This window comes from Reichenbachiella agariperforans (genome assembly GCF_900142205.1).
GTDB lineage: Bacteria > Bacteroidota > Bacteroidia > Cytophagales > Cyclobacteriaceae > Reichenbachiella > Reichenbachiella agariperforans.
Genome location: NZ_FRAA01000005.1, coordinates 57,672 through 173,014, shown reverse-complemented (window position 1 = coordinate 173,014; position 115,343 = coordinate 57,672). Strand labels below are relative to the sequence as shown.

The window sequence follows — 115,343 nt, the reverse complement described above, 5'->3', positions numbered from 1 at the left end:
CCGAGTACTTTAATATCTACTCTAAGCTCGTGGCATTGATCATGGGGCTCATGATAGGTAATCTAGGAAGGGTCGATCAAAAGAACCCTGACGAGCGGGGAGTAGTTAATGGGTATGTTTATAAGTTTTGGAAGCTGATGGAGCAGACTATGGCAGTATTGCTGTTTGTGCTCATGGGCTTGGAGATATTGGTGCTTGAATGGCGCATGGATTATTTTTCTGTCGGTTTTATAGCAGTCAATTTGGTATGGTTCGGTAGATGGCTCAGCATTTACATCCCTGTGAAAATCATGTCTATGACGGTTTCTTTCGATAAGGATACGGTCTCTGTGATGACTTGGGGAGCATTTAAAGGAGGTCTTCCCATAGCATTAATACTAGCTTTGGATCCTTTTGCAGGTAAGGAGTTGATGATTACGATGACCTATGTGGTAGTTGTGTGTTCTATTTTGTTCCAAGGATTTACCTTGCCAATCATGATGAAAGAGAAGTTTCTCACTGGTGCTGTTCGCCGTACTACCGGTGGGAGAGGTATGAAAAAGCATTTTTCCTAAATTCGAAACATAGTGGTGTTATCGATAAGGGGTTGAGTAATCGTTTGTTTTAATGAGTTGTGAGGTAGTATGCTTTACAAATAGTTCAGTTCTAAAGTAGGGGGTAGTCTTGATTGTAGGAGCGTTATTTAATCTCATAGTCCTCTTATTCAGTCAATGTTACTACATTAAGATTGCCTCCATTTTAGCCTTTGATCCACTCGTCTATGGGGTTGTCTAGATACAGAAAACCGATTAGATTTTTAGGTCGATTAGTAGCTTCACCCAAAGGTTGCGCAAGGTTGGCTATTCGGTTGCGCAACCTCCACTCCTTTGTTGTGCAAGCTAAGGTCTTTGGTTGCGCAAGCTGAGGTCTGTGGTTGCGCAAGCTTGGGGTGTTTGTCGTACACTCTTTTTTAATCGGTGCTAGAACCTTTTTCAAAGAATAGCTTTTACCCAAGTAGAAACGCCTCCTCTGACATGTCTTTGTGTGGAGCAAATTCTCATTTATTTGGTACAGTAGTGCGGTCTGATTAGATTTAGGCTCTAACCTAGCCTTAACCTACCATTCAACATTAAGAAAGAGGATTGAAAGTATTTGTTGTTACTTGGATATGTATGTTAGGCACGTGTCTAGGAGCGGTCGCTGGGGCGCAGCTAGATACACTACAGATCAACTACATCGGACAGGAAGAGGGGATGACCCAGCTCAATGTGCAGGATGTCGTGCAGGACGATATGGACTATCTTTGGTTCTCTACTGAGGACGGTCTGCACCGGTTCAACGGACTGAAAATGAAGGTTTTTTCAGGCAATCCGCTCGACAGTATGAGTATCCCGGATGATCATAACAGAGGTCTACTGATCGTGGATGATACGCTCTGGATTGCCTCCAATAGCAAAGGGATATTTGCGCTTGATCTGCGTAGCGAAACCTTCATCCGTCCCTTTGACGAACTATCTAATGTAATCTCCTATAAGGTCTTCCGCCTAAACGATCAATATCTTCTTTTTTCGTCATCCAATGCCTTTCATATCTACGATAGGAGTATCAAGACGCTCAAGAAAGTTGTTCACGAAGAACAAGGCTCGGAGAACCATGTCACTGCTCTAGTACGAATGAGTGAAGGTCAGGCCGTACTAGCGACATTGAATGGAGGTTTGTTGGTGTTAGATTTGAAAACACTGTCCGTGGTAGGGCAGCAGCGTCTAGATCCATCTGCGCACAATGCCCTGCTACTGCATCAGGAGCAGCTCTATGTGGGTACAGAACAGGGACTATATACGCTAGATCTGTCCAGTGGAGTGGCAGATTTGATTGTGCCTGATCAGTCGATCAACTGTATTTACCCCTACGAAAACGGTGAACTATGGCTGGGAACCAATGAGGGGTTAGTGATCTATGATCCTGTCTCAAAATCTGTGACCCAATGCGTCTCTAAGGATCAATCGGGTAAGGTGTATTTTCCCGTTGAGATCATGACGATCTATGGGGATGGCAAAGGGAACGTATGGATGGGTACGGCGGGTGAAGGGCTCCACCACTACAACAAGTACCAGAAGAAATTTACGTCTATTAGTTTGGAGATGGAGGGGTATACGAGAGATACCAAGCTGAGTACTTTTCAGTTTTTGCCTGCTGAGGGGGAGGACTCTGCCCTGTGGCTTGGTAGTACGTACAACGTCCTCAAATATGATTACCTCACGAGGGAGTTCAAACATTACAAGGACGATTTTCCTAAGTCGCTCATCTATGCGCTGGAGCGTGATCATAACGGTGATGTATGGTGTGGAGGCTTTGATGGGACAGGTTTGTTGCATTACAACGCTGCACAGGACCGTTTCGAAAAGGCTGAAGTGACAGGAGATATTCCCAACGATAAATCCGTCATCGATATACGGCCACTCACGTCAGAGAAGCTACTGGTGTCTACTTGGTCCAGCGGGATGTATATCTATGATTTGACCCAAAAGAAATTTGAGGGCTATTTGGTAGACGGGCAAGCGCTCAATCGTGCCCGAATTAGCTTTGTAGATAGTCAGGACAACTTATGGATAGGGTCTGATCAAGGAGCATACCGGATAGCGGAGTTAGGAGAGGGAGTAGTACATCACTACACCGAAGGGACGCATCCCGAAGCAATCAATAGTGATAGAATCTTTGCGATCAACGAAGATGGAAATGGCAATATTTGGTTGGGTACAAGCACCGGGCTGACCATGTTGAACCTGAAAACTGAGGATGTTCATCGCTATTATCGACAAGAGGGATTTCCCAATGATTTTGTGTACAGTGTACTGATAGATGCCCAGGATAGAGTATGGATGGGAACCAACAAGGGGATCGCAGTACTCGATCCTTCGACAGATCGCTTTGTTCACTACTCTCACAAGGATGGCCTTCAAAACGATGAGTTCAACGGTAAGGCTGCTTACCAAGATGCGTATGGTAATTTTTACTTTGGAGGAGTCGATGGGATCAATGTCTTTCATCCAGAGGATATTCGTATCAATCCTTACGAGTCCAAGGTACATCTGGAATCCATCGAATTGTTCAATCAGCCTTTGCCTACCAATGCGATCTACCAAGATCGCTACGCCTTCGGTAGCGACGAAAATGTACTTACTTTCAAGTATGCTGCGATTAACTTTCTGAACCCATCCAAAGTGAACTACAGTTATTGGATGGATGGATTTGACAAGGAATGGAGGCCCGTCACGAAAAGCCAAAGTATTACCTATACGAATTTGTCTCCAGGAGATTATACTTTTCACATCAAAGCAACCAACGATAATGGGGCTTGGAGTGAGATGGGGCGTCAGGTATCGCTCACAGTTATCCCTCCGTGGTATGATCAGTTTTGGTTCAAGTTGACAGCTGTTTTGGCGACTTTACTGTTAGCAGTAGGGTTCTACCTTTATAAATCTCACACCTATCGGCGAAACAAAGAACGTTTAGAACTAATGGTCAAGGAGAGTACAGGGGAGTTGCGGCAGGCACTCGAAGTATCCGAATCGAGACAGGAGAGTATTCAGTTTTTGATGCGGGAGATGAAGCACCGCGTCAAAAATAATCTACAAATTATATCCAGTCTACTGAGTCTACAGGCTTTGCATTTGGATAATTTAGATGCCATTCACACGTTACAGGTAGCGAGGAACCGTATCTTGACGATTTCCTATTTGGAAAACATTATGGATTCTGAGAGTGAACATATTCATGTGGATAAGTTTACTCGGGATATATGTGAGAATGTACTGCGGCTGATTGCTTCGGACGAAAGCCCGACGTTTGAAACAATCTATGATCTGGAACCTGCGGAGGTGACTAATTTCAATATTACCTTTTATGGCTTATTGATCAATGAGCTGTTGACCAATGTGAGCAAATATGCCTTTGACAACTATGAGGACACCAACCGCCTGTCGATCAGTTGCAAGGTAGGAGGTGACTGGCTGGTGCTCGTGATAGCAGACAATGGCAAGGGCTACCGTCAGGAGGATATCAAACAGGGTTCAATAGGGCTTGATCTAGTAAAGGATATGGTGAAACAATTGAAAGGCGAGATGACCGTTGATAGTCATGATGGGGCAAAGAATGTAATTAAAATACCGGTGAGCTATGGAGAGGCTTAGTATACTACTTATAGAAGATGTGATGATAATCGCCAAGGAAATTAAGGCCACCTTGGAGAAGGGAGATTATGCTTCGGTGACGATAGCATTGGGGCCAGATGAGGCGCGTAAGTTTTTCGTCTCACAGACTTTTGACTTAATTATTTCGGATATTAATCTCAATGCTGACATAGATGGGATAGATCTAGTGCAGGAGCTATGTACTAGTTACAAAGTACCTATAGTTTATCTAACGGCATATACTGACGAGAGTACCGTTCGCAAGGCTGAGGGCTCATTGCCTTTTGCTTATCTGTTAAAACCTTACAATGTTAATCAGCTGAAGCTGACGATCAATCTTGCCATGCTCAATGCTGAGAAAGAGAGTCAAAACGTGCGCTACAATGAGAAGAATGTAGAATTATTAGAAAGTCTTACTCGCAGAGAAAGGGAAATTTTGTTTTCGCTGGCTTCTGGAAAAATGAGTAAGGAAGTCGCTGATATCCTCAATATCGCCACTGCTACCGTGGAAAAACACAAACAGAACATCAAGGAAAAGCTGTCTCTAACGACGTTAGGCGAATTGATCAATTTTGCTGTATCGACGAAGACCATTAGTATGGACTAGATCTCCGTCCTAGGTGTAGTCCATACACCGACCAGTTTAAACCTTTCTGAAGGTTAACTAGACGAAGAGTACCAGTAGCGTCAAGGCTAAACCTGCCAATGCAAAGTAGAGTCCTTTTTTGAATACGCTCGTTCCTGGTACAAACATCCAGAAGGAAGACATGACAAAAAAGAACAGTGATACGCCGAAAAAGATATTGAGGAAGGCGAGGGGTCGACTGCTAGTGGCTTTGTGCAGATGTGTCATCTTGTCCAGCAAATAGGGCATTTCCTTTTTAGTATAGACCGCCGTACGGCTCTCTATATTATAAGTGCCGTCTCTGAAATACGCCACACCTGATTCGACACGGTCGATGCGAAAACGCTTGATGCCTAGTTCTTTGCCTAGGTTTTCTAGTTCCGTACCTTCTGGCAAAACCTTTTCTACGGTTTCGACAATGTGGAAAGTGTCTGTATCCCTAAATATTAATATGATTCCACTTAGGGCATACACCGCCATGATTCCTGCAAGGAAGAATCCCAAGTAGCGGTGGTATATTCTCATTTTCATGTTCATTTACTCTTTTTTTGAGGCCAAAAGAAAGCAATCAGAAGCAAAATAGCACAACGAATCCTTCGAGATATAGAATAAATTATTTGTACTGTATAAAGAGGGGTAACCTGTCTTGGGAAGGAACATAAGTTACTTCATCATGATGTGTTCGTAACCATTGGCTGTGATTAACTGTGGGAGGCCAAGTCTAAATCTGCGAATTCGAATAGGGTTTCTAGTGTGTCACCATTGTCGAGTTGGTGTTGGTAGCTTTTTTGGGTGATGTTTTTTTTGATATAGTCTATTGGATAATGAAAGATAGGGCCGTCGAATACATAGGAGTGGAACTCTCCGTTTTCCCCGCATGGGTCTACACTGGACGGGAAGGTTTGTATGAGCTCGGGTGTCAGTACCTGACCACAGATAGAAGTGCTGAATAGCGATTGCTTGGTGCAGCAGAGTATCGTTTGGAATCCCACACCCAATATGTCCTGGATCAAAGTGGTGGTATCTTTCTTCCATAGGGGGTAGATGCCTGTGATACCGTGACTGGCAAAGATGCCTTCTCTGTAGGTTTGAAGATCCTCCAAAAATATATCACCGGAGGCGACATGATGGATGTTGCGGCGTTTGAGATTGGTGTAGTAGGTAGCTAGTGCCTCTTCGTAGCTGTCGTTGGTTTGATCAGCAGGGATGGAGAGAAAGGTGATGGGCAGTCCGATGGCCTCTGCCTGTGCCTCCATGAGTGTTTTGGACACGCCGTGCATGGATACTCGATCGTTCGTAGCAGATAGTGCCGTGTGTAGTTCTACGACCTGATAGCGGTCGTCCTGTAGTAGGAGGTATAGCATGTAGGCTGAGTCTTTGCCACCACTCCAGCTGACTGTAATCGGGATTTTGTTCATGTTCTATTGGTGTAGCAGAGTGTGGTTTGGTCTCCATCGGCTTTTATTTTGGTGACGCTACCATAGTCTAGTTGTAGTTTGAAACTATCGGTTAGATCGAGATGTAGCAGTTGGGCGAGAATGGCGCGCATCGCTCCAGCATGAGACACGATCAGTACGGTGTCTGCGGATGTTGCTACTAGTTCTGTCCAGAAGGTACTGATACGATCTGCGAGCTGCTGATAGGTTTCTCCTTTGGGTGGAGGTGTGTTGATGTAGTCTGCCATCCATGGAGTGAGCTGGTCTGCGGGGATGTCGTCCCATGCTGAGAGTTCCCATGTACCAAAGTTGAGCTCCAAGAGGCGTTTGTCTACGTGTATCTCGTCTGATAGTTCGGTGGCGAGAGCCTTGCAGCGTAGTAGCGGACTGGTGTAGCATACATCGATATGTTCTGGGAGTAGCGTGGCAGTACGTGCGAGTTCCTGCTGGTAGCCTTTGGCGAGTGGGATGTTGGACTGGCCATAGCAGATGCCTTTGGCTATGTCAGGGGTGGTGTGGCGGACTAGATATATTTCCATAGTATGAGTATCGTAAGGTAAATGATGAGTTCGGCGACTTGCTGCACTGAACCTAGACAGTCGCCAGTATAGCCACCTATCCATTTTTTGAAGTAGCGAGAAAAGTACCACTTGACTATGAGTAGTACGGGGATCAAAAGCAATATTTCTATTTTAGGAATCAAAACCAAAGGGATGAACCCAAATAGATTGGCAACTAGAAAGGTCGCTTTGGACATCTTTTTGGCGATGGGCTTGGCTTTGGCGTCCTCATTTTCGCGGACATAGCTATCGGTGAATATCATCCATACCGATACCGTGCGACTAAGGCTATGTGCGACGAATAGTACCGTACATGCAGTCCAAAGGTCAACCTGCTGTACGAGTTCGCTGAGCGAAAAGAACTTGATCATCAAGACGAGCATGATCCCAATGACCCCATAGGCACCGAGTACACTGTCTTTCATGATCGTCAGTATTTTTTCTTTGGTCCATCCTCCTCCGAAACCATCACAGACATCCGCAAAGCCATCTTCATGGAAGCCACCTGTGATTAAAATACTAACCACCATGGAGATCAAAACGGCTAGACTGATAGGAAGTACTTGCCCTGCACCATATAATACCAGCGCACTAGCACCTCCGACGACCCATCCTATTAGTGGAAAATAGCGTGTAGCTTGGTTGAGATGATCTGCAGAATGATCCACCCATCGTGGACAGGGGATCCGGGTGTAGAACATGATGGCAGTGAGGAAAATCTGTAATTCTTTGCGCATTAGGGTTTATTGGTGATAGATGCTGACTCAAAACTAGCCATTTGATTGATGAAAGCTACGCTAGATTGGATAATAGGGTAGGCGAGTGCGCATCCCGTACCTTCTCCTAGTCTTAGGTTCATCTTGAGTATGGGCTCTTGTCCCAGATGGTCTAGTAGAGATTGGTGGCCATGTTCGTCGGATTGATGGCAAAAGAGTGCGTAGCACATTAGGTTAGGGTATTGTTGATAAGCTGCCAAGAACACCGCACTGGCAATGAAACCATCTATGAGCAGGATCATTTTGTTTTCGGCAGCCTGTACCATCGCGCCGAGCATCATGGCCATTTCGAATCCTGCAACACAGCGGAAGAAGGTCAATGGATCATTGAGTTTTGCCCTGTGTTGCGCATAGACTTTTTGGAGTACATCGATTTTGTGGTGGAGTCCTTGATCATCTATTCCTGTGCCACGACCAACACAGTCCTCTAGGCTACAGTCTGTGAAGGCACTCATAAGTAGACTAGAAGCGGATGTATTGCCAATTCCCATCTCACCGAAACCGATGATGTTGCAGCCCTTGGTGAACTTCCTATCGACGAGTTGTGCGCCAGCTGCCATGGCTTGGTTAAATTCCTTGTCGGTCATGGCTTCTTCATGTAGTGAGTTGGCCGTGCCAAAGCCTATTTTTCTATCAATTAGATCAGGGTGATGTGCAAAGGTATGGTTGACGCCAGCGTCTACTACGCTGAGGTTGATTTGATTTTGTTGGCAAAATACGTTGATCGCAGCGCCACCAGATAGAAAGTTGAGCACCATCTGGTGCGTGACTTCCTGAGGAAATGCACTGATGTTCTCATCGGTGAGTCCGTGATCTCCCGCAAAGACCAACATAGCAGGGTGGTTGAGTTTAGGTGAGCGTGTTTGTTGTATGAGGCAAATTTTCTTTGCGATGGATTCCAATTGACCCAGCGAACCGAGGGGTTTGGTTTTGAGATCTATTTTGTTTTTAACCTGATCCAGTATGGTTTGGCTAGGCTTCTCGATGAAGTAATTTTTCATTTTATTTAGTTTGGAGCGGAAGTCCTGAGACCATGAAATAGGCTTGGTCGGCAGTTTTGGCAATCAGCTGGTTGGTCCAGCCTTGGAGTTCAACAAAGTCACGTCCCATCTTGGATTCGGCGTGGAGTCCCATACCGATTTCGTTGGAGATGATGATGAGGTGTCCATCGTAGTGTGTCAGCTTTTCGAATTCTATCTGTGTCTGGGCAAACGAACGATCTCGGTCATATTGGTTGGCAGAGAATATATTGGTGAGCCATAGTGTGACACAGTCTATGACGACAGTTTGGTTAGGAGAGAGTGCGGTTGATAGCTCGATTTGCGCTTCGATGGTCGTCCATTGCTGGTTTCGATCCTGCTGGTGTCTATGGATACGCTCTTCGAAATCCTCGTCCCATTTTTTGGCAGTTGCCAAATAAATAGGGGTGTCCGAGTGATTAAGAGCTGTTTGTTGTGCGAAGGAGGATTTTCCTGATCTTTCGCCTCCTGATATATAGGTGATCATAGGGTAAAGATACTCCGCCTCGGCGGAGTATCAAGTCAGGGTGGATTAGGGTTAGTATGCTATGCCGTTCGGTCCGATACCTACGGTGTGTTCGTCTATGAAAGAGCCTGTGATATCGTATCGCTTGATAGACCCAGGGTTCGTGTAGTCAGGTGATATACCGAGGATGATGTGGTTTTCAGAAGCGTCGATACTGAGGCCATATATGAAGTCCGTTTCGATAATCTTCGTGAAGTCATCCGTGCTAGAGACAGTCTCGGTATCGGTACTGAAGATCGAGCCATCGTATTTGAATACCAAAGTGCTACCATTAGAATCAACCTTGAGACCTGCAGGTCCCATGCCTACGCTAGGTGCATCGATTTTAAGTGTTACTTCGAAATCCTCATGGTCTATTTTAGCAAGGAATGCTGGTGTAGATTCTTCTGTGTTGACAGACCAGTCTGTGTTGTAGACTGTCTGCCCAGTACCTGTTGTCCATACGTCATTGTCTTCGTCTACCACTAGAGTAGACGGGTTGTCTCCTACAGTGATTGTTTCGATGATCTCATCTGTATCAGCATCTATGACTACTACGGAGTTGTCATTGCTCCATCCACCAGAGTTGGCGGCAAAGACGTGGTTTCCTACGAGTACAAGCTGATTTGTGCCAGATCCTGTACTGATAGTTTTTGTCACTGTATTGGTGGTTAGGTCGATGACTTTGATTGTACCCGTTGATCCATCTGCACCCCAGTCAGAGACATATCCTTTGCTAGCATTGATGCCTAAGAAGTATCGTGGAGAAGGAAGACCTTCTGATATCGTAGCGACCAAAGAATAGTCGTCAGTACTGATGACTTCTATTTTAGCAGAATTTTGTACGACGATATATCCGAAATCATTGTAGACTGTCATAGACTGAGCTTGATCTCCTAAGGGTTTGCCAGTAGTAGATTCGAATAAGTTGTTGGTGACAGAAGCACTAGTTTTATCATAGAAGGAAAGGCTAGCATTTCCATTGCCAAAACCGCCTTCATTGACGATGAAAAAACCGTCTTGTCCTGGAGTGAATTTGATCCCGTCATCGCTGCTACATGCTGCGAAAAATACAGTGACTGCAATGAAGGATACTCTAATGAGTGTGTTAAAAATGGTATTTGTTTTCATGTGATATGTTAATTGAACTTATAAACAAGATTGAATTGATAGTTGATACCGGGCATGTAGTAGGCGCGCCTGACTTCATAGTCGATATCAAAGATGTTTTTTACTTGTAGGCTGGTAGCCAATTGATGTTTTCTGTTGAGTACAAAGCGATAACCGCAGTTGATGTCAGTCAGTAGGTAAGGATCAAGTGCCCGAATTTCTACGTTACTCTCATCGCTATACTGTTTGCCTATGTAGGTGTTGTTGATACCGATGTTTGCTTTTTTCCATTCATAACTCACATAGAGATTGCCCTGATGAGTGGGCGTATAGGTCGTCTGTATCTCTGGGATGAAAGTCGTGGGTTGTTTGAGTGTAGACAAGACGTATTGATAATTGGCGTTAAGAGATACGTGCTGGTTGTCGTTGAATTGTGCGGTGAGCTTAAGGCTTTGTTCTATGCCGTAGGACCACAGCTCTTCTTTGTTTTCAGGAGACCAAACACTGCCTGTAGGTGTCCATAGTATCCAATCCTGTATGTTGTTGTAGAATGCGGTGCCTTCGTAGGTGATCCTCCAAAACCGCTGATCAGTAGTCAGAACATAGCCAGCCTCTAGACTGACCCCTTCCTCTGGTACTAAATCGGGATTGCCCATAGAGGAGCCAGACCAGTAGAGATCGTTGAATGTCGGTATGCGGTAGCTTTTGGCTGCTTTGGCTTTGATGTCTAGCCAGTTTGTGGCGTGATAGTTTAGTCCCAGTGTGGGCAAGAAAGGGGCTGCATTGCCATCGATGACACTCTGTCTACCGAGTAGGTTTAGGTCTAGTTTGTTCCAGAGTAGGAAGTGTGTCGATAGGAATATTGCGGTTCTGTTTCGGGTGACTTTGTCTGTGTAGTTGTCTGCAGTTGAGTTTTCATAGGTATGGTTGACTCCTAGTTCTAGAGCTATGTTTTGGGTTGCGTCATAGCGTAGTTGTGCCTCATTGATGACAGACTGCGCATGGTTGTGGGAGTGGGTGTTGATTTTGTCATCGTACTCCAATATATGATCTAGTAGTCCGAGTTTGTAGTCTAGTTGTAGTTTGTTGTAAAAGGATTGTTGCCACTTGATCAGTCCTCGGTGAAAGGCATCCTGTTGAACTGCCTGAGAGGGTAGACCTGCAGAGGCTGTCTTTGGGATGTACGTGTTATTGTTTTGATACCAATGTTTGATCTGTATCAGTTGGTGGTCGTTGGCTCGATAGGCTAGTTCTGTGAGTAGGCCGTACTGTTCTATGTTTGCGTTTTCTTGGGTCTCCTCGGATTGGGTGAAATCATTGTAGAAGCTAAAGTCATTGTCGGCTTTTCGATAGAATCCACGAATACCTAGGCTGAGTTTTTTGGAAGAAAATCCTAGTTTCAAACCATGGTTTTGTAGTCCAAAACTACCGACTTGCTCATGTAGGGATAGGTTTAGCCCACGATTGAATGCTGGTGTTTGGTTGCCCAATAGTATCGTACCGCCCATCGCACCAGATCCAAACATCGAGGCACCACCACCACTTTGTATCGTCACATCATCGACCATGAAGGCCGGGACTAGGTTGAGGTCGAGGCTGCCGTTCATCTGACTCTGGAGATTGATGCCTTCCCAGAGCACTGCGGTTTGGTTGCTGCCCGTGCCACGCATGGATGCGGTTGACAATCCCCCGATACCATAGGCGCGGATATTCAGCGGCGCGAATTTGGTGAGAAGCATAGCTATGGAGTTGCCATCATTGAGCGCAAGCTGGTTGCTGTCTATGCGTGTCGTTCTATCCGCACTAGCGAATACCTCCAGCCGAGAGGATTGTATTTGTACAGATTCTAAAAGGATAGAATCCTGCTGTGCCCATGTCCAATACCCAGTACACATATACATCAAAAGGATGGAGAATCTCCGCATAGTTCGTTTGTTTATACAGAGCTGCTATGTAGACAAGATGGGAATATACTCCCTCTGAATCTCAAGACTTTTCACCCGAAAGCTCCGTAATACTAAGATTAATGGCAGGTCTCCTGGCTTTCCTGATTTTTGATGACCTTCCCAGCGTGCTGTGCACACCAGTGGTGTTGTGGATCAAAAATATAATACTGATTAGACAGTATTCAGGACTACAGTTGCGGGGACAGCTTCGGATTTTATATCGTTCTACTTAGAAGTAATAGTGAACCGAATTCCCTTTTAATCAACCAATGATGCAATCATTCGCTGAACCAATAATCACTGCAATGTTAAATGAATTTGAGATATAGTTGAACAGGGCGTTCTTATTATTTTTTATATGTGTTTAAAGATCAGGGTTGAAAACCTATCTATCATTATTGGATTTCAGGTTCTCAACTTATTTGTGTCATCCAGCTATAATATAGTTATGACCTTCTTTGTATCCTTTTTGATTTAGAAATGCTCGGATTTCATCTCTGCGTCCTCTGTTGGTAATATAACTGATGATGAATGGCTCGTCAGTAGGGTTGATGTCCTCGAAGTGTACACATGAATAGTCTGCTAGGTGCTTGTTCTTCTTGATATCTATATAGCCAGCGATGTGGATGTGGTGGTCTTCGAGCCATTTGCTACGTCGCAAAGCGAGTTTACCCGCTCCCCAAACCCAGACGGACTTTTGATTCTTTTGTTGTAAGACATTCGCCAAATACTGTGTTTTGATCTGAAAGAATGCTTCTGTCTCGTAGCGCGTGTCTGTGCGCGTGAGTCGCGTTTCACTGTCCTGCCATATCTGTAATGGTTCAGCGAGTTTTTCGATGTGGCATCCAGCCTCCATAGCTCTCAAAAACCATTCATAATCTTCTGGAAAATCACCTTCTCTAAATAATCCTATCTGGTTAAAAACCTCCTTTTTTACCATCAGCGTAGGGTTGACCACTGGGAATTCTACAAATCGATTGAGGAATATTTGTTCGTGGCTCAGTAGACTATTGCTCCAGTCTATGAAATGCTGAAAGTCATTGGTGCGATTAGAGGAGCCGTAGGTTACCTGAGTAGCAGAGATGCTGAGTGTAGCATCATTGGTCAGTTGTTCCATTTGACTGCTGATACGGTTTGGGCTGCAAGTATCGTCGGCATCCATGCGTGCGATGTACGCTCCTCTGGCTAAACGAATCCCAGTATTAGCTGCGTAAACCACTCCTTGTCTAGGCTCATGGATCAACCGTACTCTTGTGTCTTTGGCAGCATATCGTTGTGCGATTTGCATTCCTGAATCTGACGAATTGTTGTCAATCAGCAGCAGTTCTAAATGCACGTAATATTGGCTGAGTATGCTTTGAACTGCGGTTTCTAAAGTGGCTTCAGCGTTGTAGTAGGGTAGTATTACCGAAACCAATGGAGGCATAGACACTAGTTGGGTTTAGGAGTGCTCCAGCGTGATGTCCCAATCTTTCCAAACAGGTTCGTACCCATTTTGCTCCAGCATCTGTTTGATGGTTTCAGGACTTCTTTCGTCAGATATCTCGAACTGCTCTAGAGACTGAGGTTCTACCGCATAGCCTCCTGGGTTTGTTTTGGATCCAGCACTCATACTTGTAATGCCCAGTCTAATAGCGTGATTTCGAAAGGTCTCCATCTCGCGTGTGGATAGGGATAGTTCTATTTCCTGATTAAAGATTCTATAGGCACAGATGAGTTGTACCAGTTCTCTATCCACCATTTCTACCTTAGGCTCTAGTCCGCCAGAAAACGGTCTCAGTCTAGGAAATGAAATGCTGTATTTGGTTTGCCAGTACTGACGCTCTAGGTAGCTTAGATGTAGCGCGACGAAGAAACTGTCCACACGCCAATCCTCTAGACCGATGAGCGCACCCAGTCCCATTTTGTGAACGCCTGCTTTACCGAGGCGATCTGGTGTTTCTAGTCTGTAGTCGAAGTTCGATTTTTTGCCTTTTGGGTGATGCTTTTTGTAATCTTCCTTGTGATAAGTTTCTTGATAGACCAGTACAGCGTGTAATCCCTGTGGTATCAATCGTTCATACTCGTCCTGATCCAGCGGTTGTACTTCCATACTGAGATTCGCAAAGTGTGGTCGTATCTGCTGTATGGCATGCTCGATGTAGTCGACTCCTACGGTTTGGTTTGCCTCTCCAGTTACTAAAAGCACATGTTGAAAACCCATCGCTTTGATGGCCTTCACTTCTTTGGCGATTTCTATGTCGTTGAGCGTTTTGCGTTTTAGTTTGTTGTCCAGACTAAAACCACAATAGGTACAGATGTTTTGGCACTCGTTGGATAGGTAGAGTGGGGCATATAGCTGCATGGTATTGCCAAAGCGTTTCAAAGTCATTTCATGACTGAGCCTTGCCATTTGCTCCAGATAGGGCGCAGCAGCAGGAGAGATGAGCGCCTTGAAATCTTCTAGTGTCCTTTCAGGGTTACTCAGGGCACGTTCTACATCCGTACTGGTTTTGCCATAGATCGATTCTTTGACCGTATCCCATGAATACTTATCGAATACTTCCTTAAAGCTCATCTAAAAATGCTGTTAGTAGTGGACTGCTTGCTATGGCGTTGTTGACGGGTGACGCGAGTTTGGCTTCATAGGCCATGCGGCCTGCTTCGATAGCCATTTTGAAAGCGATTGCCATTTGTACTGGATTGTCTGATACGGCGATGGCCGTGTTGACCAAACATGCATCTGCTCCGAGCTCCATTGCTTTAGCAGCATCCGAAGGCGCACCGATACCTGCATCTACCACTACGGGCACATTGGCTTGTTCGATGATGATTTCTAGAAAGTCAATCGTTTTCAACCCTTTGTTGCTGCCGATAGGAGAACCGAGCGGCATGACCGCTGATGTACCTGCATCTTCTAGACGTTTGCATAGCACAGGGTCAGCGTGAATATAAGGTAAGACAATGAAACCTAATTTGGCTAGTTCTTCGGTTGCCTTGAGTGTCTCTATGGGGTCTGGCATCAGGTACTTAGGATCTGGATGGATCTCCAGTTTGATCCAGTTGGTCTCCAATGCTTCCCGAGCCAACTGCGCTGCAAATACAGCCTCCTTCGCCGTACGAACACCAGACGTGTTCGGTAGTAGACTGATGCGGTCATGGTTAAGATGTGTGAGGATCTGGTCATGCGCATCTCCTGCATCTACACGTTTCAGTGCTACAGTAGCCAGTTCAGATTCTGATGCTTCTAACGCTTCTTTCATCAACTGGCTGTTTTTGAATTTGCCAGTGCCTGTAAACAAGCGAGACTTAAATTCCTTGTCGGCTATTTTAAAATTCTCCATCGGGCAAGCAGTAATTGATGTCGTTTACAGTTTCTTTTTTGTTGTCAGAGAGGTTGATGAGCGAAGCGACTGCCACTCCGTGGCATCCGGATAGCTGTAGATCAAAAATATCCTCTGTTTGTATCCCTCCAATAGCAATAATAGGTACTTGGATATCACCAATGATCATGTTGTTTAATATCGCCGAAATACCCTTGATTCCTAAGATAGGACTGAGGTTTTCTTTGGTACTGGTATCTCTAAATGGTCCTAGTCCGATATAGTCTACCCCCGCCATAGCGAGTCGTTCTACATCCTCCCAAGTATTGGCTGTACCACCAATATAAGGTCTGTCACCAAGGATTTCTCTTGCCTCAGCGGGATCCATGTCTTCTTTTCCAAGGTGTACGCCATTGGCTTTCACCTTTTTGGCAATGGCCACATGGTCATTGATGATGAGCTTAGCTTTGTACTTCTTGCAAATTTCTTTCGCTTCAGTTGCTATTGCTAGCACTTCATTATCACTTTTGTTCTTTACTCTTAATTGTACCCAGTCCACGCCAGCTTGACATGCCTCTTCTATGTTTTGAAGATGAGACTTGTCTGCTGTTTCTTGGGATATGTAATGTAACCTACTGATCATGCGTTGATTTCAAAATGTCTTCCTAATTTGGCTGTTCCTGTTTGTAGATATTTTTCCGTGTACTCTTTGGCTGCTTTACAGGCGTCTTCTAGTGACATTCCTTTGTTGATGCTGGCAGCTACTGCCGAAGAAAGTACACATCCAGTGCCGTGTTTGTCTTTTCCTTCGATGCGTTTTCCTTCTATTTTGACTTGGCTACCGTCTGGTTTAATCAAAATATCACTGGTGTCAGAGGTGTCACTGTGTCCTCCTTTTTTGAGTACGTTGGTAGGCCAGGTTTCTGAACCTAATGCAGCCGAAATCTTATCGAATTCCCATCGGTTGGGTGTAATCAGGTGTACACGTTTCAGGATGTTTTGAAACTCATCCGACTCGACTTTCTTGACGAAATCAAATCCTGATGAAGATTTTAAAACGGGATCCCAAATGATCCTAGCGTTAGGAATTCTTTTTTCAAGATACTGGAGTAGTTTGTTGAGCAGGTCTAGTCCGTTGATAATCCCTATTTTGACAACACCAAAACTGTAATCTGCTAGTAGTGCATCAATTTGTGATTTGATGGGATCAAAATCTTTCCACTCTATACCCCACAGGTCGTCCTCGTTTTGATAGGTTAGAGCAGTCACTACTGCCATTCCTTGCACTTTGAGCTGATGCATGGTCTGTATGTCGGCCAATATGCCTGCACCACCACAGGGATCAAACCCTGCGATACTTAATACTAGATTATCTTTTGCTATTGCCATGAGTTATTTGTTTAAGTGTTTTCAAGCGTAATTTAATATCCGATAAATTCCAAAAAGCTCCCAGTAGTGCCGCCCCATCGAAACCTAAGTCCTGTAGTGCTTCCAGTTTGTCAAATGTGACACCACCCAAAGCGTATACGGGAAAGGGCTTGCTATGTGTTACCCACTTTTTTAGCTTGGTCTCATCAAATCCTGATGTATACCCCCGTTTGGAGATACTATCGTATATGGGACTTAAAAAGCCATAATCTATTGCAGCTGTTTCCTGTACTAGGTCTTCCCAATTATGAAATGACTTGGAACGGATTGTTAAGCATTGGTTGTCTATTATTTGGTCTGACTTCCAGTGTTTACCTCCCAGTTTCAATTCCTCCACCAGACTATGATGCTGATGGAGGCTGATTTTTTTATAATGTAACGGATCTATCTGATCTAAATATCTTGTTAATTCATCTTTTGATCCATGAGGCTTTCGGATATGCAAACGAACGTCATGTTGCAGCAGTTCGTTGCAGGTCTCCAGCTCTTGATCCACCAGCGTCTCTGGTGTAATGATGACGATTTTCAATCGCTATTGCTCTAGATATATTTCGCTTCCTTTCTCAGTAAATTCCTTGGCTTTTTCAGCCATTCCTTTTCCGAGAGCATCTTGCTCGGTTAGTTCGTTGGCTGCTGCAAACTCACGTACATCCTGCGTGATTTTCATCGAACAGAAATTCGGTCCACACATTGAACAGAAGTGCGCTACTTTGGCTCCTTCTGCTGGTAAGGTCTCGTCATGAAACTCTCTTGCGGTATCTGGGTCGAGAGATAGGTTGAACTGATCTTCCCATCTAAACTCGAATCTAGCTTTCGAGAGTGCGTTGTCTCTATACTGTGATCCTGGGTGACCTTTGGCCAAATCCGCGGCATGTGCTGCGATCTTGTAAGTGATCACACCATCTTTTACATCTTTCTTGTTTGGGAGTCCCAAATGCTCTTTAGGCGTCACATAGCATAGCATAGCACAACCATACCAACCAATCATCGCTGCTCCGATACCAGAGGTGATATGATCATAACCTGGAGCTATATCAGTCGTCAATGGCCCGAGTGTGTAGAATGGTGCTTCGTCACACGCTTCGAGTTGCTTTTCCATGTTTTCTTTGATCATGTGCATTGGTACATGACCAGGTCCTTCGATCATCACTTGTACATCATGTTTCCAAGCGATTTTAGTCAGCTCACCGAGTGTTTCTAATTCTCCAAACTGCGCTTCATCGTTGGCATCTGCCAGTGAACCAGGTCTCAATCCATCTCCTAAAGAGAAGGCCACATCGTAAGCTTTCATGATTTCACAAATTTCTTCGAAGTGTGTGTAGAGGAAGCTTTCTTTGTGGTGTGCTAGACACCATTTGGCCATGATAGACCCGCCACGTGATACGATACCGGTGACACGTTTAGCCGTCAGTGGTACATATCTTAGGAGTACACCGGCATGTATGGTGAAGTAATCTACACCTTGCTCAGCTTGCTCGATCAACGTGTCTCTGAATATTTCCCATGTGAGGTCTTCAGACTTTCCGTTTACTTTCTCCAATGCTTGATAGATTGGCACGGTTCCGATTGGCACAGGAGAGTTTCTTAGTATCCATTCTCTTGTCTCATGGATGTTCTTACCAGTAGACAAATCCATGATAGTGTCTGCGCCCCAGTGACACGCCCACACTGCTTTCTCTACTTCTTCTTCGATAGAGGAGGAGACCGCTGAGTTACCGATGTTGGCGTTGATCTTCACGAGGAAGTTACGACCAATGATCATAGGTTCAGACTCAGGGTGGTTGATGTTGTTAGGGATAATTGCACGACCTGCAGCGATTTCATCTCGGACGAACTCAGGCGTGATTTTACCTTTTGGAGTATTGGCACCAAAGCTTTCGCCTGGATGCTGGACGTTGAGATGATTCCACTCATCGATTTTTTGATTTTCTCTGATCGCGATGTACTCCATTTCTGCAGTGATGATGCCTTTTTTGGCATAGTGCAGTTGAGACACATTCGCGCCTTTTTTTGCTTTGTAAGGCTTAGCGATGTATTCGAACCGAAGGTCATCAAGACTAGAATCGTCGAGTCGCTCTTGACCATAGTTAGAAGAGATACTGTCCAGTTGCTCTACATCGCCACGGTCTTTGATCCATTGCTCTCTTAGCTTTGGAATCCCTTTTCTTACATCGATGGCTATATCTGGATCAGTGAATGGTCCACTGGTGTCATAGACGGTCACTGCTGGGTTTTTTTCTTTGGGTGCAGAAGGGTTGAATTTCAGCACTGTGTCGTTCAATGTGATCTCACGCATCGCCACTTTGATGTCATGGATTTCTCCTTTGACATAGATTTTTTTGGAAGCAGGGAATGGGTCTCTTGTGATTTTCTCCTCTCTTGGGATTTGTTCGTCTTTAGCCATAATGTTTCAATTATCCACCTTGTGTGGCGGTGATGATCAGAATATTGTCGTTTTCTTGTATGAGGTATTCTTCCCAATTTGATTTGGGTAGAATTTCGTCATTGATCGCCACAGCAATTCCTCTTTCAATATAAAGGTTTTTTTCCTTTAATACTGATGTTAGTTGTGTGTGATCGTCCTGAAGAATTTGCTCCTCGTTGTTCAATTTGAATTTCATATTGAATCGGTTTTACCTTTAGGAGCCACGTGAAGTGCCTGACTTTTCCCTTCGACTGAATTACCAGTATCAGGTATTGAGGGTATTGTCTCAGCCACAGCATCTGTGGGCACCCCTAAAGTATGTGCCAAATCTAAGAGGAAATATTAGAAGTATAAAACAATCAACAAGATATTAGTGTTATCCGTGAAGTAATGACAAACGACTAGTTGGGATAAATAGCAGGAGGTTTAAAATAAGCAATGAACGTGTCTAGATGTTGTTGTCCAAAGCAAAGATGATGAGTTCGGCGGGTGATTTTAGGTTGAGTTTTTTGAGGATGTTTTTGCGATGCGAATTAACTGTGTGGGGGCTTAAGAAAAGCTGTTCCGAGATGTCTTTCGAACTCTTGCCTTTGGTGATTAGGAGCAGGATTTCATATTCTCTTTTAGTAAGCCCAAATCGGGGAGAGGTCTTACTTTTACGTTTGATTAAATCTAAGATCGTATTGCAGTAGAAATTTTCTTTGTTGGCGAGGTGTTCGATGGCTTGAGAAATTTCTTGTTCACTACAGTGGTCTGTGACGATGCTTTGGATACCATGTTTCCAAAGTTTTTTTATTCCAGCGACTTCTGAAGTATTGGCAATGGCCAGTACACGCTTAGAAGAAGATACGTTCATTGCGAGTTCTGTTAGCACCTTTGTGTTTCGGCTGGTATTGATGATATAGATGTCTGCTTGATCGTATTGAAATTGAGCCCGATCAGCGATATCGGATATAGACTCAATGAGCTCTAAGGCGCTGTTGTTGGTGACAATGTTTTGCAATCCTTGCATGCTTAGGTAGTTGGAGTCAGCGATGATGACGGATTGAGTTATAGGCACTGTGTTATCTATTTAGATTCATTCTATGCAAAAATAAGACTCGGAATGGTTTATCCAAGTCTTATTTGTATTAAATCTAAATAAATGTAAAATGTTAGGCTAGTACAATTTCTTCATCTTTGATAACTATCATTTTTTTCTTGTATAGTATACCAATTGAGCGTTTGAAATTCTTTTTGCTCATTTGGAGAACAGACTGGATTTCTTCAGGAGAACTTTTGTCATGAAGAGACAGTTGGCCGTCGTGACTGTTGAGGTAGCTTATGATTTTTTCAGCTCCTTCTTCTAGAATTTCAATTCCTGATTTTCGGAGTGAAACGTCAATTTTTCCATCTGGGCGAATGGTTTTGATGTATCCCTTTCGTTTTTCTCCTTTGTTGAGTTCTTCGAAAGTTTCGTTCTCGTATATCAGACCAAGGTATTTTTGGTTGATAATGGTTTTGATTCCGTTGATGGTGGTTTCGCCTATGATGATGTCCGCTTCGTCTCCTTCCTCGATATCCATAATGTCTCGAGCTACGAATAGGTGGATACGTGTACTTGCTGCGACGCGTTTGGTGATCGAGTCGAGATACAAGTAGACGAGGTTCCATTGTCCTGGTTTTAGTCGTCGATCTTGCTCGCTAAAAGGTACAAAAAGATCTTTCTCTAATCCCCAGTCCATAAAAGCACCGTATTGACTGACATCCTTGACCTGTAGGCAGGCGAATTGATTTCGTTTGGCGAGTGGTGTCAGGGTGGTGGCTACATTGCGATCCTGAGAGTCGGTGTACACGAATACATTGATCTCATCTCCTATGGTGAGGTCCTCGGAAACGTACTTGTTGGGTAAGAGAACCTCGGTGTGATCTGCGTCGATGAGGTATGCTCCATTATCTGTGAATCTATTGACTTTGAGTAGGTTATTTTCGCCTATTTCCATGGTGATCGTTGCTATGCTAGTGAATGTTGAATGGTTACGAATACAGCTTTAGGCTGTTGTCTGGTTTGGGTGGAGTGGGTTTGATTGCTTCGCGTGCTTGATGCGCTAGCGCAATGTTTTCTTCGTCACTCATACCACTGATACCTATTCCTCCTATGAGTTTGCCAGCTGGATCATAGACGGGGATGCCTCCTGGCCAGGTGACAATTTTGGGATCGTTGTAAAAGCGGAGGTCTTCAGGATTTTTTTGTGCGAGTTGTATTGAGAAGGTTTGCGTCTCTTGCTGGAGTCTAGTAGCAGTATAGGCCATGTTGATGGCGAGCTGTAGAGAACTCAACGGAGCACCGTCGGTGCGCGCAAAGGTGACTAACTCTCCATTTTGGTCTACTACAGCTACGATAGCGTCCTTTTTCGTTTTGAGACATTCGTGTATGACTGTGTTGATGATTTTGATTCCTGCCTTTAATTCCATCCGTGATATATATGAGCGAGGCGCAAATATCTCGATTAAGAATTCAACTAACTAATTTCATATTAAATAGATGAATTCTTGCATCGAACTACTTGGCATGCGTATCTTGGAATGCATTATTTAGAACGAAAAATTGGATGACAGAGAAACGTAAAGTGTACGTCATAGATGATGACCCTATTTTGCAAAGAATCATGAAGAAGATGCTTGTCAATTTTGATGATGAGTTAGTTATAGAGACCTTTTTGCATGGGGAAGAAGCTATTGCTCATTTGAAATCTGATGATCAATTACCTGACCTAATATTTCTAGATATCAACATGCCCATCATGGATGCTTGGGATTTTATAGAGAGTTATCAATCCTTAGGTATAGCACTTGTTCCGATATACATATTGTCTTCATCCATTGATTATAGAGATATTACTAAAGCGGAAAATATTGATTTGATCAAAGATTACTTGGTCAAGCCCCTTAGAAAAGACAAGCTGATAGAAATCTGTCAGAGAGAGCTATAGTATGCAGTTGTAGTCTCTTGCAGTGAATCCCTTTTATGATCATTCTGGCCAAGGGTTTGGGCTAGAGTACAAAGGAACTAGAATGTCGATGAATTTTGTATCCTCATCAGATACGACCTCTACGGTACCACCTTATTTCTTTTTGAATATCAAATCGGGAACGCCTAGTTTGGAATTGCGGCAAAGGTTGCTGTTGACCGTGGAGCAAGATTTCCGTCTCGGGGACAACAAACTGATTACCCTACTGGGAGAGTATCATCACATGGGAGACGCGACAGATACAGAGATCAGCGAAAATGATTCTTCCGGACTCTACTCGTTTCCTGGTGAGGATGGATGGGTTATACTATGACGAAGCTGAGTCTGATTCCTGCGCGGACAACGATCGGTTTGGTCACGCCCACATTTGCGTTTCGTGTATTCAGTTGCGAGATACAATGATACCGCTCGTGACAATCAGTATTCTCCTTATCTTGACCTTGTTGGGAAAGAGAGGTGGGGTCATTATTTCGGAGTGAAAGCAGAGTGGTGGACTTGGTAGTGCTTTAAATTCAGTGTCTTGTATGGTACTTGATTCTGTACAACTACTTATATTTGTTCCAAACACTTAATATGGAACATACGACCTACACCAACTTTCGGCAAAATCTAAAATCATTTATGGATCGGGTAATGAACCATCGTATGCCACTGCTCGTCACACGTACGGATGGTAAAGATGTAGTGGTACTATCCAAGTCAGACTATGATAGCATACACGAGACTTTCTTCTTACTTAAGAATCCCAGAAATGCACAGCGTATTTTTGAATCAATAGGAGAGATGAACGATGGAGGGGGATTTGAAAAAACAATCCAAAAGCTCTCATGACTTTGCTTAAATTTTCGTCCCATGCATGGTTAGAGTATATCCATTGGCAGAAAACCGATCAGTCTATGAAGCGCCTGATCGATGAACTGTGTTTGTCCATCAAAGAAACACCCTACGAAGGGCTAGGGTATCCACAGCCCTTGTGCTATGAACTCAACGACGTCTGGTCACGGCGTATCAATTTTGAACATCGGCTGGTGTATCGCATCAAAGGGGATGTTGTTCAAATCCTTCAGTGCAAAATGAACTATTGATATTGGCGGTTTTATGAATGATTTTCTAGATAATCTGTCTCAAGATTGAGTTCTAGTTGAAAATATTACAATCTCTAATCATTTCTACAGTTGTATGTTTGGCATTTGTTACGGAAAAATTAATATTGTTGCCAACCTGTATCACTCCTAGGAGGATAAGTGTTTATACTGGTTTAGTTAAGAAGGAAGGTATAAACTAAAAGCCTCGGTCTCGTGCCGAGGCTTTGAATTTTCTAGCCGTCTAGTCTCTCAATATCTTGCCTCTCGGTTCTCAAAAGTTTCACACTACTTCTTCTGTTGTTCGAGAATGTGCTCTGCAGCATCTTCTAGAGTGGTGATCCATAGGTCGTCTTTATTGGCCTGGAGGTACTCTAGGAACTCCTTATGATCAGCTAGTGCAGCATTGAGCGAATGCTCTCCACCGACCCCATGAAAGAGGAGGATGAGCATGGCATTTTCTTTCTTGGCTTGCTCCGCCCAGGCAATCATATCTGATGCAGGGGTATCGACGATGGAGTTGCACCGGAGGTCAGTCATGTCTAGGGTGCCGAGGTGGTTGAGCCCGGACTGGACACCACGTAGCGCCACGAACTTTCCTTCTATTTCCTTCACAAATGAACCTTCACCTGTCTCCTTGTCACCACAGGTGTACGCATAGGTGCGTTTTGACTTCCCATCTAACGTCTGGAGCATGAGGTTGGTCATGTCGATCTCCCGAACCATCTGAGGCACGGAGTAGTTTCTGAGGTCATTGTCATCCGATACCCACGCGCGTCCGTCTCCACCGAGGCAAGGGTGGTAGAGGGTGTGGTTGCCCAGTTCGTGTCCATTTTGCGCAGCTTTCTTCCATTCGTAGGTTCTGTACTTGAAGCCAGGCGCATCAGCAGAGATGTAGAAGGTAGCTTTGAGCCCCAGCGAATCCAGTACGGGTAGGGCATTGTCGAGGTGGACGTTGAGTGCATCGTCGTAGGTCAGTACGACGGTGGCTTTCTTGCCAAACCATAGCGCATCGGTCAGTTGGGTCTGGAAGGGGGAGGCAGGTAGCCCTTCTTGGTTGTAGAAGTTGACGTCCATAGGGTTGTCCTGCCACGCATAGCGGACATAGATGGGCTGATTGATCTCATCGCTAGACAGGACGATCTGATTGTTTTCTATTTTGGCATCCGCCCAAACATAGTTTTGATCAACCCCAGCCAGTGCAAACCACCTCAGCGCTTCGCCATCCTGAGAGATCAATCCACTGCCGACATGATCAAAGGAAAGCGTGACCTGACTGCCCTCTACTGACGCAGACCGAAACATCGGTCCTGAGTAGACGACTTTTTTGTTATCATAAGCTAGTGCTTTGGCAGCTAGTGCGAGACGGTCTCCGACCGGTTTCTTGTTGTCTGGATGTACGTCGTTCCATTCGCCTAAGCCTAGCGTGACAGCCATGGCGGTATTGGGTACATCGAGAGCCCGTCGCTGTGCTTCTCTTAGTTCAGCCCAGTTGCTCTCGGTAGGGAGGTAGTCTACATCCATGTAATCGGGGAGCTGCGCATAGAGGAAGGGCAGGTTGCTGTCGTTCCATTTGGTTCTCCAATCTTGGATCAGCGTCTCCATGAGTTTTTCGTAGGCTTGGGGATTGCCGCCATTGCTTTCTCCTTGGTACCAGACGATTCCCTTGATAGGGCTCTGGGTGAAGGGAGCCACCATGCCGTTGTATAGGGCAGTGGGCTGGTGCTGTGCGGATACCCCAGAGGGCTGAGGAGGTTTTGGACGAAACACCTGACTGACTTTGTACTGCCATGTGCCTTTGAGGTCTAGGGTGTCGTTTTCGGTAGCGAGGTAGTAGGGCTTGTCAGGTACGAAACCGCCTTTGCCACCATAGTTCACGACTCGGATCGTGATGAGGTTTTTGCCCGTCTTTAGTAGTCCCTCAGGAATGTCGTAGATGCGTTGAGGGTATTTGTAGGTCTTGCCACCTACTTGGGTACCATTGATGTAGACCTGATCCGCATCGATGATTCTGCCCATGAATATTTTGGTCGCTACGCCTGTCATCGAGGCAGGGATATCGATCTCTCGACGGTACCATACCGCACCGTCTAGGTTGCGGATGCCTTGGTCTTCCCAGTAGCCGGGGATGTTGATGTTGTGCCAATGGGTGGGCTTGTAGCTAAGGTCATACCATGGTGTAGAGGCGGTGAGCCCATCGTCCTGTGGTTGTGGAGGGGCTGCTGCTCGGTATTTTTGTGCGATACGATTTTTCTGATTGACGTAGGCTGTGTCTTTGTTTTGGGTGAGCGTCTTGGTGATGGAGGGGAAGGACTTGAACCCTTCTTCGCTGATCCATGCTTCAACCGGAGTACCGCCCACACTGGCGTTGATCAGACCGATAGGTACATGGTACTGATCGTAAAGATTCTTGGCAAAGAAGTAGGCCACCACAGAGAATTTTAATACATTTTCGGGATTGGCTTCTTTCCATTCTCCTTGTGGAATATCCGTCGCTGTGCCCTGCAACTGAGGGTTGGTAGGGACGAGGAATTGACGGATTTCGGGGTAGTTAGCTTCCGCGATCTCCTGTCGGTATCGTTGCTGATGTATGCCGAGGTAGTGCACCATGTTGGATTGTCCTGCACACATCCATACATCTCCTACGAGGAGGTTGGAGAGTGTGATGGAGTCGTCTTTTCCTTGGATTTGCATGGTGTAGGGACCACCTGCTTTGGTTGCGCGCATCGTGACGGACCATTCTCCTGTAGCACTGGTGGTAGTGGTATATTTCTTACCCTTGAATCGGACGGTGATGTCTTCGCTAGGGTCTGCCCATCCCCAGATTTTGAGGGGCGTATCGCGCTGGAGTACCATGCCATTGCTCACGAGTTTGGGTAGACGAATCTCCGCTTGGGATACCCCAAATAGTATAAATAGTAATAGGAGACTTAGAATAAAATGCTTTTTCATCATGATGCTTTTGAAATTGATAATTATTGAATGACTTCAATCGTGACCTCTGCGTTTTTCAAACCAGAAGATACTGCTTTGATCGTAATCGTCCCAGCTTGCCCTTTGTTGGGTTGTACAATTGCTAGTGCTACTCCGTTGAAGGCTTTGCGTTCTAGGGATGGGAAAGCTACCAAGCTCGTCGGGTCGCCGTTGTCCGTAGCGACTATCTCTCCAGGCCCCTCTATAGAGAAGGTGATGTCGTTCATGGCATTGGGGACTGTGAGCCCGTTTTGGTCGGTGACCGCTACTGTGACAAACGCCAAGTCTTTGCCATCGCCTAGGATGCTTTGTCTGTCTGTTGTGAGCGTCAGTTGAGTCGGTGAGTCTGTGGTTTTGATCGTCTCCTCAGCCCACTCTTTCCCATCCCTGTAGGCGATGACTTTGAGTTCGCCTGGCTCGTAGAGGACATCATCCCAGCGCAGACGGTATTCGTATGCTCCTTTCTTTTTTCGTCCGAGAGATTCTCCGTTGAGGAAGAGCTCTGCTTCGTCTCCCGAAGTAAAGACATGCACGGGGGTGATTTTGCCCAAGCGATCTGACCAGTTCCAGTGGGGTAGGATATGCGCCATCGGTAGTTCGGGTCTCCATCGAGACTGGTAGAGGTAGAACCGGTCTTTTTTGAATCCTGCAAGATCAATCAGTCCAAAATACGAGCTACGTGAGAGGTAGTAGGGTGTAGGTTCTCCCAGATAGTCCCATCCGCTCCAGACGAATCCACCTGCCACATAGGGGTGCTGATCGATAGTAGCAAACACCTTATCCGCCGATGAACCAAAGTCTGCCGTGTACAGCTCATACGAACTAACATAGCCAGTTTTTGGGTCACCACCTAGACCGTCGCTGATAGGGGCGCTGATGCCTTCATTGACAGGGAAGAGGTAGGTGCCACGGCTGCTGAGTGCAGCGGCGTTTTCGCTGCTGATGATGACTTTGTCTGGGAAGGCTTGGTGAAAGCGAGGGTAAAGCGGCGAAGTGTTGATGCCTTTGAGGTGGGCATAGGCAGGGGCATTTCGGATGCCTTCACCTTGGTAGTTGAGGTTGAGGACTTCCATAGTTTCTGGCAGTGGCATGCCGGGCTTGGCATAGTTCATCGACGCGGAAGTAGGGCGTGTGGGGTCTTCCTCATTGACGATTTCTCGTAAGCGCATGGCAATTTTTGCCCCTTCTTCTCCTGTGTATTGCTCACCGACTTCATTGCCCGTACTCCATAGGATGATAGAGGGGTGGTTGCGGTCACGTCGCACCAGTGCGCGGAGGTCTTGCTCGTGCCATTCTGGGAAGATCAAGTGAAAATCATGCGGGGTCTTTTTTCGCGCCCAGCAATCGTACATCTCATCGATGACCAAGAAACCCATGCGATCGGTCATCTCCAGTAGTTCGGGAGCAGGAGGATTGTGCGCCATACGAATGGCATTGCAGCCTAGTTCTTTGAGCATTTCGAGCTGTCGCTCTGCCGCACGGGCATTGAAAGCCGCTCCCAAAGCTCCAAGGTCGTGGTGTTGGTTCACACCTTTGAGGTAGACTTTTTCGCCATTGACGAAGAAGCCCTTGTCTGCATCGTAGGAAATGGCCCGTATCCCAAATGGTGTGCGGTACTCATCGATGGTTTGTCCCCCGCTGGTGAGGGTAGTGATCGCTACGTATCGGTTGGGGGATTGGGTAGGTGGTGGTCCCCATAGTCGAGGGTTGTCGAGCGTCAGTGTCGATTGGATGGTACTGCTGTTTTGAGCAGTCATGCTGATTGCTTTTTTGGCGAATGCCGCGACAGTTTTGTCTCCAATCGACCCATCTTCGTTGAGTACAAAGATGTCTGTCTGAATAGCTATGTTTTGGTTTTCATTCCCATCATGGTCAATCGTCACGTCTAGGAGAATGGTCGCTTGGGATGCAGATACGTCTTTGGTTCGGATGCTGGTACCCCACTGTGCGATGTGGATAGGCTCTGTTTTGACGAGCCATACATTGCGGTAGATGCCACCACCAGGATACCACCGTGAGGAGTGTGCGGGGTTGTCGATGCGTATCGCGAGTTGGTTCGGTCCGCCGTAGTGGAGGTAGGGAGTCAAGTCCAGTCTCCATGAGGAGTACCCATAGGGCCAGCCACCTGCCAGTTGGCCGTTGATCCAGACCATGGCGTAGGACATGGCACCATCTATATCCAAGAAGATGGATTTGCCTTGGTCGGCAGTAGAGATGTCGAGGGTTCGGCGGTACCATGCTACGCCTGGACTAGGGAGTCGTCCCATACCACCACCTACGGGAGTGTCCCACCCTGCGTAGAAGGGCTCTTCGATGGCCCAGTCATGAGGTAGCTCCACGGCTTGCCAATCTTGATCGTCAAAGTCACTCTGAACGAAGGGAAAGTCTTTTCCGGGATTGCCTTTTGGTCTGGTGTAGTGTTTCGTGGGGTCTTTGATGAAGCGATTGCCTGTTGGCATGATCCACGCTTTGAGCGTTTCTTGGGTGGCTTCTACCTCGACGGCTTCTGTTGGTTTAGAGTCAGCCTGTTTGTCGTCATTGGTGTCAGTGATCTCAGGGCGTACATCGTAGATGAGGTTATCCGTCTTCTCTATGTTTTCGTATTTGTAGAATCTCCAATTGTCATTGATGGAGATTCGCTCTCGTGGTGGAGACTGAGGGGAGGGTTGGCAGCTCCATAGAGATGATAGCAGGAGAGTGATCACTAGCAGTGGATACCAGGAGGCTTTGTCTTTTTTCGTCTTCATAGTCATGATTTTGGCTTTTAGGCACAGCGTTGATACATCGACTGGTAGTCAAACAACCGATTGCGTAATATTACGATAATTTGCAGAGGGAAAGAAAAAATATGTTCAAACTTTATGGTCATTGGATCGCTAGAATGAAGTCGGTCTAGCTCTTGATGAAGTTTCTTTTTACTTTTTGAATTTGGGTTTATTGCCAATCAAATGTTTTTTGACCGATTGATCAAATTCAATACAGAATTCATCTATTAGATAGAATATATAGGTAGTTTTAGTAATGGATAGAACTATGTTGTTAGTTTAAGTATTTGAATATCATATGATTAAACGTAAAAATGAATAATGGTTTTATCTATTTATCCTCCTTTTTTAACCAAATTAATAATCGAAATCAGGTTGCTAAGATAGCCTTGACCTTCAAGGCAACTGTTATTTAGCATCTAACTCAGGTTAGTAATTGGGCACAAGAGGGTATAGATGTAAGGTGATGCTGTATGACTCCACAGCATCTTACAACAAAAAGATATATATCTAAATATAAAATGGCATATATCTAAACTTGATAAGATATATATCTAAATATAAAATGATATATATCTAAACTTAATAAGACATATATCTAAAATGTTTTAGATATATATCAAAACGCTACAACCTAACGAGGTTTAATGTACTTTGTGCTTATGTCTCATGCTCATCTACCTTTTAACCTGAGTTCGATTAAAAATGAATCATGCTCTATATACTTTATTCAAGGGGTTTGAAAATTATACTGTTTGAGCGGTAGCGCGTTTATAGGTTTCTAGCCTTTTAGCTTCTTTCATTGACAATGAAAAAAGAGGGGGTGTTTATCTATCGGAGGTATGGTCTATCTGGCTTGAAGACAAAGTATGATTGATGCATTTCCGACAAGGGTTTAATGAAAGTTGAAATCGAATTCAGGTTTTGATCATTTAGAGTTTCAAGATTCTGGTTGATCAGCCCCCTTTCATTGCATGATAGTTCTCAGTTTTAGAGCCGTCATGGGTTAGTTTTGTAGGATGACCTAGGTATTGATTTTTCAAATAGCTACTTTCTAACAAGTAATGAAGACTAGATTAATTTTATTTATACTCCTGTGTAGCTGTGCATCTGTGCAGTCGCAAAACTTATTTACCCAACATAAATTTCATAGGCTAGACGAGTCACAGGATCTCACTAACAATATCATCAATGATATCGCGCAAGATTCGCTAGGGTATATATGGGTAGCCACTGAGGGAGGTCTCTTGCGGTATCAAGGATTCAAATTCAAAACCTACCAAAAGGATAGAACGAATGCGTTTTCCCTTCCTCACAACCTTGTCTACAGAGTTTATGTGGATGATAAAAATCAAATCTGGGCACTGACAGATCAGGGAGTCGCCAAGTATAGTTATCACGAGGACAAGGTGACGAGATTTAAGCCAGAAGAGATTTCTGTTGGGATCACTGCGATGGCGATGGATGAAGATAAAAAGTATTATTTTGGAGGGTATAGTGGGGGCGTTTGGGTAGGTCGTGACAGTTTGACGCATCTACAAATGATAGATTCTAAGACAGGTCAGGATTTATCTCAAGAACAGATTTCACAGCTTAAAATATGCAATCAAACGTTGTGGGTAGCTTTTCGATCACAGGGTATGGTTAAATATGATTTGAATACTGGTGAAGTGGTGTACTTTCACCCAGATCTTTTTCATCACGGCGCAAGGTTTGAAATCATAGATTTTCTTATAGATGCTAAGCGTATGGTATGGGTTGCTACCAATCGAGGACTGGTAGGTATCAAATCAGATTCGACGGGAGCTTATGATTTGGATAATATCCTTGAGGGGCAATTGCCTGTTGATGATTATTTGAGCATTCATCAAGATGATAATGGTAAGACTTGGTTAGGGACTCGCCAACACGGCATGTATGCTTTTGCGTTGGATCAGGCGCATAGGCTTGTCGGTAGTTTGGAGCATTTTGAACCTCAGCCTGACGATAGTGGGATTTCTCACCGTACGATTAGTAAGATTTTTTGTGATGATAGCGGTCTGATGTGGCTAGGTACCCACAACGGTGGCGTCAATGTTTTTAACTCCGAGGGCGAAGAGGTACGCTATTTGACCCATAGCCAATCCAATAACCAAACGCTGAGTTATGAAAATGTCTGGGGACTGGCTCCATCCAGTGATGGGGAGTATTGGGTAGGTACAGATGGAAAGGGACTGAATACACTCAACCCGAAGACTGGAGAAGTCTCCGTCAGGTTTCAAGAGCAATTGGCCAATAAAGCCATATTGTCGCTATTGGAGGATGATCAATCTAGGTTATGGGTGGGTACCTATGAGGGTGGGTTGTACATGATAGATCTCAAGTCCAATCAGGTTAAGAACTATCGGAATGGTGGAGCGATGTCTGAATTGCTAGTGGATGATATTCGGGTGATTCATCAGATGGACAATGGTAAGATTCTCATAGGGACCAATTATGGTGGTCTGTATTGGTTTGATGAGCACAGCGAGCGTGTTCTACTTGTCGAGGGGGCATCTTGGCTGGATGTTAGAAGTATAGAGCGTGTGAATGAAAGGATCCTTTATTTGGGATCTTTTAGCAACGGGTTGATGAGGGCCGAACTCTTAGGGGATGTTTGGCGGATAGAAGAGGTCAAAGGAGAGGGCAATGACGAGCGTTTGGTCGTCAGTGATATTTGTGCACTGGACAACAACCTGTGGCTTGCTACCAGAGAAAACGGATTGGTCAGGTATGATGTATTGGCTCGAAAGTATCATTTTTTTGAATACCAAGCTATTTTGAGAAATGTAGCAGTCTCTGGGCTGGTGTCGGATCAAAAGGGCAATCTATGGTTGACGACCAATTCGGGTATCTACTCCTATAACGTCCGAACAGAGGAAGTTACGGTTTTTGATACGATGGATGGTATCCAGCCGGGGCATTTCAATTACGGCTCTATTTTGTTGTCGTCAGAGGGGTATTTGGTCGCAGGAGGGATTCATGGGATGAATTTGTTCTACCCCGGTCAGGTATTGCAGGAGTTGCCACAACTGCCTGTGATATTCAACGAACTGAAGGTGCTAAATGAGAAAATGACGCCTATTAATTCCGAAGTGTTTGTCACGGGGGAGAGTATATTTTTGACAAAGGAGATCAAGTTGAATCATACAGATAATGTGTTTTCTATCAGCTACTCCATCCCTGGGTTTAACAAAGGGAAACAAAACAAGTTTGAGTACATGTTGGAAGGCTATGATGCAGTCTGGCAGGTCAACAATGGGGTCAATGAAGCCACGTATAGAAATGTGCCGTATGGCAACTACACCTTTAGGGTCAAGAGTATATATGATGACAAAGTCAGCAATGCGCTTAAAGTTTCGATTTCTGCACCGTTTTGGAGGACATGGGAGGCATATCTATTGATGATAGTAACCCTAGCAGTCGTGCTCTGGAGGTTTGTCAAGTTCAACAACGTAAGAATCACTCTCAGGCAACAATTGAAATTTGAACAAGAACTCCGTGAAAAGGATCATCATTTGATGCAGGAGAAGCTGCGTTTTTATACCAATTTTTCTCATGAGCTCAAGACACCCTTGACCTTGATCCAAGGTCCGGTCAATGACCTGATCAAGAAAGAGCAAGACCCACAGCATTTGTATTATTTACAATTGATCAAAAAGAATACATCCATTTTACTCAAGTTCATTGGACGGATGCTCGAGTTTAGAAAAGTGGAGATGAATCAGGGCTATTTGAACGTAGGTTGCTACGATTTGAACATCCTTGCTCAAGAGGAGGCAGAAAGCTTTACCTATCTAGCGAAAGAGAAAGACATACCATTTGGGTTTTATTCAGAGAGTAATTTGAACGTCTGGGTGGATATCGAAAAGGTTCAAATTGTGATCAACAACTTGCTCTCCAATGCAATCAAATTTTCGTCACCCGGTGAGAAAGTCCAGTTTGGCGTATTCCAAGAAGGCAGCAGTGTCATCATAGAAGTAAAAGATCAAGGCGAAGGAATAAAACCAGAAGAGCTGGGTAATATTTTTTCTCCCTTTTATCAAGCAAGCAATTCAGCCGGGTCGGGGGGGACTGGTATCGGCTTGGCTTTGAGCAAGAATTTTGTAGAGGCGCACGGTGGCGAGATCACTGTGGATAGTAGCTCGGAAGGGTCGGTATTTAGAGTGGGGATTCCCTTGGGCAAAGAGCATCTATTGGGGAAGGATAATATCCGTTTTATTGCTTCGGATCAAACAGAATCGCTGGAGATCAAATCGTTGACTGAGTCATTTGTGATAGATGGAAAGCCAGAGGTAATTAGTGATGCAGACAAGGTGATGTTGGTAGTGGATGACAACAGAGACATTGCCGCATATATCAGCTCTATTTTTTCTGCTGATTTTAAGGTGATTCAGGCGGACAATGGACAGGATGCTTTTGACAAATCGATCAACAGTATGCCTGATATCATTATCTCAGACATGATGATGCCAGAGATGGATGGTCTGGAGCTATGCAAAAAGCTAAAATCAAACATTGCCACCAGTCATGTGCCGATTATACTACTGACAGCCAAAAACTCCAATGAGTCCAAAATGGACGGATATGGAGTAGGTGCAGATGATTATATGACCAAACCCTTCAACTCAGACCTGTTGAAGGTAAGAGTGGCCAACATCCTCAGTAGGCGAAAGTTGTTGGCACTCAAGTATACTTCAGGAGATTTGGTAGAGCAAAGTGAGCAAGTGTCCAAAGAGAAGGAGTTTATACTACAAGTGGAGGCCACTATCATCGCCATGTTGGACAGTGCAGAATTCAATGTGCCAGACCTATGCAAGGAATTGGGTATGAGCCAGACTTCACTCTATCGCAAAATCAAATCTTTGACCGATGATTCTATTCAGATATTCATCAGAAAAATTAAGATTAAGCGTGCAGCCCATATGTTGGTGGCAGAAGATATGACTGTGACGGAAGTAGCTATTGCACTTAATTTTTCGGACTTGAAGTATTTTAGAAAGTGCTTCAAAGAGCAATTTGATCAAACTCCCTCTGAGTATAAAAACGATCATGCCATCAAACCACAGACGGTCAATATCAACAACCTCTAGGTAGGGGACAGAATAAGCAGTAGGACGAACGATTCTTCTACCTATGTTTTGCATCAATCAGCGTCGTGCGTTTTTATTCGTACAAAACTCGGTCTAGCACATCGTATGGGCGGTTTTGAGAACAAATACCGATCAATCCCCTATCATGGGGTGATGTGCCCCCTTATGAGTTGAGGCTATTTTTCTTCTTTTGGCTAAGACAAATGCTGGGTTTAGCATTATACGCAGCTTGTCGATTGCATAATTTGAATTTTAAAAATACAATGTATGAAAGACAATTTACTAAAGAGAAAGTGGAGTATAATCATTAGAACACTCATGAGTGTTCTAATGATATGCTCGATGGGAACGACCGCATGGTCCAGTTCCCGTGCAGGGATAGCCGATTTGACAGTCTCGGGTGTCGTATTTGATGAAATGGGACAGCCTCTGCCTGGTGCGACTGTGGTAGAACGTGGCACAACCAACGGCACAGTGACGAATTTGGATGGTAAGTTTTATGTGACGGTATCAGAAGATGCCGTATTGGTTGTTTCCTTCTTGGGTTATGAAACTCAGGAAGTTACTGTAGGTGGTCGATCTGTTTTAGATGTAAATCTAGAATTGGACATGACTAGTCTAGAGGATGTCGTGGTGATCGGGTACGGAATTCAGAAAAAGGAAAACCTTACAGGTGCTGTGAGCGCTCCAGATTTAGCAGATATGGATTCACGTCCTGTGACCAGTTCTAGTGCTGCCTTGCAAGGGAAAGTGGCAGGTGTATATGTGCTCCAAAATTCGGGTAAGCCAGGAGGGGACAATGCAGTGATTAACATTAGAGGTGTTGGTACACTTAATAACAATGATCCTTTGGTCTTGGTAGATGGCTTTCCATCCAACATCAATGATGTGAATCCTCAGGATATAGAATCTATGTCAGTGCTCAAGGATGCCTCTTCGGCAGCCATTTATGGCAATAGGGCTGCTAATGGTGTGATTGTAATTACTACCAAAAAGGGTTCTAAGAATGGAATTTCTCTTTCTTATAATAATTATTTTGGAATTCAAGAAGCTACTTCTCTCCCTGATGTACTCAACTCAGAGCAGTACACTACTTTGCACAACGAGGCTTCAATTAATTCGGGGTTGGTGCCAAGGTACAGTCAAGCAGATATCGATCTGTATGCTGCAGGTACAGATCCAATGTACCCGAGTATAGATTATTTTGATGTGTATTATGATAAAGCCAAAATTCAGAATCATCGATTTAATCTTTCAGGTGGCAGTGATAGAGTTAATGTGGCATTTATGGCGGGGTATCTCGACCAAGAAGGGATACTGAAAGCAACTGATTATAAGAAAGTTGACTTTCGAACCAACGTTGATGCCTATTTACTTAAAGACAACAAGCTCCGTTTGACTACAAGGATGTCAGGAAATAGGGGCGTGAAAAACGAACCTACAGACGAGTGGGGAGCCAAGCTATATGCGACCAATTCTCCTGTTTGGCCTTTGAAAAATGAACAAGGTCAATGGGTGGCTGTCAATGGCGAAAGAAATATTTTTGGTGAAATCGAGGAAGGAAGTACACGAAGAGTCGAGCGGTATACATTTAAGGGACAAGTAGAGGCTGAATATGAAATATTTGATGGGTTATCTGCTCAAGTTACTGGTGGTTTCAATGTAACCAATGAGAATACGAATTCATTCAATGCCAATGTACTCTTGGCCAATCTTGATGGTAGTACTAGAACCTTGACTTCCGATCTTAGAGAGAACGATTATAGGGATAATCAAACCATATTTACATCCTTGTTGAAATACCATAAAACTTTCAATAAGCATGAAATCAAATTGTTGGCTGGTTATCAAGAAGAAGAGTTTAGCTATCAGTGGAACGATGCGTACAGAAAAGGTTTTCTAAACAATTCACAAAGATACCTCAATTTAGGAGATGGTGGTACTATGACAAATAATTCAGGCGCATGGGATCTTGGTTTGCAGTCTGTATTTGGTCGTATCAACTATGTGTTCGATGGAAAGTATCTATTTGAAGCAAATATCCGAAGAGATGGTTCTTCCAGGTTTGCTGATGGATACAAGTGGGGGACATTTCCTTCTTTTTCTGCAGGGTGGATTTTGTCTGAAGAGAAATTTTTATCAGGACTTACTTGGTTAGATCAATTCAAGGTTCGTGCTTCATGGGGCAAGTTAGGAAATCAAAATATTCCAAACTATTATGCTGCTAGTAAAACATTATCTAATGCTAATTATAGTTTTGGAGGCTTACTTAACTCTGGCGTGGCTGTTTCCAGTCTTGTTGTCAAGGAGACTACGTGGGAAACAACCACGCAAACAAACTTCGGGACAGATATTACGATCAATCAAAATATTGATTTGACTATCGATTATTTCGATAAGAAGACCAGCGATATTTTGATGCAGCTTCCAATACCCCTCACGCTTGGTAACCTTGCTTCACCATTTCAAAATGTAGGAGAGGTCGTAAACAAAGGAATTGAATTCGCAGGAACTTACCGAAAAACGGTAAACAAAGATTTCAGCTTTAGTTCTACAGTGACACTTGCTCATATCAAAAATGAAATTACGGATCTGTATGGTAGAAGCCCTATCATCAATGGTGCAACAGCATTGGTTGAAGGATCGGCAGTCAATTCATTGTACGGATATGAAAAGGATGGACTTTATCAAATAGATGATTTCACTTGGCAAAATAATAGTGATACTTCTGTGCCTTATGAAGATAGAAACTATGTCTTGAAAGATGATGTGGTCTCTGTGGCAAATTTTAACGCTCAGCCAGGTGATTTGAAGTTTAAGGATCAGAGTGGTGACAATGTAGTGACCATGGAGGATGACCGAAAAGTAATTGGAGATCAGTACCCAGATTTTGCTTATTCTTTGCAATTAAATGCCAAATGGAAAGGCTTTGACTTGGGAATATTCTTTCAAGGGGTACAGGGAATCGAAGGATATACTTCTGTGGAAATTGCACAACCTTTTAGCGGTTCAGTTTCCAACATGGGATCATGGTGGATGGATCGTTGGACACCAGAAAACCCAACGAATGAATACCCAAGAGTTACGCTTGACAATAACAGGACTTCTATGGCATCTACTTTCTACATGGAGGATGCTTCTTATCTCAGGTTGAAGAATTTGGAGATAGGATATACTCTTCCTGATCGAGTATTGTCCAAAATTGGTGTGAGTTCTCTCAGAATATTTGGGAACATTCAAAATGCCTTTACCATCACCAATTACAAAGGGTTTGATCCTGAGCAAACAGTAGGAGAGACCAGAGCGCAAGCTTACCCTCAAGTAAGGGTCATGACAGCAGGGTTAAATGTGAAATTTTAAAGACTGAAATGATGAAAACTATAAATATAATATCAATTCTTTTTTCCATCCTTTTTGTTCTTGGTTGTACCGATGACATTTTGGATAAAAGTCCTCAGGACAGATTGTCCCAAGATACCTTTTATCAAAACGAAGAAGAGGTGGAGATTGGTTTAGTTGGGGTATATGAGACTATTAAACAATATGAAACCCCAATCCATTGGTTCCAGTTTGATTTCATGTCAGATGATGCTTTTTGTCAGGATGCTTGGCAGGGCTCTCGTGAATTTGGTGAATGGCAGCAAAACAGCAGTAGCTGGGCTGCAGATGCCAAATGGGCGCGAGCGTATCAATTGATTGTGAGAGTAAATACTTTTTTAGCTAATCTTGAAGAGGCACCTGGTTCTGAAGAGTTCAAAATTCAAATGGCTGGTGAAGCTCGGTTTTTGAGAGCCTATATGTATGGTGACTTGATTCATTTCTATGGAGATGTTCCTTTGATTCTTGAGGTTCAATCAATTGATGAAGCAATGGTGTCACGCACACCGAAAAGTGAGGTGTTGACAGCTGTCATAGAAGACTTAGACTTTGCAGCAGCAAATTTACCAACTTCATATTCAGTTACTGATTTAGGTCGTGCAACTGCTGGTGCAGCATTGGCATACAAGGCTAGATTTTATCTCTACAATGAAATGTGGGATGAAGCAGCAGATGCAGCGCAAGAGGTGATTGACCTAGGTGTTTATGATTTGTTCAGTGATTATGAAGGGCTGTTCACTGAAGAGAACGAAAACAATATTGAAGTCATATTTGATATTCAATATATGCAAAATTTGAACGAGCAACCTTGGCCGAGTTCATCGCTATCCTTCGTGGAGTGGCCTACACCTAATATAAGTGTAGACCTGATCAATGACTATTACATGCAGAGTGGTTTATCAATCGACGATGCTGGTGCTGGATATGATGCTCAAGATCCATATGTGAACAGAGACCCTCGATTGGCTGCTACTATCGTTTTGCCAGGTACCGACATGGGGCCAGATAGAACTTTGATTCCCAACAATGACGGTACCTTGACAGGTGTGAGACCACGAAAATATGCCGATCTAAATAACTCGAATCGAAACAACTGTGGGATCAATACGATCACGATGCGCTATGCCGATGTGTTACTGATGAAAGCAGAAGCATTGGTTGAATCTGGAAGTACTTCTCAAGAGGTTTATGACCTCATCAATGAAGTGAGAGCTAGAGTCAGCATGCCAAAAGTGGAAGACGTAGAAGGAGCAGCATTAACAGCTGATGAGTTAAAAGAGGTTGTTCGTCACGAACGTCGCGTAGAGTTTGCGATAGAAGGTCTTCGCTATTTGGACATGTTGAGATGGAAGGACGAATCTTTGGTTCACAATGTCATTGGATATGATAAGTCCAAATTGTCAGACCCATCTGATCCATCTACTTGGGAGTTTCAAGAAGTAACGACTTCAGAAAGAGTTTTTGATGCGGAAAAAGGCTGGTTGTGGCCTCTTCCTTCAAGAGAGATTCAAAACAATGAGAATTTGAGACCGCAAAATCCAGGGTATTAATTGGAAGAGTAAAAGAATCTCCCTCTTTCTGAGGGAGATTCTTTTCTAATAGCACAGAAAAAAGGTTTTTTTAAGAAAGAATTACTACTGTTGGTCCAGTATAGCATGGATTCGGAAGCAGCAATAAACACAAAAGATCAACCTACCTGTAAGAAGAAATTGAATGGGGAATAAATATATATCAATGACAAAAAACATCACATCCTTTCTGATTGCCATTATCCTTCATTTGCCGCTGTTGGGGCAGGAGAAGAATGAGTGGGAAAACCCAAGTATCTATGAACGAAACAAAGAAGCAGGTCATGTTGATTTCATCGCTTATGAGCAGATGCAAGCTGCCAGAGTTGACGATTTTAGCCGATCTCCCAACTTCTTTTCTCTCAATGGGACTTGGAAGTTCAACTTGGTTCAGAAGCCATCAGACCGACCGATGGATTTCTTCGAAAGCTCGTTTGATGATTCTGCGTGGGAAAACATAACAGTTCCTGCCAATTGGGAAATTGAGGGGTTTGATCTCCCCATCTATACCAATGTGGCCTATCCCTTTCCAGCCAACCCACCTTTTCTGGACCATGATTACAACCCCGTAGGGACCTATAGAAGGATTTTCGAACTCCCCGCCAACTGGGGTGATAAAGCAGTCATCCTCAACCTGTCGTCGGTTTCTGGTTATGCTAGAATCTTCGTCAATGGAGAGGAAGTCGGAATGACCAAAGTCGCCAAATCCCCTTCAGAGTTTGAGGTGACACCTTTCTTGAAAAAAGGTGAAAATGTCATAGCTATCCAGGTGTTCAGATGGCACGACGGTAGCTATCTAGAAGACCAAGATTTTTGGCGTTTGAGCGGACTAGAACAGGATGTGTATTTGTATGCTTTGCCCAAAGTAGCAGTATGGGACTTCTTTCTCCAAGCAGGGTTGGACGCCAAATACCAAGATGGAGTTTTCTCCGCTGAGCTAGATCTTAGGACTTTTGATCAGAAGATCAATTCTTCTGGAGGAGTCAAGGTGGAACTTTTTCCGGTAGGATCAAACCAAGCCGTTTTTTCGGAAGAAAAACAATTTAAAACTACAGATGATCCGATCACCTTTTCCTCTCAAATCAAAAATGTGTCCAAGTGGAGTGCTGAGTCGCCCGACTTGTATGATTGCGTCATTACGCTCAAAGATGCCAAAGGAAAAATGTCGATGATCACTAGTGAGCAGATTGGATTCCGAACGGTCGAAATCAAAAATGCGCAATTGCTAGTCAATGGCGTACCTGTGCTGGTCAAAGGGGTCAATCTCCATATCCACGACGATGTGAAGGGACACGTGCCGACACATGAAATCATGATGAAGGACATCCGTCTGATGAAACAAAACAATATCAACGCAGTTCGTACCAGCCACTATCCCCAGAATTCACTGTGGTACAAGCTCTGTGATCAGTATGGTTTGTATCTGGTGGACGAAGCAAATATCGAAACCCACGGCATGGGTGCAGAGTGGCAGAGTTGGTTTGACAAGACTCGTCATCCTGCCTATTTGCCCGAATGGGCGCCTGCACATCTGGATCGTATGCAGCGACTGGTCGAACGGGACAAAAATCACCCGTCAGTCATCATTTGGTCTCTGGGCAATGAGTGCGGCAATGGGCCAGTTTTTTATGAGGGCTATCAATGGATCAAGGAGCGAGACAATACCCGATTGGTACAGTTCGAGCAAGCAGGTGAAAACGAAAATACAGATATCGTATGCCCGATGTATCCGAGTATTGAGCATATGAAGAAATATGCTGGCGCGACCGACAAGACAAGACCTTTCATCATGTGTGAGTATTCGCATGCGATGGGCAACAGCAGTGGTAATTTCCAAGAGTACTGGGACATCATCATGAGTAGTCCACAGATGCAAGGAGGTTTTATTTGGGACTGGGTAGATCAGGGATTGAAAGCCGAAGATGAAAATGGCACCTACTGGGCGTATGGTGGTGATTTGGGTGGATTGAATTTCCAAAATGACGAAAATTTCTGTGCCAATGGTCTCGTGTCTTCAGATAGGACGCCACATCCTGGACTGTCAGAGGTCAAGAAGGTCTACCAAAACATCCTTTTTGATTGGGACGAAAAGAAGAGCACTTTGAGTGTTGAGAACCTGTATGATTTCACGGATTTGAATCAGTACCAATTCACATGGGAGCTATACAAGAATGGTGAACTACAGGCTTCAAAGGAGTTCAAAGTGAAAGCAGCTCCTCATAGTGTAGCTGAGGTGAGAATTAAACTGCCAAAGTACTCTGGTGATGAAGAATATTATCTCAATGTGTTTGCCTATACCAAGTCTGGGACGGAAATTATTCCTGTAGGGTATGAAATAGCAAGGGAGCAGTTTATACTCCAAGAAGCATCCTTTGATCAGAGACTGGTCAAAGGACAGCTGACTGTGCAAGAAGATGGAGATCAAATCAAATTTGAGTCAGGAAGTGTAGCTGGTACATTCAATAAAAAATGGGGTCAGTTTTCGTCCTACACCAATGGAGAAGTGAGTCTTAGAAATTTGCCGAGCCCTTACTTTTGGAGAGCTCCTATTGACAATGATTTTGGTAATCACATGCCTGAGCAGTCGGGGGTATGGAGAACAGCACATAGCAACAAAACGCTCAAAAGTGTAGAGGCAGGCAAGCCAAACAAGGAAGGGTTATCCATACGAGTGTACTATCAGCTGACGGATGTTGACGTGCCCTATACAGTTGAATATTTGATTCAAAACGACGGTTCCATAGCAGTCACTTCTTCTATAGATGTGAGTGGAAAGGAACTGCCGGAGCTTCCAAGGTTTGGGATGCGCATGGATGTGCCAGGAAGCTTTGATCAAGTGACTTATTATGGTCGTGGACCAGGAGAAAACTACAGCGATCGTAGTACAGCAAGCTTTCTGGGGGTTTGGGAGCACAAAGTCAGCGAGCAAAAGATGCCCTATATCCGACCTCAGGAGTATGGCAACCACACTGATACTCGATGGGTTCGATTGTCGAATGATGAAGGGCAGTCGATCATGATTGCAGGTACACAACCCTTGAACTTTAGTGCTTTGAATATCAAGACAGAAGATCTCGATCCAGGTATGACCAAAAAGCAGCAGCACCCGACAGATTTGAGGTACAACCAGAATATCACCTTGCATATCGATCTGGCACAGCGGGGTGTGGGAGGTGACAACAGCTGGGGCTACTTGCCTCATGCACCGTATTTGCTGAACGCGGATAAGTATAGCTACAGCTATGTGATCAGACTGACGGATAAGGATAGTAGTTCAGTACAATGATCAGAATTCAAATTCAATTGTTGGGTGTAGGAGCAGTCTTGCTTTTGCTCTGGAGCTGTGCAAGCTCCAACAAAAAGGCAGAGCACGCACAAACAGAACAACTCATAGATGTAGTATTTCAGCTCGACTGTGACTCTACGTACCAAACGATTCACAATTTTGGCGCTTCGGATGCTTGGGCTACCCAGTATGTGGGGGCTAACTGGCCGATAGTCAAAAGGGAGCAAATAGCAGACTTGCTATTTAGCCTTGAGACCAAAGACGACGGTAGTCCAGCGGGTATTGGTCTATCAGCATGGCGGTTCAACATAGGAGCGGGAAGCGCGCAGCAGGGGGATGCCAGTGGGATCACCGACGCATGGAGACGGGCCGAATGCTTTCTGCAAGCGGATGGTCGTTATGATTGGAGTAGGCAGTCTGGACAACAATGGTTTTTAAAGGCTGCCAAGGAGAGAGGAGTCAATGAATTTATAGCCTTTGTCAATAGCCCCCCCGTTTCGATGACATCCAATGGAAAAGCTTGGTCAGACGATGGACTAGCAGCTAATCTCAACCTGCATCGTTATCAGGATTATGCTCAGTTTTTGGTGCAGACATTACAAGGGCTTTCCCAAACTTCGGGCGTGCAGTTTGATTATATCAGTCCCTTCAACGAGCCGCAGTGGGAGTGGAAATGCTGTGGGCAGGAGGGGACGCCATGGAACAACGACGAAATAGCTGCCATGACGCACGTACTTGATCGTGAGATTCGAAAAGCAAGTTTAGATACCAAAATTGAATTGACCGAATCGGGCCAGATAGATTACCTCTATGACAACAAGAACAATTCTTTGCGAGGAAATCAAGTTGAAGAATTTTTCTCTCCCAGTTCGCCCAACTATGTAGAGGGGCTCTCTACTGTCGGAAAGAAGATTGCTGGACACAGTTATTTCTCCACGTGGGATTCTAGTGTTTTGATTGGCAAACGGGAATCGCTTCGTCAGACAATGCAAGACATTGACCCACAGCTGGAGTACTGGATGTCCGAGTACTGTATTCTGGAGGACAATGAACAAATCAAGGGCAGTGGCAGAGATTTGGGTATGGATGCCGCCTTGTATATCGCCAAGGTGATTTATGCGGACTTGGTCGTGGCGCAGGCCAGTGCTTGGCATTGGTGGTTGGCGATTAGTCCCTATGACTACAAAGATGGATTGGTATATATCGATGATGACAAACAGGATGGGGAGGTTTATGAATCCAAAATGCTTTGGACTTTGGGGCACTACTCGCGTTTCGTGAGACCGGGTTCTGTACGGGTCAAGGTGACACGATGGGATGACAAAAACATCCAAAACTCTCTGGATGAATTGCTCGTCTCGGCTTTTCGATCAGAGGATAAGAAACAAGTGACCCTCGTACTTAGCAATTCTCTGGATCAACCCCAAGTTGTAAGGATAGAAGGAATACCTAAGAATTTAAAGAAGGTCTCCATCTATCGGACTTCTTCATTGGATCATGAAAACCTAAGCTTGATTAAAACAAAAGATGTATATGGGACAATTACCTTACCTGCAAGGTCGATCGTCACTTGCGTCATGAATTAAACTGTAACTATTACAACGACAAAAGCATGTTTAAATATTTGAAAGAAACTGTACTGGGCTGTTTGGCTATCTTGATTTTTGGCTCATGCCAAAACAACCCGAAATACGACGCTTATTTGTTTACTTATTTCGTAGGAAATGGTCCAGGAGAGGAGTCCATTCACTATGCTTTGAGTGAAAACGGCTTTAACTATTATGCCTTGAAGGGCAACCAGCCTATCGTAGACTCCAAGGATATCAGTGTCTCTGGAGGTGTGCGCGATCCACATATTTTGCGAGGGGAAGACGGATTTTTCTATATGGTTGTCACCGATCTATACGTCCCTGAGATGGGTTGGGAAAACACCGCCATGGTGTTGATGAAGTCAGCGGATTTGATCAATTGGACACATACCGTCATAGATATCCCTAAGACCTATCCGGAGAACTTTGGAGCGGTGAACCGTGTGTGGGCACCACAGACGATCTATGACCAAGCCAACGGTAAGTACATGATCTACTGGTCTATGCGTCACAACTATGATGCGGATATCATCTACTATGCCTATGCCAACGAAGATTTTACAGGGTTGGAAGCCGAACCCAAACAACTCCTATTTAAAACAGGGGCGTGCATCGATGGGGACATCATCTATCATCAGGGCAAGTACCACATGTTCTTCAAGAATGAAGAAGAAGGAGCCAAAGGGATACTCAAAGCAGTATCAGACAAAATCAACGAAGGCTATGTCGTCGGGACAGAATACATGGATCAGACAGACTCTCCTGTAGAGGGGTCAGGTGTTTTTCCATTGATTGACACGGACAAGTACATCCTGATGTACGATATGTACACATCGGGCAAGTATCAATTCTGTGAATCGACGGACTTGGAGAACTTTCGGGTGATCGATGAGGATGTATCTATGAATTTTCATCCCCGACATGGTACTGTGATTCCTATCACAGCCGCAGAAAAACGAGCTTTGATCAACAAATGGGGAGGTTTGGACGGAGCGATTCAATCTGCTACTGGCGAAGGGGTCAAAGCCATGAATGTAGTCGTGGATGAGGAGAATGCCACGATTTACTTGCCGATCCAAGACGAAGTGAATGCAGCCTCTTTCGATCCCGCATTTGAGGTGGTGCCATGGGTGAAAATGGAGACTACCGGACCGCAAGATTTTAGCAAGGGGGCAGTGAACTATACATTCTCTCTAGCGGATGGGAAAAGCAAGACTTACGCAGTGAGTCTAAGCGTAGATCACAATCCAGTGCTAGAGGGCTACTATGCAGATCCAGAGATTATATATTCAGAGAAAGAAGGGGCGTATTATCTCTACCCAACTTCCGATGGTTTCAATGGTTGGTCTGGGAGTTACTTTGAGACCTTTTCGTCACCTGACTTGGTACATTGGACGAACGAAGGTGTGATTGTAGACTTGAAAAAAGACGTGTCATGGACGGATCGCAACGCTTGGGCACCTACGGCGATAGAAAAGAAGCAAAAGGATGGCAGTTACAAATATTACTACTATTTCACCGCAGCACAGCGCATCGGCGTGGCGGTTTCGGATTCCCCGTCAGGGCCTTTTGTAGATTCAGGTCAGCCATTGATTGATTTCAAACCAGAGGGTGTGGATGGAGGTCAGGAGATTGATCCCGACGTGTTTGCCGATCCTGTGTCAGGGAAGACCTACCTCTATTGGGGCAATGGATACCTAGCTGTAGTGGAGTTGAACGAGGACATGGTGTCGGTCGATCGATCGACCGTGCAAGTGATGACCCCTGACGAGACCTTCAGAGAGGGAGCAGAGGTGTTTTACAGAGAGGGGAAGTACTATTTTCTTTGGTCTGAGGACGATACGAGGAGTCCAAACTATCGTGTGCGCTATGCGACTGCTGACTCACCATTGGGCCCGCTTAACTTCTCGAAAGACAACCTAGTGATCCAAAAAGACGAGGCAAACGAAATCTATGCGACAGGACACAACTCGGTGATTCATGTACCGGGCAAAGACGAGTGGTACATCGTCTACCACCGATTCAATCGCCCCAATGGAAAGAAAATGGGAGGAGCTGCTGGTTTTCACAGGGAGGTATGTATAGATGCGATGGAGTTTGACTCGGAAGGGAAAATCACTCAAGTGACGCCTACGCTGAAAGGCATCGAGCCTATCAAATAACTAATCATACCCTATGAAAGCAATCACAATTACCACATTTACATCATTCTTTCTTTTGACACTCATGGGATCTATTCTTTCTTGTCAAAAGAAGGGAGATGAAGTTAAGAATGAAAAGCGAATTGCTAATCCCATCTCGGAGATTGCCTGTGCCGACCCTTCTATCGTGCAATACGAAGGGAAGTATTACATCTATGCGACGGTCGATCCCTGGGGAGGCGAGGAGTTGGTCGTCTTGGAGTCCGATGATTTTTTGCACTGGGAGCGCAAGCACATCCAGTGGCCAAACCTGACGGATTGTAGCAGCCCTACTTCGGGTCGTGATCGCGTGTGGGCACCAGGAGTGACTCAGGGCAAAGACGGTCGTTTCTACATGTATGTCACCGTGCACAACGAAATCTGGGTAGGAGAGAGTGATCGACCACTCGGACCATGGCGCAATGCCAAAGAGGATGGTACGCCGTTGATCAAAGGAGATATGTTTCCAGAATATCACATGATCGATGCAGAAGCCTTCGTCGATACAGATGGACAGGCCTATCTCTACTGGGGATCGGGACTCAATTGGGAGAATGGACATTGCTTTGTGGTGCCGCTGGCGGAGGATATGGTGACCTTTGATGCTGCAGAGATTAGAGACGTGACGCCACCTAACTACTTCGAAGCGCCCTACATGCTCAAGAAGGATGGCAAGTACCACCTCATGTACTCTCAGGGCAAATGTGTGGATCGCACCTATATGATCAGAAGCGCAGTAGGTGATACACCCTATGGACCGTGGGTCGAAGAGGAGAGCAGTCCTATTGTATCCACGAGCGTAGACTCTACTACTTTGGGGCCTGGTCATCACACGGTATTCCAACAGGGAGGGCAAGATTACATCCTCTATCACCGCATTCGGGACAATAACGGCACACTACTCAGAGAGCTAGCCATCGACAGCTTGAATTTTGATCCAGTGGGTCAGATGAAAACGGTAAAGGCGAATGCGGGGGTAGTGGCCTTTTAAGGGAGGAAACAAACCTGACAGCTTAGGATAAAGAGAATGAATAGGCCGCAATACAATTGCGGCCTATTTTTTTGTGGTATTTTGAATATTTTCTAATAGGTGATTGCGTTGGCATTGTTATCGAATGGTTCGATAGGATAAGTTTCCGCATCACTTGCGTTGCTGGCTTGAGTAGCTTCGACTGTATCTATAGCTGAATCATATTATGAATGATTTTGCTCTGCATATCCTCTCATGTACTTCTGCCGGTACTCTAATGGACTGATTCCTACGTGTTTCTTAAATACCTCTCTAAAAGCCTTGGCGTCATTGTAGCCTGTGTTGTACATCACCTCGGTGACATTCTTTTTGCCTATTTCTAAGTCTCTTTTGGCCGCCTCGACTCGTATGCGCTGCATATATTCGACGACTGTGTTTGTGGTCGCTTTTTTAAACCTTCGTTCAAAGGTTCTTCGGCTTACAGCGAAACGCTCACAGAGTTCGTCCATTATCACTTTCTCAGCATAATGGGTTTCCAGATATTCTTGTGCTTTCTTTACGACATCATCGTCATGATCCTTTTGTCCTTTGAAGATAATGAAGGGGGATTGGCTGTGTCGGTTGATGTCGATTTCGAATATTTTGGAAGAGAGTACTGCCATGTCTCTACCGACAAATTTCTCGATGAGGTAGAGGTTGAGGTTCAATGAGGAGTAAGCGCCACCACTCGTGTAGACACCCTGTTGGTCGGTGATGATTTTATCATCCACGAGATTGATATCAGGGTACATCTCTCGAAACTCCCGCGTCATCAGCCAGTGCGTCGCACAGTTTTTTCCATCCAAAAGCCCCGTTTGGGCCAGTAAGAAAGCTCCGATGCAGAGACTTGCTACTTCAGATCCTTTTTGATACTGATCGATGATCCAAGGGACGAAAGCCTGGTTGAGCTTCAAAACCGTACGAATATCCCCATGAATGGCGGGGATGATGATGAGGTCAGTATGATCCACTTCGTTGATCGTTAGGTCTGGCTTTATACTGAATATACCGTTGCTGATTTGACTTTCCTTGGTCTGACCGACCAAGTGCACATCAAAGAGAGGGCATTGCCCTGTGCGTTCCAAATGGCCATTGGCCATCGTAAACATCTTGTGGGTAGCTTCTAGGTTGCTGAGGCTAGTGTCCCCTTCGGGTACGAGAATGGAGATGTGTTTCATATGAGCAAGCTACGAATTAACCTTGTCGTGATCAACCCCTTACAATGTCGTATTGACACTGCGTGTTTGAATATGATTTTTATGAGCTTTGATACAATCAAAAACCAATAAAAGATGAAACAAGATTTGTGGCTCAACTTGCCGGTAAAAGACCTAGAGAAAACGAAAGCCTTTTTTAGTGAGTTAGGCTTTGAAGCCTTGCGTGATGCTCCTGACATGATTGGGTTCAGAATCGGAGGTGTGCCTGTCATGATGGTGACTCACGCACAGTTCGAAAAATATGCTATACAAACCATCACAGATACCACTAAGAGTACGGAAGTTCTCATCTCGGTAGGGGCACCAGACAAGGAATATGTAGATGATATGGCTGTGAAAGTAGCAGCGCTAGGCGGTGAAATATTTTCACCGCCGGCTGATATTCAAGGATGGATGTACGGCTGTGCCTTTGCTGATCTAGATGGGCACCGGTGGAATCTTTTATACATGAGCGATCATTGATGAAAACTATTGATACAATGACTAAAATAACTATAACCCCAGACTGTGGAAACGCTCCTAAGAAGGGCTTTCTCAAAGACTTTAACATCGCATTTGCCAAAGGGGATGTGGATTTCATTATCGAGCACGTCAGCGATGATATACGTTGGGAAATCTACGGAGACCAATCCATACAAGGCAAGGAACAGTTCTCCAAAGCAATCAATGCCATGAAAAACTATGTAGCTGATGAAGTGATTATACATACAATCATCACCCATGGCAAAGAAGCTTCACTCCAAGGGGAGATGAAGATGACGGATAAGACCTACGCTTTTTGTGATGTGTATCACTTTGCCAGTGCCGGTAGCTCCATCATCAAAGAAATGCATTCTTACGTGATAGAAACTACCCAATGAAGGTTCTAGGTATTCACCTCTCAATACCCACATCAGTAGAGGAGCTAAGCGCCAACTTGGCGAAATAAATATATTAGTTTAAACTAAATCCAATAACCATGGCAGCAGTAAGCACCTATCTCAATTTTTCTCGAAACACAGAGGAAGCATTCAATTTTTATAAGTCCATTTTTGGAGGGGAATTCTTCGGAGATGGTCCTATGCGGTTTGGAGATATTCCTCCACAAGAAGGGATGCCTCCTATGGCCGAAGAGGACAAGAATCTAATCATGCATATCGAACTGAAAATATTGGGCTGTCACAACCTCATGGGGACAGACGCTCCTGAGTCGATGGGGTTCCAATTGAATTTTGGAAACAATGCCTATATCAATCTCCAGCCGGATACCCGTGTAGAAACCAAACGTTTGTTTGAGGGGTTGTCCAAAGGCGGACAGGTGACCCAAGAGCTTCAGGAGATGTTTTGGGGGGACTATTATGGGAGCTGCATTGATCAGTTTAGAGTGCAGTGGATGTTCAACTGTGGAGAGAAATAATGAACCAGAGCGATACCTTGATTCCTCAGGCTGACCCACTTTTGTCTACGGTAGAAGTATTTAAAACCAACGTCACCGATGAAGGGCAGGCCAGTAGCATTTTGGGATATTTATCAGCCAAGTGGCCTGACCTGAGTATTAATTTCGACTTGGGCGATTGTGACCGCATCTTGAGAGTGGAGAGTCCAGAGGGTGAGGTAGATATCCGAGAAATCATCAAAGTTGTGGAGGGGTTCAATCATATGATCGAAAGACTGTACTAAGATTAGCCAACAGGTAACTTGGAGTAACCTGTTGGCTGGTGTGGGTATCTTATCAGTCCTTGACGATGTGTCGCTATGCGAGACTGGATCTGGTAGGAGCGAGGTACACCACGTTTGTCCTGAAAGATCGCAAAGGAATTTTTCACCTCTTCTATCTGATCTGCTTCTTGATTCATTCATCCCAAAAAGGGATAAAATAGATGTATAATTTTACCCCCTGTGAAGATCGCTTCACAGGGGGTATTCTGTAATAGAAGCTTTATCTTGAGTGTGGATTAAATAAAAAACGGCTATTTGATGATCTTGAGAGATCATCAAATAGCCGTTTTAGCGAAATTTTGGTGTAGAGATTAAGAATCTCCTTCTTCTGATATAGGAGCTGGTGGGAGGACGTTGGTAACGATCTTTACACGCTCAGGATTGTTACTGGCGTTGCTTGTAATGGTAATCACTTTGTTTTGGTGACCGATTTTACCACGGCTGTTGAACGTTACATCTATTTTGCTAGATTCTCCTGGAGCGATGGCTTCTCTTGGCCAGCTAGAGGCAGTACATCCGCAGGTCGTTTGGACGTTCGATAGGAGTAGGGGTTGATTGCCATCATTAGTGAACTCAAACGTGTAGTTCACTTTGTCCCCTTGTGTGATGTCCCCAAAATCATATGATGAGGTGATGAAACTGATGTGTGGTCCTGCAGGGATTACTTCTGCACCTTCCTGAGCCCATGTAGTCATAGTACTGAGCACCAACGCGAGTATGAATATGCTTCTTTTCATTTTATTAGATTTTTTGTTCGAATACAAACGAGAAATAAACTCGTCCGTTGTCTGTCAATATTTCAATTGTATCTACGAAAGAAGCAATTTCTGTCCAATTATCCTTTTGATTGGTCAATAAATCTCTTTATTAGAGATGTGAAAAAATGTTAACCCTCCTTAACAAATGCGTCGTTCGACGTTAAAAGAACTTCTTGTCAAAGTTGACCAAGAACAATTCTGTCTTAGCACGAGTCATGGCGGTGTAGGCCCATCGAATAAAATCCGTTGCATCGTATTCCTCACCGAGATAACCCTGATCCACGAATACCGCATCCCACTGCCCACCTTGTGACTTGTGACAAGTGAGCGCATAAGCATATTTGACTTGTAGTGCATTGAGATAAGGATCTTGCTTCATGGCTTCTTTTTGCTTCGCTCTAGGGAGATCTGCATAATCTGCGAGGACACTTCGGTAGAGAGCCTGGTTGTCTTCCCGAGACATAGAAGGGCTGTAGCTATGTAGGCCTTCTAGCAGTACCTTAACTTCAAAGGGTTTGACATCTGGGTAGTCTACAAGCTGTATCTCTAGGTCTGCGAAGCGTAGGCCATGTAGCTCTTCATCACGCTTAATTTTGAGAACCTCCATGAAGTCACCATTGGCCAGAAAACCTGAGGGCACTTCGTCCGTCGCAAAGCTGTAATTATTTCGCGCGATCATGAGTAGGTCGCCTGCTTCGAGTTCTCCCTCTCTGTAGAGGAGTTGGTTTCGGATGTAATGGTTGTACATCACAGCGTTCTTGTTGGATCGACAAATGACGAGTGTGTTTTCTATTCCGTATTTGTCATGAGCGTAGCGCAGACCATCTTCTAGTTTTTCGGAAGTCATGCGGTAGATATCCGTATGGGACTTGGTTTGTAAAGAGAGTGTTTGACTCTTAGTTCCGAGAGCATTTCTTAGAGAAGTGGCATTGACTAATATGCCGCTATCTGCGGCTTGGCGAGTGATCTCAGTCAAGGTGCTACCATATACGTTTAGATTAAAAACCTCACTAAGATAGCTCGTGTCCAGTGCGAGACTCTTGGACTGATGCACAGGCGGGAGCTGTGCTGTATCACCAATCAAGATGAGTTTGTTGTTTTGTGTCTCAAAAACATAATCTATCAAATCGCTCAACAGACTACCCGATTGATAGTCTGATTCGGCACTGATCATAGATGCTTCGTCTACAATGAACACCGTATTGCTTTGGTAGTTTTTGGTCTTGCTAAAGACAGGCCCTAAATCCTCCTTGTCTGTTTTGGTTTTATAGATACGCTTGTGGATGGTAAAGGCCGTTCGTTTGGAATACTGGCTGATCACCTTAGCTGCTCGACCTGTTGGTGCTAGAAGAACAAATTTGTAATTGAACAGCGGTAGGGTTTTGACTAATGCACCGACGGTGGTTGTTTTTCCAGTTCCTGCATAGCCTTGGAGTACAAAAGTAGGTTTTTCCTCACGAGAGGCAATGAATTGATCGAACTGCAAGAACATAGCGGCTTGACTGGCGGTAGGTTCGTGCTCAAATTTGTTCTTTAATATTTCGGAGGGTAAGGGCAATTCGATAGGTTTATGTTTTGTAAACACAATGATAAGTATCGTCTACTATGTGCAGTGAGGAAATTAAAAGTATTTTTGGAAACAAAGTGCGCGTACGTGTCATGGGGTTGTACAGGGAGGGGGATAGTATCTTACTTCTAAATCATAGTGGTCTTAACTCAGCGAATGAACTATGGTTGCCACCAGGTGGCGGGGTTGATTTTGGGGTGGGATTAGAGGATGTATTGGTTCAGGAGTTTCGCGAGGAGTTGGGAGTTGATATAGTGCCAGGAGCATTTTTGTTTATGAATGAGTTTAGGCATGATACCTTGCACGCTATCGAGTTGTTCTTCGAAATAGATCAGCTCATAGGAGAGCCTATAATTGGTCGTGATCCTGAAATGGCAGAGAAGCAAATCTTACAAAACTATCGTTTTTGGTCTGTTTCAGAGATACAAAATCATAATTTGGATTGCTTTCATCCTGTGTTTCAGAAGCTTCGAAACATGGACGAATTATTTGCTATTCGAGGATTTTTTAAATTTGAAAAGAATATCTAAAATAGCATTTGGTTAAAACCAGAATTACTATAAAAATATTTATACTTGCAAAAAATTGAACTACGAATGGAGAAAACTAAAATCATATCAGTCGTCTTTCTTGTCATCGCATTGGGTATCGCATATTACCTAGGAAGCAGCATATATACTTCTATCACTGAGACGGAGAGAATAGAAAATATGGAGAATAGAGTGATCAATAAATTGTCTATGATTAGAGAGGCACAGATCGCTTATCAAACTGTCAATGGTAATTACACGAGTGATTGGGGTAAGTTGAAAAGCTTTGTCGATTCAGGTGAGTTCTATTTGATCAGTAAAATCGAGCATATAATTACCCTAGACTATGGTGCGGATAGTGTTTACGTAGAATTAGATACTTTAGGAACTGTCTCGGTTAAAGATTCTCTTTTCTCTGCTAAAAAGTACCCGAAATTTAATCTTGAAACCTTATCTAAGATACCAGGTACTAAAGATGCCGAGTTTGGTATGTGGGCAGACGAAATCGAAAAAGGTGGTGTAAAAGTAGATGTAGTTGAAGTATGGGATACTGCACCGACTAACCCAGCAAGAAACGAAAAGAATGAGGCTAGAACAAGAAAGCCATTGAGATTCGGATCAAGAACTAATATAACAACCGCAGGTAACTGGGAGTAATCAACTTTGGAGACAGCAAAATCCACGTCATACAAACTAATATCAAGAGTCAAAGACAATAGGTTCGATGTAGACAAACTACACGACTATTGTCTTTTACTGCAAATAGGTATTAGAGATATTCAGATATGTGTCACAGACACTAAGGATAACTCTTGCCTGTTGGTAGAGGACTTTTCGTTGTTGGATATCAAAACCGTCAATGCACGACTCAAAGTGCTGGCGAGCTTGTTTGAGAATCATCACCTGCTCAAAGCAGGTTTTTGGGATTCGATAAAGCTATCTCTCAAAAGTCATAAATTTTCGTTGGTACCAACTTCTCATTTTATTCCTGAGTCTATCAGTGAATACCTGAAGCTGAACTGTGTGGTCAATCCTAATGTAGAAGGGCAATATTACTACCAACACAAATCGTCCAATGTTGTCAACGCATTTGCGTCAGACAAGCGTTTGGTCAACTGGATACAATCCCTATACCCAGCTAAAGAAATCACTATACTACATCAAGGTAGTGCGCTGATAGAAGCAGTATTGGGACAGAGAGCGCAAGAGGGTAAGGGTGTCTATTGCATTCTTGATAGAAACGTACTACATGTATTTGTTTCTCAAGATAATCAACTACACTACTACAACCAGTTCTCTATCAAGTCGAGCCAAGAACTATTAAAGTATGTCATGCTGGTGTTCAAAGAGTTTAATCTCGATCAACGTACACAGCCTGTAGTTTTCTGGGGCACGCTTTCTGAGAAGGGAGAATCGCTCGTGCTGTTGCGCAAGTATATTCGCAACGTTTCCTTAGGCAAGAAACCATCTTTCCTAAAGTTCAATTACATGTTTGATGAGATTCCAGATCATCATCATATCGATCTGTTCAGTATGCATCTTTGCGACTAAAGTCTCAGAGCATGGCTGACAAGAAAATCGCTTTATTTCCAGGTTCATTTGACCCCTTTACAAGAGGACATGAGGATATTATTCGTCGGGCGATGGGGCTCTTTGATGAGGTAATCGTTGCTATCGGGCATAATTCTAAAAAGCAACGTTACTTTGAAATCGATTTCATGATCGAGCGAATTGAGTCTGTTTTTGCAGATACAGACAAAGTTAAAGTCATAACTTATAATGAACTCACAGCTTCCCTAGCCAAAAAACATGGTGCACGGTATCTGCTTAGGGGATTACGCAATACGACGGATTTCGAATATGAGAATAGTATCTCGCAGGTTAATCGTTACCTAAACGCATCTCTGGAGACTGTCTTTTTGATCACCTCGCCAGAGTACGCTCATATTAGCTCTACCATCATTCGCGAAGTACATAAGTACGAGGGGGATATTAGTCCTTTTGTTCCTTATGATTTGTGATTTTTGAGGTTACACTTCGACATTCTTAGAGATAATCTCACGATATTTTTTGACGACTTGCTCGATCGTGCGGTAGGAGTGATACATGGCTATATCTACCTCTGAATTAGTCATAAATAGTGCTTTGTCAATATTCTCTTCTTTCTGTGGCTTGATATTGCTGTCATCTAGACATTCCATGCGATACCAATGGGTTTTTTTGATCACATATTTGTGATTCATGAGGTAGGTGTGCCATGTAGCACAGATTTTTTCTATGATTTTAACTTTTGCGCCCGTTTCTTCCTCTACTTCACGTTCTGCTCCGTCTTTCTTTGTCTCTTTTTTTTCTAGTTTCCCTTTTGGGATGTCCCAAAGGTTGTTTCTATGGATGAGGAGTATTTTGTCGTCTTTTTCAACAATCCCTCCAGCTGCTTCTACAAGGTTAAAGTGAGAGATGAGATACTCTTGGGCTTTGAGTTTATTCTTGACTACTATTTCTACACTCTTTAGCTTGTGATGCTTTTTGTTCGTCATGATTTTGAGCAACTTATCGATCGCACTGTCACTCTTGTTTTGGATCAGAACATGACCTTTGAGTTTTGCCAGCGGGATGATATTTTCGGTATCTATCAGTTTCAGATCATATTCCTTGATGTCCTTTCTCCTCGCGTCACGAATGCGCACTGGAATATCATTGATGTAGATTTTCATAGAAAATAATAAAAAGTACTAGTTGCACAATAATAGAAAAGTCTAGAGAATATAATTATCAAAATGGATTATAAAATTGCTAATTTCGCATCATGAGTAATCAAGGAAATAACGTCGCGCTTCGATCGAGAATCGCATCAGAGTTGCTACGCATTAAAGCCATCAAACTAAGTCCGAACGAGCCTTTCAAATGGAGTTCGGGATGGAACTCACCCATCTACTGTGACAACCGTATGACACTGTCTTATCCAGATCTGCGTACGATGATCAAAAATGCTTTCGTACAGGATATCAAATTGAGATACCCAGAAGCGGAAGTTATCGCTGGTGTGGCTACTGCGGGGATACCTCAGGGTGCTATCATCGCAGAGGCGATGAATCTACCATTCATCTATGTGCGCGACAAAGCCAAGTCCCATGGGATGACCAATAGAATCGAAGGGCGGATTCAGGAAGGTAAAAATGTAGTAGTGATAGAGGATTTGATCTCTACAGGTGGTAGTTCTATCCGAGCGATAGAGGCGCTCAGAGAGGCGAATATGAAGGTGCTTGGACTAGGAGCGATATTTACCTATGGATTCCCTGATGCAGATAAGAACTTGAGTGAAGCGGAGGTGGATTATTTTACGCTATCAGGCTATGATGTACTACTTGATATTGCAAAACAAGAAAATTACATAGAAGAAGAAGCCAAAGCATCTTTGGAGGCATGGAGGAAAGATCCTGCTAACTGGAATGCTTAAGGGTTGATTTTTTGAAGGAATAGGAAGGTCTCGATTTGGTCGAGACCTTTTTTGTTTGGTCACTTTTTAAAACTTCTCAATCACACCTAGTCCGAACAGTGCAAAGTCATATTTGACAGGGTCTTTCAAATCCATGAGTCGAAGTTGCTGAGTCAGTTGTTCGGCGGCTTGCCAGTCGCTTTGTGTGCGAGAGAGTAGGTTGAGTTTGAGAGCCGTTCGCTGTACATGCACATCTAGTGGGCAGATGAGTTGTGAGGGTTGTAGCGTGTTCCAAATCCCGAAATCTACGCCGAGGTTATCTTGCCTCACCATCCACCTTAGAAACATGTTGATGCGTTTGCAGGCTGATTTTCGCTGAGGGGTAGACACATGCTTTTTGGTACGGTCTGGCGCAAAATCTAGACTGAAGAAGTAGTCGTGATAGTGCGTCAAAGCATCTTTGGTCGTATTGCCTGTTGGTGAGATGAAGGCCGTTTCGAGCGATTCATGTCGCTGGTAGTGATGCTTCAGAAAAGCGATGAAATATAAAGTATCAGTTGCGTTGAAGGTTCGGTGCTTGAAGTTCAGAAGAGGCTTTAGATCATCTTCTGAGTGGTTCAGTACAAAATCATGAGGTGTATTGTCCATCATGGCCAATAGTTCTCGGCATTTGTTGATAATGGTTTTTCGCAATCCCCAAGCTAGAGTCGCGGCAAATAGTCCTGCGATTTCTATATCCTGCTGCTTTTGAAAAGCATGAGGGATACAAATTGGATCTTCGGCGATGAAGTCAGGGCGGTTGTAGAGCGTCACTTTTTCATCCAAAAAATCAATCAAACGTTGATCTATCATTGTCCTGCTATTGCTCTACGTACTTCGACTTGACGGGAACTTTGATGTCTATACCTCCTAATCCCTCGAAAGCCGCATGAGAGATACGAATCATTACATTTTTGTTGAGTCCAGTCTCTGGAAGGATACCGACGACTCGTACTACTACTGTGTTGCCATTCATTTGGTTGGTTACACGTATTTTGGTACCTGGGGCAGCATCTCTATGTAGTGCGAGATATTTAGTGGTATGGTCGGTGTCTTGTATTTCCATCGCGAACCCTTCTTGTTGGATTTCGACTTTCCCATCGCTGTTTACACTTGCTTTTGTTTTGATGGGGGCGTTGTCTGTCTTGACGAAGATCGTATCGAGTGGTTGTTTTTTCTTTTTAGGTTTCAGTTTGGTTTCTTCTTCTTTGACTTCTTCTTGGGTCATGGAAGGGGCTCTTTCCGATATGATTAGTTTTTGACCAATGTCGAGATTATAAGATTCTAGGTGATTCCAAGCCACCAAGGTGTCTAGGTCTACGTCGTATGTCTTGGATATTCTGAACAATGTCTCTGATGGCTGGACGAAGTGGTAGAGGGAGCTGTCTATGGGCTCAGCTGACTCGTGAGGTGATGTTGGAGTCGTGAGGTTGGGGCGGGGTTGCATACCTAAATCTAGCGTATCTCCAATACTGAGACTGTTGGACATGAGCTGGTTGTAGCTACGCAGTGAATCTACACTGATGTCATAGGTTCGGGATATCCCAAACAAGGTTTCGGAAGGCTGTACTACATGGTAGCGCGATCCAGTGAGAGGTGTAGACGATTGTTTTTGTGTAGCTGGACTGGGTGCAGTTTTTTGTTCTTGACCTAAAACGAGGGTGTCTCCGACGCTAAGACTATTGGTGTAGAGATGGTTGTAGGCTTTGAGTGAGTCTACTGATATGTTATATAACCTAGAGATAGCAAAGAGAGTTTCTCCTTGTGCTACGATATGTGTTTGGGATTGGTCTGAGTTGAATTGATGAGTTTTAGGAAAGGATTGATCTATCTTTTGCGTCGTTTTGTTGTAAGGGATTTTTAGCTCAGTATACATTTTTAATCCATCACTGAGGGAGGGGTTATACTCTTTTATCTCGTCAACAGTGACATTGTAGTGTCGTGAGATGGCATAGAGAGTCTCTTGTGGTTCTGCTCGGTGTATGATGAAACGCTTTCCATTGATCTTTTCCATACGCAGACTGTCCAGCGTATGCCCATGTGTCTGATAGAGAGCGGGAATTGTCAAGATGAAAATGAATAGTGACTTATAGATGAATGACATTCAATGTGGATTTACCTGTGACAAAAATGAGTTGATTATTACAAACGAAGAAGGTGTCTTTACCGATTCCTTTGAGACCATCAGCTAACAAAAACTTCTCCAAATGTTGTCCCTGTTCATCAAAGATGGATAAGTAGTTGGATACTTTTTTGTTTTCGATGACATAATAAGAAACAATAAGTCTTTTTTGTTCTTTCAAGAATTCACAGGACTTGACAGGCATCAAATCTTGCTGGTTTAATAATTTTTCAAACCAGGTGAAATAACTGGATTGATCGGAGTAGGCTGTTGGGTAGCGAGTTTCAGTTGTTTTATTCTTGTCATCGACTTGTGACAAAACCTCACCAGTCAATACATCCATCAGCACGGTCTTGCCCTGAAAGTGTGGGTGAGGGGTTTTGATCCAGCCTGCTCCATGATCCAATATTTGAGAGTCAATCTGTGCAAAGGTTGGGTTTGGGTCTCCCCATCTAAAACTGAAAATCTCTACTGAGTTGGGGTTGTTCTGATCCGAAAATCGCTGGGTTAGAACATATTCATTTGAGAATGATTTTAGCACTACATTTTGATAATCATTACCTAGAGACAACTCTTTTGTGATTTCCTGTGTCGTTAGATTGACCAGATAGAAGGCAGGAATGTCATCGTCAAGATACTCTAAAGTCAAGTACTGGCCGCTGGGGTCAGGGAGCATGTAGAGAATGGGGCCAGCGGTGGTGAGTTCTAGGTGGCTGAGTGGTGATTCGGTAGACAAATTATGTACGGTTGCTAGAGGTTTAAAACACAAATTAGGATAGAAATCCATATAATTGCCAGTAACTAAGATTCTAATTTACAATTCTGTCTGAATGAAATCTAAACTATATTTTTTCCTCTGTTTCGTTGGTCTTCTGTGTATGTCTCTCATGGGGTGGACACAAACCGACAGCACCTTAGTGTTCTTGATGAAACTGGACGCGGAGATAGATCCCCGAACCAATCGCTATACTGAACAAGCACTAGACAAAGCGCTCGAAGTGGGTGCTGACATAGTTGTCATAGAAATGGATACTTATGGCGGAGCACTCAATGATGCAGATGATATTCGTACACGTGTTTTGGAGTTCGAAAAACCCGTGTATGTCTATATCAACAAGGATGCCGCCTCGGCGGGTGCGCTGATTTCGATAGCATGTGATAGCATATTCATGGCAAAGGGTGCTTCGATAGGAGCAGCCACTGTGGTGACGCAGGATGGTTCTGCTGCGCCAGACAAATATCAGTCGTATATGCGCTCTATCATGCGTTCTACTGCAGAGGCTACAGGTCGAAACCCACAGATTGCTGAGGCGATGGTCGATGAGACGATAGAGGTGGATGGAATATCCGCTACTGGCAAGGTGATTACTTTTTCGACCTCAGAGGCAATTAAACACGGTTTTTGTGAGGCACAGGTAGATGATCTGGGCCAAATCATGGAAAGATCAGGCGTAGCAGACTATGAGCTATATGAGTTTGAATTGGGATTATCGGAGAAAATTATAGCAGTGTTTATCAATCCTTTCGTGAGTGGCATTCTTATACTGATCATACTGGGCGGAATCTATTTTGAGCTACAGTCTCCGGGAGTAGGTTTTCCGATTTTGGCTGCATTAGTGGCGCTGGTACTCTACTTCATTCCATACTATATGAACGGTCTCGCGGAGTACTGGGAGTTGGCGTTGTTCTTTATAGGAATCGTATTGATCGGTCTGGAGATATTTGTGATCCCTGGTTTTGGGGTTGCGGGGATTGCGGGAATTTTCTTGTCTACGGGTGCGTTGATACTGGTGATGATTAACAATGACCTGTTTGATTTCTCTTTCGTGCCAGCGGATACTATCGCTACTGCTGCTTTGACGACATTTTTGGGACTGATCGGCGCATTTATCTTGATGTTTGTGGGGGGTGTTCGGTTGATAGATTCTCAGATGTTTAAGCGCGTATCATTGCCCATGGTCATGGATGCCAAACAAGGCTATTCGTCTAACTTCAAAAAGGAATCTTTCCTCGGTAAAGAAGGTGTGGCTTATACTGTCCTGCGTCCGAGTGGTAAAGTGATGATCGATGAAGAAATCCATGACGCATACAGTAGAGGAGAGTACATAGATAAGGATAGTGCCATCGTCGTGATTGGCCAGGAAGGGAATTCCTTGAAAGTGAAAATGAAAGCATAATGAAGAGAGTTTTAGTCGTTGTTTTGTTGATTGCCTCATTGCAGATACGAGCGCAAGAGGCTGAAATTAATCAGCTGATGGATGATTGGCATCAGGCAGCCGCTAATGCTGATTATGAAAGCTACTTTGATGTGATCGCTGAGGATGGTTATTATCTGGGGACGGATGAGTCAGAAGTCTGGACAAAAGGGGAGTTTCAGACTTTCTGCGAACCTTATTTTGCGCAAAAAAATACTTGGGATTTTCACCCGAAGAGAAGGAAAGTTTTTCTGAGTCAGGATCAAAAAATGGCTTGGTTCGAGGAAGTCCTCGAGACATGGATGGGGCCGTGTCGAGGCTCTGGAGTTCTGATGCATGACGGAGCACAATGGCAGATCAATCAATATAATCTGGCCGTACTCGTGTCGAATGAGAATATTAAATCCTATTTGGAAATTTTAGCAAGAGAGAAGAGATGAATAAGATCAAAGTGTTGACGGTAGTGTATTGGATCATGTTTGCAGTAGCGATATGGGCTTTTTATGTGAGTTTACGATCCAAAACCCAGCAACTGGAATATTCCCTAATCGCACTAGGGGTATGGGCAGCTGCTTACGGGGTGCATTATTACCTCAAACGACTAAAAAATCACTAGTACTAGTGTGGGTAATTATGTATTGATAATGCTTAACTTTAATAAAAAATGAACCAACTATGAAAACAACTACTAGACTAAGCAGGTGGCACTCATTTATATATACTGTGTCGTTGGCTGCTGTAATGTTTGCCTGTGTGGATGATGATGTGCCTGTTTTTAACAATGGCTACATCGAAGCATACGTGCCGATCTATTCGTTAGATGAATCTACCGAAGTAGAGATTACCGAAGCGCAGGAATTTATCAACCCGGGTAAAATATATAAATACGCAGATTATATTTTTATCTCCGAGGCGAGCCGTGGCTTTCATATAATTGACAACTCCACGCCAAGTAGCCCCGTCAAATCTGGCTTTTTCAATATCCCTAAAAACAACAACATAGCCGTCAAGGATAATGTGGTGTATGCTGATTCAGGTTTTGATCTATTAGCAATCAAGATCATGTCAGACGGTAGTCTGGATGTTAGACGTAGTGTCGGTATGTTTGATATTGGTGTGACTGGTGACTTGCCTCCATTGCCAGGGTTTTACTTCGAGTGCGTGGATGATGAAAAAGGAACTGTGATCGGATGGGAGAAACAAACTATACTAGACCCTCAATGCTACTACTAAGATGAAGAAACTAAACTTAATATTAACGATAGTTCTCGCATTTGCCTTGTGGTCATGTGAGGATGGTGAATCTGCCTTTGAGTTTGATAATCAAGGCACTTCTACGAGTGGATCGATTGCTAAATTTCAAATCGATAGTAAATACCTTTATGTGGTAGAGGAGAACTCTTTGTCTATCTATGATGTGACAGATTTTGAGCAACTGAGCCAGTTGTCAAAGGTCTATGTCGATAGAGAAGTAGAAACGTTGTTCCGGTTAGGAGATATACTTTACCTAGGGACTACTTCGGGTGTTTTGTTCTACGATATCACGAATGTGAATCAACCGAGCTATGTGTCTTCGTATGATCATATCACTGCATGTGATCCTGTCGTGTCTGATGGTAGCTATGCATATTCCACGCTCCGTAGTTCAAATACCTGTGGGGGAGGTAGTGACGTGTTGGATATTATCAACCTGTCAGATATATCAGCGCCTAGTTTGACGGCTTCCTATGATGTGGCTTCTCCTTATGGTTTGGTGCTGTTTGACAACTATCTCTATGTGGGACAGGGATTGAACGGGATGAAAGTCTTTGATATTACAGATGTAACTGCCGTGACAGAGGTGGTGTCTTATGATGAGATCACAGCGATTGACTTTATCAGAGATGGAGAAAACCTTATCATTACTACCCGTACTGGATTGGTACAGGCTAAGGTAGGTACTGATGGGACATTGAGTGTTTTGAGCAAAATAAACTACTAAGCTATGCCAACCAAACTAAATAAGATCATTCTTGCTATTGCTTTATTGATAGGTGTCAGTGGCACAGCAGTGCAAGCACAGGATTATAATGTTCAAGATTTTAATGCTGGTATAGGAGTCAATTTTGCACCTATATTTAGCAACTATCCAGCCGTGTTATTTTCTGCACATGCCTTGTTCAAAGATCAAATTTGTATCGAAGTGGGTGGAGGTCCATTGATGGGGTCAGAAATGTGGGCGACCATGGAGGATAGACGAACTGGCGAGATAGAGATTCCTATTGTGAGATTTTTTTCAGATATAGGGGACAATGATGTTATAGATCATGAGCAAGGGTTTAAGGCTTTTGGTGAGTTTAAATATTATGCCTTGACAGGAAAACACAAACCTTTCTTTGGAACGGGGTATTCTTATTTACAGTCAGATTATAGTGCGTCCTACGTGGTGTCTATTCATGAGGGGGCAGGTCGATACTATTATAGAAATGTGACAGAGGACTATCGCACTACAGTCATGACCTACTATGTCATGCTGGGGTATCGCTTGACTTTTGCTGATCAGAAAATGTTCTTTGAGACAGGTGTTAACTTTAATTATGTAGACAAGGATATTACACCAGCCTTTGTGTATACTGAAGAGGATGTGCAGACTAATATCAATACGGTCGAGAATATTGATAAATATCCATTACCTATTTCCTTTGATTTAAAATTAGGTGTGCTGTTATTTACTAAATGAGTAAAATAGATTTTGAGGGTATCGATGCGGTTATATTCGATATGGATGGGGTGATCATAGATAGTGAACCTGTTTCGCGCTATGTCGTGGATCAGATGATGTTTGATAGAGGGTATCGGGTAGAACCAGAGCTGCATGATGAGTTTGTAGGTAGAAAGACCTCAGTCAAATGGAAGTATTTTGTCGAGCGTTTTGCACTGAACGATGATGTAGAAACTCTGACCAAGACATCCGACGAGCAGTACCTGATGTACATCCAAGAAGAAGAAATGGAACCTCTCCATGGATTACGCTATTTGCTCAGTCATCTCGAAAAGCTTAATAAAAAAATGATCGTAGCTTCTTCTGCTACAGGGCATAATATTCGTTTGGTTTTAGATAAATTTGGCATCTCAAACTACTTTCAAGATTATGTAAGTAGTGATGATGTGAAACAGGCAAAACCCAATCCTGATATTTTTTTATTAGCAGCGCAAAAGCTCGCTGTAGATCCCCACAAATGTTTGGTGATTGAAGATTCAAATAGTGGTATTCTGGCAGCCAATGCGGCTGGGATGGCATCTATTGGTTTTAAGAATCCTAACTCTGGCAATCAGGATCTGCACATGGCAGTTACAGTTGTTGATTCGTTGGAGGAGATTATAGATCTCGTCTGATTTAAGGGCAAAATAATTTATCAAAAAGTATAACGAATATGTTTCCAAAAGTAAACCCAGCACAAACGGACTCTTGGGCTGACTTAGAAGATCTGTACGAAGAGATCTCGAAAGAACCTATCATAGAAATGTTCAACAATGATCCTGAGCGGTTCTCTAAGTTTTCTATCCAATGGAAAGAATTTTTAGTGGATTACTCCAAAAATATCATTGATGAGAAGACCATCGCTGCGTTGCTGAAGTTAGCTGAAGAGTGCCAACTCAAAGAAGCCATAGAAGCGATGTTCACTGGCGAAAAAATCAATGAAACAGAAAACCGTGCAGTCCTGCACACAGCACTTCGAAGTAACAGCACTGAGCCGTTGCTCGTGGATGGTGTAGATGTACGACCTTTGATCCAAACGGAGCTAAAGAAAGTAGAAGCATTCGCTAAACAGTTTCATGCGGGAGAACTCAAGGGCTACTCTGGAAAGAAACTCAATACCATTGTCAATATCGGGATTGGAGGGTCTGATTTGGGGCCTTATATGGTCACCGAAGCATTGAAGCCTTACACCGTAGAGGGGATTACAGCCCATTTTGTATCGAACGTAGATGGGTCTCATATCCACCAAGTCCTGCAGAAAGTCAACCCAGAGGAAACACTGTTTATCGTGGCTTCTAAGACTTTTACGACGCAGGAGACCATGACTAATGCACAATCTGCGAAGGATTGGTTTTTGGACTATGCCAAATCGGAGACTGAGATTGCGAAGCATTTCATCGCACTATCTACCAACCAAACTGCTGTAGAGGCATTCGGTATCGATGCGAAAAATATGTTTGAGTTTTGGGATTGGGTAGGCGGTCGATACTCACTGTGGTCATCTATAGGCGCATCTATTGCTTTGACGATTGGTTTTGATAACTTCAAGGAGTTGCTAGACGGAGCAGAAGCGATGGATATTCACTTTAGAGAGACAGCATTCGGAGAAAACCTGCCTGTTATTTTGGCACTTTTGGGAATTTGGTACAACAACTTTTTTGGAGCAGAATCACATGCAATCCTTCCTTATGACCAGTACTTGCACCGATTTGCGAGCTACTTGCAGCAAGGTGATATGGAGAGTAATGGTAAATTCGTAGACAGAAACGGTGACCCGATCGCTATACAAACTGGTCAAGTGATCTGGGGAGAACCTGGGACCAATGGTCAGCATGCGTTTTATCAACTGATTCACCAAGGGACGAAGTTGATCGCATCAGACTTCATTGCTACAGCTCAAAGCCAAAACCCAGTAGGGGATCATCACCCTAAATTATTGGCTAACTTCTTTGCGCAGACCGAAGCGTTGATGAAGGGGAAAGTAGAGGAGCAAGTGGTAGCAGAACTGCTAGCTGCTGGTAAAACCGAAGAAGAGATCGATGCATTGATGCCGTTCAAGGTTTTCGAAGGGAATCAACCGACTAACTCTATTTTGATTAAGAAATTAACTCCCTATAACTTAGGAGCTATGATCGCAATGTATGAGCACAAAATCTTCGTACAAGGTGTGATCTGGAACGTGTTTAGTTTCGATCAGTGGGGAGTAGAACTCGGAAAGCAATTGGCAGGTGCAATCTTGCCAGAATTGCAAGATGATGCGACTGTTGATACTCATGATGGATCTACTAATGCACTGATCAACCAATGGAAGGCTTGGAGATAGCCTATTGATTAACTACTAAACGAGATAGAAATGAAAATAGCAGTGATAGCACACGATGGAATGAAAGCCGAAATGGTTGGTTTTCTACGTGAAAATGAAGATAAATTAGTAGGCGCAGAGCTAGTCGCTACAGGTACCACAGGTTCACATGCCGAAAAGGGTGGTTTGAAAGTGCATAAATTTTTGTCTGGCCCAATGGGGGGTGATGCGCAGATTGCTACGCTGGTAGCGGAGAAGAAACTCGATCTAGTGCTATTCTTTCGTGATCCACTGGGAAAGCATGCACATGAGCCGGATATTCAGATGCTGATGAGGTTGTGTGATGTGCATAATATCCCACTGGCAACCAACCCTGCAGGAGCACAGTTGTTGTTGGATGGATTGTATGGGAAGAGTAAGTAAGAGCAAACCAGAAGTAAAAAAGGCTACTGATCGATGATCAGTAGCCTTTTTTGTTTGTCTTGTATTGATTACACAAAAATGGATAGAGATACTTAATGAAGTATCTAGTACTAAATAGATTCTACATTATCTAGCCTCTCTGAGCGCTTCGGCGTAGGAGTTGTCAAATTCACTTTCTTCTATTGCAGTAGCGGCTCTTTCGACGTTGTACTCGATTCTTCGAAAGGTGACTTTAATAGCGTTAGGATTATTGGCTTTCGGAGTACCATTCAGTTCTATGATTGCGTAACATCCTCTATTGTCACCATCTTTTGGTTTGCCTACTGACCCGATATTGACAACATGCTTGAACCGCTGCCCATGTTCAATCACTCGGTGATAGGGTTTATGCGTATGTCCGCAGAGTAGAACATCTGTTTGGTTTTGATCCATCATATCCAATACCTTTTTTTCGGGATAGTCAATCACCATGTAGTCATTGATGGATTTTACGCTACCATGAACCAATAAAAAGTTGTAGTTGTGATTGTCTCTTGCAAAAGACAGAGAGAACTGTCTAGGCAGGTTGATCAAGTAATTTCTGTTCTCTTCGGTTGTCAATGCGCGAGTCAATCCACGGTTTGAGGGCTGATCTTCCAGAATTTCGGAACTCAACAGTGCTTCATCATGATTGCCCATAATCGTGGCTATTCGTCTTTTGCGTATTTCATGTACGACTTCATTGGGCCATACGTTGTATCCCACCAAGTCCCCCAAACAATAAACGGCATCTGGATTTTCAGAATCTAGGTCTTCAAAGAAGGCCTCAAGAGCTGGTAAGTTGGCATGTATGTCAGAGAAGAAGGCAATTTTCATGGTATGGCTATTATGCGTGGATGGTGATGATTTTTTGGTTATGCAGTATTGTTTTATTGCAATAATACGATTTGAATATTTGTCATCCTACCATTGGTAGTATATACTTCGAAGGGTTTTCTGAAAATAAGTAAGGGTAGTGAGGGGAGCGATAGAGTACTAAAAGGGTTTAAACCCTACTTTCCTTCATACTAGCAAGCAGGGTTTAAACCATGGAGTTCTAATAAAGGTCAAATTGTTATAAATGAGGTTGTTAATAATAGACTACTTCACAATTCGGGAAGTCAGATTTGAATTGATCTACGATAAAGTCTCTCAATCGGGTGTTGTTACATACTAATTTTTGGAGGTTTTCCAAATCACTGAGCCTGTCCAGCCTCCAAATGCGGGTATTGCTCACATTGAGGGTAGTGAGCCCATAGAGTGCTTCAATGCCTTTCATTTTGGAGATCCCTGTTCCGGAGCAGTTGAGCTCTTTGAGCGATTTTAACCCATCAAGTTCCTTTAAGTCTTCGATGGCTGTATTAGAGATGTTGAGATACGTTAATTCTTTGAGCTGCGTAATTCCACTCAGGCTCTGTAAGGGTCCGTTGGTACAGGTGAGTGATCGCAGGTCTGCATGTACATATAGTTCGTCTAGGCTCGTCATGCTGACACGGTCAAGGGTTATCTTTTGTAGGTTGATGAATATATTCAACGGAGACAGTGTAGAGACGGATAGATTGCTGATAGATACTTCCTGTTGCTCTATGAGGGCGTGTAGGTGATAAGTATCTACTTTTTTCAAGGACCATATAGTTTTCCAATCTTCGGTCAAACTATCCCACCAGTTTTTGAGTGTTTCTGATTGATAGATGACCACTGTTTTTGGGTTTGATTTTAAGAACTCACTGACTTGAGATTCGTCTACAAAAGTTTGGTCTAGGTCAACGAGCTCCAGTTGATTGAGGTAGGAGAGAGCTTTCATATCGTGTATCCCACTTTGTGTTAAGATCAAAAACTGTAGTTGCGTGTTTTGATCTAGTCCATCAGTTGACTCGACAGGTAGTTCCTCACCACGCAGGTATGTTAGTTCTTTCATGTCCTTAGTAAAGGAAAAGTCACGGAAGTGATTTTGGCTAATATCTAGCATTTTCAATCCTTTGAATTTCAGCAGTGGGCTGGCATTCTGTAGATTTTGACCAGATACGTCTAAAGAGTCTATGTTGATCAACTGAATGATTTGTTCTTTGCTAGGGCTTTCTTGGTTGATGATAGAGCTGAATACGGTTTGCCAGTTGCCAGGTAGTGATTTCCACCACTTCATGATTTGCTCGCTATTGGTGATGACGAGGGTATTGGATTTTTGTGCCATGAAGGTCGAGGCGGCTTGTTCGGTGATACCGGTTTGATCAGCATAGACCTTAGTTAGTTTTGGTAATCCCAAAAGAGGTGTTAGGTTCTTTATTTGAGTCTGATTAATGAATAAGGTTTCTAAACTTGGATGTCCTTTCAGTCCTTCTAGCGATCTGATGCTTGTTTCAGATACGTTGAGCATGGTGAGCTGCGACATAGCTTTAAATGCAGCTAAATCTACAATCGCCGTGCTGGATATATCAGCCTCTATCAGTGCCGTATTAGTTGAAAGTAGTTCTGGATCAGTCAGTAGGCTATTGGCTAGGTTGACATGGGTGAGTGATGTCATTTGCTGGAAGACACTGAAATCATAAATCCGAGTTTGTGACAGATTGAGTCTTTTGAGTTGCATTAACCGTGACAATGCACTGATGTCCATGACTTGTGATTCGGACAGATTCAGCTCATACAGCTGCTCAAAGTACTCCAACGCATCTACATCTAGGAGTGGGGTGTTGGTTGCTTTGAGGGTGTGTAGGTTTCTGGCGTAGCGTAGAGGGCTAAGGTCGTTGATTTTGGTGTTACTGATGTTGAGTGTTTTCAGGTTGCGTAGTGCAGCCAGCGGTTCTATGTTTTGTATCAATTGGTTGCCAGAGAGGTCTAGACTATCAAGGTTAGCGATCCTTTTGAGGATAGTATTGGTAGCACTATCTCCTTCGAATGGGACATAGCTTTTAAAGATTTTGATCCATCCATAAGATAGACTTGTCCACCATAGTTGCAGTTCCTTTTCGCGGCTAACTTTAGTACTGTAGACGCTGACGATTTTGAGATCTCCAGATTCAATATCACTGTTGATTTCTATAAAACGCTGTTTGATACTCGTGTAGTCTTCTCCTTCTAAAGTGGTGCCATTGATACGGTTTTCAAAAGCCACGAGATAATAAAAGTCTCCTCCTTCTTTCGCTACTCTATCTATTTTGATATCCTCGAAATCAAATTGAATTCCTTGAAAGAAGAAATCTACATCTCGCAGATAAGCGGTTACGTTTTTGTTAGTGATGACTTTTCGGTCATGAACTAAATCGTCCTCGATCTGTACATCGGGATTGCCAAATACTTTTTTGTAACTCTGCGTAATGATGACTTCCTTGTCACGTGTAGAGCTGGTGGCAGACCCGATGGAATTGAGCATGAACTCGTAGAAACCAACAAGACTTCTGACTTCATCGTAGCGAGAAGAGTCCACAGGCTGATTTTCTTGAGCTATTGCTGAAGGGAAGGTTGTCAATAGTGCACCAAAGAGCATGAGTGTGTAGCGCAGTATATTAATTTTTGCCATAGAGGTAATTCTTCATTTGTTGTTTTTCATCTTCGTTAGCAAGTGCAACGAGACTAGAAATGAGCCAGCCAGAGTTGTAGCCCGATCGGTTAAAATTAGCGAGTGAAAAGTAATAGCCTTCTACAGAAAAGAAGTGAAAGGACACATTCTTTACGGTGACGAATTTGAGATTACCCATATTCATTTCGTAGAGAAAAATACTTAAGTAGTCTGTTTCGAAATCCTTTCCTGTGAACTGCTCATTGTGCTGGTTGTCAGCAAAGGCTTTGCGCAGGGTCATGAACTCCAGTTCGTGACTCATGGGATGTAAAAATTTCTTACTCTCCGTGGTATCCTTGTCGAATTTACTGCTAAAAACATCAAAGGAGACATTATCTATGATCCACTCATAACCCTGCCCTTGTTGCTGTAGTCGCATATATAAGGTGCCAGGTACTTTCTTCCCCTTGTAAGTAAAGGTCGTATTGACCTCTGCGAGCCAATCGTCTTGATGAAAATCTAAGAAGACGGGAGACTTTTTGTCTGTGATTGTAGAGATGAATTTCTCGGCTAATTTTCGATCTATTTGTCCCGTCTGTGTGTCAAACAAGACAGGCATGTATTGATTACGGAGGTTGGTACTGTGGTATTGCTTGTCCGTTTCGTAGTAGCGTTTGCCGTTTTTGTCTTCTTCACCATTGAAGCGTCTGAAAAACTGGTTGATTTGTTTGGTTGAGGCGTTGAGTTGTTCCTGGGTTTCACGCATATCATCGGTGAGCCTACCTTGGCCCACCGATGACTGCATAGTGCATATCCCTAGGATGAATGCTAATAAGATTCTCATGCAGTTGTTTCTGTTACTTTGATGTCTCCTAAGAGTACATCCCAAAATTCGATGATTCTACCCGCGATCTGCGTTTCTTTCTTTTTGACATAGATCGTGATGTCCTTTTTGGTGGTGTCTTTGTAACTGAGGCTACCATCTTTGGACGTCCCTTCGAATCGTTGATAGATCGTAATCACACCTACATAAGTACCGTCAGGCTGCTGCTCTAGATCACTGACATAGTGTATGTCGTACCATTGGATTTTGACCTTGTCATAGTTGAGAGCCATTAGTCGCTCAAAGTAGTCTCGCACTTTGAAATAGCTGATTTCTTCACTTTCTAGAGACGAAACTCCCATTTCGCTATCCTCAGCGAATAGTTCTTCGGCTCTATCCATGACACGCTTGGCTTCAGAAAACTGGGTATCCTTGCTGCCTATGATACTGATATACTTACTCAGGTCTTTAACTTTCTCTAGTGCGAGCGAGTCTATCGCCTGTTTTCTACTTGGGTTAATGTTCGTCTGCGCAAAGGCACTAGTTGTCAGTGCCAGCAAGAGTGATAGTGCTGTGTATTTTATGATTTGCATGGTGTTAATATTCTAATTTGCGTGGATTATTTTTTAAGAACCAATTCTTTGATTTGGCCATTGTCGTCATAAACGATTTCTTCGATGACTGCTTTGTTGTTTTTGGTATCCTTGAGATAGTGCAGGTAGTTATCTATCGTGGTAGGCTCATCATAGCCTGCTTCACTACCATCCTTATAGATGACGATTAATACTGGTGCGTCAGGTCTGCCAAACATCGTGAGAGCTTCTTCGATACTCGCATTAGCAGATGCGGTAGATGATGAAGTAGCTACGGCATTAAAGTAGTTGGTGAGTTTTTCCTCTTTACTGAGTACTTTTTCTACAGGTTCTACTTCGGGTTTTTCTTCAGGCTCTTCGATAGGTTCCACTTCTTGTGTCGTGGTGACTATAGGTGCATCACTAGACTTGGTGAGTTTTTTCTTGCTCTTACAAGAGGAAAAACCAACGAGTAAGGCCAATATGATGACCATAGACCAAGAGGGGATATTACTGATGTGTTTTGTCATTGTTCTTATTGTTATGTATAGTTAGTGATTCAAATGAAATCACGTATAAATTTACCTTTTCCTACTGAGCAAATAGTGTTCCAGTTCATATATGAAGTGAAAATATTTGTTTTGATGAAATAATATTCTCGATTTAAGAATCCAACTGTCGATATAAGAATGGGATTGATGTGGTTACTCTGGTGGATATAGTCAGTCGATTTGAGTGGTTTAACCAGCTCCTTTCTTATTATTACACCAAATAACTATAGATATGACTATATCAAGAGCGAGTATTTGGATTATGTGTGTTGTCATAAGTGGACTGTATAGTTGCAGTTCAGTGGATAAATACAGAGTGTCTATCGAAACTTTGAGTACCGAGTGGCAGATCACAGCGCAGGATGCTAGTGATTTGTCTGTGTTGGCTAGTCAGGAGATTTCAGATTGGAAATCCATGTATCATGGGATGTATGCCGAGCTGTCAGATACGCTGGATGACCATACGATGGCGAAAGTAAATGTTCTGAAAAAAGCTTGTTTGGCACATGGTGATGTCTTGCTGGAGGTTCAGGAGATCATGGATGGAAAAATTAAGGATATAGAAAATGTAGGGCTGGATATACAAGAGCTAATGTTAGTATTAGAGAACGGTGAAGCATCTGCCGATATAGATGATAAGATACAAAGTGCAGAGGGTTTAATTACTTCATACCAAAGCTCTATACAAGAGTATCGCAGTATCATTGATAGTACTAAGGTGAGTTGCACTGAAACCTGTCGTGATTTCTCTTTATTGGTGATGGGGGAGTAGTTAACGAATACTAGAAAAGAAGCGAGATTTTAGGTGTTTAATGTTATTCAGATTTCTGCACAAATACCGAAATTGCTTGCTGATGGTCTTGTGGATAGCTTTTCTCCGTTTTAGCCTCTTTTGAATCAAATGAAGATATTCCTTTCGCGTAGAGGGGAGGTCATTGGCTTTTTTTTGCACTTCAAACAAGATATTCATCTCCTAACTCTCTGTCAGCTTAAGTCATAAATGTTTTTCAGTGAGCCTAAATTAGTCTTTGCGTTTCACTCTTGTAGTATCTCAAAATACCCTTGTATTTCAAATAATGTTTTTCTAATTTTGCCCCTCGATTTTTAAAACTAAATATTTCATAATGAAAAATTACGAGACGGTATTCATTTTAACTCCCGTTTTGTCTGATGATCAGATGAAGGATGCTGTCGGAAAGTTTAAAAAAGTTCTCCAAGACAATGGTGCTAAGATCACCAACGAAGAGAACTGGGGCTTGAAAAAGTTAGCTTATCCGATTCAGCACAAATCAACAGGTTTTTACCAACTATTCGAATTCGAAGGTGAAACAACTATCGTTGATGCTCTAGAAACTGAGTACAGACGTGACGAGAAAATCATGAGATTTTTGACGACTGCTTTAGACAAACACGCGTTGGCATACAATGCAAAGAGAAAAAGCGGTGCATTTAACAAAAAGAAAGAGGAGGCTGCATCATGACATTAGTTAACGAACCAATGAACAGAACTGACAGGAAGAAAAAGTACTGCAGATTCAAGAAAAACGGTATCAAGTATATCGATTACAAAGACGCTAACTTCCTATTGAAGTTCGTCAACGAGCAAGGTAAAATTTTGCCAAGAAGATTGACTGGTACGAGTCAGAAATTCCAAGGTAAAGTATCTCAAGCTGTCAAAAGAGCGAGACACCTAGCTTTGTTACCTTATGTTACGGATTCATTAAAATAATACAAGGACATGGAAATTATATTGAAAGAAGATATCAAAGGCCTTGGTTATAAAAATGATATTGTAACTGTGAAGCCTGGTTACGGTAGAAATTTCTTGATTCCTCAAGGATTCGCTATCATAGGTAGCCCGTCAAACAAGAAAATGATCACTGAAAATGTTCGTCAAGCTGCTCACAAAGCAGAAAAAATCAAGCAAGATGCTGAAGAATTGGCGAAGAAGATCGGTGAAAGTGCTATAGAAATCAAAACTAAAGCTGGCGAAAGCGGTAAAATCTTTGGTGCAGTCACTGCACTTCAGATTTCTGATGCTCTTGCTGCTAAAGGTTTCGAAGTAGATCGTAAGAAAATCGGATTCAACACCGCTATCAAAAGCGTAGGTGAGTACGGTGTGACTTTAGATTTGCATAAAGAAGTGAAGCATGAGGTTACTGTTAACGTAGTAGCTGAATAATCACTCTCAACACTCAAGATAACGAAACCTCTGACCTGTGTCGGAGGTTTTTTTGTGTCTATATTTGACCAGAATCATGCAGCTACCCCTCAAAACCGATATCAAAATTAAATCTTTTAACGAGTCTATCCAGCTCGGTCAGCAGATCGTGACGCTCGGTTCGTGTTTTGCACAGGGGATGGGGGAACGATTGCAGCAGTTTAAATTCGATACGCTTGTCAATCCCTTTGGTGTGGTTTTTAACCCCGTGTCTCTGGCGAACTTGCTGCGGGACTCTCCGCTTGATACGTCACGTTTTGTGGAGCGTGATGGTTTGTGCTGTCACTATGACTATCATTTTGATGTGCGGGCGGAAAATCCGGAGTTATTGGTGGAGCAGATTGCTGTAAAACGCCAGCAAGTACAGTTTTACCTTCAATCTGCGGATTGGCTGATACTGACATTCGGTAGCGCAACCGTCTATGAATACAACGGGCAGGTAGTCGCGAACTGCCACAAGCAGCCGCAGCATTTGTTTGACAAGCGAATGTTAAGGTCGGGTGAAATGAACAGAGGCATGCAGGATGTATTGGGGACATTGCAAAAACATAACCCGAAATTAAAAGTGATACTCACCGTTAGTCCTGTACGTCATATCAAAGACGGGATTACCGAAAACCAACTGAGTAAATCGCTGCTCCGCGTGCTTTGTGATCAATTGTCCCAGAACAACGGAATGTATTACTTCCCGTCTTATGAAGTGATGGTAGATGACCTAAGAGACTATCGGTTTTATAAGTCTGATATGGTGCACCCGACTGAGCAAGCAGAAGAGTATATCTGGAATTCTTTTTTGCATGCGGCTATGGATGAACATAGTAAAGACTTTATCAAGCAGTGGTATTTGATTCGTACAGCTATGGCTCACCGCCCTTTTAATCCTAAGACTGCTGCACACCGCCAGTTTTTATTACAGTCTCAAGCTAAACTCTCAGCGTGGAGGGACGTAGTAGATGTTCAAGAAGAATACGCATGGTTCGAGCAGCAATTGACCGCTCTATGAGCCTGTTAAAAAGTATGGCAAGGGGAGTAGTTAATTATGAAAATGGTATTTATAGACTCTTAATTTTAAAATTCACGTAAATTTTATCAATATTGTTAAGAAATGGCTCGGTTATTGGCTGTATTTTCAATAAATACCACTTTCTTTGGGCTATAATATAATGAAGACACTCGCTTCACATATCGATTTCACTACAGTTGCTCCTAGCCCTAGGAGGAATAGGAGACCCTTTGGGGTCAATTAATTAAGGATTACCTACGTGGTAGTCGCACATCGTATATATAAACACCAATTATTTTTTTACTTAACTAAGTTCATAAACTATGAACGTTGAAGTGCATTATGCAACGCCTGAGCATGCTAAATATGCCCAAGCTATATGTGAGTTGATAGAATCCGCAGCAAAAGCGCGGGGTACTGGGATTGCTAAACGCGATCCAAAGTACGTCGAGAAGAAAATCAACAATGGTGAAGCGGTCATCGCTTTGAGTGACAAGGGAGACTTGGCAGGGTTCGTCTACATCGAGACTTGGCAAAACAAGGAGTATCTCGCGAACTCTGGTCTCGTTGTGCATCCCGATTTTAGGAATTTGGGACTGGCAAAGAAGATTAAGCTCAAAGTACTCAAGCTCTCTAAAGAGAAGTTTCCAGGGACGAAGATTTTTGGTATCACGACCAGTTTGGCGGTACTGAAGATCAACTATGAGTTGGGCTATCGTCCAGTGACATTCTCTGAACTGACCACTGATTCAGAGTTTTGGAACGGCTGTCGCAGCTGTCCCAATTACGATATCTTAGAAAGAAACGAACGCAGAAATTGTCTCTGTACGGGGATGCTTCTTCACGAAGCTTCCAATAAATTTGTAATCAAAGAAAAAGGAATCATTGCGAAGCGTTTTCAACGTCTAGCGAATTTCAAGAATCAAAGAAAACAGAAGAAGAAATGAGTAACAAAAAGGTAGTGTTGGCTTTCAGTGGTGGATTGGATACCACGTATTGCGCTTTCTATTTACAAGGTTTGAATCTGGATGTATATACCGCTCTGGTCAATACGGGAGGGTTTACTGCTGAGCAAATGGCAGAGGCCGAAAGTAGGGCAAGATCATACGGTGTAGTCGAGCATGTCAATCTTGAAAAAACTCAGGACTTCTATGATGAGTGTCTCAAGTATTTGATCTACGGTAATGTCTTGAAAAACAACACGTACCCACTATCAGTGAGTGCTGAACGAGCGTTTCAGGCTTTGGCGATTGCTAAATATGCCAAGTCTATCAATGCGGATTATATCGCGCATGGTAGCACAGGCGCAGGCAACGACCAAGTGCGTTTTGATTTGATATTCCAAATCATCTGTCCAGATGTAGAGATAATTACACCGATCAGAGATAACAAACTTTCGCGTCAAGCGGAAATAGAATATTTGAAAGAAAAGGGTGTCAATATCTCTTGGGAGAAAGCCAAATACTCGATCAATAGAGGATTATGGGGGACTTCAGTTGGAGGTGACGAGACTTTGACGTCTAATCTGACATTGCCCGAAGAGGCCTATCCTAGCCAAGTAGAAAAGGATGGGAGCGAAGAGGTAGAATTGTCTTTCGACAAAGGGCAATTGAAAGGGCTTAATGGCAAAACCATGGGAGCTGTCGAGGTGATCGAGACACTAAACGATATTGCATCCAAGTATGGAATCGGGCGTGATGTACATGTCGGAGATACCATCATCGGAATCAAAGGTCGTGTGGGGTTCGAGGCAGCAGCACCAGTCGTGATATTGAAGGCACACCACCTGCTAGAGAAGCACAACTTGACCAAGTGGCAACAACACTGGAAGGAGCAACTGGCCAACTGGTACGGAATGCTACTACACGAGGGGCAGTTTTTAGACCCAGTGATGAGAGATATTGAAGTGTTTTTAGAAAATACGCAGCGAAACGTTACAGGGACTGTTAAAGTAAAATTGGCACCTTACCGTTTCCAAGTGATAGGGATCGAATCTGACAAGGATCTGATGTCATCGGATTTTGGGCAGTATGGTGAAATGAACAACGGATGGTCGGGCGAAGATGTCAAAGGCTTTACAAAGATATTAGCAAACCAAACGAAAATTTATAGCTCGATTAACAATGATTAAAGTAGGGATAATAGGTGGAGCTGGCTATACAGCAGGTGAGTTGTTGAGAGTATTGGCAGGGCATCCGGAGACGGATGTAGCTTTCGTACACAGTACGAGCAATGCAGGTAATTCGATTGATTCGGTACACAAGGATCTCGTGGGAGATATAGAAGGAGACTTTACGGATCAGCTAAATTTTGATGTAGACGTATTGTTTATCTGCTCAGGACATGGTCACTCGCGTACGTTTGTGGAAGGGAATGATATCCCCGCAGGTGTCAAGATCATAGATTTGAGCAATGAATACCGACTCAAGGCTGATGCCGATGGTTTTGTATATGGATTGCCTGAGCTGAATTTGGGAGCGATCAAGAAGGCAACTAAAATAGCCAATCCTGGCTGTTTTGCTACGGCGATCCAATTGGGGATTCTGCCACTAGCAGCCAATGGCGAGTTGAACGAGGATGTACATGTCAATGCAATTACAGGATCCACAGGAGCGGGGCAAAACCCAAGTAAAACGAGCCATTTCAGTTGGAGAAACAATAACGTATCGATCTATAAGGCATTTAGCCATCAGCACCTAGGTGAGATCAATCAGTCGATTCAGCAGTTGCAAAGTGATTACGGTCATGAGGTGAAATTTCTCCCAGTCCGTGGCAATTTCCCAAGAGGGATTTTTGCTAGCTTGTACACCAAATGTACGCTCAGTGAAGAGGAAGTGATCGAGATGTATAGGGAGTTTTATAAGGATGCTGCATTCGTCCACGTGTTGGACTATGCACCTGATATGAAACAAGTGGTCAACACCAACAAATGTTTGATCCATGTGGAGAAGCATGGAGATACCGTTTTGGTGACTTCATGTATCGATAACTTGGTCAAAGGAGCTTCTGGACAAGCTGTTCAGAATATGAATTTAATGTTTGGATTGGATCAAAAAACAGGACTACAGCTCAAGAGCGTAGGATTTTAAATAAGAATTAGGATAACACACCCATCATATAAATTATTACCCGATGAAAATTGCATTAATAGGAGTAGGAAACTTAGGATTATCGATTGCACAAGGACTCGTAGACCAAACCAATTTTGATATAGAGCAGCTGGTGCTGACCAAAAGGAATGTCTCTAATCTTGATGGTTGGAAAAAGCACCCTCATGTACTCGTGACCCCATCCAATATTGATGCAGTGAGAGCTTCGGATGTTATCATTCTTTGCGTACAACCGAGTCAGATCAATACAATCCTAAACGAAATAAAGGATGAACTAGATGAGAAGAGACATGTGCTAATTTCTACGATCACAGGCCGTAAGATCAGTGAGATCGCGGAAATCGTAGGCAATAAAATTGCAATTATTCGCAGTATGCCAAATACTGCAATCTCAGTAGGTGAATCGATGACTTGTATTTCCACCAACGGGACAGGTAAAGCTAAGATAGGATTGGCAGAGGAGATTTTCAACGCGATGGGAGAGACACTGGTGATCGATGAGAGTAAAATGCAGGCCGCTACGGTGGTTTGTGCGAGTGGGATTGCATTTTGGATGAGGCTGATCAGAGCGACGACTCAAGGGGCTATTCAGCTAGGGTTCGATGCGCCAGAGGCCAAACATATGGCGACTCAAGCGTGTATGGGTGCAGCGACGCTTCTCCTCGAATCGGGCAATCATCCAGAGGAAGAAATCGATAAGGTGACGACTCCACAGGGTTGTACCATCTCTGGGTTAAATGAAATGGAGCACGAAGGACTCAGCTCTGCATTGATCAAAGGATTGATGAAATCCTACGAAAAGATATCTCAAATCATGACCGATAAATAACAATGAAGAATTACAAGGTTTATCCTTTGTTCGATATTACGATCGAAAAAGGAGAAGGGAATTATGTGTATGATACGGACGGAGAAAAATACCTTGACTTCTATGGTGGTCATGCCGTGATTTCTATCGGGCATTCTCATCCCACTTACGTGAAAGCATTGACAGAGCAGGTGAGTAAGATTGGCTTCTATTCCAACTCTGTAGTGATTCCACAGCAGGAAGAGCTGAGCGAAAAGCTGGGTAAGTTGAGTGGCTATGAAGACTACAATCTATTCCTCTGTAACTCTGGTGCCGAAGCGAATGAGAATGCACTGAAACTAGCTTCTTTTCAAAATGGAAGAAGAAAAGTCATCGCTTTCAAAAATGGATTCCACGGGCGTACTTCACTTGCAGTAGCAGCTACTGATAATCCTAAAATACAAGCTGCTGTCAACTTTACGGACAATATCCAGTTATTTGAATTAGGAGACCTAGAAGGGGTCAAAGACGCTTTGGCTGCCAAGGATGTGGCGTGTGTCATCATCGAAGGGATTCAGGGGATCGGTGGAATCAACGATCCAGGAGCGGAGTTCCTAGAAGGACTAGAGGAAGCTTGCCGTGCGACTGATACGGTATTTATCCTAGATGAAGTACAGTCAGGCTATGGTCGTACGGGTAAGTTCTTTGCGCACCAGTATGCGAACATCCAACCAGACATTATCACCATCGCCAAAGGAATGGGGAATGGCTTTCCGATTGGCGGAGTAGTCATCACTCCAAAATTTGAAGCTAGTTTTGGTCAGTTGGGTACGACATTCGGGGGCAACCATCTCGCCTGCGCAGCAGGAAATGCAGTCTTGGATGTGATCAAAGACGAAGACTTGATGACAAATGCCACAGAGATAGGTGATTACATCCTCTCTGAACTCGAAGGAGTGAGCGCAATCAAGTCCGCACGTGGCAAGGGATTGTTGCTTGGGTTGGTGTTTGACGAACCTGTCAAGGAATTAAGAGGCGAATTGTTGAAAAAATATAAGATATTTACGGGTGCAGCCACAGATCCGAAGGTGTTGCGATTGCTACCACCGATGACGGTGACCAAGGCTGACGCGGATATTTTAATCAATGCAATAAAAGAACTAGTATGACAAACTTTTGCTCGATCGATGATGTAGATGATCCCGTTGGGTGGATCCAAAGTGCAGTAGAGTTAAAGAAAAAAATAGAGCAAGATGGTCCGTTCACTAAGAATGGAAAGTCTGTTTGCCTTTTGTTTTTCAATCCAAGTCTGAGGACGAGATTGAGTATGCAAAAGGCATCTTTCAATTTGGGGATAGAGTCTTTTATCTTCAACCTCAATACCGAAGGCTGGCAGTTGGAGTTCGGTGATGGAGTCGTGATGAACGGCAATACCAGTGAGCACATCATCGAGGCTGCTGGTGTGATGAGTAGTTATTTTGACGCCATTGGTATCAGAGCCTTTGCTTCTCTGAGCAACAAGCAGGAGGATTATCAAGAGAAAATATTGAGTCAGTTCGTCAAGCACTGCTCGGTACCAGTGATCAATATGGAGTCAGCAACTTCTCACCCCTTGCAGTCTTTTGCAGACATGATCACGATCGAAGAATACAAGAAAGTCGATAAGCCTAGAGTTGTATTGTCATGGGCACCACACCCCAAAGCATTGCCTCAGGCTGTAGCCAATTCGTTTCTCAACTGGAGCAATCGAATGGATTATGACTTGGTATTGACACACCCTAAAGGCTATGAATTGGATCCCGGGATCGTAGGCAATGCAACCGTAGAATACGACCAAAATAAGGCATTCGACGGGGCTGATTTTATCTATACCAAGAACTGGTCTGCCTTCAATGATGAGAGCTATGGACAGGTTGTTTCGCAAGATCCGACATGGACGATCACTCCAGAAAAAATGGCGTTGACCAATGCAGCTAAGTTCATGCACTGTCTGCCGATACGTCGCAATGTCATCGCGACAGATGGGGTACTGGATCATGAGAGTTCGATCGTGATTGCACAGGCCAATCACCGCATTACATCAGCACAAGCCGTGCTACAAAAATTACTTAACGTCAAATAATCACACGTAGAATGGAGTCTTTGACAGTTGTCAAAATAGGAGGGAAAGTCATCAACGAAGAGGCTGAGTTGGATATCTTTTTGAAGAAGTTCGCAGCACTAAAAGGCAATAAAATACTCGTACACGGGGGTGGGAATATCGCCTCTGTCGTGCAAAATAAAATGGGTATACCGCCCAAAATGGTAGAGGGTAGACGCATTACGGATGCTGATGCCATTGATATCGTGACGATGGTCTTCAGTGGCCTCAATAAAAAGATAGTTGCCAAGTTACAGTCTGCTGGTATTCAGTCTCTTGGCGTGTCTGGGGCGGATGGAAACCTCATTCGGTCTCGCAAGAGAAGTGTTACCACCATTGATTATGGTTATGTAGGTGATGTAGAAGAGGTTAATGCAGAGTTTCTGAAGGCTTTGTTTGATTTAGGAATCGTGCCAGTAGTCTGTGCGTTGACGCATGACAATCAAGGTCAATTGCTCAATACCAATGCGGATACAATCGCCTCTGAATTGGCTCGTGGCATAGCAGATCACTATCAAGTGGATTTAGTTTACTGTTTTGAGCAGCCAGGGGTATTGAGTGACTTTGAGAACAAAGTAGTGATCCCTGAGATCACTCCCGCGGGTTATGCCAAGTACAAAGCTGACGGAGTGATTGTCGATGGGATGATCCCTAAACTCGATAATGCTTTTGATGCGATCAATGCGGGCGTTGATACAGTGAAAATATGTCACTTCGAGGCGTTGGACAAAGTTCAATCTATAGACTATCCCGGGACTACATTATGCTTGAAATAGACGCATCATATCACAGGTATACTCGAGAGGCAGTGGCACTATTGGCGGCTATGATAGAGACGCAGTCTTTTAGTCGCGAGGAAGAAAATGTAGCCCGAGTGGTTCGAATATTCTTGGAAGAAAAAGGAGTAGAGGTACAGCAACAGGGAAATAATATTTGGGCGCTATCCAAGTATTTTTCTGATGAGAAACCCACGATACTTTTGAACTCCCACATCGATACGGTCAAACCTGCCAAGACTTATACATTGGACCCATTCAAAGCGCAGATCATTGATGGCAAGTTGCACGGTCTAGGGAGTAATGATGCAGGTGGTCCATTGGTCTCGTTGATTTTGACCTTTCTGAATTTCCATGCACAAGAAAACTTGCCCTATAACCTGATCCTAGCAGCGACAGCCGAGGAAGAAGTGTCTGGAGCCAACGGCGTAGCATCGCTGTTGCCAGTTTTAGGCAAAATCGATTTGGCTATCGTGGGTGAACCGACGCTTATGGATATGGCGATTGCCGAGAAGGGACTGATCGTCATCGACTGTGAGGCCAAAGGATTGAGTGGTCATGCAGCACGTGATGAGGGTGTCAATGCCATCTACAAGGCGCTGACCGAAATAGAGAAATTGAAGAACTATCAGTTCGAGAAAGAATCGGACTACCTCGGGCCGATCAAGAAGACTGTCACGCTGATCGAAGCAGGTACACAGCACAACGTCGTGCCAGACTCATGCAAGTTTGTTCTAGATGTGCGTACCACAGACGCCTACTCCAACCAAGAGGTTGTAGAAATCTTGGCGCGTGAGATCGACGTGGAGTTCAAGCCTCGGTCGCTGCGACTCAACTCATCGGGTATATCGAATACGCATCCTATTGTGCTGCGAGGGGATCACTTAGGAATGAAAAAATATGGATCACCAACCATGTCAGACCAAGCGCTAATGCCTTTTGATTCCATCAAGATTGGCCCAGGTGATTCGGCAAGGTCGCATACGGCAGATGAGTTCATCTACGTCGATGAGATCGAAAAAGGAATACAGCTTTACATCCAATTGTTGGATGGGCTGGAGATATAGTTTGAAGGGTTTAGACTAATAAAAGTGCTTTGTAAAGTCTCTGTGATTTGTTGAGAGGATGATATTTAAGCATAGTGACAAAAAATACATTTAATGAATGTATTTCAATATTTGATAATAGGACTCAGGTCAATAAGAAAAAGCAATACAACATGAAACTTTGGGACAAAGGCAATACAGAGGTATCTAAGGACATAGAAAACTACACCGTCGGACGAGACAGAGAACTGGATTTGTTGTTGGCTAGATTCGATGTATATGGCTCGATGGCGCATACGACGATGCTAGAGAGTATCGACCTGCTGACGTCAGCAGAGCTAACCGAGGTACACCGTGAACTCAAAGTGATTTTGGGCATCATCGAAGCAGGTGATTTTGTCATCGAGGATGGTATAGAAGACGTTCACTCACAAGTGGAACTGATGCTGACCCGAAAGCTAGGAGATACAGGCAAGAAGATCCACAGTGGTCGTTCGCGCAATGACCAAGTTTTGGTTGATCTCCGTTTGTTTATCCGTGATGAGATCAAAACCATTGCTGATTTGGTGACGGAACTCTTCACAACACTCAATGACCTCAGCAAACAGCACAAAGACGTACTGATACCCGGTTATACGCATTTGCAGGTGGCTATGCCTTCATCTTTTGGGTTGTGGTTTGGCGCTTATGCCGAGAGTCTGACCGATGATATGCATCTTTTGCAGGCGGCCTACAAGGTGACCAACCAAAACCCACTCGGATCGGGGGCAGGCTACGGGTCTTCATTTCCGCTGGATAGACAGATGACGACCGACTTACTAGGGTTTGATGACCTCAGTTACAATGTCGTCTATGCGCAGATGAGTCGTGGCAAGGTGGAGAAAACAGTAGCATTCGCCATGAACAGCATCGCGTCAACCTTGGCACGAATGAGCATGGATATCTGTCTGTACAACTCTCAGAATTTTGGATTTCTAGAGTTGCCCGCAGAGATGACGACTGGGTCTAGTATCATGCCGCACAAGAAGAACCCGGATGTCTTTGAGCTCATCCGCGCAAAAATGAACAAGCTGCAGTCGCTTAGCACTGAGATCAGTTTGATCACTACCAATCTACCTTCTGGTTATCATAGAGATATGCAGACGATCAAGGAGACTTTCTTGCCTGCTTTCTATGAATTGAAATCTACTCTAGAGATAGCCATCTTTGCGATGAAGAACATCAAGGTCAAAGACGGTATCATTCAAGATGAGAAGTACAAGGATCTATTCAGTGTAGAGGAAGTCAATCGACTAGTACTGCAAGGTGTACCATTCAGAGATGCTTACATACAAGTCGGTCAAGCGATCCAAGAGGGTTCTGACAAGCTCTCTAAGGAAGTGAAGCATACGCATCTCGGTAGTATCGGTGACCCAGCCAATGATCAGATAGAGGCTAAACTAAAGACTGTATTGGCGGGCTTTGGTTTCGAGAAAGCTGAAGAGGCTTTGAAGGCGCTGATGGGGTGACATAGTAGATCACTTCGTTATTCAAGATTCATTGTTCGAAATTCGTTACTGTTTTTCTTTAAAATAACCACCTATTATGAGGCTTTGAGGTGATATTTAAATGATTGGAATAATGAACACTCAATGTCGAATATTGATTTTATCTCCAGAAATACAGGCTGATCCACAGCAGCTAGGGTGACAGTATAGCGAGTCAAGGTGATCCCCTCGATACCTTAGACCAAAGAAACCAATTCTTCTTTGACAGCTTTCAGGACCATGCCTATGGTGTTCTTTACTTCTAATTTGATCAGCAGGGTTTGACGGTGTCCCTCTACCGTACGGGGACTAATGAATAGTATCTCGGCGATTTCTTGGGTGGACTTCTCTTGGCAGATCAGTTGTAGGATTTCGTGTTCTCGTGAGCTGAGGTTTCTACCTGGAGTGAAGCTGGGTCGGTTTCTGTTTTTCTTTTTCAGTCCCGTGAGCAGGGCCTGAGACACTTGGTGGTTGAAGTAGTGCCCTTTGGTATGGACTTCATGGATGGCCTGTTCCAGTTCTATTTTTTGGGTGTTTTTGACGAGGTATCCATGTACGCCGGACTCCATGAGGTAGGTGATCATTCGGTCCTCGTTGTGCATGGTGAGTACCAGTATTTTGCTATCGGGGTACTGTGCGAGTACGTTTTCGGTGGCTTCTATGCCGTCCATGTCGGGCATCTCTAGATCCATGAGGATTACATCTATGGGCGTGTCCTTCATGGCTGCCAATAGCTCGATCCCGTTGGAGGCCTCAGCGACGAGTTCGATATGTTCCATCCTTAGCATGATGGAGCGGATCCCTTCTCTGAAGAGGTCATGGTCATCTACGAGGGCTACTTTGATGGTGGATGTGGTCATACTAAGCTGATTTGAATCGATACAATGGTGTGGTTGTCTTGTTGGCGGTAGGTAATCTCACCGCCCAGCAAGTTAACTCTGCTTTCAATGTTTTTGATGCCCAGTCCACTGAAATTTAGCGTGTCCTTGGGTAGATAGCCTACACCATCGTCCATGTAGGTCATGTGCAGGTTTTGATGGGTCTGGATGAGTCTCAGTTGTATGTGACTGGCATGGGCATGTTTGAGGGTGTTGTTGACTAGCTCTTGGATGACCCGAAACAACATCAGTTCGGTCTGGTAGTTCATCCCCGCTACGGCGTTGTGATGGAAATCCACGAGGATGTTTTTAGCGCCATTGATGCTGTCGATCAGGTTTTCGATGGCTTCTAGTATGCCGAGGTTTTCGAGGATGGCAGGGTGTAGGTCGTGCGATATACGCCGTACATTGTGGATGGTGTCGTCTACGAGCTGGTTGGTTTTTTCTTTGAGTTGGGTCAGTTGAGCAGGGGTGTTTTCCATGTCGATCTGATCGGTGTACAGTTTGATGGTGGTGAGCATCGCACCGATATCGTCGTGTAGGTCTTTGGAGACGCGGTTTCGTTCTTTTTCCTGACTGTCCATGCTGGCTTTGAGGAGTTTGGATTGATGTTCGGTCGCTAGTTTTTGATTTTGTAGTTGCTGATCGAGCAGTCTACGCTGGTAGACGATGAAGAACATAATAATGGCTAGCGCCATGAAAAACATCCCAAGCATAGAGAAAAGGAGTACTTCTAGGAGACTTAACGAACTGGTCTGATCCATAGGGCGATAGAGAAGGCGATATAATGGAAAACATTAAAGATAGCATTGATGCTAAACGAGAGTTCTCTTACTTGTTTGGCCTCCAAACCTAGTTCATTGGTGACATGAAACAATACGATACAACTAGAGAAATAAACAAGAACCCCCGAGTTGATCCAAAACATGGGGTTCTGTTCTAGCTTTTCGTACTTGGTCTGCTGGAGTAGCTGATAGAAATACATCACAGACAGCGCAATCAACAAGGCTGAACTGATGGTGAGTGTGTTGGAGTTGAATATGGTGAAGTCTTGCCAGAGCAGGGTATTCGCTATGGCGAAGAGAATGAAAGCTCCTCTAATCCATTGGATGGCGTTGTTTTGACGAAGTAGGTTCAATTCGTGCTTGTATATCGAGGTGAGGATACAAAACTCTACGACCGTAAAAACGTGAAAGACCGCCATGTTGTTGATCTGGTACTGCCACAGCAGTCGCGAGCATAGTTCTACTGCGGCAGTGATGATGATTAAAGCAAATAGCTTGCGCTGTATGTTGTTTTGCTGCTTGAACCGAACCGCTCCGATCAATAAGGCGATCCCTATGAATACATAGGGAATCGTATGCAAAATTTGGAAAATTTCTTCGCTAGCCATTTACTTTAACGGATTTAACTTAACAAGTCGTAGGGCAAGGAGTGATGTACTCTATGACAATAGTAGATGCTTTTGCTGTCGCTTCATAGCGCGCACCGAACTCATGGATTTTTCCGATCTCTTCGTGGTTTAGCGTGCTGTTCAGCTGGATTTCCAAAATAGGAGAGAACGAGAATTGATCTCCTTGTTGGAATTTGTTGTAGTCCATCCCCATGTGTAAGGATACGCGACTGATGTTTCCTCTGTGCTCATTCATACATTCCAAAAATATAGTATTGGGCGTGCCCTCACCAAATTTATAGCCCATGAGTCTAACTCTTTCATTTCTACGGTTGATGAGTTCCTCTCGCGTAAAAATATCGTCGAGCAGATGGCTATCCAAAGTCATCCAGTTTCGAATCAGGGTGTCTTTGAGACGTTCTGAGATAATGCTGTCCTCTAGGTTTGGATCGTGATCAGTGGATTGATCCGGGGTGTTTATATCCATAGAGACATAGGCTTTGGAGCTGTCAGCATAGTTGATCTCAAAGTATGGTGCGAAAGTAACTTCGGTATTGATCGGATTGACTGCCGAAAGTCCCATGAATAAAACAGCTGACGTCATTTCTGTATCTACACTTTTAGTAGAGAGCGCATCAGGCATGAGCATATCAAAGGTGCTCACTCTGCTGAATTGAGTAACTGGAGGAGTATTGATTTCGGTCAGGAGATTGATCCCATCAAAATTTCTGGCAAGATCAAAAACGCTACATTGTATCCAGTTTTGATGTCTTTCATTTGCTTGTTCTAGCTGCATAAGTTTACGGTTTTTAATATGTGAATGCAATGTTACAGAAAAACCCCATTACGTTATGTATGAATGTTTAGGGTGTAAACTGTAACGCATTGATATACAGAGTTGTAATTTGTTTGTTTTATTCATAGTCCGTATTGATACTTATGGATTTGCGTGAGCTTACGTGTTCTTCCAAAGCCGTAATAGTGCTCTTTTGTGCACCAGACTTAGTCTCTAAACTTGCATCATAACATTTGTATTATTTAAACAAACAACTATGGAAACGTTAGAAGCAACACAACAAAAAACACACAAAGAAGATGTGATAGTCACATGTGAAGGTGCCTTTCAGGTGAAGACAGTAGAAGGTGGTGTGTATGAAAAAGACCTCACACTGAATGCACTAAAAGGTGGATCTATCCATGCCTTGGAAGAAATCACAGTGAAGGGAACCTTAACTATTCATGCGGACGATGCAGCGACCATTGGTATACCTGCTAAGGTGACAGCCCTTGGGGGATTGATCGTAAAAAGTAGGTATTCATCCAATGTGAACACCAATCGACTCATCTCTGGAGATGCTGTGACTCCCAAATTTGAATTGTTCAAATCAGGTACAGAGTCTCTATACATGGTCGTGAACAGTGGCAAAATAACGGGAAGTGTCAAAGACAATAGCACTTTGCACCTGTGGGTGGATTTTCCAAATGAATTGGTTTCGGATACGGTGACTGTAGACCATACGTCCAGCTACACGCGTCGTTCTTGGAACGCTCCTAAATAATAGTTCGAAACTAGCAAGTAAGGCAAAAGCCAGCTTCCTCTACTGAGGGGCTGGCTTTGATGTTTTGGGTCAAAAGGGGCAGTGCTACCTATGCTAATACGCAATCACCGTCTTGCCAATGGTTTTGCCAGACTCTTGCATCTCGTGCGCTTTCTTTAGATTCTCTACAGAGAAGCCCTGGAGTGTAGTAGTCAGTGTGGAGCGTAAGGTGCCATCATCGAACAGCTCAGCGATACGGTTGAGGATGTCGTGCTGTCTCTCGATATCGTCGGTCGTGTACATGGATCGGGTGTACATGAGTTCCCATGAGAAGCTTACACTTTTGGTCTTCAGTACATTAAGGTTCAAGGGTTCATTGCTACCTGTGATCGATACGATGTGTCCCTGAGGTTTGATGATCTCCGCCATCGTGTCCCAATATCCTTTGAGGTCTACAAAATCCAAAATGTAGTGGACTTGGCTGTGACCTATTTTTTCTAAATCTTCCTTGAGCTGATAGTGGTTGACGACATAGTCAGCGCCCATGTCCTTGCACCACTGTACCGAGTCGGGTCTCGAAGCGGTCGCGATGACTGTGAGCCCTGCTACTTTCTTGGCGAGTTGGATGGCGATAGATCCTACGCCACCTGCACCTGCGAGGATCAGTACCGACTTGCCTTTGTCAGTCTCTGTGTTGATTTTGATGCGGTCAAAGAGTGATTCGTAGGCCGTCAGCCCTGTCAATGGGATGGCAGCAGCTTCTGCTATGCTTAGGCGCTTGGGCTTGAGGCCCACGATGCGCTCATCTACGAGTTGGTACTCGGCATTGCTGCCACTACGGGTCAAGTCACCGGCGTAGTATACCTCATTCCCAACTTTGAATTTTGATACTTGATCACCCACCGCTTCGACGATACCGACGGCATCCCAACCAATGACTTTTGGGGTGTCGAGTACCTTGTCCTTGGCGGCACTTGTTCGGATTTTGAAATCTACTGGATTGACGGAGATTGCCTTTATCTTGATAAGTAGATCGTATCCAGTGGGAGAGAGCTTGTCCATTTCGAAGGCTATGAAACTGTCCTGTGCTGATATGGGTAGTGATTGTTTGAATCCTATGGCTTTCATGTATTTGTTTTCGTTTACTGAGTTAGTACTATACGCAAAAGTCTCCGATAGGATGAATATTCTCCCACTAAAACGAGATACCAAAACGATCGGTCTTCAGTCAATAACGAGGTTACTCTAAGTAACCTCGTTATTTCAGATTCAAAAGAACCTTGTCAAACCAAAAAGTAGATTAAAGGGATGGTTTTATACACTAGGCTGATTATTTTTATCTAGCCAGACCAGTAAGGAGGTTACTCCAAGTAACCTCCTTACTGGTGACGTTACTTAAAACTTAAACCAACCAACCCATGGATACCCGTACCACCCAACTAGCGCCTGAAAGCTATTACCACATCTACAACCGTGGTGTCAACGGCCAGTCTGTTTTCTTTGCGTCTAAGAACTACGATTACTTTTTGCAGCAGTATGCGAGATATGTTCATCCTTGGGTTAGGACTTACGCTTACTGTTTGCTCAACAATCACTTTCACCTGTTGATTCAGGTCAAATCTGAAGAAGAGCTATCTGCCGTGATGCTGAAAGACAAAGACAAGCCTAGCTACTGGCACGTCAGTAACGGTTTCTCCAGCTTTTTGCAAGGCTACACCCGAGCCATCAACAAGCATTACGATCGCACAGGCCCTTTGTTTGAGAGGCCATTTAAGAGGATTGCCGTCACCAACAATGCTTATTTTTCTCAATTGATCCGATACATCCATCACAACCCTGTCAAACATGGGTTTGTCACCGATCACAAAGAATATCCCTACTCATCCTATCATGCACACCTAGCGACCACCAGTACCAAGCTGTATCGGAGGGAGGTATTAGATTGGTTTGGTGGCAAAGAAAACTATGCTTCTTTTCATGAAGAGACCGCTGTTCTACCTTTGGATACAGATTGGTTTTGGGAGTAACAAGGTTGTTTTTTTGGAGCTTACCTTAGTCAGTAACGAGGTTACTTAAAGTAACCTCGTTACTGACTTTCAAAAACCCGTGCAGGTTTACTCCTAAGCGTAGTGTTGCTTGTGAGAAAGACTGCTGTTGTTTGTGAGAAGGTCTGTCTAGGTTTGGAAGAAAGCCTGTCCAGCTTCGAGAGAAAACCCGCGCGGTTCGAGAGAAAGTCTGCACGGGTTTGGAACAAAGTCTGCGTAGATCTGAAGCAAAATCCGCACGGATTGGAGGCTAAGTCTGTGCAGATTTTGTGGGGCATGTGACTAGACCTCATTTGATGACTAGAGTAAAGGTTAACTGATTGAAATGCAGGTAATTAATATTGGTCAGTAAAAACTTTACTAAGTATTTGATTTTTAACATATTTTGGCATTTTCCCGAGCATTTTTGGAACGGATATTGTTCTTGAAGAATTGTCTTCAGACACATCGAAAAGGCCACTCGATAACCCCGTTTGTCTTCACCCAATTTATGAACAGTTCTGCTGTTTTGATCCAAGTATGGACAAGCACCCCGCTTTCGCAAGCACACACGCACTGCACAGTCTCACTACGCATAGTTACGACCTAGCAAAGCACCCAATAGATGCAAGTATGATCAGTATTACTTAGCAAAACCTCAGGCAGGCTCTGCCGGTTTTGAAAGGTTGATGCTACGCTCAGTAGACGTGTCCGTGGTACGTCCTTGTGAAGCAAAGTTTAACTCATTTTTCACATTTTAAATTTTCAAGTCATGTCAATTATGTATAAAGCTGTACCTAAAGCGCAACCGGGAGTGGTTGGCGGAGGTCAAATCAAGTATTACGCGAGCATCATTCGTGAGCGCCCAGTGGGCATCCGAAAGATTGCTACGGAAATTTCCAAAATGACGAGTTTGCATACCACCGATATATTTGGTGTATTAGAGTCATTCTTGGATCGCATGCACACCTATCTCGAAGAAGGCCGCATTGTGAGGCTAGGGGATATGGGTAGTTTCTCACCAGCTATCGCGAGTTATGGGGAGGATCTCATAGAAGATGTAGATAAAAGAACGATCAAAAGGCTCAAGGTCAATTTTAGACCAAGCATGGAGCTAAACGATCGATTGTCAACTGTAAAGTTCGTAAAGCAAGATGTTGAACCGATTGTCTAAGTTGTTGTATCCGCATTCAAATGATAGGAGAGGCCTTATTTACACTAGATGTTAGTAGTTAGATTTTAGTATTTAGACAATCTATCTCATGTCTCAAGTCTGGTGTTCAAACAGCTAAAAATAAAACCATACCGTTTCGTACGATAGTGATGGATTGATTCTTAGTGAGGGCCTCTTTTTTTACTACATACTAGTAGCTAGTATGTAGATTTTAGACAAAAGTCTAGCGTCTAGCGATCTATAAACCTAATGTTTAAAAGTCTCACATCTAAAAAAAAGGAAATCATGAAAACTACCCATATATACACCCTCATACTCTTGGTGCTCGTTGGCCTCATTGTCTACCAAAGCCTCGTCAACCAAGATAGCTTTCGCCAAGCGCAAAGCCTGAGCCAGTCTCTAAAGGTGCAGATCGATACCTTGCAGTCTATCGCTGCACAGTACGAGCGCATCCATCAAAACTACGAAACACTCCATGCCCAACTGTTGCTGTCTCAGCACCGCATCAGCGACATGAACCAAGACCTGACGCGTATCTCGGATGAGCAGCAGCAGGACGTGATCCAGATCCGGGATAGCCTGAGGCAAGTCCTCCGAACCTACGATGCGGTTTCACCCAATATGATGTCTCACCATCAAATACCCTCGCCATGAAGTCGCTGTATTTCATACTATGGATCCTTGCAGCACTGCCCGTCAGCGCAGCGCAGGTGGTGGATTTCACGCAAGCGGACGACAGCCTCCAAGTCTACCAGGGGCAGACCGTCCATGTACAGGCCGACGGTGCCTGGGTGATCAGCATGCAGCGGGCTGCTTTGCTCAACCAGAAGTTGCAAGAACTGCAGACCGTCTCAGCTGCCCATGCAGAACTGACACAGACCAATCAAGAGATCCTAGACAAGGTACGGGAGATCGAGAGACTCACGGCGCAGCTCGTCCACAAGATCGAGCGTGACCAGCACGATATCGCGCTCAACATGAACCAGATCATCGCCGAGCTAGACCGCAGCATCGTCGTGCTCCAAACCACTAACGCCGAGCTGCAGTCCACCAATGAGCAGCTCAACCAGCAACTGGCAGAGATGGAGCGCACCGTCAAGCACCTTAAGAAGCAGATTCGCCGCATCTGGTGGAAATCCACCGCCGACAAGGTTGTCATTGGTTTAGCAGCCTTTGGGGTCGGTTGGGTAGTGGGGAGTCTGTGAGGTCCCATATCACATGTTTTTAATCATTTAAACAAATGATTAAAATAGCGACTGAATAGAGAACTAGGAGGTAGGATGAAACGTATAATTACACATATTATTGAACAAAAATTTAACCCTATAATAGATTTACCATGAAGAAGATTCTAGTCCCTACTGATTTCTCAAAATTGAGTGAAGATGCGTTGGCGTTCGCGATTGAAGTGGCTCAAAAATATGAAGCGACCATTACTTTGGTAACCAGCCTTCACTATGATTTTTATCCAGAAATTCATGACGCAACTATAGTGACCAGTACATTACTCAAGAAGGTAGAGGAATCGTCCAAGGAGCAAATGAATCAACTGATCGCAAGATACAATGTATCAGGCGTATCTATTGATGAGTATATTTCTGATGAAACGCTCATCACCATACTTAACGAAAAGATCACTCATGAAGCTTACGATTTGGTGATCATGGGAACGAGCGGAAGTTCTGGTATAGATGAATTCTTGGAAGGGTCAAACACAGAAAAGGTGGTTAGGAAGGCGGCATGTCCGGTCATCTCAATCAGTGGAAAAACGGTGCTAGACGAAATTAAACGTGTGATGATTCCGATTGACATAGATGATATCCGAATGAGTTTTCTACAAGAAGTAGCAAGTATGGAGGCTCTATTTAACGTCCAATTGGATTTTGTATGGGTTCGAACTGTTCATAATATAGAAAATGAAGAAGAAATCTCTCGTGAGACATCCAAGCTGATTCAATCTTTGGGGATTAAAGCCTTCACTTTTCATATTGTTCGGTCTGTGTCTCCATCCGTGGGTATTTTGAGATACGTAGAAGAAGAAAACATAGACATGATCGCAATGGCTACTCATGCGAGAAAAGGAATCGCACATTGGCTGCTAGGTAGCCTCACTGAAGATACTGTCAACCATGTGAAAGTACCCGTTTGGTCTTTCAAAATGGATAGCGATGAAAAGAGAATTGATTTGGATAGCGTTGAGCCTATCATGGAGGTGTCCTCCTATACCAAAATAGAAATGCCTGTTGATTAAACGCTCAAGTAGAGCCAGTCTGGCTTTTATAAAGTATGTGGGTACGGTTTTCTTGAAGTCTAAAACCGAACCCATATATTTTAGATATGTCTGACAGTACAATAGAGGTTGCATTATAATCTTATGTCTGTTGACTTATGAGTCTGTTCAGTGAAGTCTGTCAAGTTGAGTATTTAAGCAATATAGTGTCTTAACCAACCTTTGACATACATATAATCCCCTGTTATCTTCCCAAAATAGATAGTCGTACGTTTTGGATGGACGACTATCTATTTTAAATCGATAAGAAGAGACCAATCCCTCACTTTATCGCCCCAATCCAACAATCAAATCAACTCTTTGCGTTAATTTTGTAGCTTAAATAAGTGTGAACACCAGACTGTGAACCTGGCAATTAAACATTAGATGAGTAAAAAAGGAAGAGTATTAGTAGCGATGAGTGGCGGTATAGACAGCTCCGTCGCAGCAGTGATGCTTCATGAGCAAGGCTATGAAGTCATCGGAATGACCATGAAAACCTGGGATTACAACTCCTCGGGTAGTAGCAAAAAGGAGACAGGCTGTTGCAGCCTCGACTCCATCAACGACGCGAGAAACATCGCCGTTGATCTTGGTTTTCCCCATTATATATTAGACATCAGAGAGGAGTTCGGCGACTATGTGATCAATCACTTCACCGACGAGTACCTCAAAGGCCGTACGCCGAACCCGTGCGTGCTGTGCAATACGCACATCAAGTGGGATGCGCTGCTGCGTAGAGCGGACAAGCTCGGCTGTGACTTTATCGCGACGGGGCACTATGCCAATGTACGTGAGGAAGACGGCCGATACGTGATCTCCAAAGGAGCAGATGAGATGAAGGATCAATCCTATGCACTGTGGGGCGTGTCCCAGCAGAGTCTCTCTCGTACCATACTGCCACTAGGACATCTGAAGAAAACACAGATTCGTGAGATGGCAATCGAAAGAGGTTTTACGGATTTGGTCAACAAGTCCGAATCCTACGAGATCTGTTTCGTGCCAGACAATGACTACCGAGGGTTCCTCAAAAGGAGAGTAGATGGTCTAGAAGAAAAGGTCGCAGGTGGTGAGTTTGTACTAGAGGACGGGACCGTCGTGGGTACGCATGAGGGCTATCCATTCTACACAGTAGGACAGCGAAAGGGTTTAGGGATCGCTTTGGGATTTCCTGTCTATGTCGTTGAAATACAGAAAGAAAAAAACAGAGTCGTACTCGGTACTTTCGATGAACTGTCACGTGACGGCATGTATGTTGACCAACTGATCATGGGCAAGTATGACGGACTGAGCGAACGCATGGATACCGTGACCAAGGTACGTTACAATGATCTCGGTACGCCTGCCGTTATAGAGCATGTAGACAATACTATGAAGGTCTACTTTGGCAAGGGAGTGAGTGCCATCGCGCCAGGTCAGGCCGCAGTGTTCTACGAAGGCAATGATGTCATCGGGGGTGGTTGGATCAAATCAAGTTTCAGACAAGCGCAGCATGCAGTACTATAAGCTGCTACTGATATCGCTAGTGGCTTGCTTTGGGTGTACATCCGAGCTAGAGACAGATTTTAGTAGATTAGGTGTGCAGTACTTTCCCATGGAGGTGGGAGCGTACCGCATCTATGATGTACATGATACCAATTATTATCTGATCGGTCCAGAAGAGGAGAACTACCAATTGAAAGAGGAAGTGGTAGACTCGACAATCATCTCGGATACCGAAGTGAGGTATCAGCTGCATCGCTCCAAACGTGCCGATGAGACCGCAGTGTGGAAACTGGATTCAGTCTGGACAACATCTATCAATACCACGCGAGTAGTCGCTGTAGAAAACAATGTCTCCTTTGTCAAATTGGTATTTCCTATCGAGGAAAACCTATCATGGGATGGAAATAGCTACAATAACCGACAGTCAGAGTTCTATCAATATGGAGAAAGCCAAATCGACACGGTACTGGCTGAGCAGGCTTTCACGAATGTGGTACAAGTGATACAAAGTAATCAAGGAATAGATCCATTGATAGGAAGAGACGATAGATTAGAGTATTATGCACCTGAGGTGGGATTGATCATTAAATATCACGCCAAGTGGGCGTATGATCAGGAAGATGGTATCGTCAACACAGACAAAATAGTAGCAGGCAGGCAGTTAGAGCAGACGTTGATAACATATGGCAAGAAGCAAGATTAAGCGCATATTATTACTTTACATACTTACTATATTTAGCACTGTCTCTTGGGCAGAAGAGAACCGTTACGTTGTTTTCTTCTCAGACAAAGCCAACTCCGCTTTTTCTATCGATCTGCCTACAGCATTTCTTTCTCAACGCGCCATAGACCGGCGAGCCAAACGCCAAACGCCTATTACTTCAGAGGACTTTCCTGTCAATCAGAACTATATTGACTCTCTGATCAAATACAATGTCAAGCCCTATTTCACTTCTCGATGGTTCAACGCCGTCCTCGTCGAAGCAGAGGAATCTCAGTTGATCGAATTAATGGAGACGAGTTATATCACGGCTTATGAGTACGTAGCACCAGGCACGAAGCTCAATGCAGACCTGCAAGAAGTCGAGTTAAGCTACACCGCTTTGGTGCCTTCTATTGTTTCCTCTAATAGTAATAACCAACTGACGATGCTCGCTGCACAGACGATGCATTCAGAGGGATATACGGGCAAGGGAGTACATATAGCGGTTTTGGATGGAGGGTTTTCAAAAGTGAACGAGTCTGCTGTCTTTGGACAGTTGTTCGAGGATGACAGGCTTATAGATCGTTTGAACTTCACGACCAATAGCCAAGATGTATTTTCGATAGATGATCACGGTACCAATGCCCTGAGTTGTATCGTATCGGACTACAAAGAAGTGCTCCTAGGGACAGGGTACAATGCTGATATCAGTCTTTATGTCACCGAGGATGTGAGTGACGGTGGTCGCTTTGAGTATCGTATAGAAGAGTACAATTGGCTTTTTGCGGCAGAGCGTGCGGATAGTGCTGGTGTAGACATTATCTCTTCCTCTTTGGGGTATAACATATTCGAGGATTCGGATATGAACTATGTGCAGGAGGATATGGATGGCGAAACGGCATTGATCTCTCGTGCGGCAGCATTGGCATCAGACAAAGGCATCCTCGTAGTGAGTAGTGCGGGCAATGAAGGCAATAAAACATGGCAGTATGTCACGCCACCAGCAGATGTAGCAGATGTCTTGGCAGTGGGTGCGGTTAACAGCAGTGGAGTTAGGTTGAGCTTTAGCTCCATAGGACCAGCCGCCGATGGTAGAATCAAACCAGATGTCGTAGCATTAGGTCAAGGAGTAGCAGTTTTTCATGATGACAACTCTATCGGTACCAATAACGGGACGAGTTTTTCGGCTCCATTGATCGCTGGTTTTGCAGCGGGACTGTGGCAGCAGTTTCCTGAATTGAACAATTTGGAAATTAAGGAACTCATAGCGTCTATCGGTAGTCAGCATGCTAACCCAGACAACGAGTTAGGTCATGGTTTGCCCAATTACCTGCGTGTGATTGGAGATTCAGTTTTGTCAGTGTCTAGTGTGTTTGAGGATAGCTTTACGGTCTTTCCGAATCCTTTTACAGGTAATTATATTTCTATCCAAGTAGAGCGTGAATATGCGCGTAAGGAGCTGAATGTGACACTCTATGCACCTGATGGTAAAATAGTTGCCAAACAAAGCCCGCAGAAAGTAAGAAAAGGAGAGGTACTTACTCTCCCGGTGACTGGAAACTCCAGCGGCATATATATCCTTCATTTGCAGTCTGGATCAGAGACTAAAAATGTAAAATTGCTTAGGTACTGATCTGCTAATCATCATATATTGCAAGGCTGATCGACCAGTACTATGTCAAGAATTTTCATCACCACTTTTATACTTCTCTTTGCCCTGTGCCTATCAGGATTTGCTCAAACCAATTATGAGCTAAAGTTGGAGCTAGTCGATAGTTTGAATCAGCCTGTAGAAGATGCACAGGTCATTATCATGCCCGATTCTATACTCCGTACTACCAATAGAAGAGGAGAGGTGCGTATTCAATTGCCAGAAGGGCAGCATAGCATTTCAGTTTTTCATCTCCAGTTCGAAAAGTACATTCAGAACTTCTCCGTATCACAAGATTTGACCCTCCAAGTCCCACTTACTTACAAAACTGAATTGCTACAGGATGTCAGCGTAACAGATCGTATCTATAAAGACGACATCACGATGATACATGTCAATGCCAAGGATGTCTACAACCTTCCTTCAGCCACTGGAGACTTCTCCAAAGTACTCAGTACGCTACCAGGAGTGAGCAGCAACAACGAATTGTCCTCGGCCTATTCTGTCCGTGGTGGTAACTATGACGAAAACCTCATCTATGTCAATGGCGTCAAGATCTACCGTCCTCAGATCGTCAGCGCAGGTCGTCAAGAAGGACTCGGTTTTATCAATATAGATTTGGTAGATCAGGTTGATTTTTCAGCCGGTGCCTGGGAAGCTGCCTATGGTGATAAGCTGTCCTCTGTGCTCAATGTCTACTACAAGGAACCCACTCGACACGAAGCGACCATCAACCTGAGCTTACTCGGTGGCAGTATCTACCTGGGAGGTATCAATAACAAAAAGGATCTTAGCTACACGATCAGCGCCCGACACAAAAACACCAAGTACCTACTAGGAACGCTAGAGACGCAGGGGCAATATTTGCCAAAGTTCACCGATGTGCAGTCTTTCATCACCAAGAAATTCGGGGATAGAACCAAACTAAGCCTATTGATCTCCACTGCCATCAATAACTACGAAACCATACCCGAACGTCAGCAGACGGATTTCGGAAACCTGCAAGCGTCCTACCGCCTCAGTATTGCATTCGACGGGCGTGAGTTGTTGGACTATAATACGAATCAGGCGGCACTGATCCTTAGTCATCAGTTCTCAGATCGTTTTCAGTCTACACTTTCACTATCGGGAGTATTGTCCTCTGAGCGAGAAAACTATGAAATAGAAGCGGGCTACTTGCTCTGTGATGTCAATACCAATATCGGATCGAATCGCTTCAACGAATGTGTAAACGTACTCGGCGTAGGGACGAATTACAGCTATGGACGCAATCGGCTTGATGCACAGATCATCGCAGTAGAGCAAAAGAACGAAGTAAAGATAGGAGAGCATCTGTTGCAATTCGGGGTGAACTGGGATCATGAAATGATCGAGGACAGACTAGATGAGTACGAACTGATCGATTCGGCAGATTATGTCACGGTCACCGAAGTGTTGGATAGTGAGGCAGAGCTGTCATCTGACAAGGTTGGAGGTTTTGCGCAGTTGGTCATCGGTAATCCTGGATCAACACATCAGCTCAACATGGGGGTACGTGCAAGCTACTGGACTTATAGTGAGCAGTTCATCCTCAGCCCTCGCTTGCAATATGCCTACCGTTTTGGTCTCAGTGATAGAAATACAATACGAGTGTCTACGGGGCACTATGCCCAACATCCATTCTATAGAGAGCTGCGTGATCGCACAGGGACGATCAATCCTAATGTCAAAGCACAGCAGTCCGTTCATGCACTGCTGGCATGGGATAGACAGTTGATGATCTGGGGGAGATCTTTTGTATTGAGTTCTGAGGGCTACTACAAGTATCTCTGGGATGTAAATCCCTACGATGTGGAGAATGTCAAAATCCGCTACTTCGCGAGCAATCAAGCTACGGCTTATGCCTATGGTTTTGATTTTCGAATCAATGGGGAGTTTATAGAAGGAACAGAGTCATGGTTCAGTCTGGGGATATTGAAAACCGAAGAAAATCTTCATACAGGCAACGGATATGTCCGCAGACCCACCGATCAGCGCCTCAACCTCGGTATATTCTTTCAGGATCATATCCCTAACGACCCGAGTGTCAAAGTTAGTCTCAATATGCAGTTTGGTAGCGGATTGCCTTTTGGTCCTCCAGGCGATGATGACAATCGGAGTGTCTACTCCGGCGACCACTATACACGTGTAGATGTCGGGTTTTCTAAAAGCTTCACCTTTCAGGCCCAACAGATTTGGTTGCCACGATCATTATGGATAGGCGCGGAGGTATTGAATCTACTCGGTACGGACAATGCCCTGACTTACACATGGGTCAAGGATGTAAACAATAACAATTTCGCTGTGCCCAATGCACTGTCCGCACGGTTTCTCAATCTGCGTTTGATTGCTAAGTTCTAACTGAGATACTATAGCGCAGCTTTTGCAGCTTCTACGACTTTCTTGCTATTCCCAACGAATATTTGATCATCGAGTATAATCACAGGACGCTTGAGGAAGGTGTATTCTTCGAGAATGTAGTTTTTGTAGTCCTCTTCTGTTAGGGTTTTGTCTCCAAGATTCCATGCCTTGTATTTCATCGATCTGCGGCTAAACAACGCTTCGTAACTGCCAGCCATATCTTTCATTTGCTCCACTTGCTCAGCGGTCATTGCTTCTGTTTTGATGTCTTGCATCGTGATGTTGTCTGGCGTGAGACCCAGTTCTTTGATGATACGGCTGCAAGTGCTACAGGTAGAGAGATAGTATATCTTTTTCATTCGTTATTATTTGTTAAGAATCATACAAATCTAGGTGCAATACTCGAATGAAGGAGGGGTTCATTTGAAATTTCAACATGAAGGTGGTTAATTCGTGGTTGGTAATTAATAAACACTAAACATTTTATGAAGATTAGAACAGTACTATCCGCAGTGCTTTTGAGCATGGCGGTATTTGTAGCACAAGCGCAAGAAGAAGAAATAACAACAGAAGAACTTACCCAATATGCCAAGGTCATGTTATCAATAGATTCCATGAAAGCAGATTTGCAGGCCAAAACCAATGACATGGTGAAGAATGATCCATTGATGGACATGGGACGTACATTCAATGCTATCAAACAGGCCAATGGAGACAGTGCTAAGCTTGCAGCAGCAGAGATTTCCCCAGAGCAACTGGCTGCCTATGATTCCATTCAGAGCAATATCGAAGTATTGAAGGCAAATTTTAAGACCAACTATACTGCAGCGATCAAAGATGATCTAGGTGCTGGCAACTACAACAAAGTCAAAAAAGCACTCAAAGCAGACCCTGCACTGAAAGAAAGTTATGATGAAATCGTCGCAACCTTGCAGCAACCAGCCACAGAGGAGCAAGAAGGATAGGAGGTTATCTTGTTGATAATATGGAGTTTCTGCTCTGATTTGTAAACCGATATGTATATATTGAACGCCTATCGACTGACTAAACCATATCTAAACCATGTTTACAGAATTTGAGATTGAAAGCCTCATTGCACTAGACGATGTGATTGAGGCTACTGCAGCACTCAAAAAGGAATTTGTCAAAGCAGAAGCTCCATATTTAGAAATTTCCGATCAAGACTTTTTCTCCCTCATCATGATGGCACCTACTGTTGGAGTAGCACTGGCAGATGGCCAGGTGAGTTTCTTTGAAGAAATGGCACTGAACAAAAAGGCTCGAAAACTATCCAAAGGAGGCTATTTCTGGGGGAAAGACCCTGTGGTTTTCGGAATGAAATTTTTGCTGTCTAAGTACGATATCTGGGAGATGAAATTCTTAGCGGTGATTCGAATCGCCATGGAGCAATCATTCGATATTGCTAGTCTAGAGCAACCTTACGATCCACAGGTGAAAGTAACGCTCGATGATTATCGAAAAGCAGTACTCGCTACTCCCTATATTTTCATCCGGTTTTTGGCTTCATTTTTCCTAGATAGCGACGAAGATATTATTAGTCCGCGCAGTATGACTAAGACGGATCACGAACGTCTATTGGCGATCGGGGACAAATTGGGGTTGAATAAAGTGCCGCTGTTTCATTATTTCTGTGCCACATTCGAAGTGCATTAATTCTGGTAAACAGGGGGAGTTCCTTACATTTTTCTATAATTAATTTTCTTTTACGGCGTTATTCAATCTAATTTGTGTCTCAATTGTAGGTGATTTGAATAAACACGTTTTTTACCCATATATTATGTTGTTGGTGGCGGTGGCTATCCTCGCATCTTGTAAAGAAGATGAGGTGGTAGACGAAGCTTATGCTGCGCAAGAAGCCATCATTTTGGATTATCTCCAAGAGAATGACTTGAGCGATTCTACCCAAAAAGATGAATCAGGCATTTACTACCAAATCATTACCGAAAACAGATCCGGTATATCTGCAAGCACAGGCGATGTGCTGTCCATCTATTACACTGCCCAAGCAGTAGACAACCAGCCCTATGATGCAGTTACCAACAATGGAAGCAACGAACCTGTAAAAATGCAGTTCAATACGGGATCAATTTTCCCGGTAGGCTTAGATATTTCATTAGGATTGATGGAAGAAGGAGATACAGCCATTTTTTATATCCCTACATCATTGGCTTATGAAGGGCTAGATGAGCTGTCCTCTATCATCCCAGCGAATAGTGTGATCATCATGACGGTCGAGCTAGTAGGGATACAGTCGGAGACCGAACAGGATTCAGAAGAAACTTTGATGATAGAAGCATTTATCTCTGAACAGAAACTGGACAGTGCGATCATCGATAGTACCATGATCGGTGGTGTCTGGGTCAGAGATACTACGATGTACCTACCCGTGGACTCTGTGGAGCTTTTGCCATCAGGAGTCTACTACAAGCGTACAGAAGAGGGACAATCTAACCAAACAGTCAATGCGGGAGAATTGGCAGATATCCAGTATCTGGCTTATAAAATGGAAAGCTATGCGAGTGGCTCTTCGTTTGATGGAACTACTGGTAGTGACTTCTTTTCCTTCCCATTGAATGATCAGGCAGTGATCACTGGATTGGATGCCGGAGTAGACGTGATGGAAAGAGAAGAGCGTGCGTTGCTGATTATGCCATCACGTACGGCTTACGGGGCAAGTGCCTTTGTCACACCTAGAAATAGAAAGGACTATCTGGTCGAGAAAGATGTGATACCCACTTACGCAAGTAAAGTCTCACCTTATCAAATTCTTGTTTTTGAAGTCGAATTGTTGCAACCTCAACCCATCGTCAATTGAGATATAAACTAATCATATGGTTTTGTGTTATCTCATGGAGCGCAGTAGCACAGGAGTACGAGTACACTGAGCAGGATATCTATCGATCTCCAGTACGGGCTGTACTCAATATGTTTTCTATGACAGTGAGTACTGGTTACAATGCGACAACTTACAAACACAGTCTATCTGGTTATTATTTGATTCAAACCCAAACGGGACAATACATTACTGAAAATACGGGCGAAGCACTCCCTTTGGAGTTTGAAACTTACGAAAACTGGCTCAATGATCCCCAGATTGGAATTCCAGTAAACTTAGAGGATACTTTTGATGTGCCATATCCTGGTATTTCCAATCCAGTAAACAATCCTCTACTGGTCAATAGTGACCGTATCTTTAACGCTGATTCGTTGGGTCTAGGATTTAAAAGAACCAGTTGGGCTGTCCCGCTGAATTTACGCGTGCGCTTTAACTACAAGGGCTTTAGAGTAGGGGGAGGTGTATCCTTTCTGTATCAGAAAATTAATTCGCTTAAACCTACCGTAGAGGGGTTGGGGGTTCGAAACTATGAGCCTAACATCGGTTCTGTATTTCAGTTCAAGTATTTTGGGATGGTGGGATATAAATTCTATGACTTTTGGGACTACTCTTTTGCTGGGGAAGTAGAGTTCGGGAAAGAAAAGTATCTCGGAGATAAATTCAATACGGCACTCATGAACCAAAGTGTCTATTTTAATCTCGGTATATCTATCGAAAAAAATCTCTCAGAGTACTTCCGTGTAGTGGTCAAACCATCTTATAATTTTCAATCCTACCAAATGGCTATGCCAAGCATGGGAAGTATCAAGCATAACACGCCTTCATTCAACATTAACTTCGGAATTAGTATTACCATTCCCGAAATCCCACGAACTCCTATGAAAAGTGATCATGTACAGCTCAAGCATGTGATTGTAGATCCCGAAACTGGTCGGTACACTGAGGTAAGAGGTCAGCCAATTTGGAAAGTCCAAAACCCAAAGGTGGGACAGAATCATCGCAAACTTTGGAGATACAAGTGGCGAAATAAGAGGAAAATCAACCCTTATTAAGTAACTGAAAAACAGTTGTTTACAAAGCTGTTTTTTTAACCATTTCTTTGACGCATTTAAGGCACTTTCTTTATTTAAAAATATTGCTATTTCGCCCCTATTTTAGTTAAATTGCAGGCTTGAAAAATGCGTTTTCAATTAACTATTTATGGCAGAAGATAACGAAGACTTTCCTATAGGGGATCAGCATATTATTCCTATCAATATCGAGGATGAAATGCGTGGTGCTTACATTGATTATTCAATGTCAGTTATTATATCCAGAGCATTGCCAGATGTGCGTGACGGTTTGAAACCCGTACACAGACGCGTACTATATGGGATGTTAGATTTAGGGGTACTACACAATAGAGCATATAAGAAATCAGCAAGAATAGTCGGGGAGGTACTCGGTAAGTACCACCCACATGGTGACTCATCTGTATACGATACGATGGTGCGTATGGCGCAGCATTGGTCGCTTAGATATCCGCTGGTAGATGGTCAGGGTAACTTTGGATCCGTGGATGGTGATTCACCTGCTGCGATGCGTTACACAGAGGCGCGTCTCAAAAGAATGGCGGAAGAGTTGTTGACGGATATCAACAAACGTACGGTAGATTTCCAACCTAACTTTGATGATTCACTGAAGGAACCTTCTGTGTTACCTGCCAAATTTCCTAACCTATTGGTCAACGGTACTTCTGGTATCGCAGTAGGTATGGCTACTAATATGGCACCTCACAACCTAACCGAGGTGGTTAATGGTATCGTGGCATACATTGATAACAAAGAAATTGATATCCCAGAGCTGATGCAGCATATCACTGCGCCAGATTTTCCGACAGGGGCAACGATCTATGGTTACCAGGGAGTTAGGTCAGGATATGAAACGGGTAGAGGTCGTGTCGTACTACGTGCCAAGGCTACTTTCGAAGTGACTAAGACAGGTAGAGAGCAGATCATCGTCCATGAGATTCCTTATCAGGTCAATAAAGCAAACATGATCGAAAAGACTGCTGCTTTGATCAATGATAAGAAACTGGAAGGTATTAGCGATATACGTGACGAGTCAGATAGAGATGGTATGCGTATTGTGTACGACATCAAAAAAGATGCAATCCCTAACATTGTTCTCAACAACCTATATAAATACACGCAATTACAATCCTCTTTCGGAATCAACAATGTGGCACTGGTCAAGGGGCGTCCGCATACGTTGAACTTGAAAGACCTCATTGTTCATTTTGTAGAACACAGGCACGAGGTAGTCATTAGACGTACGCAGTACGAGCTAGAAGAGGCAGAGAAAAGAGCACATATCTTAGAAGGATATTTGATTGCTTTGGATAATCTCGATGAAGTGATCAGCTTGATCAGAAACTCTAGGGATCCCGAGATTGCTAAAACTGGTTTGATGGAGAATTTCGGTCTGTCTGAGATTCAGGCAAAAGCGATTCTGGAAATGAGACTACAGCGTCTCACAGGTCTGGAGAGAGAGAAGATTCAGAAAGAATACGACGAAATCAAAGAACTCATCGATCACTTGAATGCTATTTTGGCGAGTGAAGATATGAGAATGGACATCATCAAAACAGAACTCCTCGAAATTAAGGATAAGTATGGTGATGAAAGAAGATCTGATATAGAGCACGCTGCGGACGACTTCACGGCTGAAGACATGATCCCTGACGATGAGATGGTCATCACGATCTCCCATGAGGGCTATATCAAAAGAACTGCACTGACAGAGTACAAGACCCAAGGTCGAGGTGGAGTAGGATCAAGAGGTGCTGCGACCAAAACGGATGACTTTACAGAGCACCTTTTTGTGGCGACTGCACACAACTACTTGTTGATTTTTACAGAGTTTGGTAAGGTCTACTGGAAGAAAGTTTGGGAAATCCCAGAAGGAGGTAAAGCGACAAAAGGTCGTGCCATCCAAAACTTGATCAATATCGAACCAGACGATAGAGTTCGTTCGGTGATCAACGTGAAGACACTCAGCGATGAAGACTATATCAAAAACAACTTTATCGTAATGTGTACCAAAAAAGGTACAATAAAGAAAACCGCTTTAGAAGCATACTCAAGACCAAGACAAAATGGTATCAATGCCATTAGTATCCACGAAGGAGATAAGTTGCTTAATGTAAGCTTGACCAATGGCGATAATCATATCGTGATTGCCAAAAAGTCTGGTAGAGCAATTCACTTCCATGAGGCAGATGTACGATCTATGGGACGAACGGCCTCTGGTGTTAGAGGTGTGGCATTAGAAGGTGCAGATGACTATGTAGTGGGTATGGTGTGTATCGTTCGTGAAGATGCAAACCTACTTGTCGTATCTGAAAAAGGATATGGTAAGCGCTCAGAGATCGACGCTTATAGGATCACTAAAAGAGGCGGTAAAGGAGTGAAAGCAATGAACGTCACCGAAAAGACTGGCGCACTTGTTGCTATCAAGGAGGTCATCGATACAGATGACTTGATGATTATCAACCGATCTGGCATCACGATTCGTATGGCCGTGGACACACTACGTGTCATGGGACGTGCGACGCAGGGAGTTAGATTGATCAAACTAGGTGACAATGATGAGATATCATCTGTCGAAAAAATCGAAAGAATTGAAAGCGATGAGGTCGAAGAAATGAAAGGAGAAGATACTCCTGAAAATAGCTCCGAAAATCCAGACGCTACAGATAGTTCTTCAGAAGAAGAAACAGATAACAATCAATAAACAATTAAGACAGGATTATCCAAAAATCCATTACGCAAACAATTGGAAATTATGAACACTAAAAGAATACTTGTATTAGCTATTGCTATCATGATGAGTACCATTTCTTTCGCACAGAAAGGATCGGTGACCAAGGCGGATTCTTATCTGACCAAAGGCGAATTGGTTTCTGCAAAGGCAGAGATTGATGTGGCAATTACTATTGAAAAAAATGCTGGGAAGTCAAAAACTTGGTTTACTAGAGGTAAAATATACCAAGCCATTGCTACAAGTGAAGATGAATCAAACAAATCGATTGATAAAGAGGCTCTAGCAAAAGCTGTAGAGGCATATAACAAGACTTTGTCTATGGAGAAAGAGAATAGCTCATACTACTTGATCGCTACGACTAACTTGGATCAAATGTGGGGCAACTTCTTAAATGCTGGTGGTACTGCATATGGGGAAGAAAATTATGACCTAGCTTTAAATCAATTTGAGAAAGCATTGGAAGTAAAGAGCGAAGATTCTACGACATTGTTTTATGCGGGTGTAGCAGCACAGCAAGGTGGTAAAGTTGAAAAGACTTTGGCTTACTACTACAAAATGATCGAACTGGATATCGCCAATGAAGACATCTACTCTTCTGTTATCTTTTATGAGAGACAATCAGAAAACTCAGAGAAGGCACTCGAAGTAACGAGAGCAGCGCAAGAGAAATTCCCAACGGACAGTAGATTCGGACAAGAAGAAATCAGCTTGTTGTTGTCAATGGACAAACTAGATGAAGCCGAGGCACAATTGCTAAAAGCGATCGAAGAAGATCCAAACAACATTAATTTACATTTGAATCTAGGTGTATTGTATGACAACTTAGGTTCTGCGCAGGCAAGTGAAGACAAGCAAACAGAAGCTGATGCTAGTTTTGAAAAGGCTAAAGAAAGCTACTTGAATGCGATCAAGATCGACCCAGATAACTACATCGCTAACTTCAATGCTGGTGTGATTTATGTCAACATGGCGAAAGGATACTATGACGAAGTAAGAGACATGGATCTTAAAAGCTATGACAAATATGGTCCTGCTAAAATCAAAAAGGCAGATGCTATTTTGAAGCAAGGATTGCCATACATGGAAAAAGCAATTAGCATTAAGCCAGATGATATCGACGGCTTGAAAGCGTTGCAGCAGATGTACACACAGTTGAAAATGATGGATAAGGCGGAAGCTGTCCTAGACAAAGTTGACGCTTTAGAAGCGGCTCAGTAAGAAATAACAATATTTAGAGAAACCCTGATTGCATACATTGCGTCAGGGTTTTTTTGTGCACAAATTTTATGGCTAAGAAGAAAGAAGTAGAGGGAAGAACATGGGGTAAAAAGCTGATCCGTTTTGGTGTAAAGCTGATGGTTGTCGGCGTGTCTATTTTTGCCCTGTTCATTACCAGTATCTACTTAGGAATGTGGGGTGCACTCCCCAATCAAAAGACGCTAGAAAACATCTCCAACAGTCAGTCTACCATTGTTTATGATAAGCACGAGCAGATCATAGGTAAGTTTTATTTATTCGATCGTACTTCTATCTCTTTTGATGATCTGCCAGAGCACCTCGTACAAGGACTCGTCGCGACGGAGGACGCTCGATTTTATTCTCATTCTGGGATAGATTATCTCAGTATGGGGCGTGTTTTGGTGAAGACGCTTATTCTTGGTGATCGCTCTTCGGGTGGGGGCAGTACCATTTCACAGCAGTTGGCTAAGAACCTTTTCCCCAGAGAGAAAAATGGAAAGCTTGGTTTAGCAATTGCTAAAATCAAAGAGGCGATCACCGCACAGCGCTTAGAGAAAATTTACTCCAAAGAGGACATCATCACTCTCTATCTTAATACAGTTTCTTTCCCAGACAATGCATATGGCATAGAGTCAGCGGCGAGGAAGTTCTATAACAAGCCTGTATCTGCATTGGATTTAGGCGAGTCAGCATCACTTATTGGTTCACTCAAAGCTACTAATACCTATAACCCGAGAATCCACCCTGAGAAAAGTCAGTCCAGAAGAAATGTGGTTTTGTATCAAATGGTTAAATATGATTACCTGACAAAGGAACGGTACGATGAGATCAAAGAAACCCCAACAGCACTGCAATATACCAAAGTGCGAACTGCTGATGCTACTGCACCATACTTTCTAGAGCAAGTACGCCTTAAAGCCAAAAAACTTCTTTCCAAACACGTAAAAGGTGATGAGTCTCAATATAACCTATATACGGATGGACTTAGAATATATACTACGCTAGACCTAGGTATGCAGAGAAAGGCTGAAGAGGCCTTAAGAGAGCATATGCCAACCTTACAACGTAGTTTTGAAAATAACTGGGGAGAAATGGCACCATGGAAAAGTGACCGTAACTTTATAAACAACCTCATCATACAGAGTCCTGTCTACAAACACTTGAAGGTAGCTGGTTATACACATCAGGAGATTCTTGATTCTATGTCTGTTAAGTCCGATATGCCTTGGTTTGATTGGGATCATGATGAGGAAGCTCTCATGAATGCTAGTACGATTGATAGCCTGAAGCACTATGCCAAATTGCTCAATGCAGGCTTTCTGGCTTTAGAGCCTACTACGGGAGCTATACAGGTGTGGATAGGAGGTGTCAATCATAACTACTACAAATATGATCATGTCAACCAAAGCAAACGACAAGTAGGATCAACTTTCAAGCCTTTCGTTTATGCCGCTGCATTGGAAAGTGGAGTAGACCCATGTGACCATATCTCAGGTAAGACGATAACATATACCAATTTCGAAAACTGGACACCCAGCAATGGAACAGATGAGTATGATGATAAATACCTGTCTATGCAAGCTGCTCTGACCCGTTCTATCAACACAGTCGCAGTGAAGATGATGGAGAAGGCTGGGGTGGATCGTGTGATGGATTTGGCCAAAGACGCAGGCATTCATAGTCATCTACCTCGAGTTCCATCACTGGCTCTAGGGACAGCCGAGCTTAGTATGACGGAGCTGGCAGAGGCATACTGTGTCTTTGTGAATCAGGGTCGAGGACAGGAGGCTTATATGATAGCCTCAATAGTAGATGCTGATGGAGAAGATATATACACTAGAGAAAAGCCAAGGCCAAAAGAGCAAGTAATCAGTGAGTATACTTACCAGATCATGCAGGAACTCCTTCAGGCAGTGACTGAAGCAGGAGGGACAGGAAGTCGGTTGAGATGGAAATATAAACTCGACAATGATATAGCTGGAAAAACAGGTACGACTCAATCCAATAGAGACGGTTGGTTCGTCGGGCTGACGCCTAATTTAGTCACTGTTAGTTGGGTAGGGGCAGACAACCCTGGTCTGTATTTCAAGGATACCCGTTACGGTCAGGGCGCTAATTCGGCACTACCTATATTCGGATTATTCTATCAAAAGCTGAATGCCGACCAAGATTATCGTTCTATCACACAAGCCCAATTTGCGACACCCGATCAAGAGGTCATGGAAGACTTGGACTGTGTAGGGGTAGAGGAAGAAAATTTCTTTCAGGGCTTATTTACTAAAGACGGGAAACCCAAAGAGAAAAGCTATGATCAAGAGGAACCGAGTGATGACTATGATCAAGAAGAAAGCAAAGAAGAAGAGGATAAAGGAGTCTTTAAGAAATTGAAAAAACTATTCAAAAGGAATAAGTAGAACGAGACTACAGGAGATCATGGTGTTTAAAACTCTGTATCTAACCCTAGATCATCTCTCAGTTTAAGTAGGCTAGGGTTTTTCTTAGCCATCACAGCGAAGATCTCAGTACTGGTGTATGGTTTTCGATCTTCCTGATTTTCAGAGAACTTGTAGCTGACCTGTATCATAGAATTTTTTAATTCCTTTCTTAGGAACTCTAACATCTCTACTTCTACATTTTGCACCATAGTAGCCTCCACACGGTTAGAGATAGGGTACTCAATGGTGAGCTCATTTAGCTGAAAAGGACGTTTAAGTACGTTTTTGACAGAGACTGATGGAGAGAATTTTTCTACATACTCAGTTATTTTTCTGACAATATCATCTTTCGTGACTGGACGAGATTCAACAACTACGGGAGCCTCTTCTTTGGTTTGATTAGAAATCTCTTCTGCCTTTGGTTTGTTGAAAATGTTTTTCAGGCTAGGCGTTTCTTTGGCCTTGGTCTGTGGTTTTTCTGGCGGAGTTAGCTTCTCTGATTGTGGCTTTTTACGCTCGGAGGAGTCTGCAGACGGTGTGGATCCTAGAGTCGATGAAGGCGAAGCTGTAGAAGCACTTTTGGTAGAAGCTTCTGCGCTTATGCCGTCGCTAATTTTTTTTTTACGGGCTCTGTGCCTGTAGATAACTGAAAAGCTTGTTTGAGATAGCCTAATTTCATGATGGCTAACTCTACATGTAACCTCTGATTTTTGCTAGACTTATACTGTAAATCTGCTTGGTTCAGGATATTGAGGCCAGACATGAGGAAGGACAGGTTCACTGCCTTTGCCTGCTCGATGTATTTTTGTTCTATGCTTTTTGATACGTTGAGTAGCTTCACCGTTTCAGGGTCTTTGCAGACCATGAGGTTTCTAAAATGTTCCGTCAGACCTACGAGGAAGTTGTGCCCATCAAAACCATTTCTTAGAATCTCGTCATAGATCAGTAGTGATGAAGATACATTCTCAGCGTATAGATTTTCGGTCAGTTTAAAAAAGTAATCATAGTCAAGAATATGAAGATTCTTGATTGTGTCTTGGTAGGTAACTTTGTTACCTGATGAAAATGTTACAATCAGGTCAAAGATGGATAGCGCATCTCTGAGTGCACCATCAGCTTTTTGAGCAATGAGATGTAGCGCTTCGTCCTCTACGTCAATGTTTTCGCTCTCAGCTATTTTTTTGAGCTGATAGGTAATGTCATCTATTTCAATTCTGTTGAAATCAAATATTTGACATCTAGATAATATAGTAGGGATGACCTTATGTTTTTCGGTCGTCGCTAGGATGAAAATCGCATAAGAAGGCGGTTCTTCGAGGGTTTTCAAGAAAGCATTGAAAGCCTGATTCGAGAGCATGTGAACCTCATCTATGATATAGACTTTAAAGGAACCTTGCTGAGGAGGATAACGTACCTGATCGATCAGGTTTCGGATGTCCTCTACCGAGTTGTTAGAGGCAGCATCGAGTTCGTAGATGTTGAGTGCGTTGACTTGTTCACCTCCTTGTTGGTCATCGAATTTGTTGACCATTCTCGCTAAAATACGCGCACAAGTGGTTTTACCTACTCCTCTAGGTCCGCAGAAAAGCAGTGCCTGAGCCAAGTGATTGTTGTCAATGGCATTCTTTAGAGTCGTCGTAATGTGGCTTTGTCCTACCACTTCATCAAAGCCCAGAGGTCTATATTTCCTTGCCGATACTACGAAATTCTCCATGCGTGCAATTTAAGCATGCGTTTGATATATCTACAAGTCGTAGGTTAATATTCTTATTTAAATTTCGGAAGTGGGGAATTGCTATGCTCTACAAGTTAGCCTGAATTTAGTATGGTGATTTTTATAATTATTTGCACTATGAGAATTGTTTGCATGATGCCTCTGCCTTAGATTTGTTGATAATAAGTTAGATACTTCAACCAATTAATTAATAGCTATGTACAAGAGAATTTTATTACTTTCTGTTTTCAGTTTGTTTATTTGTTTTACAGCTTTATGTCAGGAGGATGGCAAAACGAAAAAGAATAAAGAACAGGTGAAATCAGGAGATGTGTCTGAAAAGCATGCCTTTCACATACATCAGCATGTGATGATCACCAAAAAAGATGGTGCACAAGTAGAGGCTGTGATCCACGGGCATTTGTCGAGGAAGACCTATTGGGTGCGTGAGTGGCACGGGAACCGTGAAGGCAAGGTGAAAGAAAAGTATATGCGACCTATGACTGAGCAAGAAGTTGCTACTTTGAAAAAGTAGCCGTTTGAATTATGTGCTCCCTTCTGTTGTGAAGGAATGAAATGAACCGATGTGTAAACTTCGGTTTTTTCGTTTAGTGCTAGATTATTTGTAATAATTCTATTCTAAACCGTTAAGTCATTAATTTACGATTCAAAATCAATATAACTCCAAACTCATTGAAAAAACTAAGAATATCCTATTTAGTGCTACTCTTACTAGTAGTGACGTGGTCTGATATGCTAGGACAAGGTTGTAGTGATGCAGGGTTTTGCACCATGGGAGCCATGAAGCCTGACCAATATTATAGTGAAAAAGTAGACGTTAAACTCCGGTCGGTAGAGATCAATGCCTATCGTGGTAAGACGACATTGTCTCCAGTGGTCTATGTATTGACGGCTGATATGACTTTTTCCATCACCAATAAACTGTTTGTACAAGCCAAAGTGCCCTACCAGACTGTGACGGGTAATCTAGGAGATACTGGAGGCTTAGGAGACATATCTCTGAGTTTAACTCGAAATTTACTAGAGACAAAAAAAGGTGTCCTTAGTGCAACTGTTGGTACCAAGATTCCTTCAAATCATTCAGATATCGAAAAGCAAAACAATGAATTCTTGTCAGAGGGTCAGGATTTGCCTATGTATTATCAAACCAGTTTGGGTTCTTACGACTTCATTGCTGGGGGGGCTTGGATCAACGAAAAATGGCTTTTCGCAACAGGTATTCAGATAGCCCTCACGCAAAATCAAAATGACTTCAGGTGGGGACAGTGGCTTGGATACCCTAATGGGCAGCCGCACGCTGAACCTGACCCTTATATATTTGAGTATCCACTAGCTAATAATCTCAAAAGAGGAACAGACGTGATGCTGAGAGTGGAGAGAAATTTTCGTTTCACGAATTTCAACTTCAATGTGGGGCTACTACCAATATATCGAATCACTAAAGACGAAGTGTACGATTTCGACATTGACCAGCGCGTGAAGCTAGATGGCACAACTGGACTGGCTTTGACGGCATTGCTAGGGGCAGGCTATAGTTTTAATGTCAACAGTGGGGTTAAGTTTTTGTATGGAAAGAAAATAACGGATCGAAAAGTTAATCCAGATGGATTGACCAGAAATTATGTAACCAGTCTGAGCTATGTGTATAGATTTTAAAGCGTTCGTCTTGATAATACTATTTGGGACAATGGTATGGACTGGACATGCACAGGATATGGCAAAAGCCAATCAACTGCTAGAGTCATCACAGTATCTGGAGGCTCATCAGATGTATGCTGAGTTGGCGGATCAGTTTTGGGAAAACAAACAATGGAATTCTTATGCAGTATCTCGGCTCAAGATATCGACCTGTGAACTAGCATTAGGCCATATCGACGTGTCTATTCAAGAAGCAGAGCGCATCTTGGAGTTTGCCCACGGATACCTGCAAGACACAAGTGAGTTGGTAGGGCAGACACGCTTACTGATGGGCAGTGCGCTCCTACATGTGGGGCGAAACGACCTTGCTCTGGAACAACTACTTCTAGCTGAACCGAATATCTCTGACGCTACATTGGATAAAGCCGAGTGCTATGAAAGCATGGCGATAGCGTACTGGAACAATGGAAACGATGACTTAGCACTGCAGTATCATGAGAGAGCTTTTGGGATGCGAAAGCAGCTCGGTGCTCCTGATGGACTGTTAGGAGACTCTAACAACAATATAGGTCTTGTTTATATCAAGGATGAACCACGTCAAAGTATGATTTATCTCAATCGTGCCTTGAGGTACTATCAGTCAGATGTAGATCAAAACCGTCAAAAGATAGGTGTGTGTTATATCAATTTGGCCTTTGCCGAAGTGGGGTTGGGCAACTATCAAGATGCTTTGCATTATTTGGATAGGCTGGATAGTATGTGGACGAAACTGTACGCTGGGGATCATCCCAATAAGGCGTTTGCACTGAGTAGTAGGGGGCGTATTCTCAAATTGAAGGGCGCCTATGATGAGGCGTTGACCTATCAAGAAGAAGCTTTGGCAATGTATAAGTCGCTACACGGAGAGAAGCATCCAGATGTGGCCAATACCTATTTTTTGATCGGGCAGCTGTACCAAGAACGAAAGGATTACCAGCAAGCAGCGAGCTACTATCAACAATCGATCTATGCCAACCTCTACGATCAGCAGTATGAGGACTTGTATGATGTGCCAGAGGTTAAAAATTACTACCACGCAGAAATCTTATTGTCCTCTCTACAATCCAAAGCACAGGCTTTAGAGGCGCTACATTTTGAGAAGTCGCTAAAGCTGAGAGATATCAACGGCGCACTGGATAGTTACCTGCGCTGTGACGAGTTGATCGGTAAGATTCGTCAGCAGCGCATCAATGAGCAGGACAAGCTCCGTCTGGCGGCTATTGCCGCAGATGTCTATGAAAACGGGATCAGTGTCTCCAAGTACCTCAGCGAGCGGACTTTTCAACGCAAGCATTACCTGGATATCGCTTTTGATTTCATGGAGAGAAGTAAAGCGGCTGTGTTGCTAGAGGCCATTACGGAGACAAAGGCCAAACACTTTGCGGGTATTTCGGATGAGGATCTTGCTACTGAAGACAGCCTGAAAACGGAAATTGATATGCTGGAGCAGATGATGTTGCAGGATATTTCAGATGTGCAGCGGAGCGAGTTTCAAAATCAACTCTTTACCTATGAGTCAGCATTGAGAGATTTTGTGTCTTTGTTGGAAGAAAAACACCCTGAGTATTTCAAATTGAAATATGATACGCATCTAGCGACCTTGTCAGAGTTGCAAGTTAGTTTGGCCGAAGGAGAAGGTGTATTGTCTTACTTTACAGCAAAGGATAAAATCTACATATTCTTGGTGACGCACCGAAAGTCAATATTGACGGAGGTCGAGATAGGGCAAAATTGGAGTGGTAAAGTCATAGGTATG

At 43.6% G+C, this 115,343-nt stretch carries 109 protein-coding genes, 1 pseudogene and 2 riboswitches (2 of these 112 cut by a window edge); of the genes and pseudogenes, 67 read left to right on the top strand and 43 right to left on the bottom strand.

The window, feature by feature from the left end; translation table 11 throughout:
* From BUB99_RS13935 to BUB99_RS13925, 3 genes are all read left to right on the top strand, one after another.
* Positions 1 to 554, top strand: the final stretch of a protein-coding gene (locus tag BUB99_RS13935; RefSeq protein ID WP_073123284.1) for a cation:proton antiporter. 751 nt of this gene lie to the left of the window's left edge; the window shows 554 of its 1,305 coding nt (coding positions 752-1,305); the start codon falls outside the window, past its left edge; it ends in the stop codon at positions 552 to 554.
* 567 nt (positions 555 to 1,121) lie between these two features.
* Positions 1,122 to 4,169, top strand: a complete 3,048-nt coding sequence (locus tag BUB99_RS13930; RefSeq protein WP_221407511.1) for a ligand-binding sensor domain-containing protein — start codon at positions 1,122 to 1,124, stop codon at positions 4,167 to 4,169.
* Positions 4,156 to 4,776 (top strand): response regulator, encoded by a 621-nt coding sequence (locus BUB99_RS13925; protein ID WP_073123280.1) that lies wholly within the window; start codon positions 4,156 to 4,158, stop codon positions 4,774 to 4,776. The genes BUB99_RS13930 and BUB99_RS13925 overlap by 14 nt, the downstream gene beginning before the upstream one ends.
* A 57-nt stretch (positions 4,777 to 4,833) precedes the next feature.
* On the opposite strand, the gene BUB99_RS13920 is transcribed toward BUB99_RS13925, so the two are convergent.
* From BUB99_RS13920 to BUB99_RS13830, 19 genes are all read right to left on the bottom strand, one after another.
* A complete protein-coding gene (locus BUB99_RS13920) occupies positions 4,834 to 5,325 on the bottom strand; it encodes a hypothetical protein (RefSeq protein ID WP_084190577.1) in 492 nt (163 codons plus the stop codon).
* A gap of 170 nt (positions 5,326 to 5,495) precedes the next feature.
* The gene (locus BUB99_RS13915) at positions 5,496 to 6,212 is read right to left on the bottom strand and encodes a Dph6-related ATP pyrophosphatase (RefSeq protein WP_073123276.1); all 717 of its coding nucleotides are present in this window, start codon (positions 6,210 to 6,212) and stop codon (positions 5,496 to 5,498) included.
* Entirely contained in the window at positions 6,209 to 6,769 is a 561-nt protein-coding gene (gene cobC / locus BUB99_RS13910) for an alpha-ribazole phosphatase (protein ID WP_073123274.1), read from the bottom strand. Before cobC ends, BUB99_RS13915 begins: the two co-directional genes overlap by 4 nt.
* Positions 6,754 to 7,527, bottom strand: coding sequence for an adenosylcobinamide-GDP ribazoletransferase (locus BUB99_RS13905; protein ID WP_073123272.1), 774 nt, complete (start codon positions 7,525 to 7,527; stop codon positions 6,754 to 6,756). Before BUB99_RS13905 ends, cobC begins: the two co-directional genes overlap by 16 nt.
* Positions 7,527 to 8,567 carry a nicotinate-nucleotide--dimethylbenzimidazole phosphoribosyltransferase gene (gene cobT / locus BUB99_RS13900; RefSeq protein WP_073123270.1) on the bottom strand — a complete coding sequence of 347 codons (1,041 nt, stop codon included), beginning with the start codon at positions 8,565 to 8,567 and terminating at the stop codon, positions 7,527 to 7,529. Before cobT ends, BUB99_RS13905 begins: the two co-directional genes overlap by 1 nt.
* Before the next feature lies 1 nt (position 8,568).
* Entirely contained in the window at positions 8,569 to 9,072 is a 504-nt protein-coding gene (locus BUB99_RS13895; RefSeq protein WP_073123267.1) for a bifunctional adenosylcobinamide kinase/adenosylcobinamide-phosphate guanylyltransferase, read from the bottom strand.
* Positions 9,073 to 9,123: 51 nt separating this feature from the next.
* Complete coding sequence (locus BUB99_RS13890; RefSeq protein WP_073123265.1) at positions 9,124 to 10,221, bottom strand: DUF5074 domain-containing protein; 1,098 nt, start codon at positions 10,219 to 10,221, stop codon at positions 9,124 to 9,126.
* A gap of 8 nt (positions 10,222 to 10,229) precedes the next feature.
* Complete coding sequence (locus BUB99_RS13885) at positions 10,230 to 12,125, bottom strand: TonB-dependent receptor plug domain-containing protein (RefSeq protein WP_084190560.1); 1,896 nt, start codon at positions 12,123 to 12,125, stop codon at positions 10,230 to 10,232.
* 86 nt (positions 12,126 to 12,211) lie between these two features.
* Positions 12,212 to 12,456: riboswitch (cobalamin riboswitch) on the bottom strand.
* A gap of 117 nt (positions 12,457 to 12,573) precedes the next feature.
* Positions 12,574 to 13,572: a glycosyltransferase family 2 protein gene (locus tag BUB99_RS13880; protein WP_073123261.1), complete on the bottom strand. Its 999-nt coding sequence runs from the start codon at positions 13,570 to 13,572 to the stop codon at positions 12,574 to 12,576.
* A 15-nt stretch (positions 13,573 to 13,587) separates the two neighbouring features.
* Complete coding sequence (thiH, locus tag BUB99_RS13875; RefSeq protein ID WP_073123258.1) at positions 13,588 to 14,703, bottom strand: 2-iminoacetate synthase ThiH; 1,116 nt, start codon at positions 14,701 to 14,703, stop codon at positions 13,588 to 13,590.
* The gene (locus BUB99_RS13870; RefSeq protein ID WP_073123256.1) at positions 14,693 to 15,469 is read right to left on the bottom strand and encodes a thiazole synthase; all 777 of its coding nucleotides are present in this window, start codon (positions 15,467 to 15,469) and stop codon (positions 14,693 to 14,695) included. Before BUB99_RS13870 ends, thiH begins: the two co-directional genes overlap by 11 nt.
* Positions 15,456 to 16,091: a thiamine phosphate synthase gene (locus BUB99_RS13865; protein ID WP_073123254.1), complete on the bottom strand. Its 636-nt coding sequence runs from the start codon at positions 16,089 to 16,091 to the stop codon at positions 15,456 to 15,458. The genes BUB99_RS13870 and BUB99_RS13865 overlap by 14 nt, the downstream gene beginning before the upstream one ends.
* Positions 16,088 to 16,837: a hydroxymethylpyrimidine/phosphomethylpyrimidine kinase gene (locus tag BUB99_RS13860; protein WP_084190559.1), complete on the bottom strand. Its 750-nt coding sequence runs from the start codon at positions 16,835 to 16,837 to the stop codon at positions 16,088 to 16,090. The genes BUB99_RS13865 and BUB99_RS13860 overlap by 4 nt, the downstream gene beginning before the upstream one ends.
* Entirely contained in the window at positions 16,818 to 17,405 is a 588-nt protein-coding gene (locus BUB99_RS13855; protein ID WP_073123252.1) for a thiamine phosphate synthase, read from the bottom strand. Before BUB99_RS13855 ends, BUB99_RS13860 begins: the two co-directional genes overlap by 20 nt.
* A gap of 3 nt (positions 17,406 to 17,408) precedes the next feature.
* Positions 17,409 to 19,280 carry a phosphomethylpyrimidine synthase ThiC gene (gene thiC / locus BUB99_RS13850; protein WP_073123250.1) on the bottom strand — a complete coding sequence of 624 codons (1,872 nt, stop codon included), beginning with the start codon at positions 19,278 to 19,280 and terminating at the stop codon, positions 17,409 to 17,411.
* A gap of 10 nt (positions 19,281 to 19,290) precedes the next feature.
* The gene (gene thiS / locus BUB99_RS13845; RefSeq protein ID WP_073123248.1) at positions 19,291 to 19,497 is read right to left on the bottom strand and encodes a sulfur carrier protein ThiS; all 207 of its coding nucleotides are present in this window, start codon (positions 19,495 to 19,497) and stop codon (positions 19,291 to 19,293) included.
* Between the two features lie 29 nt (positions 19,498 to 19,526).
* A riboswitch (TPP riboswitch) is annotated at positions 19,527 to 19,624 on the bottom strand.
* 125 nt (positions 19,625 to 19,749) lie between these two features.
* Positions 19,750 to 20,361 (bottom strand): response regulator transcription factor, encoded by a 612-nt coding sequence (locus tag BUB99_RS13840; protein WP_073123246.1) that lies wholly within the window; start codon positions 20,359 to 20,361, stop codon positions 19,750 to 19,752.
* A 94-nt stretch (positions 20,362 to 20,455) separates the two neighbouring features.
* The gene (locus BUB99_RS13835; RefSeq protein WP_084190558.1) at positions 20,456 to 21,283 is read right to left on the bottom strand and encodes a CvfB family protein; all 828 of its coding nucleotides are present in this window, start codon (positions 21,281 to 21,283) and stop codon (positions 20,456 to 20,458) included.
* 34 nt (positions 21,284 to 21,317) lie between these two features.
* Positions 21,318 to 21,755 (bottom strand): GlcG/HbpS family heme-binding protein, encoded by a 438-nt coding sequence (locus tag BUB99_RS13830; RefSeq protein WP_073123242.1) that lies wholly within the window; start codon positions 21,753 to 21,755, stop codon positions 21,318 to 21,320.
* Between the two features lie 137 nt (positions 21,756 to 21,892).
* On the opposite strand from BUB99_RS13830, the gene BUB99_RS13825 reads away from it, so the two are divergent.
* The 5 genes from BUB99_RS13825 (at position 21,893) to BUB99_RS13805 (ending at position 23,397) form a co-directional block, all read left to right on the top strand.
* Positions 21,893 to 22,273 (top strand): response regulator, encoded by a 381-nt coding sequence (locus BUB99_RS13825; RefSeq protein ID WP_073123240.1) that lies wholly within the window; start codon positions 21,893 to 21,895, stop codon positions 22,271 to 22,273.
* A gap of 22 nt (positions 22,274 to 22,295) precedes the next feature.
* On the top strand, positions 22,296 to 22,625 hold the full coding sequence (locus BUB99_RS13820; protein WP_073123238.1) for a hypothetical protein: 330 nt from the start codon (positions 22,296 to 22,298) through the stop codon (positions 22,623 to 22,625).
* 18 nt (positions 22,626 to 22,643) lie between these two features.
* Positions 22,644 to 22,814 (top strand): carbohydrate porin, encoded by a 171-nt coding sequence (locus BUB99_RS20760; RefSeq protein WP_119844097.1) that lies wholly within the window; start codon positions 22,644 to 22,646, stop codon positions 22,812 to 22,814.
* Positions 22,815 to 22,885: 71 nt separating this feature from the next.
* Positions 22,886 to 23,143 carry a type II toxin-antitoxin system Phd/YefM family antitoxin gene (locus BUB99_RS13810; RefSeq protein ID WP_073123236.1) on the top strand — a complete coding sequence of 86 codons (258 nt, stop codon included), beginning with the start codon at positions 22,886 to 22,888 and terminating at the stop codon, positions 23,141 to 23,143.
* The gene (locus tag BUB99_RS13805; protein ID WP_073123233.1) at positions 23,140 to 23,397 is read left to right on the top strand and encodes a Txe/YoeB family addiction module toxin; all 258 of its coding nucleotides are present in this window, start codon (positions 23,140 to 23,142) and stop codon (positions 23,395 to 23,397) included. The genes BUB99_RS13810 and BUB99_RS13805 overlap by 4 nt, the downstream gene beginning before the upstream one ends.
* A 285-nt stretch (positions 23,398 to 23,682) precedes the next feature.
* Here the strand turns inward: BUB99_RS13805 and BUB99_RS13800 are convergent, their stop codons facing one another.
* From BUB99_RS13800 to BUB99_RS20780, 3 genes and pseudogenes are all read right to left on the bottom strand, one after another.
* Positions 23,683 to 26,349, bottom strand: a complete 2,667-nt coding sequence (locus BUB99_RS13800; RefSeq protein WP_317041717.1) for a sialate O-acetylesterase — start codon at positions 26,347 to 26,349, stop codon at positions 23,683 to 23,685.
* Positions 26,350 to 26,369: 20 nt separating this feature from the next.
* Positions 26,370 to 29,114 (bottom strand): beta-galactosidase GalB, encoded by a 2,745-nt coding sequence (gene galB, locus BUB99_RS13795; protein ID WP_073123568.1) that lies wholly within the window; start codon positions 29,112 to 29,114, stop codon positions 26,370 to 26,372.
* A gap of 180 nt (positions 29,115 to 29,294) precedes the next feature.
* Positions 29,295 to 29,402, bottom strand: a pseudogene (locus tag BUB99_RS20780) (IS982 family transposase); the annotation flags it as partial.
* Positions 29,403 to 30,196: 794 nt separating this feature from the next.
* Here BUB99_RS20780 and BUB99_RS13790 point away from each other — a divergent pair.
* The 7 genes from BUB99_RS13790 to BUB99_RS13760 all read left to right on the top strand — a co-directional run bounded on the left by BUB99_RS13790 (position 30,197) and on the right by BUB99_RS13760 (position 47,235).
* The gene (locus tag BUB99_RS13790; protein WP_084190557.1) at positions 30,197 to 34,243 is read left to right on the top strand and encodes a hybrid sensor histidine kinase/response regulator transcription factor; all 4,047 of its coding nucleotides are present in this window, start codon (positions 30,197 to 30,199) and stop codon (positions 34,241 to 34,243) included.
* 267 nt (positions 34,244 to 34,510) lie between these two features.
* Positions 34,511 to 37,603 carry a SusC/RagA family TonB-linked outer membrane protein gene (locus tag BUB99_RS13785; RefSeq protein ID WP_073123229.1) on the top strand — a complete coding sequence of 1,031 codons (3,093 nt, stop codon included), beginning with the start codon at positions 34,511 to 34,513 and terminating at the stop codon, positions 37,601 to 37,603.
* Positions 37,604 to 37,683: 80 nt separating this feature from the next.
* Positions 37,684 to 39,171: a RagB/SusD family nutrient uptake outer membrane protein gene (locus BUB99_RS13780; RefSeq protein WP_073123226.1), complete on the top strand. Its 1,488-nt coding sequence runs from the start codon at positions 37,684 to 37,686 to the stop codon at positions 39,169 to 39,171.
* A gap of 184 nt (positions 39,172 to 39,355) precedes the next feature.
* The gene (locus BUB99_RS13775; RefSeq protein ID WP_073123224.1) at positions 39,356 to 42,475 is read left to right on the top strand and encodes a glycoside hydrolase family 2 TIM barrel-domain containing protein; all 3,120 of its coding nucleotides are present in this window, start codon (positions 39,356 to 39,358) and stop codon (positions 42,473 to 42,475) included.
* Positions 42,472 to 44,061 (top strand): glycoside hydrolase, encoded by a 1,590-nt coding sequence (locus BUB99_RS13770; RefSeq protein ID WP_073123222.1) that lies wholly within the window; start codon positions 42,472 to 42,474, stop codon positions 44,059 to 44,061. Before BUB99_RS13775 ends, BUB99_RS13770 begins: the two co-directional genes overlap by 4 nt.
* 26 nt (positions 44,062 to 44,087) lie before the next feature.
* Positions 44,088 to 46,226 carry a family 43 glycosylhydrolase gene (locus BUB99_RS13765; protein ID WP_073123220.1) on the top strand — a complete coding sequence of 713 codons (2,139 nt, stop codon included), beginning with the start codon at positions 44,088 to 44,090 and terminating at the stop codon, positions 46,224 to 46,226.
* A gap of 13 nt (positions 46,227 to 46,239) precedes the next feature.
* Positions 46,240 to 47,235, top strand: coding sequence for a family 43 glycosylhydrolase (locus BUB99_RS13760; protein ID WP_073123218.1), 996 nt, complete (start codon positions 46,240 to 46,242; stop codon positions 47,233 to 47,235).
* A 203-nt stretch (positions 47,236 to 47,438) separates the two neighbouring features.
* On the opposite strand, the gene BUB99_RS13755 is transcribed toward BUB99_RS13760, so the two are convergent.
* Positions 47,439 to 48,431 (bottom strand): GlxA family transcriptional regulator, encoded by a 993-nt coding sequence (locus BUB99_RS13755; protein ID WP_073123216.1) that lies wholly within the window; start codon positions 48,429 to 48,431, stop codon positions 47,439 to 47,441.
* Between the two features lie 114 nt (positions 48,432 to 48,545).
* Here BUB99_RS13755 and BUB99_RS13750 point away from each other — a divergent pair, with 114 nt between their 5' ends.
* The 4 genes from BUB99_RS13750 to BUB99_RS13735 all read left to right on the top strand — a co-directional run bounded on the left by BUB99_RS13750 (position 48,546) and on the right by BUB99_RS13735 (position 50,129).
* On the top strand, positions 48,546 to 48,932 hold the full coding sequence (locus tag BUB99_RS13750) for a VOC family protein (protein ID WP_073123214.1): 387 nt from the start codon (positions 48,546 to 48,548) through the stop codon (positions 48,930 to 48,932).
* Between the two features lie 17 nt (positions 48,933 to 48,949).
* Positions 48,950 to 49,330, top strand: coding sequence for a nuclear transport factor 2 family protein (locus BUB99_RS13745; protein WP_073123567.1), 381 nt, complete (start codon positions 48,950 to 48,952; stop codon positions 49,328 to 49,330).
* Positions 49,331 to 49,428: 98 nt separating this feature from the next.
* Complete coding sequence (locus BUB99_RS13740; protein ID WP_073123211.1) at positions 49,429 to 49,866, top strand: VOC family protein; 438 nt, start codon at positions 49,429 to 49,431, stop codon at positions 49,864 to 49,866.
* Positions 49,866 to 50,129, top strand: a complete 264-nt coding sequence (locus BUB99_RS13735) for a hypothetical protein (RefSeq protein WP_073123209.1) — start codon at positions 49,866 to 49,868, stop codon at positions 50,127 to 50,129. The genes BUB99_RS13740 and BUB99_RS13735 overlap by 1 nt, the downstream gene beginning before the upstream one ends.
* A gap of 2 nt (positions 50,130 to 50,131) precedes the next feature.
* On the opposite strand, the gene BUB99_RS20425 is transcribed toward BUB99_RS13735, so the two are convergent.
* The 3 genes from BUB99_RS20425 to BUB99_RS13725 form a co-directional block, all read right to left on the bottom strand.
* A complete protein-coding gene (locus BUB99_RS20425; RefSeq protein WP_170863808.1) occupies positions 50,132 to 50,305 on the bottom strand; it encodes a hypothetical protein in 174 nt (57 codons plus the stop codon).
* Positions 50,306 to 50,479: 174 nt separating this feature from the next.
* Complete coding sequence (locus BUB99_RS13730) at positions 50,480 to 50,905, bottom strand: DUF1573 domain-containing protein (RefSeq protein WP_073123207.1); 426 nt, start codon at positions 50,903 to 50,905, stop codon at positions 50,480 to 50,482.
* Positions 50,906 to 51,086: 181 nt separating this feature from the next.
* Positions 51,087 to 52,484 carry an ATP-dependent DNA helicase gene (locus BUB99_RS13725; RefSeq protein WP_073123205.1) on the bottom strand — a complete coding sequence of 466 codons (1,398 nt, stop codon included), beginning with the start codon at positions 52,482 to 52,484 and terminating at the stop codon, positions 51,087 to 51,089.
* A 47-nt stretch (positions 52,485 to 52,531) separates the two neighbouring features.
* On the opposite strand from BUB99_RS13725, the gene BUB99_RS13720 reads away from it, so the two are divergent.
* The 4 genes from BUB99_RS13720 to coaD all read left to right on the top strand — a co-directional run bounded on the left by BUB99_RS13720 (position 52,532) and on the right by coaD (position 55,044).
* Positions 52,532 to 53,023, top strand: coding sequence for an NUDIX domain-containing protein (locus BUB99_RS13720; RefSeq protein WP_073123203.1), 492 nt, complete (start codon positions 52,532 to 52,534; stop codon positions 53,021 to 53,023).
* A gap of 66 nt (positions 53,024 to 53,089) precedes the next feature.
* A complete protein-coding gene (locus BUB99_RS13715) occupies positions 53,090 to 53,680 on the top strand; it encodes a hypothetical protein (RefSeq protein WP_073123200.1) in 591 nt (196 codons plus the stop codon).
* A gap of 6 nt (positions 53,681 to 53,686) precedes the next feature.
* The gene (locus BUB99_RS13710) at positions 53,687 to 54,574 is read left to right on the top strand and encodes a DUF3822 family protein (RefSeq protein WP_073123198.1); all 888 of its coding nucleotides are present in this window, start codon (positions 53,687 to 53,689) and stop codon (positions 54,572 to 54,574) included.
* 11 nt (positions 54,575 to 54,585) lie between these two features.
* Positions 54,586 to 55,044 carry a pantetheine-phosphate adenylyltransferase gene (gene coaD / locus BUB99_RS13705; protein ID WP_073123196.1) on the top strand — a complete coding sequence of 153 codons (459 nt, stop codon included), beginning with the start codon at positions 54,586 to 54,588 and terminating at the stop codon, positions 55,042 to 55,044.
* Between the two features lie 9 nt (positions 55,045 to 55,053).
* On the opposite strand, the gene BUB99_RS13700 is transcribed toward coaD, so the two are convergent.
* Positions 55,054 to 55,737, bottom strand: a complete 684-nt coding sequence (locus tag BUB99_RS13700; RefSeq protein WP_073123194.1) for an NUDIX hydrolase — start codon at positions 55,735 to 55,737, stop codon at positions 55,054 to 55,056.
* A 92-nt stretch (positions 55,738 to 55,829) separates the two neighbouring features.
* On the opposite strand from BUB99_RS13700, the gene pyrE reads away from it, so the two are divergent.
* Positions 55,830 to 56,480 (top strand): orotate phosphoribosyltransferase, encoded by a 651-nt coding sequence (gene pyrE, locus BUB99_RS13695; RefSeq protein ID WP_073123192.1) that lies wholly within the window; start codon positions 55,830 to 55,832, stop codon positions 56,478 to 56,480.
* A 66-nt stretch (positions 56,481 to 56,546) separates the two neighbouring features.
* Here the strand turns inward: pyrE and BUB99_RS13690 are convergent, their stop codons facing one another.
* From BUB99_RS13690 to BUB99_RS13680, 3 genes are read right to left on the bottom strand one after another with little or no spacing between them, the layout of a single operon-like run.
* The gene (locus tag BUB99_RS13690; protein WP_073123190.1) at positions 56,547 to 57,311 is read right to left on the bottom strand and encodes a TIGR02757 family protein; all 765 of its coding nucleotides are present in this window, start codon (positions 57,309 to 57,311) and stop codon (positions 56,547 to 56,549) included.
* A gap of 7 nt (positions 57,312 to 57,318) precedes the next feature.
* Positions 57,319 to 58,602, bottom strand: a complete 1,284-nt coding sequence (locus tag BUB99_RS13685) for a LysM peptidoglycan-binding domain-containing protein (protein ID WP_073123188.1) — start codon at positions 58,600 to 58,602, stop codon at positions 57,319 to 57,321.
* Complete coding sequence (locus BUB99_RS13680) at positions 58,586 to 59,356, bottom strand: hypothetical protein (RefSeq protein WP_139281018.1); 771 nt, start codon at positions 59,354 to 59,356, stop codon at positions 58,586 to 58,588. The genes BUB99_RS13685 and BUB99_RS13680 overlap by 17 nt, the downstream gene beginning before the upstream one ends.
* Positions 59,357 to 59,450: 94 nt before the next feature.
* On the opposite strand from BUB99_RS13680, the gene BUB99_RS13675 reads away from it, so the two are divergent.
* From BUB99_RS13675 to BUB99_RS13635, 9 genes are read left to right on the top strand one after another with little or no spacing between them, the layout of a single operon-like run.
* Positions 59,451 to 60,797 (top strand): NfeD family protein, encoded by a 1,347-nt coding sequence (locus BUB99_RS13675; RefSeq protein WP_073123184.1) that lies wholly within the window; start codon positions 59,451 to 59,453, stop codon positions 60,795 to 60,797.
* Positions 60,797 to 61,255, top strand: coding sequence for a nuclear transport factor 2 family protein (locus BUB99_RS13670; protein ID WP_073123182.1), 459 nt, complete (start codon positions 60,797 to 60,799; stop codon positions 61,253 to 61,255). The genes BUB99_RS13675 and BUB99_RS13670 overlap by 1 nt, the downstream gene beginning before the upstream one ends.
* Positions 61,252 to 61,431, top strand: a complete 180-nt coding sequence (locus BUB99_RS13665) for a hypothetical protein (RefSeq protein WP_073123180.1) — start codon at positions 61,252 to 61,254, stop codon at positions 61,429 to 61,431. The genes BUB99_RS13670 and BUB99_RS13665 overlap by 4 nt, the downstream gene beginning before the upstream one ends.
* A 59-nt stretch (positions 61,432 to 61,490) precedes the next feature.
* Positions 61,491 to 62,048: a hypothetical protein gene (locus tag BUB99_RS13660; protein WP_139281017.1), complete on the top strand. Its 558-nt coding sequence runs from the start codon at positions 61,491 to 61,493 to the stop codon at positions 62,046 to 62,048.
* 1 nt (position 62,049) lies between these two features.
* Positions 62,050 to 62,796, top strand: a complete 747-nt coding sequence (locus BUB99_RS13655; RefSeq protein ID WP_139281016.1) for an LVIVD repeat-containing protein — start codon at positions 62,050 to 62,052, stop codon at positions 62,794 to 62,796.
* Positions 62,797 to 62,799: 3 nt separating this feature from the next.
* Positions 62,800 to 63,534, top strand: coding sequence for a hypothetical protein (locus tag BUB99_RS13650; RefSeq protein WP_073123174.1), 735 nt, complete (start codon positions 62,800 to 62,802; stop codon positions 63,532 to 63,534).
* On the top strand, positions 63,531 to 64,190 hold the full coding sequence (locus BUB99_RS13645) for an HAD family hydrolase (protein ID WP_073123171.1): 660 nt from the start codon (positions 63,531 to 63,533) through the stop codon (positions 64,188 to 64,190). Before BUB99_RS13650 ends, BUB99_RS13645 begins: the two co-directional genes overlap by 4 nt.
* A 38-nt stretch (positions 64,191 to 64,228) precedes the next feature.
* Positions 64,229 to 65,878, top strand: coding sequence for a glucose-6-phosphate isomerase (gene pgi, locus BUB99_RS13640; protein WP_073123169.1), 1,650 nt, complete (start codon positions 64,229 to 64,231; stop codon positions 65,876 to 65,878).
* A gap of 30 nt (positions 65,879 to 65,908) precedes the next feature.
* Positions 65,909 to 66,280 (top strand): methylglyoxal synthase, encoded by a 372-nt coding sequence (locus BUB99_RS13635; RefSeq protein WP_073123167.1) that lies wholly within the window; start codon positions 65,909 to 65,911, stop codon positions 66,278 to 66,280.
* Positions 66,281 to 66,406: 126 nt separating this feature from the next.
* Here BUB99_RS13635 and BUB99_RS13630 read toward each other — a convergent pair whose 3' ends face one another.
* The 5 genes from BUB99_RS13630 to BUB99_RS13610 all read right to left on the bottom strand — a co-directional run bounded on the left by BUB99_RS13630 (position 66,407) and on the right by BUB99_RS13610 (position 71,716).
* The gene (locus tag BUB99_RS13630; protein ID WP_073123165.1) at positions 66,407 to 67,135 is read right to left on the bottom strand and encodes a metallophosphoesterase family protein; all 729 of its coding nucleotides are present in this window, start codon (positions 67,133 to 67,135) and stop codon (positions 66,407 to 66,409) included.
* Between the two features lie 253 nt (positions 67,136 to 67,388).
* A complete protein-coding gene (locus BUB99_RS13625) occupies positions 67,389 to 69,812 on the bottom strand; it encodes a leucine-rich repeat domain-containing protein (RefSeq protein ID WP_073123163.1) in 2,424 nt (807 codons plus the stop codon).
* A complete protein-coding gene (locus BUB99_RS13620) occupies positions 69,799 to 70,635 on the bottom strand; it encodes a hypothetical protein (protein ID WP_073123161.1) in 837 nt (278 codons plus the stop codon). The genes BUB99_RS13625 and BUB99_RS13620 overlap by 14 nt, the downstream gene beginning before the upstream one ends.
* Positions 70,632 to 71,207 (bottom strand): hypothetical protein, encoded by a 576-nt coding sequence (locus tag BUB99_RS13615; RefSeq protein ID WP_245816843.1) that lies wholly within the window; start codon positions 71,205 to 71,207, stop codon positions 70,632 to 70,634. The genes BUB99_RS13620 and BUB99_RS13615 overlap by 4 nt, the downstream gene beginning before the upstream one ends.
* Positions 71,208 to 71,233: 26 nt before the next feature.
* On the bottom strand, positions 71,234 to 71,716 hold the full coding sequence (locus tag BUB99_RS13610) for a hypothetical protein (protein ID WP_073123159.1): 483 nt from the start codon (positions 71,714 to 71,716) through the stop codon (positions 71,234 to 71,236).
* A gap of 322 nt (positions 71,717 to 72,038) precedes the next feature.
* On the opposite strand from BUB99_RS13610, the gene BUB99_RS13605 reads away from it, so the two are divergent.
* The 14 genes from BUB99_RS13605 to argH all read left to right on the top strand — a co-directional run bounded on the left by BUB99_RS13605 (position 72,039) and on the right by argH (position 84,328).
* Positions 72,039 to 72,509, top strand: coding sequence for a hypothetical protein (locus tag BUB99_RS13605; RefSeq protein ID WP_139281015.1), 471 nt, complete (start codon positions 72,039 to 72,041; stop codon positions 72,507 to 72,509).
* Between the two features lie 352 nt (positions 72,510 to 72,861).
* Positions 72,862 to 73,218, top strand: coding sequence for a 30S ribosomal protein S6 (gene rpsF / locus BUB99_RS13600; protein ID WP_073123155.1), 357 nt, complete (start codon positions 72,862 to 72,864; stop codon positions 73,216 to 73,218).
* The gene (gene rpsR / locus BUB99_RS13595; RefSeq protein ID WP_073123153.1) at positions 73,215 to 73,466 is read left to right on the top strand and encodes a 30S ribosomal protein S18; all 252 of its coding nucleotides are present in this window, start codon (positions 73,215 to 73,217) and stop codon (positions 73,464 to 73,466) included. Before rpsF ends, rpsR begins: the two co-directional genes overlap by 4 nt.
* A gap of 9 nt (positions 73,467 to 73,475) precedes the next feature.
* The gene (gene rplI, locus BUB99_RS13590; RefSeq protein ID WP_073123151.1) at positions 73,476 to 73,919 is read left to right on the top strand and encodes a 50S ribosomal protein L9; all 444 of its coding nucleotides are present in this window, start codon (positions 73,476 to 73,478) and stop codon (positions 73,917 to 73,919) included.
* A gap of 76 nt (positions 73,920 to 73,995) precedes the next feature.
* Entirely contained in the window at positions 73,996 to 74,961 is a 966-nt protein-coding gene (locus tag BUB99_RS13585; RefSeq protein WP_073123149.1) for a GSCFA domain-containing protein, read from the top strand.
* Between the two features lie 323 nt (positions 74,962 to 75,284).
* Entirely contained in the window at positions 75,285 to 75,908 is a 624-nt protein-coding gene (locus tag BUB99_RS13580; RefSeq protein WP_073123147.1) for a GNAT family N-acetyltransferase, read from the top strand.
* Complete coding sequence (gene argG / locus BUB99_RS13575; RefSeq protein WP_073123145.1) at positions 75,905 to 77,092, top strand: argininosuccinate synthase; 1,188 nt, start codon at positions 75,905 to 75,907, stop codon at positions 77,090 to 77,092. The genes BUB99_RS13580 and argG overlap by 4 nt, the downstream gene beginning before the upstream one ends.
* Complete coding sequence (argC, locus tag BUB99_RS13570; RefSeq protein WP_073123143.1) at positions 77,085 to 78,050, top strand: N-acetyl-gamma-glutamyl-phosphate reductase; 966 nt, start codon at positions 77,085 to 77,087, stop codon at positions 78,048 to 78,050. Before argG ends, argC begins: the two co-directional genes overlap by 8 nt.
* A gap of 43 nt (positions 78,051 to 78,093) precedes the next feature.
* Positions 78,094 to 78,900, top strand: a complete 807-nt coding sequence (proC, locus tag BUB99_RS13565) for a pyrroline-5-carboxylate reductase (protein ID WP_073123141.1) — start codon at positions 78,094 to 78,096, stop codon at positions 78,898 to 78,900.
* 2 nt (positions 78,901 to 78,902) lie between these two features.
* Positions 78,903 to 80,027, top strand: coding sequence for an aspartate aminotransferase family protein (locus BUB99_RS13560; RefSeq protein WP_073123139.1), 1,125 nt, complete (start codon positions 78,903 to 78,905; stop codon positions 80,025 to 80,027).
* The gene (locus BUB99_RS13555; RefSeq protein WP_073123137.1) at positions 80,024 to 80,980 is read left to right on the top strand and encodes an N-acetylornithine carbamoyltransferase; all 957 of its coding nucleotides are present in this window, start codon (positions 80,024 to 80,026) and stop codon (positions 80,978 to 80,980) included. Before BUB99_RS13560 ends, BUB99_RS13555 begins: the two co-directional genes overlap by 4 nt.
* An 11-nt stretch (positions 80,981 to 80,991) precedes the next feature.
* On the top strand, positions 80,992 to 81,774 hold the full coding sequence (gene argB / locus BUB99_RS13550) for an acetylglutamate kinase (RefSeq protein WP_073123135.1): 783 nt from the start codon (positions 80,992 to 80,994) through the stop codon (positions 81,772 to 81,774).
* Complete coding sequence (locus BUB99_RS13545) at positions 81,762 to 82,841, top strand: M20 family metallo-hydrolase (protein WP_073123133.1); 1,080 nt, start codon at positions 81,762 to 81,764, stop codon at positions 82,839 to 82,841. The genes argB and BUB99_RS13545 overlap by 13 nt, the downstream gene beginning before the upstream one ends.
* Positions 82,842 to 82,993: 152 nt before the next feature.
* Positions 82,994 to 84,328, top strand: coding sequence for an argininosuccinate lyase (gene argH, locus BUB99_RS13540; protein WP_073123563.1), 1,335 nt, complete (start codon positions 82,994 to 82,996; stop codon positions 84,326 to 84,328).
* 215 nt (positions 84,329 to 84,543) lie between these two features.
* Here the strand turns inward: argH and BUB99_RS13535 are convergent, their stop codons facing one another.
* From BUB99_RS13535 to BUB99_RS13520, 4 genes are read right to left on the bottom strand one after another with little or no spacing between them, the layout of a single operon-like run.
* Entirely contained in the window at positions 84,544 to 85,206 is a 663-nt protein-coding gene (locus BUB99_RS13535; RefSeq protein WP_073123131.1) for a response regulator transcription factor, read from the bottom strand.
* Positions 85,203 to 85,988, bottom strand: coding sequence for a sensor histidine kinase (locus BUB99_RS13530; RefSeq protein ID WP_073123130.1), 786 nt, complete (start codon positions 85,986 to 85,988; stop codon positions 85,203 to 85,205). Before BUB99_RS13530 ends, BUB99_RS13535 begins: the two co-directional genes overlap by 4 nt.
* Positions 85,967 to 86,617 carry a hypothetical protein gene (locus BUB99_RS13525; RefSeq protein WP_073123128.1) on the bottom strand — a complete coding sequence of 217 codons (651 nt, stop codon included), beginning with the start codon at positions 86,615 to 86,617 and terminating at the stop codon, positions 85,967 to 85,969. The genes BUB99_RS13530 and BUB99_RS13525 overlap by 22 nt, the downstream gene beginning before the upstream one ends.
* A gap of 19 nt (positions 86,618 to 86,636) precedes the next feature.
* A complete protein-coding gene (locus tag BUB99_RS13520; RefSeq protein WP_073123126.1) occupies positions 86,637 to 87,413 on the bottom strand; it encodes a hypothetical protein in 777 nt (258 codons plus the stop codon).
* Positions 87,414 to 87,669: 256 nt separating this feature from the next.
* Between BUB99_RS13520 and BUB99_RS13515 the strand changes: the two genes are divergently transcribed.
* The gene (locus BUB99_RS13515) at positions 87,670 to 88,176 is read left to right on the top strand and encodes a hypothetical protein (protein ID WP_073123124.1); all 507 of its coding nucleotides are present in this window, start codon (positions 87,670 to 87,672) and stop codon (positions 88,174 to 88,176) included.
* A 93-nt stretch (positions 88,177 to 88,269) separates the two neighbouring features.
* On the opposite strand, the gene BUB99_RS13510 is transcribed toward BUB99_RS13515, so the two are convergent.
* Entirely contained in the window at positions 88,270 to 89,283 is a 1,014-nt protein-coding gene (locus BUB99_RS13510; protein WP_073123122.1) for a zinc-binding alcohol dehydrogenase family protein, read from the bottom strand.
* Positions 89,284 to 89,573: 290 nt separating this feature from the next.
* Between BUB99_RS13510 and BUB99_RS13505 the strand changes: the two genes are divergently transcribed.
* The 9 genes from BUB99_RS13505 (at position 89,574) to BUB99_RS13465 (ending at position 99,840) form a co-directional block, all read left to right on the top strand.
* Positions 89,574 to 90,182 carry a transposase gene (locus tag BUB99_RS13505; RefSeq protein ID WP_073123120.1) on the top strand — a complete coding sequence of 203 codons (609 nt, stop codon included), beginning with the start codon at positions 89,574 to 89,576 and terminating at the stop codon, positions 90,180 to 90,182.
* A 778-nt stretch (positions 90,183 to 90,960) separates the two neighbouring features.
* The gene (locus BUB99_RS13500) at positions 90,961 to 91,353 is read left to right on the top strand and encodes an HU family DNA-binding protein (RefSeq protein WP_221407509.1); all 393 of its coding nucleotides are present in this window, start codon (positions 90,961 to 90,963) and stop codon (positions 91,351 to 91,353) included.
* Between the two features lie 285 nt (positions 91,354 to 91,638).
* Positions 91,639 to 92,007 carry a hypothetical protein gene (locus tag BUB99_RS13495; RefSeq protein ID WP_139281014.1) on the top strand — a complete coding sequence of 123 codons (369 nt, stop codon included), beginning with the start codon at positions 91,639 to 91,641 and terminating at the stop codon, positions 92,005 to 92,007.
* Positions 92,004 to 92,558 carry a hypothetical protein gene (locus tag BUB99_RS13490; RefSeq protein ID WP_073123114.1) on the top strand — a complete coding sequence of 185 codons (555 nt, stop codon included), beginning with the start codon at positions 92,004 to 92,006 and terminating at the stop codon, positions 92,556 to 92,558. Before BUB99_RS13495 ends, BUB99_RS13490 begins: the two co-directional genes overlap by 4 nt.
* 134 nt (positions 92,559 to 92,692) lie before the next feature.
* Positions 92,693 to 93,604 carry a universal stress protein gene (locus tag BUB99_RS13485; protein ID WP_073123112.1) on the top strand — a complete coding sequence of 304 codons (912 nt, stop codon included), beginning with the start codon at positions 92,693 to 92,695 and terminating at the stop codon, positions 93,602 to 93,604.
* A 405-nt stretch (positions 93,605 to 94,009) separates the two neighbouring features.
* Positions 94,010 to 95,128 (top strand): tRNA 2-thiouridine(34) synthase MnmA, encoded by a 1,119-nt coding sequence (mnmA, locus tag BUB99_RS13480; RefSeq protein ID WP_073123110.1) that lies wholly within the window; start codon positions 94,010 to 94,012, stop codon positions 95,126 to 95,128.
* Positions 95,115 to 95,810, top strand: coding sequence for a hypothetical protein (locus BUB99_RS13475; protein ID WP_073123108.1), 696 nt, complete (start codon positions 95,115 to 95,117; stop codon positions 95,808 to 95,810). Before mnmA ends, BUB99_RS13475 begins: the two co-directional genes overlap by 14 nt.
* Entirely contained in the window at positions 95,791 to 97,443 is a 1,653-nt protein-coding gene (locus BUB99_RS13470; RefSeq protein WP_073123106.1) for a S8 family peptidase, read from the top strand. The genes BUB99_RS13475 and BUB99_RS13470 overlap by 20 nt, the downstream gene beginning before the upstream one ends.
* 42 nt (positions 97,444 to 97,485) lie before the next feature.
* On the top strand, positions 97,486 to 99,840 hold the full coding sequence (locus tag BUB99_RS13465; RefSeq protein ID WP_073123104.1) for a TonB-dependent receptor plug domain-containing protein: 2,355 nt from the start codon (positions 97,486 to 97,488) through the stop codon (positions 99,838 to 99,840).
* A gap of 8 nt (positions 99,841 to 99,848) precedes the next feature.
* Here the strand turns inward: BUB99_RS13465 and BUB99_RS13460 are convergent, their stop codons facing one another.
* Positions 99,849 to 100,199: an arsenate reductase family protein gene (locus BUB99_RS13460; RefSeq protein ID WP_073123102.1), complete on the bottom strand. Its 351-nt coding sequence runs from the start codon at positions 100,197 to 100,199 to the stop codon at positions 99,849 to 99,851.
* A gap of 126 nt (positions 100,200 to 100,325) precedes the next feature.
* Here BUB99_RS13460 and BUB99_RS13455 point away from each other — a divergent pair, with 126 nt between their 5' ends.
* From BUB99_RS13455 to BUB99_RS13425, 7 genes are all read left to right on the top strand, one after another.
* Positions 100,326 to 100,805 carry a DUF4168 domain-containing protein gene (locus tag BUB99_RS13455; RefSeq protein WP_084190554.1) on the top strand — a complete coding sequence of 160 codons (480 nt, stop codon included), beginning with the start codon at positions 100,326 to 100,328 and terminating at the stop codon, positions 100,803 to 100,805.
* A gap of 97 nt (positions 100,806 to 100,902) precedes the next feature.
* Positions 100,903 to 101,514, top strand: a complete 612-nt coding sequence (locus BUB99_RS13450) for a hypothetical protein (protein WP_073123098.1) — start codon at positions 100,903 to 100,905, stop codon at positions 101,512 to 101,514.
* Positions 101,515 to 101,608: 94 nt separating this feature from the next.
* The gene (locus BUB99_RS13445; RefSeq protein WP_139281013.1) at positions 101,609 to 102,676 is read left to right on the top strand and encodes an FKBP-type peptidyl-prolyl cis-trans isomerase; all 1,068 of its coding nucleotides are present in this window, start codon (positions 101,609 to 101,611) and stop codon (positions 102,674 to 102,676) included.
* Positions 102,673 to 103,749, top strand: a complete 1,077-nt coding sequence (locus tag BUB99_RS13440) for a hypothetical protein (protein ID WP_073123094.1) — start codon at positions 102,673 to 102,675, stop codon at positions 103,747 to 103,749. Before BUB99_RS13445 ends, BUB99_RS13440 begins: the two co-directional genes overlap by 4 nt.
* Before the next feature lie 148 nt (positions 103,750 to 103,897).
* Positions 103,898 to 106,471 (top strand): DNA gyrase subunit A, encoded by a 2,574-nt coding sequence (gene gyrA, locus BUB99_RS13435; RefSeq protein WP_073123092.1) that lies wholly within the window; start codon positions 103,898 to 103,900, stop codon positions 106,469 to 106,471.
* 51 nt (positions 106,472 to 106,522) lie between these two features.
* Entirely contained in the window at positions 106,523 to 107,719 is a 1,197-nt protein-coding gene (locus tag BUB99_RS13430; RefSeq protein WP_139281012.1) for a tetratricopeptide repeat protein, read from the top strand.
* A gap of 68 nt (positions 107,720 to 107,787) precedes the next feature.
* Complete coding sequence (locus BUB99_RS13425; protein WP_073123088.1) at positions 107,788 to 110,154, top strand: penicillin-binding protein 1A; 2,367 nt, start codon at positions 107,788 to 107,790, stop codon at positions 110,152 to 110,154.
* Positions 110,155 to 110,180: 26 nt separating this feature from the next.
* On the opposite strand, the gene BUB99_RS13420 is transcribed toward BUB99_RS13425, so the two are convergent.
* Both BUB99_RS13420 and dnaX read right to left on the bottom strand, forming a co-directional pair.
* A complete protein-coding gene (locus tag BUB99_RS13420) occupies positions 110,181 to 110,360 on the bottom strand; it encodes a hypothetical protein (RefSeq protein ID WP_216011972.1) in 180 nt (59 codons plus the stop codon).
* A gap of 413 nt (positions 110,361 to 110,773) precedes the next feature.
* On the bottom strand, positions 110,774 to 111,889 hold the full coding sequence (gene dnaX, locus BUB99_RS13415; protein WP_073123084.1) for a DNA polymerase III subunit gamma/tau: 1,116 nt from the start codon (positions 111,887 to 111,889) through the stop codon (positions 110,774 to 110,776).
* 217 nt (positions 111,890 to 112,106) lie between these two features.
* Here dnaX and BUB99_RS13410 point away from each other — a divergent pair, with 217 nt between their 5' ends.
* The 3 genes from BUB99_RS13410 to BUB99_RS13400 form a co-directional block, all read left to right on the top strand.
* Positions 112,107 to 112,424, top strand: a complete 318-nt coding sequence (locus BUB99_RS13410; protein ID WP_073123082.1) for a hypothetical protein — start codon at positions 112,107 to 112,109, stop codon at positions 112,422 to 112,424.
* Positions 112,425 to 112,582: 158 nt separating this feature from the next.
* Complete coding sequence (locus tag BUB99_RS13405; protein WP_139281010.1) at positions 112,583 to 113,566, top strand: hypothetical protein; 984 nt, start codon at positions 112,583 to 112,585, stop codon at positions 113,564 to 113,566.
* A 10-nt stretch (positions 113,567 to 113,576) separates the two neighbouring features.
* Positions 113,577 to 115,343, top strand: the 5' portion of a protein-coding gene (locus tag BUB99_RS13400) for a CHAT domain-containing protein (RefSeq protein WP_170863807.1). 882 nt of this gene lie beyond the right edge of the window; the window shows 1,767 of its 2,649 coding nt (coding positions 1-1,767); the start codon lies at positions 113,577 to 113,579; the stop codon falls past the right edge of the window.

What these genes read in the sequence shown, in the direction of transcription:
- BUB99_RS13925 (WP_073123280.1), top strand. Translation starts at nt 4,156, where the DNA reads ATGGAGAGGCTTAGTATACTACTTATAGAAGATGTGATGATAATCGCC.
- BUB99_RS13920 (WP_084190577.1), bottom strand. Translation starts at nt 5,325, where the DNA reads ATGAAAATGAGAATATACCACCGCTACTTGGGATTCTTCCTTGCAGGA.
- BUB99_RS13915 (WP_073123276.1), bottom strand. Translation starts at nt 6,212, where the DNA reads ATGAACAAAATCCCGATTACAGTCAGCTGGAGTGGTGGCAAAGACTCA.
- cobC (WP_073123274.1), bottom strand. Translation starts at nt 6,769, where the DNA reads ATGGAAATATATCTAGTCCGCCACACCACCCCTGACATAGCCAAAGGC.
- BUB99_RS13905 (WP_073123272.1), bottom strand. Translation starts at nt 7,527, where the DNA reads ATGCGCAAAGAATTACAGATTTTCCTCACTGCCATCATGTTCTACACC.
- cobT (WP_073123270.1), bottom strand. Translation starts at nt 8,567, where the DNA reads ATGAAAAATTACTTCATCGAGAAGCCTAGCCAAACCATACTGGATCAG.
- BUB99_RS13895 (WP_073123267.1), bottom strand. Translation starts at nt 9,072, where the DNA reads ATGATCACCTATATATCAGGAGGCGAAAGATCAGGAAAATCCTCCTTC.
- BUB99_RS13890 (WP_073123265.1), bottom strand. Translation starts at nt 10,221, where the DNA reads ATGAAAACAAATACCATTTTTAACACACTCATTAGAGTATCCTTCATT.
- BUB99_RS13885 (WP_084190560.1), bottom strand. Translation starts at nt 12,125, where the DNA reads ATGCGGAGATTCTCCATCCTTTTGATGTATATGTGTACTGGGTATTGG.
- BUB99_RS13880 (WP_073123261.1), bottom strand. Translation starts at nt 13,572, where the DNA reads ATGCCTCCATTGGTTTCGGTAATACTACCCTACTACAACGCTGAAGCC.
- thiH (WP_073123258.1), bottom strand. Translation starts at nt 14,703, where the DNA reads ATGAGCTTTAAGGAAGTATTCGATAAGTATTCATGGGATACGGTCAAA.
- BUB99_RS13870 (WP_073123256.1), bottom strand. Translation starts at nt 15,469, where the DNA reads ATGGAGAATTTTAAAATAGCCGACAAGGAATTTAAGTCTCGCTTGTTT.
- BUB99_RS13865 (WP_073123254.1), bottom strand. Translation starts at nt 16,091, where the DNA reads ATGATCAGTAGGTTACATTACATATCCCAAGAAACAGCAGACAAGTCT.
- BUB99_RS13860 (WP_084190559.1), bottom strand. Translation starts at nt 16,837, where the DNA reads ATGGCAATAGCAAAAGATAATCTAGTATTAAGTATCGCAGGGTTTGAT.
- thiC (WP_073123250.1), bottom strand. Translation starts at nt 19,280, where the DNA reads ATGGCTAAAGACGAACAAATCCCAAGAGAGGAGAAAATCACAAGAGAC.
- thiS (WP_073123248.1), bottom strand. Translation starts at nt 19,497, where the DNA reads ATGAAATTCAAATTGAACAACGAGGAGCAAATTCTTCAGGACGATCAC.
- BUB99_RS13835 (WP_084190558.1), bottom strand. Translation starts at nt 21,283, where the DNA reads ATGGAAATAGGCGAAAATAACCTACTCAAAGTCAATAGATTCACAGAT.
- BUB99_RS13830 (WP_073123242.1), bottom strand. Translation starts at nt 21,755, where the DNA reads ATGGAATTAAAGGCAGGAATCAAAATCATCAACACAGTCATACACGAA.
- BUB99_RS13825 (WP_073123240.1), top strand. Translation starts at nt 21,893, where the DNA reads ATGACAGAGAAACGTAAAGTGTACGTCATAGATGATGACCCTATTTTG.
- BUB99_RS13810 (WP_073123236.1), top strand. Translation starts at nt 22,886, where the DNA reads ATGGAACATACGACCTACACCAACTTTCGGCAAAATCTAAAATCATTT.
- BUB99_RS13805 (WP_073123233.1), top strand. Translation starts at nt 23,140, where the DNA reads ATGACTTTGCTTAAATTTTCGTCCCATGCATGGTTAGAGTATATCCAT.
- BUB99_RS13800 (WP_317041717.1), bottom strand. Translation starts at nt 26,349, where the DNA reads ATGATGAAAAAGCATTTTATTCTAAGTCTCCTATTACTATTTATACTA.
- galB (WP_073123568.1), bottom strand. Translation starts at nt 29,114, where the DNA reads ATGAAGACGAAAAAAGACAAAGCCTCCTGGTATCCACTGCTAGTGATC.
- BUB99_RS13790 (WP_084190557.1), top strand. Translation starts at nt 30,197, where the DNA reads ATGAAGACTAGATTAATTTTATTTATACTCCTGTGTAGCTGTGCATCT.
- BUB99_RS13785 (WP_073123229.1), top strand. Translation starts at nt 34,511, where the DNA reads ATGAAAGACAATTTACTAAAGAGAAAGTGGAGTATAATCATTAGAACA.
- BUB99_RS13775 (WP_073123224.1), top strand. Translation starts at nt 39,356, where the DNA reads ATGACAAAAAACATCACATCCTTTCTGATTGCCATTATCCTTCATTTG.
- BUB99_RS13770 (WP_073123222.1), top strand. Translation starts at nt 42,472, where the DNA reads ATGATCAGAATTCAAATTCAATTGTTGGGTGTAGGAGCAGTCTTGCTT.
- BUB99_RS13765 (WP_073123220.1), top strand. Translation starts at nt 44,088, where the DNA reads ATGTTTAAATATTTGAAAGAAACTGTACTGGGCTGTTTGGCTATCTTG.
- BUB99_RS13760 (WP_073123218.1), top strand. Translation starts at nt 46,240, where the DNA reads ATGAAAGCAATCACAATTACCACATTTACATCATTCTTTCTTTTGACA.
- BUB99_RS13755 (WP_073123216.1), bottom strand. Translation starts at nt 48,431, where the DNA reads ATGAAACACATCTCCATTCTCGTACCCGAAGGGGACACTAGCCTCAGC.
- BUB99_RS13750 (WP_073123214.1), top strand. Translation starts at nt 48,546, where the DNA reads ATGAAACAAGATTTGTGGCTCAACTTGCCGGTAAAAGACCTAGAGAAA.
- BUB99_RS13745 (WP_073123567.1), top strand. Translation starts at nt 48,950, where the DNA reads ATGACTAAAATAACTATAACCCCAGACTGTGGAAACGCTCCTAAGAAG.
- BUB99_RS13740 (WP_073123211.1), top strand. Translation starts at nt 49,429, where the DNA reads ATGGCAGCAGTAAGCACCTATCTCAATTTTTCTCGAAACACAGAGGAA.
- BUB99_RS13735 (WP_073123209.1), top strand. Translation starts at nt 49,866, where the DNA reads ATGAACCAGAGCGATACCTTGATTCCTCAGGCTGACCCACTTTTGTCT.
- BUB99_RS20425 (WP_170863808.1), bottom strand. Translation starts at nt 50,305, where the DNA reads ATGAATCAAGAAGCAGATCAGATAGAAGAGGTGAAAAATTCCTTTGCG.
- BUB99_RS13730 (WP_073123207.1), bottom strand. Translation starts at nt 50,905, where the DNA reads ATGAAAAGAAGCATATTCATACTCGCGTTGGTGCTCAGTACTATGACT.
- BUB99_RS13720 (WP_073123203.1), top strand. Translation starts at nt 52,532, where the DNA reads ATGTGCAGTGAGGAAATTAAAAGTATTTTTGGAAACAAAGTGCGCGTA.
- BUB99_RS13715 (WP_073123200.1), top strand. Translation starts at nt 53,090, where the DNA reads ATGGAGAAAACTAAAATCATATCAGTCGTCTTTCTTGTCATCGCATTG.
- coaD (WP_073123196.1), top strand. Translation starts at nt 54,586, where the DNA reads ATGGCTGACAAGAAAATCGCTTTATTTCCAGGTTCATTTGACCCCTTT.
- BUB99_RS13700 (WP_073123194.1), bottom strand. Translation starts at nt 55,737, where the DNA reads ATGAAAATCTACATCAATGATATTCCAGTGCGCATTCGTGACGCGAGG.
- pyrE (WP_073123192.1), top strand. Translation starts at nt 55,830, where the DNA reads ATGAGTAATCAAGGAAATAACGTCGCGCTTCGATCGAGAATCGCATCA.
- BUB99_RS13690 (WP_073123190.1), bottom strand. Translation starts at nt 57,311, where the DNA reads ATGATAGATCAACGTTTGATTGATTTTTTGGATGAAAAAGTGACGCTC.
- BUB99_RS13685 (WP_073123188.1), bottom strand. Translation starts at nt 58,602, where the DNA reads ATGTCATTCATCTATAAGTCACTATTCATTTTCATCTTGACAATTCCC.
- BUB99_RS13675 (WP_073123184.1), top strand. Translation starts at nt 59,451, where the DNA reads ATGAAATCTAAACTATATTTTTTCCTCTGTTTCGTTGGTCTTCTGTGT.
- BUB99_RS13670 (WP_073123182.1), top strand. Translation starts at nt 60,797, where the DNA reads ATGAAGAGAGTTTTAGTCGTTGTTTTGTTGATTGCCTCATTGCAGATA.
- BUB99_RS13665 (WP_073123180.1), top strand. Translation starts at nt 61,252, where the DNA reads ATGAATAAGATCAAAGTGTTGACGGTAGTGTATTGGATCATGTTTGCA.
- BUB99_RS13660 (WP_139281017.1), top strand. Translation starts at nt 61,491, where the DNA reads ATGAAAACAACTACTAGACTAAGCAGGTGGCACTCATTTATATATACT.
- BUB99_RS13655 (WP_139281016.1), top strand. Translation starts at nt 62,050, where the DNA reads ATGAAGAAACTAAACTTAATATTAACGATAGTTCTCGCATTTGCCTTG.
- BUB99_RS13650 (WP_073123174.1), top strand. Translation starts at nt 62,800, where the DNA reads ATGCCAACCAAACTAAATAAGATCATTCTTGCTATTGCTTTATTGATA.
- BUB99_RS13645 (WP_073123171.1), top strand. Translation starts at nt 63,531, where the DNA reads ATGAGTAAAATAGATTTTGAGGGTATCGATGCGGTTATATTCGATATG.
- pgi (WP_073123169.1), top strand. Translation starts at nt 64,229, where the DNA reads ATGTTTCCAAAAGTAAACCCAGCACAAACGGACTCTTGGGCTGACTTA.
- BUB99_RS13635 (WP_073123167.1), top strand. Translation starts at nt 65,909, where the DNA reads ATGAAAATAGCAGTGATAGCACACGATGGAATGAAAGCCGAAATGGTT.
- BUB99_RS13630 (WP_073123165.1), bottom strand. Translation starts at nt 67,135, where the DNA reads ATGAAAATTGCCTTCTTCTCTGACATACATGCCAACTTACCAGCTCTT.
- BUB99_RS13625 (WP_073123163.1), bottom strand. Translation starts at nt 69,812, where the DNA reads ATGGCAAAAATTAATATACTGCGCTACACACTCATGCTCTTTGGTGCA.
- BUB99_RS13620 (WP_073123161.1), bottom strand. Translation starts at nt 70,635, where the DNA reads ATGAGAATCTTATTAGCATTCATCCTAGGGATATGCACTATGCAGTCA.
- BUB99_RS13615 (WP_245816843.1), bottom strand. Translation starts at nt 71,207, where the DNA reads ATGCAAATCATAAAATACACAGCACTATCACTCTTGCTGGCACTGACA.
- BUB99_RS13610 (WP_073123159.1), bottom strand. Translation starts at nt 71,716, where the DNA reads ATGACAAAACACATCAGTAATATCCCCTCTTGGTCTATGGTCATCATA.
- rpsF (WP_073123155.1), top strand. Translation starts at nt 72,862, where the DNA reads ATGAAAAATTACGAGACGGTATTCATTTTAACTCCCGTTTTGTCTGAT.
- rpsR (WP_073123153.1), top strand. Translation starts at nt 73,215, where the DNA reads ATGACATTAGTTAACGAACCAATGAACAGAACTGACAGGAAGAAAAAG.
- rplI (WP_073123151.1), top strand. Translation starts at nt 73,476, where the DNA reads ATGGAAATTATATTGAAAGAAGATATCAAAGGCCTTGGTTATAAAAAT.
- BUB99_RS13585 (WP_073123149.1), top strand. Translation starts at nt 73,996, where the DNA reads ATGCAGCTACCCCTCAAAACCGATATCAAAATTAAATCTTTTAACGAG.
- BUB99_RS13580 (WP_073123147.1), top strand. Translation starts at nt 75,285, where the DNA reads ATGAACGTTGAAGTGCATTATGCAACGCCTGAGCATGCTAAATATGCC.
- argG (WP_073123145.1), top strand. Translation starts at nt 75,905, where the DNA reads ATGAGTAACAAAAAGGTAGTGTTGGCTTTCAGTGGTGGATTGGATACC.
- argC (WP_073123143.1), top strand. Translation starts at nt 77,085, where the DNA reads ATGATTAAAGTAGGGATAATAGGTGGAGCTGGCTATACAGCAGGTGAG.
- proC (WP_073123141.1), top strand. Translation starts at nt 78,094, where the DNA reads ATGAAAATTGCATTAATAGGAGTAGGAAACTTAGGATTATCGATTGCA.
- BUB99_RS13560 (WP_073123139.1), top strand. Translation starts at nt 78,903, where the DNA reads ATGAAGAATTACAAGGTTTATCCTTTGTTCGATATTACGATCGAAAAA.
- BUB99_RS13555 (WP_073123137.1), top strand. Translation starts at nt 80,024, where the DNA reads ATGACAAACTTTTGCTCGATCGATGATGTAGATGATCCCGTTGGGTGG.
- argB (WP_073123135.1), top strand. Translation starts at nt 80,992, where the DNA reads ATGGAGTCTTTGACAGTTGTCAAAATAGGAGGGAAAGTCATCAACGAA.
- BUB99_RS13545 (WP_073123133.1), top strand. Translation starts at nt 81,762, where the DNA reads ATGCTTGAAATAGACGCATCATATCACAGGTATACTCGAGAGGCAGTG.
- argH (WP_073123563.1), top strand. Translation starts at nt 82,994, where the DNA reads ATGAAACTTTGGGACAAAGGCAATACAGAGGTATCTAAGGACATAGAA.
- BUB99_RS13535 (WP_073123131.1), bottom strand. Translation starts at nt 85,206, where the DNA reads ATGACCACATCCACCATCAAAGTAGCCCTCGTAGATGACCATGACCTC.
- BUB99_RS13530 (WP_073123130.1), bottom strand. Translation starts at nt 85,988, where the DNA reads ATGGATCAGACCAGTTCGTTAAGTCTCCTAGAAGTACTCCTTTTCTCT.
- BUB99_RS13525 (WP_073123128.1), bottom strand. Translation starts at nt 86,617, where the DNA reads ATGGCTAGCGAAGAAATTTTCCAAATTTTGCATACGATTCCCTATGTA.
- BUB99_RS13520 (WP_073123126.1), bottom strand. Translation starts at nt 87,413, where the DNA reads ATGCAGCTAGAACAAGCAAATGAAAGACATCAAAACTGGATACAATGT.
- BUB99_RS13515 (WP_073123124.1), top strand. Translation starts at nt 87,670, where the DNA reads ATGGAAACGTTAGAAGCAACACAACAAAAAACACACAAAGAAGATGTG.
- BUB99_RS13510 (WP_073123122.1), bottom strand. Translation starts at nt 89,283, where the DNA reads ATGAAAGCCATAGGATTCAAACAATCACTACCCATATCAGCACAGGAC.
- BUB99_RS13505 (WP_073123120.1), top strand. Translation starts at nt 89,574, where the DNA reads ATGGATACCCGTACCACCCAACTAGCGCCTGAAAGCTATTACCACATC.
- BUB99_RS13500 (WP_221407509.1), top strand. Translation starts at nt 90,961, where the DNA reads ATGTATAAAGCTGTACCTAAAGCGCAACCGGGAGTGGTTGGCGGAGGT.
- BUB99_RS13495 (WP_139281014.1), top strand. Translation starts at nt 91,639, where the DNA reads ATGAAAACTACCCATATATACACCCTCATACTCTTGGTGCTCGTTGGC.
- BUB99_RS13490 (WP_073123114.1), top strand. Translation starts at nt 92,004, where the DNA reads ATGAAGTCGCTGTATTTCATACTATGGATCCTTGCAGCACTGCCCGTC.
- BUB99_RS13485 (WP_073123112.1), top strand. Translation starts at nt 92,693, where the DNA reads ATGAAGAAGATTCTAGTCCCTACTGATTTCTCAAAATTGAGTGAAGAT.
- mnmA (WP_073123110.1), top strand. Translation starts at nt 94,010, where the DNA reads ATGAGTAAAAAAGGAAGAGTATTAGTAGCGATGAGTGGCGGTATAGAC.
- BUB99_RS13475 (WP_073123108.1), top strand. Translation starts at nt 95,115, where the DNA reads ATGCAGTACTATAAGCTGCTACTGATATCGCTAGTGGCTTGCTTTGGG.
- BUB99_RS13470 (WP_073123106.1), top strand. Translation starts at nt 95,791, where the DNA reads ATGGCAAGAAGCAAGATTAAGCGCATATTATTACTTTACATACTTACT.
- BUB99_RS13465 (WP_073123104.1), top strand. Translation starts at nt 97,486, where the DNA reads ATGTCAAGAATTTTCATCACCACTTTTATACTTCTCTTTGCCCTGTGC.
- BUB99_RS13460 (WP_073123102.1), bottom strand. Translation starts at nt 100,199, where the DNA reads ATGAAAAAGATATACTATCTCTCTACCTGTAGCACTTGCAGCCGTATC.
- BUB99_RS13455 (WP_084190554.1), top strand. Translation starts at nt 100,326, where the DNA reads ATGAAGATTAGAACAGTACTATCCGCAGTGCTTTTGAGCATGGCGGTA.
- BUB99_RS13450 (WP_073123098.1), top strand. Translation starts at nt 100,903, where the DNA reads ATGTTTACAGAATTTGAGATTGAAAGCCTCATTGCACTAGACGATGTG.
- gyrA (WP_073123092.1), top strand. Translation starts at nt 103,898, where the DNA reads ATGGCAGAAGATAACGAAGACTTTCCTATAGGGGATCAGCATATTATT.
- BUB99_RS13430 (WP_139281012.1), top strand. Translation starts at nt 106,523, where the DNA reads ATGAACACTAAAAGAATACTTGTATTAGCTATTGCTATCATGATGAGT.
- BUB99_RS13425 (WP_073123088.1), top strand. Translation starts at nt 107,788, where the DNA reads ATGGCTAAGAAGAAAGAAGTAGAGGGAAGAACATGGGGTAAAAAGCTG.
- BUB99_RS13420 (WP_216011972.1), bottom strand. Translation starts at nt 110,360, where the DNA reads ATGTTAGAGTTCCTAAGAAAGGAATTAAAAAATTCTATGATACAGGTC.
- dnaX (WP_073123084.1), bottom strand. Translation starts at nt 111,889, where the DNA reads ATGGAGAATTTCGTAGTATCGGCAAGGAAATATAGACCTCTGGGCTTT.
- BUB99_RS13410 (WP_073123082.1), top strand. Translation starts at nt 112,107, where the DNA reads ATGTACAAGAGAATTTTATTACTTTCTGTTTTCAGTTTGTTTATTTGT.